76 protein-coding genes and 1 tRNA gene are annotated in these 84,605 nt (G+C 53.1%); 31 read left to right on the top strand and 46 right to left on the bottom strand.

Going from position 1 to position 84,605, the window contains the following annotated elements; translation table 11 throughout:
* Positions 1 to 311 (top strand): IS3 family transposase (locus tag A7E48_RS05920; protein WP_141669388.1); only part of this gene is annotated, 311 nt, incomplete at its 5' end.
* 112 nt (positions 312 to 423) lie between these two features.
* Here the strand turns inward: A7E48_RS05920 and A7E48_RS11140 are convergent.
* Both A7E48_RS11140 and A7E48_RS05915 read right to left on the bottom strand, forming a co-directional pair.
* Positions 424 to 582 carry a hypothetical protein gene (locus A7E48_RS11140; RefSeq protein WP_158004403.1) on the bottom strand — a complete coding sequence of 53 codons (159 nt, stop codon included), beginning with the start codon at positions 580 to 582 and terminating at the stop codon, positions 424 to 426.
* Between the two features lie 555 nt (positions 583 to 1,137).
* Positions 1,138 to 2,187: an o-succinylbenzoate synthase gene (locus A7E48_RS05915; protein ID WP_233126004.1), complete on the bottom strand. Its 1,050-nt coding sequence runs from the start codon at positions 2,185 to 2,187 to the stop codon at positions 1,138 to 1,140.
* Between the two features lie 138 nt (positions 2,188 to 2,325).
* Between A7E48_RS05915 and A7E48_RS05910 the strand changes: the two genes are divergently transcribed.
* Positions 2,326 to 3,363, top strand: coding sequence for a phosphatase PAP2 family protein (locus A7E48_RS05910; RefSeq protein WP_068170712.1), 1,038 nt, complete (start codon positions 2,326 to 2,328; stop codon positions 3,361 to 3,363).
* A gap of 90 nt (positions 3,364 to 3,453) precedes the next feature.
* Here the strand turns inward: A7E48_RS05910 and A7E48_RS05905 are convergent, their stop codons facing one another.
* The gene (locus A7E48_RS05905) at positions 3,454 to 4,368 is read right to left on the bottom strand and encodes an MBL fold metallo-hydrolase (RefSeq protein ID WP_068170709.1); all 915 of its coding nucleotides are present in this window, start codon (positions 4,366 to 4,368) and stop codon (positions 3,454 to 3,456) included.
* A gap of 123 nt (positions 4,369 to 4,491) precedes the next feature.
* On the opposite strand from A7E48_RS05905, the gene gluQRS reads away from it, so the two are divergent.
* The 6 genes from gluQRS (at position 4,492) to A7E48_RS05875 (ending at position 11,557) form a co-directional block, all read left to right on the top strand.
* Positions 4,492 to 5,481, top strand: coding sequence for a tRNA glutamyl-Q(34) synthetase GluQRS (gluQRS, locus tag A7E48_RS05900; protein ID WP_068170758.1), 990 nt, complete (start codon positions 4,492 to 4,494; stop codon positions 5,479 to 5,481).
* Positions 5,474 to 6,457: a DMT family transporter gene (locus A7E48_RS05895; protein WP_068170705.1), complete on the top strand. Its 984-nt coding sequence runs from the start codon at positions 5,474 to 5,476 to the stop codon at positions 6,455 to 6,457. The genes gluQRS and A7E48_RS05895 overlap by 8 nt, the downstream gene beginning before the upstream one ends.
* Before the next feature lie 134 nt (positions 6,458 to 6,591).
* A complete protein-coding gene (gene putP, locus A7E48_RS05890; protein WP_068170702.1) occupies positions 6,592 to 8,082 on the top strand; it encodes a sodium/proline symporter PutP in 1,491 nt (496 codons plus the stop codon).
* A gap of 14 nt (positions 8,083 to 8,096) precedes the next feature.
* Positions 8,097 to 9,050: a 1,4-dihydroxy-2-naphthoyl-CoA synthase gene (locus tag A7E48_RS05885; RefSeq protein ID WP_068170699.1), complete on the top strand. Its 954-nt coding sequence runs from the start codon at positions 8,097 to 8,099 to the stop codon at positions 9,048 to 9,050.
* Between the two features lie 290 nt (positions 9,051 to 9,340).
* Positions 9,341 to 10,537 (top strand): AMP-binding protein, encoded by a 1,197-nt coding sequence (locus A7E48_RS05880; RefSeq protein WP_068170696.1) that lies wholly within the window; start codon positions 9,341 to 9,343, stop codon positions 10,535 to 10,537.
* A gap of 102 nt (positions 10,538 to 10,639) precedes the next feature.
* Positions 10,640 to 11,557 (top strand): 1,4-dihydroxy-2-naphthoate polyprenyltransferase, encoded by a 918-nt coding sequence (locus A7E48_RS05875; protein WP_068170693.1) that lies wholly within the window; start codon positions 10,640 to 10,642, stop codon positions 11,555 to 11,557.
* Between the two features lie 101 nt (positions 11,558 to 11,658).
* Here A7E48_RS05875 and A7E48_RS05870 read toward each other — a convergent pair whose 3' ends face one another.
* Positions 11,659 to 11,952, bottom strand: coding sequence for a DUF4229 domain-containing protein (locus A7E48_RS05870; protein ID WP_068170691.1), 294 nt, complete (start codon positions 11,950 to 11,952; stop codon positions 11,659 to 11,661).
* 147 nt (positions 11,953 to 12,099) lie between these two features.
* Between A7E48_RS05870 and A7E48_RS05865 the strand changes: the two genes are divergently transcribed.
* A complete protein-coding gene (locus A7E48_RS05865; protein ID WP_083147223.1) occupies positions 12,100 to 12,519 on the top strand; it encodes a PLD nuclease N-terminal domain-containing protein in 420 nt (139 codons plus the stop codon).
* A gap of 84 nt (positions 12,520 to 12,603) precedes the next feature.
* Here A7E48_RS05865 and ccsB read toward each other — a convergent pair whose 3' ends face one another.
* The 10 genes from ccsB to A7E48_RS05820 form a co-directional block, all read right to left on the bottom strand.
* Entirely contained in the window at positions 12,604 to 13,680 is a 1,077-nt protein-coding gene (ccsB, locus tag A7E48_RS05860) for a c-type cytochrome biogenesis protein CcsB (RefSeq protein WP_068170752.1), read from the bottom strand.
* A 67-nt stretch (positions 13,681 to 13,747) separates the two neighbouring features.
* On the bottom strand, positions 13,748 to 15,352 hold the full coding sequence (locus A7E48_RS05855; protein WP_068170688.1) for a cytochrome c biogenesis protein ResB: 1,605 nt from the start codon (positions 15,350 to 15,352) through the stop codon (positions 13,748 to 13,750).
* A 15-nt stretch (positions 15,353 to 15,367) separates the two neighbouring features.
* The gene (locus A7E48_RS05850; protein WP_068170685.1) at positions 15,368 to 16,114 is read right to left on the bottom strand and encodes a cytochrome c biogenesis CcdA family protein; all 747 of its coding nucleotides are present in this window, start codon (positions 16,112 to 16,114) and stop codon (positions 15,368 to 15,370) included.
* The gene (locus tag A7E48_RS05845; RefSeq protein ID WP_068170682.1) at positions 16,107 to 16,733 is read right to left on the bottom strand and encodes a TlpA disulfide reductase family protein; all 627 of its coding nucleotides are present in this window, start codon (positions 16,731 to 16,733) and stop codon (positions 16,107 to 16,109) included. Before A7E48_RS05845 ends, A7E48_RS05850 begins: the two co-directional genes overlap by 8 nt.
* A gap of 42 nt (positions 16,734 to 16,775) precedes the next feature.
* Entirely contained in the window at positions 16,776 to 17,456 is a 681-nt protein-coding gene (locus tag A7E48_RS05840) for a histidine phosphatase family protein (protein WP_068170680.1), read from the bottom strand.
* A 76-nt stretch (positions 17,457 to 17,532) separates the two neighbouring features.
* Positions 17,533 to 17,802, bottom strand: coding sequence for a glutaredoxin family protein (locus A7E48_RS05835; RefSeq protein ID WP_068170679.1), 270 nt, complete (start codon positions 17,800 to 17,802; stop codon positions 17,533 to 17,535).
* A 78-nt stretch (positions 17,803 to 17,880) separates the two neighbouring features.
* A complete protein-coding gene (locus A7E48_RS10780; protein ID WP_005504750.1) occupies positions 17,881 to 17,979 on the bottom strand; it encodes a 30S ribosomal protein bS22 in 99 nt (32 codons plus the stop codon).
* Between the two features lie 249 nt (positions 17,980 to 18,228).
* The gene (locus tag A7E48_RS05830) at positions 18,229 to 19,959 is read right to left on the bottom strand and encodes a FadR/GntR family transcriptional regulator (RefSeq protein WP_068170678.1); all 1,731 of its coding nucleotides are present in this window, start codon (positions 19,957 to 19,959) and stop codon (positions 18,229 to 18,231) included.
* Between the two features lie 39 nt (positions 19,960 to 19,998).
* A complete protein-coding gene (locus A7E48_RS11570) occupies positions 19,999 to 20,988 on the bottom strand; it encodes a metalloregulator ArsR/SmtB family transcription factor (RefSeq protein WP_343876458.1) in 990 nt (329 codons plus the stop codon).
* A gap of 160 nt (positions 20,989 to 21,148) precedes the next feature.
* The gene (locus A7E48_RS05820; protein ID WP_068170674.1) at positions 21,149 to 22,357 is read right to left on the bottom strand and encodes an acetoin utilization protein AcuC; all 1,209 of its coding nucleotides are present in this window, start codon (positions 22,355 to 22,357) and stop codon (positions 21,149 to 21,151) included.
* Positions 22,358 to 22,491: 134 nt separating this feature from the next.
* Here A7E48_RS05820 and A7E48_RS05815 point away from each other — a divergent pair, with 134 nt between their 5' ends.
* Both A7E48_RS05815 and A7E48_RS05810 read left to right on the top strand, forming a co-directional pair.
* Complete coding sequence (locus tag A7E48_RS05815) at positions 22,492 to 23,910, top strand: potassium transporter TrkG (RefSeq protein WP_068170672.1); 1,419 nt, start codon at positions 22,492 to 22,494, stop codon at positions 23,908 to 23,910.
* 25 nt (positions 23,911 to 23,935) lie between these two features.
* Complete coding sequence (locus A7E48_RS05810) at positions 23,936 to 24,571, top strand: TrkA family potassium uptake protein (RefSeq protein WP_068170748.1); 636 nt, start codon at positions 23,936 to 23,938, stop codon at positions 24,569 to 24,571.
* A 466-nt stretch (positions 24,572 to 25,037) separates the two neighbouring features.
* Here A7E48_RS05810 and proC read toward each other — a convergent pair whose 3' ends face one another.
* The 5 genes from proC to A7E48_RS05785 all read right to left on the bottom strand — a co-directional run bounded on the left by proC (position 25,038) and on the right by A7E48_RS05785 (position 31,996).
* Entirely contained in the window at positions 25,038 to 25,886 is an 849-nt protein-coding gene (gene proC, locus A7E48_RS05805; protein WP_068170669.1) for a pyrroline-5-carboxylate reductase, read from the bottom strand.
* A 10-nt stretch (positions 25,887 to 25,896) separates the two neighbouring features.
* Complete coding sequence (locus tag A7E48_RS05800; RefSeq protein ID WP_068170667.1) at positions 25,897 to 26,694, bottom strand: sugar phosphate isomerase/epimerase; 798 nt, start codon at positions 26,692 to 26,694, stop codon at positions 25,897 to 25,899.
* A 114-nt stretch (positions 26,695 to 26,808) separates the two neighbouring features.
* Entirely contained in the window at positions 26,809 to 29,646 is a 2,838-nt protein-coding gene (gene topA, locus A7E48_RS05795; RefSeq protein ID WP_068170664.1) for a type I DNA topoisomerase, read from the bottom strand.
* Between the two features lie 327 nt (positions 29,647 to 29,973).
* On the bottom strand, positions 29,974 to 30,387 hold the full coding sequence (locus tag A7E48_RS05790) for a pyridoxamine 5'-phosphate oxidase family protein (RefSeq protein WP_068170661.1): 414 nt from the start codon (positions 30,385 to 30,387) through the stop codon (positions 29,974 to 29,976).
* A 10-nt stretch (positions 30,388 to 30,397) separates the two neighbouring features.
* Positions 30,398 to 31,996, bottom strand: coding sequence for a methyltransferase (locus A7E48_RS05785; RefSeq protein ID WP_233126001.1), 1,599 nt, complete (start codon positions 31,994 to 31,996; stop codon positions 30,398 to 30,400).
* Between the two features lie 129 nt (positions 31,997 to 32,125).
* On the opposite strand from A7E48_RS05785, the gene A7E48_RS11135 reads away from it, so the two are divergent.
* Both A7E48_RS11135 and A7E48_RS05780 read left to right on the top strand, forming a co-directional pair.
* The gene (locus A7E48_RS11135; protein WP_158004402.1) at positions 32,126 to 32,269 is read left to right on the top strand and encodes a GNAT family N-acetyltransferase; all 144 of its coding nucleotides are present in this window, start codon (positions 32,126 to 32,128) and stop codon (positions 32,267 to 32,269) included.
* A 123-nt stretch (positions 32,270 to 32,392) separates the two neighbouring features.
* A complete protein-coding gene (locus tag A7E48_RS05780) occupies positions 32,393 to 32,839 on the top strand; it encodes a pyrimidine dimer DNA glycosylase/endonuclease V (RefSeq protein WP_068170657.1) in 447 nt (148 codons plus the stop codon).
* Positions 32,840 to 32,868: 29 nt separating this feature from the next.
* On the opposite strand, the gene A7E48_RS11475 is transcribed toward A7E48_RS05780, so the two are convergent.
* Positions 32,869 to 32,994, bottom strand: a complete 126-nt coding sequence (locus A7E48_RS11475) for a hypothetical protein (RefSeq protein WP_255376902.1) — start codon at positions 32,992 to 32,994, stop codon at positions 32,869 to 32,871.
* A gap of 363 nt (positions 32,995 to 33,357) precedes the next feature.
* On the opposite strand from A7E48_RS11475, the gene A7E48_RS11130 reads away from it, so the two are divergent.
* Positions 33,358 to 33,510, top strand: a complete 153-nt coding sequence (locus tag A7E48_RS11130) for a hypothetical protein (protein WP_158004401.1) — start codon at positions 33,358 to 33,360, stop codon at positions 33,508 to 33,510.
* Between the two features lie 97 nt (positions 33,511 to 33,607).
* Here A7E48_RS11130 and A7E48_RS05775 read toward each other — a convergent pair whose 3' ends face one another.
* From A7E48_RS05775 to A7E48_RS05755, 5 genes are all read right to left on the bottom strand, one after another.
* Entirely contained in the window at positions 33,608 to 34,090 is a 483-nt protein-coding gene (locus A7E48_RS05775; protein WP_068170653.1) for a GyrI-like domain-containing protein, read from the bottom strand.
* Between the two features lie 15 nt (positions 34,091 to 34,105).
* Positions 34,106 to 35,005, bottom strand: a complete 900-nt coding sequence (locus A7E48_RS05770) for a rhodanese-related sulfurtransferase (RefSeq protein ID WP_083147227.1) — start codon at positions 35,003 to 35,005, stop codon at positions 34,106 to 34,108.
* A 22-nt stretch (positions 35,006 to 35,027) separates the two neighbouring features.
* Positions 35,028 to 36,050, bottom strand: coding sequence for an NADP-dependent oxidoreductase (locus tag A7E48_RS05765; RefSeq protein WP_068170646.1), 1,023 nt, complete (start codon positions 36,048 to 36,050; stop codon positions 35,028 to 35,030).
* Between the two features lie 122 nt (positions 36,051 to 36,172).
* Complete coding sequence (locus tag A7E48_RS05760) at positions 36,173 to 37,258, bottom strand: NADH:flavin oxidoreductase/NADH oxidase (RefSeq protein WP_068170643.1); 1,086 nt, start codon at positions 37,256 to 37,258, stop codon at positions 36,173 to 36,175.
* Between the two features lie 32 nt (positions 37,259 to 37,290).
* Positions 37,291 to 37,740 (bottom strand): pyridoxamine 5'-phosphate oxidase family protein, encoded by a 450-nt coding sequence (locus tag A7E48_RS05755; protein WP_233126000.1) that lies wholly within the window; start codon positions 37,738 to 37,740, stop codon positions 37,291 to 37,293.
* Positions 37,741 to 37,868: 128 nt separating this feature from the next.
* Here A7E48_RS05755 and A7E48_RS05750 point away from each other — a divergent pair, with 128 nt between their 5' ends.
* Complete coding sequence (locus A7E48_RS05750) at positions 37,869 to 40,355, top strand: DEAD/DEAH box helicase (protein ID WP_068170742.1); 2,487 nt, start codon at positions 37,869 to 37,871, stop codon at positions 40,353 to 40,355.
* On the opposite strand, the gene A7E48_RS05745 is transcribed toward A7E48_RS05750, so the two are convergent.
* The 6 genes from A7E48_RS05745 to A7E48_RS05720 all read right to left on the bottom strand — a co-directional run bounded on the left by A7E48_RS05745 (position 40,303) and on the right by A7E48_RS05720 (position 44,104).
* On the bottom strand, positions 40,303 to 40,686 hold the full coding sequence (locus A7E48_RS05745) for an Rv3654c family TadE-like protein (RefSeq protein ID WP_233125999.1): 384 nt from the start codon (positions 40,684 to 40,686) through the stop codon (positions 40,303 to 40,305). The genes A7E48_RS05750 and A7E48_RS05745 overlap by 53 nt on opposite strands.
* Positions 40,683 to 41,156 carry a TadE family type IV pilus minor pilin gene (locus tag A7E48_RS05740; RefSeq protein ID WP_198924129.1) on the bottom strand — a complete coding sequence of 158 codons (474 nt, stop codon included), beginning with the start codon at positions 41,154 to 41,156 and terminating at the stop codon, positions 40,683 to 40,685. Before A7E48_RS05740 ends, A7E48_RS05745 begins: the two co-directional genes overlap by 4 nt.
* A 108-nt stretch (positions 41,157 to 41,264) precedes the next feature.
* The gene (locus tag A7E48_RS05735) at positions 41,265 to 41,501 is read right to left on the bottom strand and encodes a DUF4244 domain-containing protein (RefSeq protein ID WP_083147221.1); all 237 of its coding nucleotides are present in this window, start codon (positions 41,499 to 41,501) and stop codon (positions 41,265 to 41,267) included.
* A gap of 56 nt (positions 41,502 to 41,557) precedes the next feature.
* Positions 41,558 to 42,049 (bottom strand): type II secretion system F family protein, encoded by a 492-nt coding sequence (locus tag A7E48_RS05730; RefSeq protein ID WP_068170635.1) that lies wholly within the window; start codon positions 42,047 to 42,049, stop codon positions 41,558 to 41,560.
* On the bottom strand, positions 42,046 to 42,696 hold the full coding sequence (locus A7E48_RS05725) for a type II secretion system F family protein (protein ID WP_068170632.1): 651 nt from the start codon (positions 42,694 to 42,696) through the stop codon (positions 42,046 to 42,048). The genes A7E48_RS05730 and A7E48_RS05725 overlap by 4 nt, the downstream gene beginning before the upstream one ends.
* 64 nt (positions 42,697 to 42,760) lie before the next feature.
* Positions 42,761 to 44,104 (bottom strand): TadA family conjugal transfer-associated ATPase, encoded by a 1,344-nt coding sequence (locus tag A7E48_RS05720; RefSeq protein WP_068170630.1) that lies wholly within the window; start codon positions 44,102 to 44,104, stop codon positions 42,761 to 42,763.
* Positions 44,105 to 44,289: 185 nt separating this feature from the next.
* On the opposite strand from A7E48_RS05720, the gene A7E48_RS05715 reads away from it, so the two are divergent.
* Complete coding sequence (locus A7E48_RS05715) at positions 44,290 to 46,071, top strand: bifunctional 3'-5' exonuclease/DNA polymerase (protein ID WP_068170627.1); 1,782 nt, start codon at positions 44,290 to 44,292, stop codon at positions 46,069 to 46,071.
* 6 nt (positions 46,072 to 46,077) lie between these two features.
* Here A7E48_RS05715 and A7E48_RS05710 read toward each other — a convergent pair whose 3' ends face one another.
* On the bottom strand, positions 46,078 to 46,821 hold the full coding sequence (locus A7E48_RS05710; protein ID WP_068170624.1) for a CoA pyrophosphatase: 744 nt from the start codon (positions 46,819 to 46,821) through the stop codon (positions 46,078 to 46,080).
* Complete coding sequence (gene nth / locus A7E48_RS05705) at positions 46,811 to 47,635, bottom strand: endonuclease III (RefSeq protein ID WP_083147220.1); 825 nt, start codon at positions 47,633 to 47,635, stop codon at positions 46,811 to 46,813. Before nth ends, A7E48_RS05710 begins: the two co-directional genes overlap by 11 nt.
* Positions 47,636 to 47,851: 216 nt before the next feature.
* Here nth and acs point away from each other — a divergent pair, with 216 nt between their 5' ends.
* Together acs and aroQ are read left to right on the top strand one after the other, a co-directional pair.
* Complete coding sequence (gene acs / locus A7E48_RS05700) at positions 47,852 to 49,786, top strand: acetate--CoA ligase (protein ID WP_068170620.1); 1,935 nt, start codon at positions 47,852 to 47,854, stop codon at positions 49,784 to 49,786.
* Positions 49,787 to 49,961: 175 nt separating this feature from the next.
* Positions 49,962 to 50,408, top strand: coding sequence for a type II 3-dehydroquinate dehydratase (gene aroQ / locus A7E48_RS05695; RefSeq protein ID WP_068170618.1), 447 nt, complete (start codon positions 49,962 to 49,964; stop codon positions 50,406 to 50,408).
* Between the two features lie 6 nt (positions 50,409 to 50,414).
* Here the strand turns inward: aroQ and A7E48_RS05690 are convergent, their stop codons facing one another.
* Positions 50,415 to 51,605: a MarP family serine protease gene (locus A7E48_RS05690; RefSeq protein ID WP_233125998.1), complete on the bottom strand. Its 1,191-nt coding sequence runs from the start codon at positions 51,603 to 51,605 to the stop codon at positions 50,415 to 50,417.
* A gap of 284 nt (positions 51,606 to 51,889) precedes the next feature.
* On the opposite strand from A7E48_RS05690, the gene A7E48_RS05685 reads away from it, so the two are divergent.
* Positions 51,890 to 52,567: a Crp/Fnr family transcriptional regulator gene (locus tag A7E48_RS05685; protein WP_068170614.1), complete on the top strand. Its 678-nt coding sequence runs from the start codon at positions 51,890 to 51,892 to the stop codon at positions 52,565 to 52,567.
* Positions 52,568 to 52,652: 85 nt separating this feature from the next.
* Here A7E48_RS05685 and A7E48_RS05680 read toward each other — a convergent pair whose 3' ends face one another.
* The 3 genes from A7E48_RS05680 to A7E48_RS05670 all read right to left on the bottom strand — a co-directional run bounded on the left by A7E48_RS05680 (position 52,653) and on the right by A7E48_RS05670 (position 54,420).
* Positions 52,653 to 53,645 (bottom strand): NUDIX hydrolase, encoded by a 993-nt coding sequence (locus A7E48_RS05680; protein ID WP_141669387.1) that lies wholly within the window; start codon positions 53,643 to 53,645, stop codon positions 52,653 to 52,655.
* Positions 53,632 to 54,120 (bottom strand): RidA family protein, encoded by a 489-nt coding sequence (locus A7E48_RS05675; RefSeq protein ID WP_068170610.1) that lies wholly within the window; start codon positions 54,118 to 54,120, stop codon positions 53,632 to 53,634. Before A7E48_RS05675 ends, A7E48_RS05680 begins: the two co-directional genes overlap by 14 nt.
* 102 nt (positions 54,121 to 54,222) lie before the next feature.
* Positions 54,223 to 54,420 (bottom strand): DUF4177 domain-containing protein, encoded by a 198-nt coding sequence (locus tag A7E48_RS05670; protein ID WP_068170608.1) that lies wholly within the window; start codon positions 54,418 to 54,420, stop codon positions 54,223 to 54,225.
* A gap of 88 nt (positions 54,421 to 54,508) precedes the next feature.
* Between A7E48_RS05670 and A7E48_RS05665 the strand changes: the two genes are divergently transcribed.
* The 6 genes from A7E48_RS05665 (at position 54,509) to A7E48_RS05640 (ending at position 64,507) form a co-directional block, all read left to right on the top strand.
* The gene (locus A7E48_RS05665; protein WP_068170605.1) at positions 54,509 to 56,641 is read left to right on the top strand and encodes a transglycosylase domain-containing protein; all 2,133 of its coding nucleotides are present in this window, start codon (positions 54,509 to 54,511) and stop codon (positions 56,639 to 56,641) included.
* An 18-nt stretch (positions 56,642 to 56,659) separates the two neighbouring features.
* Positions 56,660 to 57,613, top strand: a complete 954-nt coding sequence (locus A7E48_RS05660) for a metallophosphoesterase (protein ID WP_083147219.1) — start codon at positions 56,660 to 56,662, stop codon at positions 57,611 to 57,613.
* 54 nt (positions 57,614 to 57,667) lie between these two features.
* On the top strand, positions 57,668 to 59,521 hold the full coding sequence (locus tag A7E48_RS05655) for an ABC transporter ATP-binding protein (protein WP_083147218.1): 1,854 nt from the start codon (positions 57,668 to 57,670) through the stop codon (positions 59,519 to 59,521).
* Positions 59,521 to 61,338, top strand: coding sequence for an ABC transporter ATP-binding protein (locus A7E48_RS05650; protein WP_068170601.1), 1,818 nt, complete (start codon positions 59,521 to 59,523; stop codon positions 61,336 to 61,338). Before A7E48_RS05655 ends, A7E48_RS05650 begins: the two co-directional genes overlap by 1 nt.
* Before the next feature lie 101 nt (positions 61,339 to 61,439).
* The gene (locus tag A7E48_RS05645) at positions 61,440 to 64,349 is read left to right on the top strand and encodes an FAD-binding and (Fe-S)-binding domain-containing protein (protein ID WP_068170597.1); all 2,910 of its coding nucleotides are present in this window, start codon (positions 61,440 to 61,442) and stop codon (positions 64,347 to 64,349) included.
* Positions 64,350 to 64,433: 84 nt separating this feature from the next.
* Positions 64,434 to 64,507 (top strand) — tRNA-Pro (locus tag A7E48_RS05640).
* A 68-nt stretch (positions 64,508 to 64,575) separates the two neighbouring features.
* Here A7E48_RS05640 and A7E48_RS05635 read toward each other — a convergent pair.
* Positions 64,576 to 66,777: an efflux RND transporter permease subunit gene (locus A7E48_RS05635; RefSeq protein ID WP_068170595.1), complete on the bottom strand. Its 2,202-nt coding sequence runs from the start codon at positions 66,775 to 66,777 to the stop codon at positions 64,576 to 64,578.
* Between the two features lie 66 nt (positions 66,778 to 66,843).
* Complete coding sequence (locus A7E48_RS05630; RefSeq protein ID WP_068170592.1) at positions 66,844 to 67,857, bottom strand: DUF418 domain-containing protein; 1,014 nt, start codon at positions 67,855 to 67,857, stop codon at positions 66,844 to 66,846.
* Positions 67,858 to 67,985: 128 nt separating this feature from the next.
* Between A7E48_RS05630 and A7E48_RS05625 the strand changes: the two genes are divergently transcribed.
* Positions 67,986 to 69,359 (top strand): cation:proton antiporter, encoded by a 1,374-nt coding sequence (locus tag A7E48_RS05625; protein WP_068170590.1) that lies wholly within the window; start codon positions 67,986 to 67,988, stop codon positions 69,357 to 69,359.
* 179 nt (positions 69,360 to 69,538) lie between these two features.
* On the opposite strand, the gene A7E48_RS05620 is transcribed toward A7E48_RS05625, so the two are convergent.
* Genes A7E48_RS05620 through A7E48_RS05610 form a run of 3 tightly spaced genes read right to left on the bottom strand, consistent with a single transcriptional unit; the run spans position 69,539 to position 72,617 of the window.
* Positions 69,539 to 70,180 (bottom strand): LUD domain-containing protein, encoded by a 642-nt coding sequence (locus A7E48_RS05620; RefSeq protein ID WP_068170588.1) that lies wholly within the window; start codon positions 70,178 to 70,180, stop codon positions 69,539 to 69,541.
* A complete protein-coding gene (locus A7E48_RS05615; protein WP_068170586.1) occupies positions 70,180 to 71,814 on the bottom strand; it encodes a LutB/LldF family L-lactate oxidation iron-sulfur protein in 1,635 nt (544 codons plus the stop codon). The genes A7E48_RS05620 and A7E48_RS05615 overlap by 1 nt, the downstream gene beginning before the upstream one ends.
* A gap of 2 nt (positions 71,815 to 71,816) precedes the next feature.
* Positions 71,817 to 72,617 carry a (Fe-S)-binding protein gene (locus A7E48_RS05610; RefSeq protein ID WP_068170584.1) on the bottom strand — a complete coding sequence of 267 codons (801 nt, stop codon included), beginning with the start codon at positions 72,615 to 72,617 and terminating at the stop codon, positions 71,817 to 71,819.
* Positions 72,618 to 72,978: 361 nt separating this feature from the next.
* Between A7E48_RS05610 and A7E48_RS05605 the strand changes: the two genes are divergently transcribed.
* Entirely contained in the window at positions 72,979 to 74,661 is a 1,683-nt protein-coding gene (locus A7E48_RS05605) for an L-lactate permease (protein WP_068170583.1), read from the top strand.
* 296 nt (positions 74,662 to 74,957) lie between these two features.
* Here the strand turns inward: A7E48_RS05605 and A7E48_RS05600 are convergent, their stop codons facing one another.
* The 4 genes from A7E48_RS05600 to A7E48_RS05585 form a co-directional block, all read right to left on the bottom strand.
* On the bottom strand, positions 74,958 to 75,890 hold the full coding sequence (locus tag A7E48_RS05600; protein WP_068170581.1) for a phosphoribosylaminoimidazolesuccinocarboxamide synthase: 933 nt from the start codon (positions 75,888 to 75,890) through the stop codon (positions 74,958 to 74,960).
* A gap of 93 nt (positions 75,891 to 75,983) precedes the next feature.
* Positions 75,984 to 77,270, bottom strand: coding sequence for a phosphoribosylamine--glycine ligase (gene purD, locus A7E48_RS05595; RefSeq protein WP_068170579.1), 1,287 nt, complete (start codon positions 77,268 to 77,270; stop codon positions 75,984 to 75,986).
* 54 nt (positions 77,271 to 77,324) lie between these two features.
* A complete protein-coding gene (locus tag A7E48_RS05590; protein ID WP_068170577.1) occupies positions 77,325 to 80,024 on the bottom strand; it encodes an MMPL family transporter in 2,700 nt (899 codons plus the stop codon).
* A 32-nt stretch (positions 80,025 to 80,056) separates the two neighbouring features.
* Complete coding sequence (locus A7E48_RS05585) at positions 80,057 to 80,749, bottom strand: TetR/AcrR family transcriptional regulator (protein WP_068170575.1); 693 nt, start codon at positions 80,747 to 80,749, stop codon at positions 80,057 to 80,059.
* Between the two features lie 246 nt (positions 80,750 to 80,995).
* Between A7E48_RS05585 and A7E48_RS05580 the strand changes: the two genes are divergently transcribed.
* From A7E48_RS05580 to purF, 4 genes are all read left to right on the top strand, one after another.
* Positions 80,996 to 82,015 (top strand): asparaginase, encoded by a 1,020-nt coding sequence (locus A7E48_RS05580; protein WP_068170573.1) that lies wholly within the window; start codon positions 80,996 to 80,998, stop codon positions 82,013 to 82,015.
* A complete protein-coding gene (locus A7E48_RS05575) occupies positions 82,015 to 82,398 on the top strand; it encodes a sterol carrier family protein (RefSeq protein WP_068169405.1) in 384 nt (127 codons plus the stop codon). Before A7E48_RS05580 ends, A7E48_RS05575 begins: the two co-directional genes overlap by 1 nt.
* 155 nt (positions 82,399 to 82,553) lie before the next feature.
* Positions 82,554 to 82,889: a hypothetical protein gene (locus A7E48_RS10985; RefSeq protein WP_083147164.1), complete on the top strand. Its 336-nt coding sequence runs from the start codon at positions 82,554 to 82,556 to the stop codon at positions 82,887 to 82,889.
* A 135-nt stretch (positions 82,890 to 83,024) separates the two neighbouring features.
* Positions 83,025 to 84,605, top strand: a 1,581-nt coding sequence (gene purF / locus A7E48_RS05565) for an amidophosphoribosyltransferase (protein WP_141669386.1), incomplete at its 3' end; no start/stop codon positions are given.

The following is an 84,605-nucleotide window of genomic DNA, read 5'->3' as shown; positions in this document are numbered from 1 at the left end:
GTTTGCTTGTACATACCGACCAAGGATTCCAATATCAACATTCCAGCTGGCGCACACTCATCACAGCTATCGGTGGCACACAATCGATGTCAAGGAAAGGAAACTGTTACGACAATGCGGTAATGGAAAACTTCTTCGGACACCTCAAATCAGAGATGTACCACGGGGAATCATTCACCAGTCTGGAGACGTTCTACCACGCAATTGATGACTACATCCGTTGGTACAACCATGAACGCATCCAAAAACGACTCAAGGGCCTGACTCCGATGCAATACCGGAACCAGACCCTAAAGCCTCTAACCGCCTAGAATAAAACCAGTCCAACTTTCGGGGGCCAGTTCATTTTACGAACGCTCGGGGGCTCCAACAAATCCGCTTCTCAAGTGGTGGAGTGACTACTTTGAAGAAGTGATGAGGGGACTATTTACCGGTAACAGCAGAGTAGTCGTAGTACATGTCCCAACGCTCTTCAGCGGTGAGATCGGGGGTCAAGAAAATCTGCTTGAAGTTTTTGACGACCTTGTCAGAAACAGTCTGAACTTTGCTTGCCTTAGCTGCTGATTGTAGGAAGAACATCATAACCTCTGTTCATGTGGGGGATGCCGCCGGGGAGCGGCAAGGGGATAAAAACGGATTTATATAAACTTTACAAGTAAAGCTCTTTTGCTGTGATTCAAGAGTAACTTATCTTAAGAAAACTCGTCCCACAAGTAGGGGACAAGGCTATTTTCATTTTTACCTTGCAAAGAAATTTTAGGGGACAAACCCAACAAATTGCAGACCAATTTTGCGATTCGACCCCTAATCCAATCCCCAAAATGTAATCAAATTATTTATATATACAAATAAGCTGGGTCTAATTGGGCATGATAGGTTTCTCACTGCCCGTCCGGACCTCAGCGGTACTCATAATAGCAATCCCAACGCTCTTGAGGACTAAGCGACGGAGTAAGAAACATCTGACGGATTACGCGCTGCCAGGAGTTCGCGGTTTTCTTGAAAAAATATTTTGAAAATTGCACTTTTATTTCCTTCGTGGTTCACCGTATAGGCCCAAGACCTTGACAACACTTACTCTGCACGCGCCGGTTAACCAGGAAGTAGAACACGGATGAATAGGTGGTAAATCTCGCCTCAATTCTGGCTATCCACTAAATAGCGGTAACAGTCAGTAATTCTCTGCCGCCACCATTCATTCTTTTCAGCGGAAACCGCCAAAATTTGCAGAAGTTTTTCATCGGGAACCACCGGGCGCACTTTCAATACACCGTTCTCCGCAACCAACGAGTGCTCCACTGTGTCCTGAGTCATCAACGTCACCGTGCCCAGGCCGCACCCAAAGGGCAGTTCTGGTAAAGACGCCGCCAATGCCGCGCCCGTCCGAATCCCCACCGAGCTCTCTAAAGCCGAGGAAACAACCGCAGGTAAGCCTGATCGCTCTACTACCGCAAGCGCCCGGCGAACCCCACCTAAAGGAGCCGCTTTGATAATAATGACGTCAGCTGCCCCCAAACGGGCCACCTCCAAGGGGTCCTCAGCCTTGCGGACAGATTCATCGGCGGCGATGGGTACAAATATTTTCTTCTCATGTAACCGTTCTCGCACCCGAGCCAACCCCTGAACAGATTCGACCGGCTGCTCCGCGTAGAGGAGGTCAAATTCCTCCATAGCGCTCAAAGCAGTTACTGCCTGATCTTCGCTCCACCCTCCGTTGGCGTCCACCTTCAGACGGGCGGCTGGCAGGTGTTGAGCCACTGCGCGCAGCCTCGCGACGTCGTCCTGCAGACTCTGCCCCGTTTCCGCGACTTTAACTTTCACCTCACGAATCTCGCCCTTATAGCGCCCCAAAATGTCAGGAACCTGTGCGGCCTCGACTGCTGGGACGGTTGAATTGAGAGGAATTTCCGTTCGGACGGCCTCTGGAAAACCCAGCCAGGCACTCTCCACAGCGCTGGCGAGCCACGCCGCAGATTCTTCAACAGAGTATTCGAGGAAGGGAGCAAATTCTCCCCACCCGGCAGGCCCGTGAAAAAGAACCGTTTCTCTCACCTGAACGCCACGGAACTTGACGTTCATAGGTATCGAGCAAATTCTCACGTTCTCCAGGACCTCTTGAAGGGAAGGAAGCTGTTGACCATCGAAGAAGGGAGGAATTGAAGTCTTCATAGCTTCCAATGTACTCATCTCCCTCAAAAACTCAGAAAATCTGTGGTTACACTGATTTCTCTCAGCAAACGCACAAGACTTTCTGCCAAAATATCTGTGCAGAGGAATTCGTGTTTCAATGTTGCGCTCGAGATAGAAAGGCAGTTCAGACGTTCCATGATTCATCGAACCGGCGAACAGCCGAACAATCAGCTCTCCACATCACCGGCAAACGCCTGGAAGAGTACAACTATCGAGAACAGTACCCATGCTCCGGTTTCAGTAGTGGAACCTGAAAACGGGGAACGCCCCTCCCCCCTAGGTCAGCTCTCCCCTAAGAACATTCGCAGAACCCGCCCCACTTTCTGGGCTCTCATGCAACATATTTTCGCTATCTTCTTGCTCAGTTTCATGTTGCTGGTGGCAGTCGGTTTCTACATCCAAATACCCGTCGGTCAGCAGCTCGATGAGATTTCTTTCAACGAATTCTCATACCAGTTCCTAGGCTTACAAAACCAGACCCTGCAATTACTTGATTTGATTCCAGCGATCGCCGGGGTGCTGGCAGTGGTAGGAATTATCTTTGTTCTCCTGTGGAAACACCGCTTTGTACCTGCACTCGTTGGTCTAGGCGTTGCCCTCTGCGCGAACATTTCGGCACAGGTCCTCAAAAACCTTGTTATTTCTAAACCAAATTTTGGAATCCAAGAAGCAGCGCTCAACTCGGCACCTTCAGGGCACACTACTTTTGCTGCAGCAGCCGCAGCAGCTCTCTTTATCGCCTCACCCAAGAAGTTGCGCCCCGCCGTCGCGCTCCTCGGAGCAGTCATCTCTTTCGCCGCGGGTTTTTCCACCATCATCAACGGATGGCACCGCCCAGCCGACGTCATAACAGCCATCATTCTGACTTCCATCTGGACAGTTATTGGGCTGACAATCCTACGCTTTCTACGATCTGAAGAACTCGATCTCAGCAATACGCAGCGCACAGGACTCATCTTGATTCCGCTTCTGAGCATTAGCGGCTTCTTCCTGGGATTCTGCTCCTTAGCCCTTTACTTAGTCACCTTCTATGACCCCATCCCCGGAGGCGCGCTGATGGCAGCTATCTGCATGATTCTCGCAGTTCTCGCCTTCACAACCTCGCTCCAAATCGGTCTCCTGCGAGCGCGCAACAAACAGCGTTCCGCCTACACCAAAATTTGGACCTACTAGAAGAACATCAAAGTTTCAGATTATTAAAAACAGGAAGCGGTAGATAACTCAACGCTATCTACCGCTTCCTGTATATACCTGTTTTATATTTTAGAGCGCGCGCCCAATAGTAATTGGCCCGGTAAGGCCCGTAGGTGCCTCATCGAATTGTGCAGTGGAGAGCCCTTGCCCTTCTTTCTCCTGTTTTTCCAGCCATTCCAAGCGGTCTAGAAGAATACGGGTAGAGCCACCGGTGTAGGGCAGTTTGTACATGGCAGCAGTTGCTGGTTTGACGTTTCCTGTACGAGTGGAGGCTTTAATAATATCAATGGCTTCTTGCATCGTATCTGCCATGCGGGTAATGAAACTACGCTCTACCGGCACACCATGACCCGGTACAAAAACACGATAGCGATCAAGACCTGCCAAATCGTGCAAAGTAGAGACCCATGATTCGGGGTAAGAATCATCAAATGCGGGATCGGAACCCTGTTCCACTAAATCACCGCAGAATAGAACATCGTCGACTCCCACCAATACATCAGAGTCTGTGTGAGCAAGACCGAGGTAGAACAAGGTCACTGCCCGCTCCCCCAGCTCAACGCGAGTAAACGACGCGCGGGTGCCGTCTCCCGGAAGAAAACGGTGCGGAATGACGAGGTGGGTGTTAGGACCTTGAGCATGAGCCATCTCAGGTTCAAGAACTTCCACATACGAACGTTGCTGATCGCCATAAAGCTCAATAGCTCGAGCGGCACGAGGGTGTGCCCAGAATTCGGTGGTGCCGTCTGCTTCAAAGACAGCATGACCCATAAAGCGGTCAAAGTGAGCGTGAGTAGTAACTACAGTCAGAGGAAGCTCGGTAATTCGACGAACGGCGCGTAGAACTTCAGCGCCCTGTCTAGGACCGGCGCCGGTGTCTACGACCATAGCTTTGTCTGCGCCCACAATAAGCCCAGTATTCAAACGATAGTTATCCGTACTAATCAGATAGACGCCGTCTGAAATTTCGATTGTTCGTGCCATATATATAAAGGTACTGGAAGTTCAGCCATTCCACCCTATATTTCAAGTATTGAGAGAGTGTTGCGTTACGTTTCACACCGTATTTTCGCCGTTCATCTGACGTTTTTGCCGCCATCCCCTACCATGGAAAGAGTGATTATTTCTTCCAGTGTTGCCCACCAGTTTCCCTCCGATGCGCCGGTCGTTGGTCGCTATGCTCCCTCGCCTTCGGGGGATTTACACCTGGGTAATTTGCGCACGGCGTTGTGGGCGTGGCTAGAGGCTCGCAGTTCAGAGGGAAAGTTCGTCATGCGGGTGGAAGATTTAGATCGGGTGAAAAAGGGAGCCGCCGAGCGTCAGCTAGCAGATTTGCAGGCGTTGGGAATTGATTGGGACGGCGAGGTGCTGTACCAAAGCACTCGCATTGCTGATTATCAACAGGTGGTTGAGGAGCTAACCGCTCAAGGGCTTACCTACGAGTGTTTTTGCACGCGCAAAGAAATTCAGTCGGCAACCAGTGCTCCTCATGCGGCGCCCGGGGCGTATCCTGGCACCTGCCGTAATCTCAGTGAGGACGAGCGTTCGCGGCGTCGTCAAGACCGCCCCGGTGCGATACGTTTGAGAGCGCAGATGCGCGAATTTACTGTGGTGGATGATATCGCCGGTGAATTTACTTCGGACGTCGATGATTTTGTATTGCTGAGAAATGATGGGACGGCAGCGTACAATCTGGCTTCAGTACTTGATGACCGATATCAAGGTGTTACCCAGATAGTTCGCGGAGACGACCTTTTGTCTTCTACGCCGCGCCAAGCATACTTGGCTAATCTCTTAGGTTTTCCTGCCCCCAGGTACCGTCATGTGCCTTTGGCTCTGAATGGAAAAGGGGACCGGCTCGCTAAACGTGATGGAGCGGTCACCCTTGCTGAGATACGAGACCGGGGAGTAAAAGATGCTGAAGTTCTCGCACTGATTGCTGCTTCATTTCCCCTAAAAACCATCGAAAGCGACGGCACAGCGCGTTTTTCCTCATCGGCGGCAGAAATGCTCGATGTCTATCAAGATTCACAGCCCAGCAATACCCCCTGGACTGTTCAGGATGAAATTTTGAAAGGAGTAACTATAGGTGACTAAGTTCAGCATTGCGAGTTTCGCACAGACCATCCCGGCTCATCATCGAGGTACTGCGGCATTTATCCTAGTAGTTCTGGGATCATTAGCCATTCAAAGCTCCACCGCATTGCTGTCCCACCTTTACACCGATTTTTCTCCCCTGTCCGTTGCTGGATTACGCATGGGAGCTGCAGCCCTCATCCTTGCATTGCTGGTACACCCCAACCCTCTAGCGCTCAAAAAAACGGACTGGCCCCAGGTACTGATTTACTCGGTAGTTGTCTGTCTGATGACCACCGGCTACTTTCAGGCTATTAAATATCTGCCGCTGGGAATTGTCGTCACCATTGAATATCTGGGTGCCTTCGGAGTATCCCTCTTGGGTGTTCGACGATTACGCGATGGCTTGCTCTCCATCGGCGCCCTGGTAGGAGTCATTCTTATTGCCGGACCCACTTTTGAGCTATCACATGTCGTGGGCTATCTCTATGCAGCGCTCAGCGCAGTGTCCATGGCAGGCTACACCCTTCTCTCTGCACGCATAGGCAATGGTTCCCCCGCCGTTGCAGGGCTCAAAGGTCTCACGCTCTCCATCTGCTGCGCGTCCCTTATTTTTGCCCCTTTTTCCATACCTGCCATTCCGCATTTAGACACCGACGCCTGGATGCGAGTATTTGCCGGGGGACTTTTAGGCATTGCCTTTGCTTACTCAGCCGATGCGCTTGCCGGTCGCCTCACGTCAGCGGCAGTCATTGGAGTGCTCTTTAGCCTAGATCCGGTCAACGGTGCGCTGATTGGGCTGATTCTTCTCGGAGAAGTCTTGCCGCTCTGGTCTTACCTGGGTATTTTGCTCATTGCTGTCTCAGGCGCCGTCCTGGTCTGGCAAACCAACCGGTCTGCAATCAAACTCAATACGAACACTGCGATGCTAGACGCCATCGTCTCCACTAAAACGGGGCAGTTTCCTCAAATCTCTCCCCCTGACATCAAGAAGTAGTTAACTGTTTGCATAAGTTATTCTTATGCAAATAGTTTTCGAGCCGTTCATCAGAATTTTGATTGTAACTTAGCTCAACAGCTATTATTACGAACATCACACTTCCTTCCGCTATATCGCTATAAGGGGTTCTTTTGAGCGACCAAGCTTTTCAGATAGCCGCTCTCGCTATCTACTTCCTGGCAATGATTGCCATTGGCCTCTGGGCTAAGACCAAGAATAATAATCTCGACGACTACATTCTGGGCGGGCGTTCGCTCTCCCCCACTACCGCAGCGCTTTCAGCCGGTGCCGCAGATATGTCCGGCTGGCTACTCATGGGTTTGCCCGGTGCGCTCTACATCACCGGTTTAGCCGAAGGATGGATGGCAATTGGCCTGACCATCGGCGCATGGACCAACTGGAAAATTGTGGCACCCCGTTTGCGTAGCTACACGGAAATCTCCCACAACTCGTCTACCGTTCCCGTCTTCTTTCACAACCGCCTACGGGATAACACCAAGATTCTGCGTATCCTCACGTCACTGATTACCCTGGTTTTCTTCACCTTCTACGCCTCCTCGGGCATGGTAGCCGGCGGCGTCTTTTTCCAGTCAACGTTCGGTCTTCCTTACATCTGGGGTATGTTGCTCATCGCGGGCGTCACCTTGCTCTACACCGTTTTCGGCGGATTCCTCGGAGCTTCTTACACCGATATGGTGCAGGGACTTCTCATGTTGGCGACTCTTATCATTCTGCCCATCATGGCGCTGTTCTATGTAGGCGGCCCCACTGGTGCCGTAGATACTATCCGCGAAGTCAACCCCAACGCTCTCTCCCTGTTTACAGGAACCACCTTCCTAGGCATTATTTCCACCGCCGCATGGGGCTTGGGATATTTCGGTCAGCCTCACATCATTACCCGCTTTATGGCGCTCCGCTCCGTATCCGACGCCAACACCGCCCGTCGCATTGGCATCAGCTGGATGGTACTGACGGTTGTCGGTGCTTGCTCTGCAGGTCTCATTGGCATTGCTTTCTTCGCCCGTCACCCCGACGCAACGCTGACCGATACTAAGAACGCCGAATCGGTCTTCCTTGATCTCTCTCAGTTGCTCTTGCACCCCTTCATCTCGGGTCTCATTCTGGCAGCAGTGCTAGCAGCAATCATGTCCACCCTCTCCTCCCAGCTGGTCGTCTGCTCCTCAGCATTGGCAGAAGACATCTATGGTGCTTTTAGCTCGAAAAAACTCAGCGACACCCAAGGTCTATGGCTGGGGCGAATTGGTGTTCTTGTGATTGCATTCATTGCTGCACTTCTGGCAAGCAACCCCGAAAGCTCCATCCTCGAACTCGTTTCTTTCGCTTGGGCAGGTTTTGGTGCCGCTTTTGGTCCCATCGTTTTGCTCTCCCTCTACTGGAAGAAGCTCACCAACTGGGGCGCGATCGTTGGTCTGGTAGCTGGAACTCTCACCGTGTTCATCTGGGGCAATATCGAATCCCTTCACTCCACCATGTATGAAATCGTTCCCGGTTTTATCGTGAACTTCATTCTTTCCATCGTGGTTTCTTTGGTGACGTATAAGCCCAATGCCGAGATTGAAGCGGAGTTCGACGCCGCCGTCCACGCGGCAAAAACTCGGTAGGTAGAATTGTTGCTATGACTATTGAGCTTCCCGAGAAAGTTTCTGACATTTTCGATCCCAACCAGTGGCGCGTGGTGGAAGGTTTTGAAGACTTTCAAGACATCACCTACCACCGCCAGGTGGAGCGCAACGAATCGGGCGAAATCCTGCGCGATTTACCAGCCGTTCGTATCGCCTTTGACCGCCCCGAAGTACGAAATGCCTTCCGTCCCGGCACCGTAGATGAGCTGTACCGCGCACTTGATCATGCCCGCATGACCTCCAGTGTGGGCACGGTTCTCCTCACCGGCAACGGGCCGTCCGCGAAAGACGGTGGTTGGGCATTTTGCTCCGGCGGCGATCAGCGAATTCGCGGTCGCGATGGCTACCACTACGCTGAAGGTGAGACCGCGGAGACGATTGACCCAGCACGCTCTGGTCGTCTCCACATCCTAGAAGTTCAGCGACTCATTCGCACCATGCCTAAGGTGGTAATCGCACTCGTTTCAGGGTGGGCAGCAGGAGGCGGGCATTCGCTCCACGTGGTTGCTGACCTCACTATTGCTTCTGCCGAATTTGGTAAGTTCAAACAGACTGACGCCACCGTAGGTTCTTTCGACGCCGGTTACGGTTCAGCTTTACTTGCACGCCAGGTGGGACAGAAGTTTGCCCGAGAAATATTCTTCTTAGCCAAAGAATACGATGCTCAGCGCATGTATGAGATGGGAGCGGTCAACGAGGTCGTTGCCCATGCGGACCTTGAAAAGAAAGGGCTGGAATACGCAGCTCACATCGCACGCCAGTCACCGCAGGCCATCCGCATGCTGAAATTCGCCTTCAACCTGCCAGACGACGGCATGGTAGGTCAGCAGGTCTTCGCTGGCGAAGCCACGCGTATGGCTTACATGACCGATGAAGCGGTAGAAGGTCGCGATGCTTTCTTACAGAAGCGTAATCCGCAGTGGGAACAGTACCCCTACTACTTCTAAAACCTCTCTGATACAAAGAAGGGCAACCGAGATTATTCGGTTGCCCTTTTTGTCGCAGAAGACCTTATTTAAAAAGAATTACTGACGGCCGCCCCGTCTCTGCCATTCTGCACAGCGTCGGCAAACATTCCTTCTCGCATGGTTCGCTGACGCTCACAAATGCGATTCATGCCAGACCCAGCCAGTTTGCCTCTCGCTGTGCAGCATGCCCGAAGTATCGTACGAAGAGTCATCTACCAGGAACTAGAACTTCTTTTTTCTCGTTATCTTCAGGATAAAGTTGAAGCATCATGACTTTAGAGCACCCCATTTTTGACCCGCAGAATCTTCAGCCCTTTTCTGCCCCAGCTGGCCTCCACCGGCACGCGATAACGGTGGGGCAAAATATTCCTTCTGACATCTCAGGAATGCTCCGCACCTTTGAGAAGTTGCTTGCTCACCCCAGCGAGGACGCTGCGCTCGTCGTCGCTACCTCCGGCTCAACAGGGGTGCCCAAGAAGACGGTACTTTCCTCCCGTGCCCTCACCGCCTCAGGCAGAGCTACCGAACAATTTTGTGGAACGCAGCATGCTCAATGGATGTTGGCGCTCCCGGTGCATTATGTGGCAGGTGCCCAAGTGCTTGCTCGCTCAGTCCTAGGAGGTACGACGCCGGTCGTCGCTTCTTCCATCACACGCGGGGAACATTTCACCCCGCAGTCTTTTCTCTCAGCGGCTGAAAAGATGAGTGGTGGCGCACGGATGCTTTCCTTGGTGCCTACTCAGCTTCATACACTGCTGGAAGCCGCCGAAACCCAACCTGCTGTCTTAGAAGCTCTTCAGTCTTTCGACGGGATCCTTCTCGGTGGAGCATCCGCGTCCGCAGCGTTACTGCAACAAGCTGAAGAAAAGAACCTGAAGGTGTACACCACTTACGGTTCGGCGGAGACCTCAGGAGGTTGCGTTTACAACGGCAAGCCCCTCCCCGGCGTCTCTATTCGGATAGAAGAAACAAACGAGGGTACAGCGGGACGCATCTGGCTCGGTGGAGATATGGTGGGTAGCGGCTACCTGAACGACCCGCACAGAACTCAAAAACATTTCTTCTTCGATTCAGCCGGGCTGCCCTGGTACCGCACCGACGACGTCGGCGCCTTCTCTCGCGGTCAGCTGCGAGTAGAAGGTAGATCAGACGATATCATCATCACCGGTGGGGTAAAGGTCTCTCCCGCCCCCATAGTGCAACAGCTCGAAAAACATCCCCTGGTTCGCGAAGCATTCGTGTGCGGCATCCCCGATGCTAAATGGGGATCCGCTGTGGTTGCAGCAGTCAACGTGCGCGAGAAAACAAGTTCGTTTGACGGCGAAATATCCGCTCTCATTGAACAGCTAGATCCTGCCCAGCGCCCTAAGCACCTTGAAGCGCTAGATACTTTCCCTCAGCTCTCTACCGGCAAGCCCGACCGTAAAAAGCTTGCCGCACTGCTTGCCGTTGCCGCAGGGAAGTAGTGCTCTACTCCTCACACCGGGGCAGTCGAGGAAGCCTGCGGCCCGTGTGAGAGAATAAAGTTTGCTTGCTCAAGTTTTTTGGTTCGTAGAAAGAAGAGTTCTGTGGCTACACCCGCTCAATGGATTGAAGGAGCGCGCCTACGCACGCTCCCCCTTGCGATTGCTCCCATTATCGCAGGCTCCGCAGCGGCGTATTCCTGGGGCGAGTTCAAACCTTTCCGCGGATTTCTAGCTTTTTTGGTGGCTTTTTTTCTGCAGGTGGGCGTTAATTACGCCAACGATTATTCCGATGGGGTAAAGGGTACCGACGAAGTTCGAGTAGGCCCGCTCCGCCTCGTGGGCTCTGGCGTGGCAAAACCATCTCATGTTAAAGCAGCTGCTTTTCTCTGCTTTGGTTTGGCAATGCTTGCCGGTCTAGGGCTGGTCGTTCTTGCCCAGCAATGGTGGTTCCTAGCCATCGGCGCTTCTTCTGTTTTCGCGGCTTGGGGTTATACCGGCGGCAAGCACCCCTACGGATACATGGGGTTGGGTGACATCTTCGTCTTCATCTATTTTGGTCTGGTAGCTACCCTGGGGACTCTCTTCACTCAGACTGCTCACCTCACACTCGAAGGCTGGGTCTTTGCCCTCGCTCTGGGCCTTTTCTCCTGCGCCCTGCTCATGGCAAATAACGTGCGTGATATTCCCACCGACCGAGAAGTCGGTAAATTGACGATGGCAGTACGGTTGGGTGATACGTGGTCCCGTCGCGTCTACGCCATCGAGATGCTTCTGGGGCTTCTCCTCACCGCCCTCCTTGTGCCAGCAAATCCCTGGTATCTGCTGGTATTCATCTTGCTGGGTCCCATCCTGCATTCGTGCTTTGTGGTGCTTTCTGGCAGCAACGGTAAAGCACTGATCCCCGTTCTCAAACAGGCGGGGCTGGTTGCTATGGCATATTCTCTGTTGGTTGCTGTAGCTGCATATCTAGGCACCTTTGACATCTTTACTCCCGAGTCAGTGCCTTTCCTCGGCTACTAACACTTGGATGTCTGGGGCGAGGAGTTCGCACTGCATTTCCCTGCTTAAACACTAAAGAGCATTCCATCTGGAATGCTCTTTTGCTATATCTGAACAGAATCTTAGAAGTCGATTCCTTCTTCGCGGCGTTTCTGTTCAGCGTATTCATCTTCAATCTCAGTATCTTCTGCGACCGCTTTTTTCTGAGGGGTGTCCTTGCGACGCTTAGAAAACCATCTCTGCATATCTTGACCAGCGGCGACGTGCAACTTGGGAAACGCCAAATAGGAGACGGCGAAGGCAATGAGTATGGCAAAGACTCCCGAAAGAATCAAGCCCACGTTGAGCCACATGCACAGAAGAAAGACAACGATCATCAGACCGAAACGAAGCAAAGAATACTTGAGAAAGTTCACCAGACCAGTCTAGCGAACTTTGGGTCGAGAAATAACGTGCTTCCCAGTAGCTTTCTGCGAAAACCACGCTGACTCCGCTCCCGGTGCAAGCCATTGCTGAGCGAGAAATTAGGGCACAAATGGGTGCTGGCATGAAAGAATTTAGACATGATTCGAGCAATGATGATTATCGGTGGCGGAGCACTCTTAGTGGCGCTCATTATTTATGCGCTCATTGATTGTGGGCGCACCGACCGCTCCCAAGTTCGCGGAGTTCTCAAACCTGCTTGGATACTGCTCATCATCATTTTCCCAGTCATAGGAGCCCTGCTCTGGCTTTTCTTGGGTAAACAGCGCAAACCTTCAACGAGCTTCGGGCCGGTGACACCTCAGCCCCGCCAAGCTCCAGACGATGACGCCGAATACCTCAAATTCTTGGATGCGCGGGCCAAGCGGGAGGCCGAATCCCGCCGTCGAGAAGAAGAACGGGAAGCGGAACTGAACGCCCAGCTCGATGAAGAATTACGCAAGATGCGCCAGCAACGGCACAACAGGAACGAAGAGGGTGAGAACCCTCCCTCCCTCTAAATTCCTTTTATAGGTAAAAAAGCGCGAGTTTTCAAAAATATTATTTTGAAAACTCGCGCTTTTGCCATATTTAGCTACGAAATTTTAGAGACCCGAGTAGCTGTGCAACCCCGAGAAGAAAACGTTCACAATCGTAAAGTTGAAAACGATGCACAGGTAGCCTGCGATAGAAAGCCACGCCGATCGAGGGCCGGCCCAACCGCGCGTTGCACGAGCGTGCAGGTAGGCGGCATAAACAACCCAAATGACGAACGTCCAGACTTCCTTAGTATCCCAGCCCCAGTAGCGTCCCCACGCTTTCTCTGCCCAAATAGCGCCGGCGGCGAGAGTGAAGGTCCACATCACAAAGCCCACAGCGTTCAGGCGGAAGGCAAAGTTTTCCAGTGCCTGAGAGGAAGGAACCAAGCGCATGAAGTTCAGCTTGGACCCCTTGCCTGAGATGATGTCACGTTCTCGGCGGGTCTGGATGAGCTGCAAAACTGCCATGGCAAAAGTAATAGTAAAAATGCCTGATGCTAAAACCGCAATCGAAACGTGAATAACCAACCAGTAAGACTGCAGAGCGGGCTTGAGATGACCCACAGGGGTGGGGAAGCCGATGGTCGCCGCCGTCATCATGGTCAGTGCCAAACCTGAAACCAAGACACCGACGAACCTAAGATCACGGAAAATCAACGAGATGAGGAAAACCACCGACACCACAAGAGCACCGGTAGTGCAGAACTCATACATGTTTCCCCAGGGAACACGACCTGCTGCGAAGGCACGAGACAGAACACCCGCCAGGTGAATCACAGCGCCCAGAATCATCACAGCAACCGCAATGCGCGCAGCAGTACGCTTCTGGGTACCGCTACCCCACATCATGGACGAGTCGGCAACTTCGCCCTCTAGCATTTCTGCCGCAGACTTATTGAACCCCAGACCGCGAGCACCAGTACCCTGCTCGTTGCTGACGAGCCTGCCCTCATTTTTGTTGGCACTTCGAGTGCCGGATTTTGCAGTTGAACCCACTCCAGCACCGACTAGCTGAGCTTTACGGGCAGGAGTCTTCTTCTCAACGTTTTGCGATTCCAGGCGTTGGGTAGTGCGCGAATGCGCCGCAACGTCCCACGCGAAGGCGATGAAGGCAACCATGTAGGTCACCGCCGCCAAAAACATGAACAGCTCGCTCCATTGGGCGAGGGTTTGATTAAGCAATGTTTGTTCCTCCGAACAGCTTTTCTAGCTAAGCGTCGTCAGCTTCACTAAATTCTAGACCCCAGCGGGCCGCAAAGATATCGGTTAGTTTATCTGCTTCGTCTGCCAGACGTGGGTCTTCGCCGCGTGCGAGCAAACCATATTCGACTAGGAGATCTGAACCTGCGGATTGTGCGCGAACCCAGACACGACGTCGGGGAACGAAGAGGGAAATAATCAGACCGCAGAATGCCACGATAAAGGACCACAATACGATTTTCTTACCAGGGTCGTAGTGCACGTCTAATCCAACGTACCGCTTGTAACCTTCAAAAGTAACTTTGCCGTGCCCCTCGGGCAAATCTACGGTGTTGTTTGCGGCGTCCAGCACAATACCGTTACCTGTAGCCATCGTGTTGAGCGGTTTGAGCGTATTGGTATCGAGCACATAGACATTTTGCGGTCGGCCGCTGTCGAGCCCCAAATCGCCAGTGTAAGACTGCAGAACCAGCATGGGGTTCAAGGCTTCGGAATCGATAGAACGAGGGATGTTAGTTGTCGCATCCCGCTCACCAGTGGGCAAGAACATTCCAACAAACCCAAGTTGCCCGTTCTTTGCATCGGGGACTTTGAGCACAATTGAAGAAGTATATTTTCCATCAGAGGTCAGACCAACCACGGGACCTTCATAGGCAACTGAACCGTCTGAGTTTTCCACCTTAATGATGGGAGCGTAACCATTACCGGAAAGATAAAGATTCGTGCCGTTGACATTCACCGGATCGTTGACCTTCAGCGTTGCCTGGTCGGTCGTTCCGTCTGTCTCCTGGAAGGAGAGATCGGCGGTGTAGTCCAAATCATCGCCATAGGTGTGAGAGCCTTGCTGGCGATCGTATTCCACGTCGAACTTATTCAAAGTGACAGTGTAAGGATCTAGCCAGTCAGGATTGTAGTTAGTACCTGGTGTAAACGAGTCAAAGCTAATCAGTGAGTTGACAAAGGTGTCCCCCTCCACCAAAATCTTTTGTCCTCGGTACCCAAACAATGAACCTACAGCGACTCCGATGAGCACGCCAATCATCGCCACGTGAAAAATGATATTTCCAATTTCACGGATATAGCCGCGCTCAGCGCTAACCGAGTAAACGCCATCTATGCTTTGCACATCCACCCGGTAATGACGCTTTTTCAGAACCGCTGTAGCATCGGTAATCGCCTGTTCAGATGAGAGATCCTCCACTCCAGCTGATGAAGGAATGGTGAGAGTGCGGTGAACCGGCAAGCGATCGAAATTCTTGGGAGTCTTTGCAGGCTTCTTCCGAAGAGCTTTATAATGCTGATTCGCTCGAGGAATCACACAACCAATTAAAGAGATGAAAAGCAGAATGTAGATTGCGGCGAACCATACAGAACTAAAGACATCGAAGAGCTGAATTTTATCGGCGATAGGACCCCACGTAGGATGCGTCTCAATATAATCGCTCACCTTGGTGGGATCTTGAATACGCTGAGGGAAAATAGAACCGGGCACAGCCGCTACAGCCAGCATCAACAGCAAGAACAACGCAGTGTTCATCTTGGTGAGCTGAGTCCAAGCCCAGCGCAACATACCCATGGGCCCAAGCGCAGTCGCCGTCGTCTCTTTCTTCGCCATCGATAAGCTCTCTTACTAGATTGGAAGGGTGTAGGTCGGAAGGGTTGCTTGAACCCACGAAATAAGGGCAGTCCAGGCTCCGGTTGCCATCATGATACCGATGACAATAAGCACGAACCCGCCCACTTGTTGCAGAAGTCTGTGGTGGCGTTTAGCCCAGCCAAAGGTCGAAACGCCCCGGGTGATGCCTAGCGCCACTAACATGAACGGAATGCCAAGCCCCATGCAGTAAGCAAGAGTCAGCAAAATTGCTTTCACGCTATTGGAACCGTCGATGTACACCAGGGTTTGAACCGCTGCAAAGGTCGGTCCGATACACGGCGCCCAACCCAAACCAAACGTCATGCCAAGAATCGGCGCTCCCCATAGACCAGCCGGAGGTTTGCGCTCAATCTTTAGGTCACGCTGGAACCAGGACACCTTACCCATAAATACAAGGCCCATCAGAATAACCAAAAGACCAAGTATTACCTGAACCCAAGACTGCCCCCGTAACCAGGGAGCCGCCCCTAACTGAGCCAGCACCACGCTCATGAGCACGAAAATAGTGGAAAATCCAAGGATGAACAGAGCTATGCCAAGGATGGTACGGCGAGTGGGATGCCGCGCATCGCTACCGCTTAGACCCGATACATAACCAAGATAACCGGGCACAAGAGGCAGGACGCAGGGCGAGGCAAAAGAAACAAGCCCCGCCAGTGCCGCCAAGGGAACCGATAGCCACAGCGACCCATCGGTCACTACTTGACCAAAATTAAACACTCTTCGCCTGATCTTCCAGAAGGGTCTTCAGGATAGATGAATCAATTTCACCTAGAATGCGAGCGGCCACACGACCCTGGGCGTCCAAAATGAGCGTGGTAGGTACTGCTTGAGCGGGCACAAACTTCGAAAGATTGTAGAGTACCTTGCCATCGGCATCTTTAAAGCTCTTGTATTTAATCTTGAAATTGTTTTCAAAGGCTTCGGCGGTGCCCCTCTCATCGCGGACGTTAACGCCGTAGAACTGCACCTTATTTCCAAATTTCTCATGAAGTTCAACGAGATGAGGTGCCTCGGATCGACACGGGGCGCAGCCGGCGTACCAGAAATTCAGTAACGCAGGCTTACCTCGCAACTCTTCGGCGGTAATGGTCGAACCATCATAGAGAGTGCCCGTGAAAGAAACGGGCTGGCTACGCTCTTCCTCAGAATATTCAGTGACCGAGCCGTCCCCAGCAATATAGCCTTTAGAATCTCCAGCGTCTGCCTGGCTAGCCAGCGAATCATTCGATGAAGAGCAACCAGTCAAAAGCAGAGCAGTAGCAACTCCGGCGAGCGATAAGGCTTGCTTGCGGGAAAATCCGCGTAGCTCACGATCTGGACTTGAAAACGCAGGCATAAACACTCTCACAGTAGATAAAGGGCACAGGACAAAACTTAATTATGACCCGGGTAGCTGGATAACACCTGAGTACAGGGGCGCAGCCGGTTCTTTATAACTGATTTTAGGGCGTTGAGGTGACCACAAGTCATCGAATTCGAAGGTGGTGATAGATGCCAAATTACACTGGCGAGTACGGGGGTCATGGGGCAGGAACTTGCCCTCTGCTGATCTTCGTGCCATCCAAATAGGAAGCTGATGCGACACCACGATAGCTTCGGCACCGCTCCCACCTCTAGCGAGCGCCTGAGCGCCGGCGTCCTTTATTGCCTCTGCCATCCGGTGAGCTTGATGAGTAAAAGGCTCCCCCCAGGATGGGCGCAGCGGATTAAGAAGATAAGGCCAATGGCGGGGGTTCTTCAAGATCTCCTCACGATTCACGTGCAAACCCTCAAAATGGTTATCTGCCTCAATCACACGCTCGTCCGGATGTCCTTCTAGTCCCAACAGCTCAGTAATTGGAGCGGCAGACTCACGAGTACGGGTGAGCGGTGACATCGCCAAATATACGATATTAGCGCCCTCATCCGACATACGTTTGAATTCCTCAGCACTCATTCGCACCATCTTCTGTCCCAGTGCGGAGAGATGGTATTCAGGCAAACGACCGTAGACAATCCGCTCAGGATTCTCTACTTCGCCGTGGCGCATAACGTGTACTTTGACGTGTGAAGAACTCATACTGACCAGTCTCTCAAATTGTGGCGAGCGTGCCCAGCCAAGAACGCAAGTTTATCTGAATCAAACTTACTTGTGTTTAGGCTGCGCGTTCCAGCTCAGTACGCAGAATTTTTGTGAGCCGACGGGCATTGATCTGCCAAAAATCTTTGGGCACGCCGTTGACGCGCACCACAGGTATTTCCGTATCATGAGCGGCTTTGAGCTCAGGATACTCATCCACGTTGATCTCCTCAAAGCCCAGCCCTAGCTCGGAGGTGACCCTGTCAACTACTTCCCGTGCATCGTCACAAAGGTGGCAACCCGGTCTGGTTAAAAGCGATACCTGAGGTATTTGCTGAGAATTCATACCCTCCAGTTTAGAGGGTTAAGTATTCGAGCCCCGCATTCCACGAAAGAATGCGGGGCTCGAAAAGCTGACAAGAATTTACTTCTTGTTGCGACGCTGGTGGCGGGTCTTACGGAGAAGCTTACGGTGCTTCTTCTTGGACATACGCTTGCGGCGCTTCTTGATAACTGAACCCATTGGATTCACCTCACTTAACAATTAACACCCAGCCACTTTGCCCGCTAGGGCGAGTAAAGCGTTAGCTAAGCCGGGTTGCGGTTTATACCGGTATAAACGCTTCATAAAAACCAAAATAGGCACAACAGTGCCTAAACGGTTGAAAAACGCTCTCTGTATAGCGTACAAGCAATCTGTGAATTTTCCGCATTCTGCTACGAAATGAGAGGATTTTCTCGTTCTGGGCGAAACCGGCAGGTCATCCCATCGCTAGCGTTTCCGCTTCTTTTTATTCTGGCTCTTTTTATTAATCGTAAAAGAATCCGAGAGACTTGCCTGCTCTTTGACTTTCTTGGTCTTCGGATCTCTGGGGGTTTCGTCGATAATTTCTGGTGCGAGGTGATCTTCATTAGCAAAGACGTACCCCTCAGGAGCTTGAGGTTGCACTGGCTCCGGGAAATCTTCTCGTTCTGCGGAAAAATCCTCTGAGACAGTTTCCTCTGCTGAATATTCAGGGGAAACGTCTGTAGAAGAACCTGCAGGAGGTTCTTCCTCGACGGGAGTGTTGAGCTCTTCAGAGGTATTTTCTTCTTGCGAGTTTTCTTTCTCCTGCGCAGAAGTGCTGGCGTTGGAATTCTTGCCCAGCCCTAACCAGCCCCGGAGACGGCGCGGTTTTTTAGGAGTAGGGGTCTCAGCTTCAAGAGCCGGTTCCTCGGGCTCCACCTCCTGAGCCGCAACTGACTCAATCTGAGGCTCTTCTGGCGAAGAAGCTGCTACATTCCCTTCTTCACTTAGTTGCGCTATTCGTTGTAAACGCTCTTGCTCCGCTAATTCGCGTGCCTCTGCGGATTCAGGCTCGGAGGGAGTTGAAACGGCAGGCTGAGAACGATTAATAGGTTTAATGACGGTCGCATGAACCGCAGAACTCACCACGCCGCGACGCCGGCGAGAGGAACCTGCCGAAGACTTCTGGTCTGCAACTGCAATGAAATTTGCCGACGTGGTGGATCGCTGATGAGTAATCATTTCAGCGGATTCTGAGGTCTTGGCTGATTCGGCATCTTGAGCGGTCTCGCTATCTTCTGATTCCTCATTTTCAGCACTTCTGGGGGCTGAATCGACTAAAGAAGATCGGTGCTCGTAGGCCTGGCGACCATTTGCATGAGCGGGAGCCCCAATATTCTCTAATGCCTCAATAAGCGAGGATGCCACGGGAACTTCCCAATCCTGAGGAATCAGGTCGTCCTGCTCTACCTCCACAGGGGCTATGGACGCGCGGGTGCCGGGAAGATCGTTGACCACCTCGGTTGCCTCGTCCAAGTCTATGCCCGCTTCAGAATACTGGCGCTCTATAGTCGAAATAACCAGCTGGCTAGCCATTTCTACATCGCCAGCCTGCAACGCAGCCAAAATAGCCTGGTGTTCAGCTCGCAGGCGAATAGCAGTAGCGCTCCACAGCGGAACTTTGCCCATAATCGACAGCAAATATTCGTAGATGGGTTCGCGCATTGAGGTCATCAGACCAGCCAGAAGCTGATTGCCTGAAAGCTTGGTGAGAGCGATATGAAAGTCAACTTCGTACTGGTGAAATTCTTGGGGCAAAATGCCCTCTCGTTGCATGCTTGTGAGAATGCTTTCAAGCTCCTCCAACACGGGGCTACTAGGAATAGCATGGCGCACAGCCCACGATTCCAGCAGGATACGAGTTTGCACAATATCGCGCATAGGATGACGAGAGCTCGACATATGTAGGCGCAAAGCCGGTGCGGCCGAGACAAAGGGCTCACTCACCAGACGAGCGATGATGGTCTTGCGCTTACCCTCGTAGAGTCGCAAAATACCCATAATTTCCAGCTGTTTTAGCGCTTCACGAGTACTGGAATGGCTGGCATGGATAATGTTGGCTAGTTTGCGATCATCGGGCAAATTTTGCCCTAGTTCAAGGCGACCCTCAAACAATTCAGTTTCAAGCCAGGTAAGAATTTTTCGGTTTACAGACATGAACGGCTTCTATAGTCTTTCCAGAAAAGAGGGTGGGTATTAGCGAGAACGACGTCGTCCCCAGCGAGAGAGCGTAGCGAACAATCCTCGATGTTCTTCCTCGCGGCGGGAGCTATCCTGCTCAGCGGCAGTCGGCAAACCGGGTAGCTCCTGAATATGCGGCGACGATTCTGGTGAAGATTCAGCAACGTGTGGCTCTTCCTCTAAGCCGTCTGAGCCGTGCTCATCCGCATCGAGGGCAGAAGCTGCAGGTGCTTCAACTTCTTCGAGTTCGCTGTCTTTTTGCTCCATCCCAGCGGTGTCTTCCTGCGGGGTAAGGGACAGATTTGTTTCTCGCGGCGTCTCTGCTTCTGGTTCTGGGTGAACACCAGGCTCAGCAGATTGGGAAGACTTGGGCACCTCTTCTGACACGGTTTTCCCTGGCAGAGCTTCCTGCGAAGTCTTCTCTGAAGGCTTCAAAGGAGTGAAAGGTTGCGGCACAAAAGGTTTGAGCGGGGAGAAGCTAATAGCAGCGCTGGAGTGTCTGGGCTGATGAGACACGTACGGTCCCCCTTCTGCACCCATGTCGAATTGAGATCGCTCTGAAGGTTCGGCTTGCTGTGGCTCTTCGCGATTCTCAGGCACCTCGGCTTCAGCGGTAGGTTCTGAATCTTCAGCTAAGTCCGTACCAGTGTCTTCTGCAGTTTTTTCTACAGAAGCAGTCTGAGCGACGGGCAAGGGGGATTCGGGGATCTGTTCAACAGATTCGGGGGAAGCGTTGGTCTGCTCATCAGCGGAAGAAAGGCTCTCTATCCACAGCGAAACTTTTGCAAGTGGTGCTGGGGTCAGTGAATAGTAGCGCTTCTGACCGGCTGCTTGAGTCTCAACTAAACCGGCGGTTCGAAGAACTTTCAGGTGCTTTGAGACTGTGGGCTGACTGACTTCCAGCTCATCCACCAAATCACCTACTGCACGCTGCCCGGAAGACAAGGTGCGCAGAATTTGGCGACGAGTCGGATCTGCGATAACTGCAAAAACGTCATCAATCATAAGCACAATAATTACATATATACCCGACGGCGAATGCATAGACACTGCGAAGTTTCGAATTCTCCTTAAAGTTTTAGGAGAGCTCTCAGAATTGTTTTAGACTTCAACTCCACTTGGCTTTATTCCGCTGGGATTATATGTACACAGTGCCTTAATGCGTTTAGTCATACCAGGGATCAAGGCCCCAGTGGGGGAAGACTTCCTTACGCGTTGCCATGACCGTTCGATCCGTTTCATCTGCCGGATTGAAACCGATTTCCCACGAACTCCACCACAAATCCGTAAAATCACCCATCACAGTAGGGGCACGAGTTCCGTACTTTTCCAACATGTATTCTTGCCACGATGTGGGGGTATGCAGTTGAACACCCAGCGGGGAGCCTGCAGCGATTGCCATCAGGTGGGTCCATGCCCGAGGAACCGCATCATAAATCGAATACCCTCCCCCGCCGGTGGCGATCCATCTACTTTCACAGAGCTCGTCCGCCAAGACAGACACATATCCTGCTATTTCCCGCTGGCATTCGATGCTAATTCCCAAATGGGACATATCATCGCTGAAGTGGGAATCGCACCCGTGCTGGCTGACGATAACTTCTGGCTGAAAGGCTCGCAATATCGCAGGGATTACCGCGTCGAAGGCGCGAATCCAGTCGGAATCGCTTGCGTTCTCTGGCATCGCCACGTTGATTGAAGTGCCGCTGGCGATTCCTTCGGGGCCTGACTCGTTGCAGAACCCAGTGCCGGGAAACAGTTTCATTCCCGTTTCGTGCATGGATATGGTCATCACGTTGGGGTTATCCCAAAAGATGCTCTGCGTGCCATCGCCGTGGTGGGCGTCGACGTCGATGTACGCCACGCGCTTAACCCCCTGATCGAGTAGGTGCTGGATAGCCACCGCACAATCGTTATAGATACAAAACCCGCTGGCATGGTTGCGGGCAGCATGGTGCATCCCTCCGCCGAAATTCACCGCATGAACTGCAGAGCCATTCAAAATCATTTCTGCGGCTTGATAACTGCCACCAGCCAAACGCGCACTAGCCTCGTGGATGCCCGCATATCCCGGAGTATCCTCGGTTCCCAACCCACAGTCTTCAATGGTGAGTTGAGGGTTAGCACTGACAGCTTTTACTTCATCAATATATTTCTGGTCGTGGGCAAGGCAGAGAACCGAGTCCCCGGCAACTTCAGGCTCTTCGACATTCACTTGAGGAAGATCAAAAATACCTAGGTCTGAAGCCAGGCGAGCGGTAGCGTCCAGACGACTGGGATGCATGGGGTGGTAGTCACCGAAAAAGTATTCGCCCATGCTGGAGCCCCAAATGATGCCCGTGGGCACAGGGTGGCATCGATTAGTGAAGCTCATAACCCAACCTCTTACTAGTAATGTTTCTCACAGTTAATACTAAACACACCCTACTCTTTCTGAGCGCCTATGCCACTTTTTGACGAGGCAGACTAAGCTAAATAACGCCAAAACCGCTAGGAAAGGAGGCGAAATTGAGCTCAAACCGCTTAGAGAGCGAATTTGATGCCACAGAAGGTAGAGATCGTTTTTTTCAATTCTTAACTGGTATCCGTGACCTGATCGACCGCACCGTGGGCAGCTCGCCCTCTCGCATGGCAATTTTCGCCTTCGGCATCGTCATTATTTTCTTCACCGTGATGCTCATGTTGCCGCTTTCCTCTAACGACGGTCACGCAGTCGCATTCCACCATGCCCTGTTCACAGCGACCTCTGCCGTGACCGTGACTGGATTGACCACGGTCTCGACTGCCCTTCAATGGTCATTTTTCGGCCAACTTATGATCCTTTTCGCCTTCCAAATTGGCGGACTCGGTACGTTGACCATGACGTCACTGCTCGCCATGGCAGTCGGCAGAAAACTCGGATTACGTTCCAAGCTGATTGCCCAGGAAGCAATGAATATCGGTAAACTCGGCGAGCTGGGTTCGGTGCTGAAAACGGTCGCGGTCACTTCTATTACTTTTGAAGCGGTCATTGCCCTGGTTCTCATTCCGCGTTTCATGCTGTTAGGCGAGTCAGTTTTCCAAAGCATCTGGCATGGAATTTTTTATTCCGTTTCTGCTTTCAATAACGCCGGCTTTACCCCGCACAGCGATGGTCTAGTCCCCTATGGACATGATTTATGGTTGCTGTTACCTCTGTGCATCGGCGTTTTCATTGGCTCGCTGGGCTTTCCCGTTATTCTGGTCATCCAGCAGAATCCCTTCCGATTCAACCGCTGGAACCTCACCACCAAACTCACGATGATTGGCACAGTCACCCTTCTCGTATTGGGCGCGGTTTTATGGGGCTTCTTCGAATGGTCTAATGCCAAAACTATCGGTTCTTTAGGCATGGGAGACAAGCTGTTGAACTCGTTCTTTGCCTCGATAATGACACGCTCTGGCGGCTTCAACCTGGTAGATATGAACGATGCTAACCCCATCACGCTTCTGATTACCGATGTGCTCATGTTCATTGGCGGCGGTTCAGCGTCTACCGCCGGCGGCGTCAAAATTACCACCATCACCGTAGTTATCCTTGCGGTCATCGCCGAAGCACGAGGCGACCAGTTCGTCGTCGCTTTCAATAGAACAATTCCCGATTCGGTTCTGCGCATCGCTATCTCGGTCATCATGATGAGCGCGATCATCGTTTTTCTCGGCACCGCCGCCATCGTCTTCATCACCGGCGAGAGCCTGGACCGGGTGCTCTTTGAGGTCATCTCCGCCTACGCTACCTGTGGCCTCTCCGTGGGACTCTCAGCATCCCTTCCGCCATCCTGTATCTATGTCTTAACTGCCCTTATGTTCGTCGGACGTATCGGCATCATTACAGTAGCGACCGGCCTTGCGCTACGTTCGCGTCGCCGTCTCTACAAATACCCAGAAGAAAGGCCCATCATTGGCTGATCGCAACAAAAACAACGTGCCCGTTATGGTCATTGGGTTAGGCCGCTTCGGTGCCGCTACAGCAGCCCAACTCAAACGGCAGAACAAAGAGGTTCTGGCGGTAGAAAAAGATCCCGTTCTCGTTCAGAAATGGTCAGGTTTGCTCACCCACGTGGTCGAAGCCGATGCTACGGATATCGACGCCCTGCGCCAACTGGGAGCAACAGACTTCACCGCTGCCGTCGTGGGGGTTGGAACTTCGGTGGAAGCATCGGTTCTCATTACAGCAAACCTGGTTGACCTAGGAATTGAGCGAATCTGGGCTAAAGCAATCACACCGTCCCACGGAAAGATTCTCTCCCGTATTGGGGCGCACAACGTCATATTCCCCGAAGCAGATGCAGGACGACGCGCGGCGCACCTGGTCTCCGGGCGTCTTTTAGACTACATCGAGTTTGATGATGACTTCGCGATCGTCAAAATGCGCCCGCCCAAGGAGACTCAGGGATTCACTTTGGCAGAATCCGATGTGCGCAGTAAGTACGGCGTCACTATCGTTGGAGTGAAGACTCCCGGCGATGATTTTACGTACGCAACACCGAGTACCAAAGTTTCTAGCCGGGATTTGTTGATTGTCTCCGGTCAGGTGGATTTACTAGAACGTTTTGCTGATCGCCCCTAAAATTCTTTGGTTTTTTCTACGGGTTTAAACCACCTAGTCACAACCAACTTGTCCGAAGAAAATCTACATAACTAGCATTTTTGCTAAAAAAACGTCAAATATTTTCTGTTTTTGTATTGGCAATATGCCCTCAAGGTGCTTATGATGGAGTCACCTCTAAAGGTGCGAGTGATTACTGAACGGATTGCGAACCCGTTCAAATCAGTTTAGGACTCTCGACAAAGAGCCGGCATCCCCTAAGCCGGACGTTGAGACAACAAAACTGGAATGCAAACTTTCGAGTGAGCATTCAGGAAAGCTTCGACTGATTCCCTACAGTCGAAGCTTTCTTTTTTAACTTATGTCGAAGAGACTAACCAGGCACAGCCCAAGGTGAACTGGCTGGGTCTGGCGTGAATCACCTCAATGAGCGCCAGCGAATTCAGGTGAGAAGGTTAGTTTCCCGTTGCTGTGCCTAGTTAGCAAGTTACTTGTTATATTCCTGGCTCATCTCGGCAGATTTCTGCGCGTTGGCTGTCATGGCACGCAACGTAAGCTCTTCGATACCGCCCTCCTGAAAAGCCTTAATAGCTTGTTCTGTGGTTCCACCTGGGCTGGTAACAGCTTTGCGGAGATCCTCAGGATTAGGGTCTTTTTCTAGAAGTGCTCCTGCGCCTGCCACGGTGGTTGAGGCGAGATTTTTAGCCAGTTCTTCGTCAATCCCCAGTTCCATACCTGCTTTCTTCATGCATTCTGCTAGCAGGAAGGCGTAGGCGGGACCCGAGCCAGAGAGGGCGGTGACGGCATCCATCTGTTCTTCTTCTACCTGGAAAACCATTCCGACTGCTCCGAGGATTTCCTCTGCCAGTTTGCGTTGCTCAGCGGTGACGGTTGAACCTGCAGAATATGCAAGGGCACCTTTGCCTACGCGCGCGGGAGTATTAGGCATGCAGCGAATGACAGGTTGTTTTTTCCCTGCCGCTTTTTGGAGGGAATCCAGTGAAACGCCCGCGGCAACGGAAATCACCACGGTTTCCTCGTCCAGCGCGTCTTTGAGAGATTCAAGGACATCCAGGATGTCGTAGGGCTTCACTCCAAGCAAGACTGCCGCAGCGCCTTGAACAGCTTTCTGGTTGGCATCTGCGGACACCTCAGAGGAAAAGACCTCTACCCCTTCTGCTTCTTCTCCCAGCTTCTCTGGAAGCTCCTGAGCGCTTTTGGCGCTGTGGACGGTAGCACGCACGTTCTGGGCAGGAAAGCCACTAGCTAATAGTCCTGATGCAATGGCTCCATTCATGGAGCCAGTACCAATAAAAGTTACAATTTTCTCGCTCATCATCTCTCCTTTATGATCTGCCCAAGTGGCGGTGTGCAAACTGCAAAGTCTCATGCAACATATCATCTCGACGAGTTGCGCTCTTACCCTTGGTTGAGATTTCAGCGCAGACGACGCCGTTCCACTTCTTCTCTGCCAAATATTCGAGAGTCTCAGCTACCGGCTGCGACCCGTATCCGGGCATGAGATGCTCGTCCATGACCTTGTCCCCACTACCATCTGTCAGATGCACGTGCCCTAGGCGGTCTCCAATTTTCTTCACGAATTCTAACGAATCTACCTTGGCTGCGGCAGCATGGGAGAAATCCCACGTCATCCAGTCATAGTCAAACCGCGTCGGATCCCAGTGAGGGGCATACATTTCTACTTCCTGCCCAGCAGCACTCCACGGGTACATATTCTCTACAGCGATTTTGACGCCCTCTGCCTGCGAAATTTCGCGTACGCCCTCCACGAAGTTCTTGGCATACGCTTTTTGCCAACGGAAAGGTGGGTGAGCAACAATGACGTTCGCGCCCACATCATTGGTCATTTTCGCTGCCATCTGCATCTTGTTCCAGGCACGACCCCACACCTGCTGGGTAAGCAGAAGAGTAGGCGCGTGGATGGCAGAGATAGGAATCTGAAACTTTTGCACTAGCTCCAAGAGATCGTGGGGTTCTTGGGAAAGTGCGTTTCCGGTAATCATGACTTCCACGCTGTCATACCCTAAATCGACCGCCGTCGAAAAGGTCTCGGGAACGCTGGGCGGAAAGAGGCACGACGTAGAAAGCGCTACCTCTATTTGATGATTCTGCGTACTATCCATCGTGGTCTCCTTGGCGATTTGCATCAGCGTAACTGCACATTAACATTATCGGTTAAAAGTGTAAGCACCCTTCCTGAAAAGGAAGGGTGCTTGATACTGACAGAAGAAAACTAATTATTCAGCAGTTTTCTTCGCCGGAGCTTTTTTCGCCGGCGCCTTTTTGGCAGCGGGTTTCTTTGTTGCTGTCTTCTTAGCTGGAGCCTTCTTGGCAGGGGCTTTCTTTGCTGTCGTTTTGCGTTTGACCGGACCCTTAGCACGTTTTTCTGCTAGAAGCTCTACCGCGCGTTCGTGCGTTACCGACTCTATAGTTTCGCTGCGGGGAACCGTAATGTTGGTGACGCCGTCGGTGATGTAGGGACCAAAGCGGCCGTCCTTAATCACGATCTTTTTCTCAGAAACCGGGTCAACGCCCAGCTCAGCCAGAGGTGGCTTAGCAGTGCCACGACCACGCTGCTTAGGCTGAGAATAAATTTCTTTCGCCTGCTCCAACGTGATAGTGAAAATCTCTTCTTCAGAACCCAGCGAACGCGAATCGGTGCCCTTTTTCAGGTAAGGACCAAAACGACCGTTCTGCACGGTAATATCGTTGCCCTCTTCGTCCTGCCCCAGAACGCGGGGAAGGTTCATCAACTTGAGAGCATCTTCCAGAGTTACCGTGGCAAGGTCCATCGACTTGAACAGTGAACCTGTGCGGGGCTTTTCAGGCTTGGGCTTCTTCTTCGGTTTAGCCCGCCCGTTCTTGTAGTACTCGGTGGGCTGCTCATCCATCCACTTCTGGATGTCTTCTTCGCTCATCTCGGGGATTACTTCGGTGACGTACGGGCCGTATCGGCCATCCCTGGCGACGATAGTTCGGCCGGTCTCCGGGTCTACACCGAGCTCCCGCCCGTCTGATTTACCCTTTTCGATGAGTTCAGCTGCTTTTTCAGCGGTGAGTTCATCGGGAGCCATATCGGATGGAACGTTAGCGCGGATGGGATCGGTAATTTCACCGGTCTCAGTATTAATTTCGCCGCCCATTTCAAGGTAAGGGCCGAATTTGCCTACGCGCAGGGTAATGCCGTCTGCGATCTCAATAGAGTTAATGGCACGCGCGTCAATATCTCCCAAGTTATCGACGATAGGCTTGAGACCCTTTTTGTCTTCTCCACCAAAGTAGAACTCCCCCAGCCAATGAGGACGATTTTCCTCGCCCCGGGCAATACGGTCGAGGTCTTCTTCCATTGCTGCGGTGAACTCGTAGTCCACATAGCGGTTGAAGTGCTCTTCGAGCAGGCGAACCACAGAGAACGCCGTCCAGGAAGGAACCAGCGAACCTGAGCGGTTGTTGACGTAACCGCGGTCCATGATGGTAGAAATCGTGGCTGCATAGGTCGAGGGGCGACCAATCCCAAGCTCGTCGAGTGCCTTCACCAAAGAAGCTTCGGTGTAGCGAGGAGGTGCTGTAGTGTCATGCCCTACAGCCTGAATATCGGATGCGCTCAGGGCATCCTTTTCTGCCAGCTGAGGAAGGCGCTTCTCACCCTTTACCTCTTCGGTTTTGGATTCTGCCCGAGTGGCGTCGCGTCCTTCTTCATAAGCTGCAAGGAAACCTCGGAAGGTGATCACGGTGCCGGACGCTGAGAATTCGGCGTCGCGACCATCGGATGCCTGGGCACCCAGTTTGATAGAAGCGGTCGAACCCTTGGCATCTGCCATTTGGGATGCAACGGTGCGCTTCCAAATAAGCTCGTAGAGACGGAACTCATCAGGGCTCAGCGCGCTCTTCACCTGGCTCGGAGTGCGGAAGGAATCACCTGCGGGGCGGATTGCCTCGTGAGCTTCCTGAGCATTTTTCGACTTTGATGCATAGTTACGAGGTGAACTCGGCACAAATTCAGCACCGTACAGCTCATTCGCCTGTGTACGAGCCGCATTAATCGCCTGGGTAGAGAGCGCCACCGAGTCGGTACGCATATAGGTGATATAGCCGTTTTCATACAGGCGCTGAGCTACCTGCATCGTAGAACGGGAAGAAAAACGTAGCTTGCGAGCAGCTTCCTGTTGCAAAGTAGAAGTGGTAAAAGGAGCCGCTGGACGGCGGGTATAAGGCTTGGTTTCAACCGAGCGAACGGCAAAAGTCGAATCCTTCAGAGCCTCTGCAAGAGAGTGCGCATTCGCCTCATCGAGATGAGCCACCTTAGCTTTGGACGCCGCCTTAAGCACGCCGTCGTCGCCAAAATCCTTACCCGTTGCCACGCGAGCGCCGTCTATCGCCGAGAGTTTAGCGGTGAATTCTTCCTGCTTTGCCGTAGAAAATGTACCGGTCAAATCCCAGTAATTAGCCGATCGGAAAGCCATACGCTCGCGCTCGCGCTCAACCACCAAACGAGTTGCAACAGACTGTACACGACCTGCCGAAAGACCGCGGGATACCTTACGCCACAGCACTGGTGAAAGCTCATATCCATAGAGACGATCAAGCACACGGCGGGTTTCCTGCGCGTCCACTAAGTCCTGATCGATATCACGTAATTCACCGAAAGCACGCTCTACAGCTTCACGAGTAATTTCTGGGAACGTCAAACGATACACAGGAACCTTGGGCTTGAGCACCTGCAAAAGATGCCACGCAATTGCTTCGCCTTCGCGGTCCCCATCGGTTGCCAGATAGAGGGCGTCTGCCTCTTTCAGCTTGCGCTTCAGTTCGGTAACTTTCTTCTTTTTATCAGGATTCACCTGATAGTAGGGTTCAAAGTTATCTTCCAAATCAACCGCAAACTTGCCCACCGGCGACTTCTTCAACTCTTCAGGTAATTCTGAGGGCTGAGGAAGATCGCGGATATGACCCATTGAGGATTCAACCTCAAAGGCATCACCGAGGTAGCCGCTAATAGTCTTCACCTTAGACGGCGACTCTACGATGAGTAGGGATTTACCGTGGTTTGCAGTGGCCTTGGCAGTGGTGGGCACAGCGCTCCTTGAAAATGGTCTCTGGTATATATTGCTCAACAATAGCGCACATTGACTGGCAAAAGTTGAGTGGGTGGGTAGATAGCTCCAGGGCGGTCACTACATTCAAAGAACTCTGCACCGCAAGTTGAACCTCACCCGTTGATGTAGCTGAGACTATTCAAAAGTGTCCTCAGTCCCCAGGCAAGCACAGCACCGGTGAACTAACCTTCTCACCGAGTTCGCTGGCGCTCACTAGGTGATTCATGCCAGACCCAGCCAGTTCACCTTAGTGCTGTGCTTGCCTGGCTCCTCATATATTGAATAAATCTCAACAAAACCGTAACACTAACCGAGGATTCTGAGCTCTCGCCCCGATATAGATTCCGGTGTCACTACCACCCAATTCATGTTCTCCCCGCTGTCTATCCGCACGTCATCCAGCACAGCAGGATTAATCGGCATCTCATGAAAATGCCATTCGGCAGTTCCGTGTACAATCACCGATTTCACGGTATCGCTACGTGCCTCATCAATCTCAAAAGCAACCTGGCGGCTCACCACAATAGAGCTAAAATTTTCACCCGCTTTGGACTGAAAATAGATACGTCCTTGATACACGGCGTATTTCACGGTCAGAATATCTATCTTGTTTCCCGACCGCAGAGCGAGTCTACCGATGCTGTGCGCGTTGAGAAGCGCCCAGCAGGTCTCTTCGTTGAGATCGGTGAGCGGATGGTCGTTCGGTGTTGGGTCTACCATGGAAGTTAGTCTAGTTCCCCGCATCTATTCTCAGGAAACCTTTGAGGATCAACTCACGAATGTGACCTAAGAGTTCCTGCCGCTCGGAATCGCCGTCCCACCCTAGGAGTGCTTCTAAAGCGCCGACGATTTGCCCCACCGAAAGTTCGCCGTCGCAGGCGGAAACGAAGCCGGCAGTCGCCGTTGACTCCAAGATAGTTCGACGCAGACCTGCTCCTTCGCGCAGCAAAATCACACCGGGATGTTCAGCGCCTGGTTCGGTATGTCGTTCTTCGGTGACGTCGGGCGCCACCATGAGATGAAGGGAAAGAAGTTCCTCATCGCTGAGGTGAGCTGAAGAATCGAAAAGCTCGATTGCTTCGGTCATAAACGGTCCCAAGGGCTGCTGGATGGGGTAAGTGATTTCCTCGAACCGGCGTAATAAGGGCTCGGGAGCGTCTTTTGCGGGGCGGCGTAGCCAAATCATGCCAAAACCAATCGCGCTGACCGAGCGTGCAGAAAAATCAAGCAGGTACCGGCGGTAAGACGCCTCAAAGGCAGCCCTATCTGCGGTTTCACTCGAATCGCGCAGCCAGGTTTCGGCATACTGCTCGGGGGTAAGCTCTTCGCGCTGAATAAACCATACCTCCATGGAGTCGCCAACCCACTGGCGGGGGCGTTCGTCCCACTCTTTTTGTTCCTCAGAATCACCGGGGATTTCCCAGTTACCCAGCATCTGCGCGGTGCCGCCGTCGTTGAGTACAGTTCCGAGCTGGCGAACTAAAGTAGAAACAATTTGGTCCCCTGCCATACCGCCATCGCGATAGGTAAATTGGGATGCGGCGTTTTCTCCTTCACTGCGCGGGGTAATAACGAAGGGAGGGTTGGACACTACTAGATCGAATTTTTCACCCTCTACGGGCTCGAGTAAAGACCCCAGCTTGAGGATGACTCGATCGTCCGGCTGCTGAGGGTCGATCCCCAATGCCGAAGCGTTGAGTAAAAGGTTAAAAGCGGTAAACCCCAAAGCCCGCTCGGATATATCTGTAGCAGTGACGTGTTCACAGTGGCTCAGCAAGTGAAAGGTCTGAATCCCACAGCCGGTTCCTAAATCAAGTGCTCGCTGAGCAGCCTGACGTTCGGTGAATTGAGCAAGACTTCTCGACGCATGTCCGATTCCCAGGACGTGGTCCTTGCGCAAGGTACCACGGCGGATGTGAGCTGGAAGGTCTGAAGCCACCCAGATATCGACGCCGTCGTCTGCTGAATGAGGGCGTATATCTACCGAAGCGCGGAAAGTTGATTCGGCTGTCTCTGCAATATTTGGCTCGGCAACACCTAAGGAGCGCAGTAGTGTTGCGGCGTTACCTGAGTTGCTGTTCAGTGCCTGGTCAAGCTCGGATGCAGTGAGTGGGTTTCCCAGCAGAAAGAAAGAAACAAGTAAGGCGAGCGCGACCTCTTGCTCAGATAAATCTGCGGAATCGGTAAGTTTCTCTATCTGTAGCTGTGCGGGCACTATCTGATCGCGCTGTAAAGCCGCGTAGGCACCATCGCCTATGAGGGTAGCAATCGCCTCTTGAGAATAATTAGCGGCCCGTAAACCTTCAGCGAATTGCTGAAGAGCGGGCAAATCAGTACTTTGGGGTGCGCCTGGAACACAAGAAAAATCAGAGATAGTCACAGTCTTATTGTGGCACAGTAGACCACACGTTTTGGAAGAGTAACACCGCTGAAACACTCCCCTGCTAGCCTTGCATTTATGAGCATTTCACTTCGTCACGCCAACGAAAAAGACATACTTGCTATTAACGCCATCTACAACGAGGGTGGCGTAGGAACTACTGCCAGCTACGATCTCGAACCGCTCACGGTAGAAGATCAGACACGCTGGTGGGAGGGGTAACAGGCAGGTCATGGTGGCAGTAGATGAGCATGATGCGGTGGCCGGTTTTGCTTACCTCAGCGACTTTAAACTTGTGCTTCTGACGCACACTCTTTATTCCACTCACCCTCAGGAGATGTCATAATGCGTATCTGGTCAATCCACCCGTCGCTCTTGGATTCGAAGGGGCTGGTTGCGTGCTGGCGCGAAACCCTCCTTGCCCAAAAAGTGCTCCAGGGGCTCACGCGAGGCTACACCAACCATCCCCAGCTTCACCGCTTTCGCACGACGTCGAACCCTTTAGAGGCTATCGCGAGTTACCTTCACGGTCTGTGCGACGAAGCAGACTCACGTGGCTACCATTTTGACCGTTCAAAGATTGCGGGCATTGCGCAGCTTGAAAAGCCTCTCATTCCCGTAACCGTGGGGCAAGCAGAGTACGAGCTTGCTTTTTTGATGCAGAAAGTCGAAAAGCGGGATGAAAAGTGGTTTGCTGAGCATCTTCACGGACTAGAGAAACCAGCGCTTCACCCGCTTTTCTTCATCGTTCCCGGCGGTATTGAACCGTGGGAGAAAGTGAAAGACATTTAGCTTTCCTGCGCTTATAGTTCAGGGGAGATTTAATCTTCCACCGCTACAGACCCAAGATGCCTCAGCATCTGCAAATCTTTAAGGACGACGTCGCCCAACGGCTCCTCGCGGACTCGTCCCGTAAGGCTAAACCCCTGCCTTTCATTAAATCTCAACTAATGCCCGCGCGTCTTGGACCTGAGCATCGCGAATGAAGTAATCCATGAGCACAAACTAACAGAGCGTTCCGCCCCCGTCTATCAGGTTTCTCCATCATTTTCTCCTAGTCTGGGTAAAACCCGAAAATATAATAAAAATAGAGCCCAGCAATATTTATATGCATCAATACTCCCTCTGCTCAATATTTCAAATTCTTACCAAGTTGCGTTATGGCTTGTCAGAAGCATATTTTTCCGGACTAGGGGTGCTCAATCTAAAAGATAGAGGTATGACTGCATGCGGTAAAAAAATTTATTCCTTCCGCCGTAATTTTCATTACCGACTAGTAATAACAGCAAATTATCCAGTAGACTGACCTTATGGCAGATGCTCAGAATATTGAAAACATTGAAAAGTCAATTGCTGACTGGCAGGCGCGGCTTGCAAATGGTACTTCTCCTGTCTCCCCCGAGATAGTCGAAGAAATCCTTAACAAGCTCCAAGCGGACCTCCAATCCGCAAAGAACGCTTAGTTGCTCCGCATCTACCTTCTGAAGTCACTTTTAGGCACCTTTAAATGACTGTGACCGTGTGTTTAGGGATACACGGTCACAGCTGTTTAACAAAGCATTAGGCGCGATGTGGTTGAACCTCAAGTCCGGACACTGCACTCCACAGATACATCCGATAATCCTCAGACTCACGATTACCCGGCCCATACACCTCAAGATTGACACCCGTGGGCTCAGCCCCCTTGGCAGGAATAAACTCCGAGTGAAGATACTCGAAACCGGGCTTAATGCAATCGGGTACGGCTCCCTGCACGAGCACTGTGGCATACATTGCTGCAGGCACCACCACACCGGTAAGTCCTAACGCAGAAACTTCAGCGATACCCTTCACCATAAAACCAGCGGTATAGGTGAAACCGGTGTCGTCGGCGTCGGGCATCATCACGCCCACCGCCTGCAACTTCTCACAAGCCTGAACCTGTTCCGGGCTTAACTGGGCGAATAAATCCTGCCACACCCGCGTAAAATCGCTCTGCGGTGTAGCCCGAATCGTCTTACCCGCTACCAGAAACGTACCGTATTCAATGAGCGCGGTTTCCATAAACTCCTACTGCGTTTACTGAGCCTGAACAGGTTCTGGGTCGCTCTGCATTGCCTCACGCTTAGCCTGAGATTTCTCAATGCAGCTATCGCACAGCAAAACTAGCGCGCGCCCGCCCATATCATCAAGGTTTTCAAACTTATTCGCCGGGGCACCGCAGTGCTCACACTCGCCAATAGTGAGAGTATCGGGAGAGAAATTCATCGTCATGCGCTTATCGAATATATAGAGAGAACCTTCCCAGAGTCCCGAATCCCCATACTTCTCGCCGTAGCGAACGATGCCGCCATCAATCTGATAAATCTCTTTGAACCCGCGGTTCTTCATCAGCGCCGAAAGAATTTCACAGCGGATACCACCGGTGCAGTACGTAATAACGGGTTTGTCCTTCAAATCGTCATACTTACCCGATTCGATTTCCTTGATGAAATCGTGGGTGGTGTTGACGTCGGGAACAATCGCGTTCTTGAATTTACCGATTTTTGCCTCGTAGGCGTTGCGACCATCAAAGAAGACCACGTCATCACGCTCTTCAACCAGCTTGTTTACCTCTTCGGGCTTCAAATGGATGCCACCGCCGACCACGCCGTTTTCATCCACCTTCAACTCATCCGGGGCACCAAACGCCACGATTTCATCGCGGGCACGCACCGACAGTTTGGGGAAGTCAGCCGAACCACCGTCGGACCACTTAAGTTCCAACTTTCCGAACCCAGGGTACTGGCGGGTAGTTTTGCCGTACTGTTTGAGGGCATTAACGTCGCCACCGAGAGTGCCGTTGATTCCGTGTTTGGAAATGAGGATTCGCCCTGTCAGACCCAACTTTTCGCACAAAGCACGCTGCCAGAGCATGACGGCGGTGGGGTCGGTGATAGGAGCAAAGCAGTAATACAGGATAATTCGTTCTTGAGCCACGGTTACCATTCTAGTCTTTGCTCTAAATGCGGACGACCATCTTGCCGGTGTTCTTTCCTTCGAAAAGTCCAAGGAAGGCCTCAATGGCCTGGTCGAGACCTTCGACTACCGTTTCGTCGTCCTTGATAGTTCCGTCCATAACCAGCGGGGCGATCTCGGCGCGGAATTCATCGGCGTACTGGAGGTAGTCCTGCAAAACGAAGCCCTGCAGGGTGAGGGATCGGGTAACGATGTTGGTCATGAAGCGCGGACCCTGTAGTGATAGGGGGTCCTCTGCGTTGTACACCGAGATTGCTCCACACAGGGCGGCGCGTCCATAACGGTTCAGGTGCGCTAGAGCTGCTTCGAGATGGTCACCTCCGACGTTATCGAAGTAGACGTCGACGCCTTCGGGAGCTACCTCCGCAAGCTGCTCGAGGATGGGTGCTTCTTTGTAATTGATAGCGTGGGTAAACCCGTAGCGTTCAGTCAAAAGCGCTGTTTTCTCTGCTGAGCCTGCCGACCCGATGACGGCGCGGGCACCGCGATGGCGGGCAATCTGCCCCACAATGGAACCCACAGCTCCTGCGGCACCAGAGACGAAGACGGTATCACCATCTTTCATCTGAGCCACTTTAGTAAGCCCGGCAAAAGCAGTCATGCCGGTAAGCCCCAAAACACCCAAGTACGCCGAGACCGGCTTATCCCCCAACTCAGGTACTGCGGTAAATTCTTCGGCACTCCCCTGAGCGATATCACGCCACCCCATAAAGTGGGTAACCAAATCACCTTCAGAGAACCCCTCGGCACGGCTTTCGATGACGCGCCCTACCGCCGAACCCGTCATGGTCTCCCCTAGGGGAAAGGGTGGGATGTAGGATTTCGAATCGTTCATACGTCCGCGCATATAAGGGTCAACGGAAATGAATTCATTGCGTACGCGTACCTCACCCTCATTCAAGGGCGACAGTTCTACGCGCTGAATACGGAAATCATGTTCGGTGGGAATGCCCTGAGGGCGCTGGACGAGTTGAATCTGGGTGCTGGTGTGAAGATGTTCAGTCATAGCAAGTACAACACGACTCGTTCCCGCCTTATTCCACGATGTTAAAAGAGCCACCCCTACCGCCGGGCACAGTAAACCGCAAAGGGTTCGGCCTACGCCCGGTGGTGGTAGAGAGCGCGAAATTATCGGCGGGTTCTGTAAGCCCTCTGATACTGCGGGGGCACGTAATCGATTTCTGCTTTGAGCTCTATTGCCGCGTGTAGCGGATAAGCATGATCACGCAGGATTTCTCGACCGTTCATGATGACATCTGCCTGACCGCTACTGACCAAAAATTCTGCTGTACGAGGCTCATTAATCATTCCTACAGCGCTAACAGGAATATCGGCTTCATTCTTGATGCGCGTTGCCGCCGGCACCTGGTATCCCGGGAAAACCGAAATCTTGGCAGGGTAATTTCCGCCGGTAGAAACATCAATCATGTCCACCCCGTGCTCTTTGAGCCAGCGTGCTACCTGCACGGTTTCATCAACTGTAATGCCGCCGTCGACCCACTCTGTTGCCGAAAGACGAGCGAGAAGCGGCATGCCCTCAGGCATCCGCTGGCGCATAGCATCGGCTACTTCGAGCAGAAAGCGAGCGCGATTTTCTAAAGAGCCACCATATTCATCGGTTCTCTCATTTGACAGCGGCGAGAGAAACTCGGTGAGAAGATAACCGTGTGCGCCGTGAATCTCGAGGAACTCAAAACCAGCGTCGACCGCACGCGCGGCGGCATCGCCGTAGGCTTTCACGAGCCGCTTGATGTTTTCGGTGTCCAGTTCCTCTGGATCTTTAAGGCCGGGAAAAGCCACTGCTGAAGGCCCCACTGTAGGCCAGCCGCCTTCATCTTCTGCCAGCAATCCCGAACCGTCGGTACCCCATTCGGGGTGGGTGGAAGCTTTTCGCCCCGCGTGACCAATCTGGATTCCAGCTCGGGCACCAGCGGCTTTGATGCCCTGAACAATGGGAACAAATGCCTCTTTCTGCTCGTCATTCCACAAGCCTAGACAGTGCGGGCTAATACGCCCTTCCGGTTCCACGTTGGTCATTTCCACCACGATGGCGCCTGCTCCACCGCGCGCCATTGAAGCATAATGAACTTCATGCCAAGAAGTGGGCACACCATCTTTATTGAGCGCCGAATACTGGCACATGGGCGGAACCCAGAGGCGATTACGAAACTGCACATCGCGCAATGTGATGGGTTCAAAAAGCTGAGAAGCCATGGAAAAAGACACCTTTCACAGTGAATATGGTCTTAGCCCAGGATAAAACGCCGCCCGGTCATCGTGCTAGGAGTAATCTCTACAAACTCAATTTTCTCCGTACGAATCCACGGGGTAAGAGGCAGCTGCGCAGCTCGCTCCAATTCAGAAGAGTCCGTAAGCAACCGTGCAGTCCCAAAAATATTCACTGAATAGGCAGAACCGCCCTCAGCCTTATCAAATTCAATCGTGACTTTCTCATTGAGGATAAGGTTTGTGAGTTTAGAACCGTGCGCGGTGCGGAAAAAGATTTTTCCTTCAGAAGTAACGATATTGAGCGGGGTAATGAAGACTTCTCCGTTATCTACCGTGCCCAGGCGAGCAAAACTAGTTTTTTCTGCCAGTTCCCAGCACTCAGGCTCGGTGAGCTCAGTAACAGGAGCTTGCTGGGGCGCTGATGAGTTCTGGTGAGTGGATTGAATATTCATCTTAGGTGTAGTCATGGTCACATTATTGCAGTTTTTGGTAGGAATTTTGAGCCCTTACCCCGGTGTATGAGCTTTCTACCGGGGAGTGGGACAATAGAGGCGTGTCCGAAGAATCAGCAGAACCCCTCTCGCTCTCCCAGCGCATAGCCCAGCTACCTCCGAGCGTCGTCTCGCTCATCTCCAAACTGGGGTACGGTCCTGTACCCGAGCAAATTCTTCACGTCCGCTCCACTCCTGCTCGCGAAGCTATCACCGCACATTGGCCGGAGTGGGTTCATCCGGACGTCCAAGATGCCTTCGAATCCTTGGGCGTTCCTGAACCTTACCTGCATCAAGTGCAGGCAGCTGATCTCGCCCACACCTCGATGGCGACAGGTTCTCGCCAGCATCTGATCCTGGCAACGGGAACAGCCTCAGGCAAGTCACTGGCTTACCTTCTCCCCTCGCTGGACGCCGTCCACCGCGGCGAAATAGCACCTAAAAAGGGTATGGATGACGAACGTGCCACCGTCCTTTATCTTTCCCCCACTAAAGCGCTCGCCGCTGACCAGCTCAACTCGATTCGCGCACTGGGGCTTTCGACCGTGCGAGCTGAAACATACGACGGCGACACCCCCGCCTCCGAGCGCCGTTGGATTAGGCAGCACGCCAATGTCATTCTCTGCAACCCCGATATGTTGCACTATGGAATCTTGCCCAACCACGCTCAGTGGTCCTCCTTTGTGCGCCGCCTTAAATATGTGGTGCTCGATGAGGCGCATAGCTATCGAGGGGTTTTTGGTGCTCATATTGCCGTGCTTCTGCGCCGATTACGCCGTATCTGCCGTTATTACGGTGCTTCTCCCGTCTTCTTTGGCGCCTCCGCGACCTCTGCCGAACCTGAGCAATCCTTCGCTAAGTTACTAGGAGTTGATTCCTCCGCCGTGACCGCGATTACCGAGGACACTGCTCCGCACGGCGCAACCCACACAATCCTCTGGGAACCTGAATTTCGCGAGCAAGTTACCGATAAGCTCTCCGCCCCACGGGAAACCGGTCAATCTGAAGCCGAGAAGAATGCTCCGCAGCGTAAATCGGTCATTGAACAAAGCGCTGAAATGCTCACCGATTTAGTAGTTGAACGCACCCGAACTATTGCCTTCATCAAATCGCGCCGTGGAGCAGAGGCAATTGCTCAAACCGCCTCCCGCTATCTTGATGAGGTGGAAGCCGGCCTCTCCCATCGAGTCGCCGCCTACCGGTCAGGTTTTCTGCCCGAAGAACGCCGCGAACTCGAACGACAATTACGTAGCGGCGAGATGTTAGGTATTGCTTCTACTTCCGCCCTCGAACTGGGCATAGACATCGCCGGGTTAGACGCCGTGCTCGTGGCTGGCTGGCCGGGCACCCGCGCGTCGTTCTTTCAACAAATTGGGCGTTCCGGACGCGCGGGGCAGGAATCGCTCTCGGTGTTAATCGCCAGCGCCGACCCGCTGGATACCTATCTGGTGCACCACCCCGAAGATATCTTTACGGTGGTTGAATCTACCGTTTTTGATCCCACTAATCCTTACGTGCTATCTCCACATTTGTGTGCCGCAGCCGCAGAACTGCCCTTGCGCACCGAAGAAGTGGCGCTCTTTGGCCCGACCGCCGGGCAACTATTAGAACGGCTCGTTGCCCAGGGTTACCTACGACGTCGAGCCACGGGTTGGTTCTGGACCCACCCTGAAAATGCCTCCGAGCTTGTAGATTTGCGCGGGGGCGGCGGCTCACCGCTTCAAATTATTGAGATAGAAACGGGCACTGTGGTGGGAACGATGGATGCTTCTCAGGCGCAACACCAAGGCCATGTGGGCGCGATTTACACCCACCAATCTGCCACCTATGTGGTTGAAGACTTAGATCTTGAAAACCGAGTCATTGCTGTTTCGCGCGTCTTTCCCGATTACTTCACTCAATCGCGCGACCTGACCGAGGTAAAGATTCTCTCTGAAGACAAGACCGAGCAGTGGGGTCCAGTCACTTTGCATTTTGGGCACGTTCGAGTCCGCACGCAGGTGGTCTCTTATCAACGCAAATCTCTTATCGGTCAAGAGGTTCAGGGCGAGGAAATTCTTGATCTGCCCCCGCAAAATCTGATGACCACCGCTATTTGGTTCACGATGGAACCCACTGTAATGAGCGGTGCGGGAGTCAAAGAACCCGATTTCCCGGGTACTTTACATGCAGCCGAACACGCGGCGATAGGGCTGTTGCCGTTGATTGCTACGTGTGACCGCTGGGATATTGGGGGGCTTTCTACAGCCCTGCACATGGATACCGAGAAACCCACCATTTTTGTCTATGACGGCCACCAGGGTGGGGCAGGATTCGCAGAACGAGGATTTGCTGCCGCGCAGCACTGGATTCGAGCTACCCTCGATACCATCCGCTCCTGCGAGTGCGAAACCGGTTGCCCCTCCTGCGTGCAATCTCCTAAATGTGGGAACCGCAATGATCCGCTGGAGAAAGACGGCGCAGCCCGCCTCCTGGAAGCAATGCTCATGCATGCGATGCCAAGAGATGAACAATCTGGACGAATCAGCGAGGAGCATTCTACTCTGGCGGGCCCGCGCGGCTCAGCCCCTCTGCCGAGCCAAGCCAGGTAAAGGGCCCGCCGATAGGCACGGTGGTTCGCACGTCCACAATGCCGCTGTACCCTTCAGGCTGAGCGCACCCTTTTAACTCCGCGTGGTTAAAACGTGCTATCTCCGCAGCTACGGTACAAGGCTCCCCCTCCCTCAGACCACGTGCGGTATCGGCGGCAGCGAGCGCGCTCAAATCGGCGGCAGCCATTGCTTTATGTTGAGCTGATACAGCAGTAATAACTCCTGCAATGACGACGAAGAAAATCAGCAGTACAAAAACCAGCCCCAAAGCCAGTACCGTTCCAGAACCGCGCTCTGAACTATCGTGCTCACGAGACGGCGACGTCATCATGACTTCTCCTTCCCCGGTTTTATCGCCGCCGGTTCAGCGGGAATGGTCGAATCGGCGTACAGGGTCCACCCTGTGATTTCCCCGATGAGCCCCGGTGCTTGCCTACTCGTCTGCACGGTCACCGTTTCGGAATGATCTGTTACTACTACCGAAATATCTGTGCCTACGTCTTGGGCAACGCGTCGCACGTCCTCCATAGCTTCTCCCCGAGCGGCAGCACGGGCGCCTACCCTCGCCGATTCTTCCAGTTGCAACTGAACCACGCCGGTAGCTATAGAGCCCATTAGGAGAGCCAGTAGAAAAATAACCGCAGGTAGAGCAACGGCAAATTCAGCGGTGACGGCGCCTGCTTCTGAAGAATCGAAAGAACCAGAGGTAGCCCGGCAAGACGCCGAGCCTTTCCCGCCTCGCCGGTGCGGGAAAGGCATAGGCTGAACCCCCCAACCTGTTGGGGGTGATGAAGTCTTCATGCGGGTTCTCCCCTCTCAACTGAAAAAGATAACGGAGGGCAGGGCAACCGGTGATAGATTCTCCAAACAGTGCCCTGCCCGATGCGTTCTGCAAGATAGCGCCTAGAATTACATCCCCGTAGAGAGAGCTTTCTCTACGATGCCCATCAGTAAAGCGCGCACTGCATCAGATTTGAGGATTACTACTAGTAGCCCGGCGAAACCGACTGCGGCTAGTAGAACAATCCCATACTCTGCGGTGGTCGCACCCGCTTCAGGATCCTGAGCTAAATCCACGAGCTCGCCTTCTACAAGGGGAGCGATTTCTTGGGATTCTGCCTGATGGAATGCGGTGTATTTTTGCATGATTTCTCCTCAAAATAATTTGTCATGAAAGTTGAATTGTCAGAAAGAAGGCTGAGTTAAAAACCCAGTGTTGGAACCAATGAGATAAGTACCGGTATCACCCCCAAACAGATGAATGCAGGCAAAGAACACAACCCCAAGGGCACCACTAGATGCACACCCAATTTCGCTGCCGATTGTTCGGCAAAGCGGAAGCTGTGGCGTCGCTGGCGATCTGCCATCACGGTCAGTAAATCTGCGGTGGGCGCGCCAGTCTCTAGCAAAAATCCCAAGGTTCGTTGCAAGTCCTTTAGCTCAGGAACTGGCTCAGAAAAAGTCCAGGCAGTCTGCCAATCAGCACCTAACGAAAGACGCCGCTCCACCATTCGCAGCTGCCGGCGAGCGTGCATCGAGCCGACGTCAGCAATCATTAACAAGCACCGCTGCAATGAGAGACCGGCTGCTAACATCGAAGCAGTCAAATCAAGATAAAGAGCTGGGCTCAGGGGCTGGGGCTCTTCTTCAGAAATTTCTCTGCGGACTACACGGTTAAGACGAAGCCGGTTCATGATGGCTCAATCCCCCGCTCCGCCCGTTGAACCAGACGCGCGGTCCAACGGCGTCCAGCTAATGCCAAAAACACACCGAGCACACCGGCAACTGCCCCCGGTATTGACCCCAAGAGGATGCCCACCGGATTAGTCCCCATCAAAATGCCCAATCCCAGACCCAACAACGGCAACCACGAGAGGATAGTTCCTGTCGATTTAGGGCCAGACATAGCAGAATCTCGTGCCTGAGAAAGATCAATCTCTTGTTCTAGATAACGAGCTAATCGTTCTAAAACCGAAGCTAAAGGGGCGCCGGTGCGCTCGCCGATATACCAACAGGCGCGTAGTTCCTCGACCCGTTGGTTCGAGTAGTTTCGTTTCACAGTAGCCGCTTGCATAGCTTCGGCCAGAGGTAGCCCTTTCGCAGCGGTCTCCGCACACGTGATCAGTAGAGTCTGGATATCTTCCTGGGCCAGTTCCAGCGCACGATTCTTCGCACGGAGTGGATTCTCTTTTCCAGTAAAAAGTGACTTCGCCTGGGATTCCCCGGATGTTTCTTCGTCCTCAGCGTTTTCTTCTGCCAGAAGTTGGAACGCTCGCGCTGGAGCTAGACCTGCCCTCAGCATGGCGGCAAGACGCCACACCGTATCGGGCCACAGCTCCATTTCTTCAATGCCCGCCTTACTGTGAGTCAGCCGGCGAGGTAGTGGTCTAGAAATATTCTTTCTCCTAGTCTTCACCGCTACCCCCAGCCCGCTGATGAGCAACCTCTTTGAGAAGCTCTCCTGCGTCGGTCCAGTGCAACACCTGGCCGCGCCGACCGCGTTCCCAACGGCACAAAGGCTCTACGCTGAGAGTCTTCTGGTGTTGTTTGAACACACCAATTTCACTGATAAATCGCCGGTGGTCGGCGCGAGAAATATGAATGACGTATTCGACGGCGGTGAGTGCTTGAAGAGTAAGAGCCTCAGGCGTCATGCCTGCCATAGCGCCCATTGCTAGAAGACGCGCGGGCACCGCCGCGGCAGAATTGGCATGCAGAGTACCGCCTGAACCGGCGTGCCCGGTGTTCATTGCGGTGAGCATATCTGCAAGCTCCGCTCCACGGCATTCGCCCAGAATGAGTCTTTCCGGCCGCATACGCAGTGCCTGACGGATTAGTTCTGTCAGGGAAACTTCTCCCCTACCTTCAGCATTGGCCGCTTTGGACTGTAGAGAAATCACATGGGGATGGACAGGCGCTAACTCAGCGGAATCTTCAATCGTAATGATTCGGTCTGTCTCTTCGCAGTGCGAGAGCATGGCGTTGAGCAGAGTGGTTTTTCCTGTTCCGGTGCCACCGCTGACGAGGAAATTAGCTTTGGTACGCACCAGGTAGCGCAGCACGGCGGCGATGTCGTCATCGAACATGCCGCTCTCTTGAAGTTCTTCCAACGACGCGCGGTGCGCAGGCTGAATGCGGATGGAAAGTACAGTTCCATGCCGTGAGAGAGGTGGCAGCATGGCATGGATTCGTTGCCCTTGATCGTTAAGAACATCAGCGCTGAGGTAAGCTTCATCGAGCCGTCCGCCCGCACTATGAATGAGTCGGGTGGCCAGTGCTCTGAGGTCAGGTTCAGCGATGAATGCGAGGTCTGAGCGATGGAGTGCGCCGTTGGCTTCGTACCAAATGTCTTGCGGGCCGTTCACAAAAATATCGGTGATACCGGGGATATCGAGCAGTCCTTCTAAGATACCGAGCCCATACATCTGCGCTTTGAGATACTGCAGAGCTTCCTGCTGTTCGCTCGTATCCAACTGACTGTTTTCTTCTTCATCAATGTCTTGAATAAGCTGCGGTAAATCTGTGGGAGCGGTAAACCTCTGTGCCTCGGGTACAGGGGAAAACTGCGCTTTGAGGGTAAAGCGAGGAGATTCTGCTGGCGCACTGTGCTGGGGTGTGTGCTTCGGTTCTGGTTCTGCCTCTAGTCCCTCAAATTCTTGGAGCAAGAAGCGATTGCGGGCCTTACGCACCACGAGGTCAAGAGATGACTCAGTAGAGGCATCTGATGCAATGGTTGGGATGTTCGCCACGGATTTCTCCTGCCGGTGAGCTAACGGGTCGTTCCCATTGCACCTGTTTTTCGCGCGTCAAAATCGAAATTCGAGAATCTGTGGATAACCCGATTCATGATTTTCGCGAAAGAAAGGGGTAAAAAGTTATCCACATTTTGCAGGTACCTAAGTTCGACTTAAGGAGGTTCGGTCATAATGAGTACATGTACATTGTGTTGGGCGCGTCCGAGAGCGGAGCAGCAGGCGAGTTTCTCTGGGAAGCCGTCACTGTTGCAGACGGTCGTGTAGGTTCCCGGCGCACGGTACCTGAATCTAAACTGGGGCAGTTCGTCCATGAGGTTGAAGACTCTAACCGCCCCGCACCGATTCGCTGGGTATGGGCTGATTCGCGTCAGATCATGCCCCTCCTCTTGGAGCAGGGTATATCGCCCGAACGATCCCATGATTTGCGGCTCATTCAAAGAATTTTGAGTATCGCCACTACACATTCCCAGAGCCACATCACTTTTGCCCCCACCCTTGATTTACTGCAAGAATCTCCTGAAAAACCCTCGGGAATGCTCCCGCCCGCACGGCAAATTCAAGGGCAAGATTCCCTATTCGATGACGGTTTCTTATCTGCTAGCAAGCCGGACACAGGTCAGAAAACGGCACCAACGGCGTCGCAACTTGCCGTCGAACTTCAGACTCAACTCCGCGCAATAGAAGCTGCGCCCCATCCCCGCCGTCTCAAACTCTTGGCGGCAGCGGAATCTACCGGTGGAATGATTGCCGCTGAAATGAAATTTCACGGCATGCCCTGGAACAAATCTCTGCATGAGAAGCTCCTCGTTGAAACGCTAGGCCCCAGACCTGCTCCTTTCGAGCGCCCTGCCGAAATGGAAAAATTAGCCACAGAAATTCGCGAAAAACTCGCTACACCCAAGCTAAATGTGGATTCACCGCAGGAGCTCTTACGAGCGCTTCAGTCTGCAGGGATTCGGGTGAAATCTACCAGCAAGTGGGCGTTGAAGGGGTGGGCTGAGGAGAATCCTCAGTTGGCTCAGCAACGTCGCTCCCTCATCGAACCCCTCCTTGCTTATAAAAAACTTGCTCGGCTTTTTACCGCGAACGGGTGGAACTGGCTAGACGAATGGGTACAAGATGACCGCTTTCATCCTTCCTATGAGGTGGGAGGTGTGGTGACGGGGCGCTGGGGTGCTCATGGTGGTGGTGCCATGCAGATTCCTCGCGACGTGCGCACTGCCGTCGCCGCTGAGCCCGGCAAAATGCTGGTAGTTGCTGATGCCAGCCAGGTGGAGCCTCGTATCCTGGCGGCAATGAGCGGGGACGAAAAACTAGCGCTTGCCGGCAGAGGAACTGATTTATACCTGGGTATTGCCAAAATTGGTGAGCATACCGGGTCAGCGCTGAACGAGCGTGCTCAGGCAAAAATTGCGCTATTAGGTGCCATGTATGGGGCGACCACCGGCGAGTCTGGAAAGCTCATGCCTCACCTACGCACGATGTTCCCTCAGGCGATTGAATTTACTGAACGCGCGGCCCGCGTTGGAGAGCAGGGCGGGCAGGTCAGCACTTATTTGGGCAGGGTGTCTCCGGCGCCTTCTTCCGAGTGGTTTGAACGCCAACGCCGCCAGGCTACAGCCGAAGACGAGCGGGCGGCGATGGCTGCTTCTCGTAGTTGGGGTCGTTTTACCCGCAATTTTGTGGTTCAGGGTACCGCCGCAGAGTGGGCTCTGTGCTGGATGGCGCGGATTCGACAAAAGCTCCGCGCCTCCACGCTATTCGGAAAGCCTTTGCAATCTCAACTGGTATATTTCCTCCACGATGAGATCATGATTTACGGCCCTGAACGCGAGGCTTCACTGTGCGAGCAGATAGTTCGGGACGCCGCACAAGCTGCCGGTGAGCTTCTATTTGGTCATATTTCGGTGGAGTTTCCCGTAACTATTGCCGTCACAGATAACTATTCCACAGCGAAATAGGGTTCCCTATTTTTTCTCGTACCCAGGTGCCGGGCGGCGAACCGTGGTGTCCCATTCTTCGGTCCACCCTAACTGGGTAAAGATTCGGTCCAGAACGATGCCCGTAAAACCCCAAATCACAAATTCTTGTTCGGCGTTTTGTACGGTAAAAGCCGGGGAGGAATGAACGCTCTTTCCATGTTTGACCGTTGCCATATGCCGGTTTGCAGGGTTCAGCAAATCAGCGACTGGAACGCGTAGAACCAAGGCGGATTCTTTGGCGTCCTGGGCAGCCACGAGCGACGGTTTGTTCCACCACGCCAGCACGGGAGCTACGCTGAAATTGCTCACGGGTAGCCCGATTTCGCCAAATTCTCCTAAGATTTCGACGCCGGAGGGGTCGAGCCCGGTTTCTTCCACGGCTTCGCGTAAAGCGGCAACATAGGAGACGGGTTTGTTGGTTTCAGAGGCGGTCGCTAGATCTTCTGGGTCGACCTTTCCACCGGGAAATGCAGGTTGACCAGCGTGTTGGCGTAGGGTTGCCGCGCGCACCACAATCAGGACGTCTAAATCATCTGCAACGTGTCCCTGACGATGGGTCGCGGGAACCTCATCCAAAACACCAAACAGAATCAACACGGCTGCTTGTTTGACGCTGGAATCATCTAGCTCCCCCACTCGCCAGCTTTCTGCAGGATCGTTCACCAAGTTCTCTGCCTGTGCAAGCTTCTTGAGCTGCGTTAGAGCCCGATGCTCAGTTTTATGCTCCAAGACTCCACCCTTCGCTTCGCAATTCTCGGCGAGATGCACCCTGCACAAACCTGAGATGCAGGTGTTCGCGCCCCGGTGCCATCTCGTACTTCAATAATTGTGCCGCTTTTGTCTCATCGGTTTCGCCGATTCCATAGCTGGGGCATAAATCGGCGATAGGGCACACTCCGCATGCCGGTTTTTTAGAGTGACAAATACGCCGTCCATGATAGATGAGACGCTGAGAGAGATCAGTCCAATCAGAAGAATCGAAGAGTTCAGCGACATCCTTTTCAACCTTCGCAGGTTCCTCATGAGTAGTGAATTCAAGCCGGCGCGATAACCGTCCAAAATGCGTATCAACGGTTAGACCAGGCCGCCCAAAAGCATTACCTAGCACCACAAAAGCGGTCTTCCGACCGACCCCTGCAAGTTTGACGAGCTCCTCTAATTCCTGGGGAACTACGCCGTCATAGTCTTCAGTGAGCTGCTGCGCCAGGCGCACGATAGAGGCTGCCTTAGAACGGTAAAAACCAAGCGGTTGCACTATTTCTTCTACTGCTTCCAAGGGAGCCTCTGCCAGTGCGTGAGCATCTGGATAACGCTGAAAGAGAGTGGGAGTCACCGAGTTGACCCGCACATCGGTGGTTTGGGCAGAGAGTACCGTGGCAACGAGCAGTTCAAAGGGGCTCTCAAAATCTAATTCAGCAACAGCATAGGGGAAAGTGTCTGCCAGGATTCGATTGATCTTACGGGCGCGTCTTTTCTTGCCCAGGGGTGATTCAGGATTTTTCCGGCGACGACGAGCGGCGTCCTCCGCCTTAAAAGGCGGCACCTGGCGAATTTCCAGGAGGCTCAGCTCCTGTTCTGATAAAAGCTCGGTTGGCGTTAATCTGCTCACTCGTTCAAGATTACACGCTGAATATTTCACCTAATTTTTACGAGCTTATGACGGAATAAATGTGACAGGAGCAACAAATTCCCTTACTGTGAAAAGCAGTTACACTTCCCGCTGAGCATATTGCTCAACGTCAGCTGAAAGGATATTCCCATGTCAGAGGCTCCTCAAACGTTTGCTCCCCCGGCAGAATTCACCGCACAGGCAAATGCCACCGCAGATTTGTACGAGACCGCTCGCGAGCAGGGCCCCGAGTTCTGGGCTCATCAAGCACGAGAACTTCTCACCTGGAGCAAGGATTTCACGCAGACTCTGGACTGGTCGAACCCTCCCTTTGCCAAATGGTTTGCAGACGGTGAACTCAACGCTTGCTACAACGCCGTGGACCGCCATGTAGAAGCTGGCAAGGGCGACCGCACCGCCATCCTGTTCGAAGGTGAACCTGGCGATACCCGCGAGTACACCTATACTCAGCTCAAAGATGAAGTCTCCAAGGCTGCAAACGCTTTCGAATCACTGGGCGTGAGCAAAGGCGATCGCGTGGCAGTGTACTTGCCCATGATTCCCGAAGCCGTCATCACCATGTTGGCTTGTGCCCGCATTGGCGCCATTCATTCGGTTGTTTTCGGCGGTTTCTCTGCAGATGCGCTTCTTTCCCGCATTGAAGACGGCGAAGCTAAGCTCGTGATCACCGCCGATGGCTCCTTCCGCCGCGGCAAGCCTTCCATGCTCAAGCCAGCCGTCGATAAGGCACTGGAAAAGGGTGGCAAGTCAGTTACCAACGTTGTGGTTGTCAAGCGCAATAAAGCTGAGGTTGCATGGGTCGAAGGGCGTGACCTCTGGTGGAGCGACGTTGTCGATGCTGCTTCAACTGAACACACCCCCTCGGTACAGAACGCCGAAGATCCGCTGTTCATCCTTTACACCTCCGGCACTACCGGCAAACCTAAGGGCATTTTGCACACGACCGGAGGCTACCTCACCCAAGGTGCTTTCACCCACAAAAACATTTTTGACCTCAAACCCGAAACCGACGTGTACTGGTGCACTGCTGACGTTGGCTGGGTAACCGGTCACTCCTACGTTGCCTACGCCCCGCTGGTCAATGGCGCCACCCAGGTCATTTACGAAGGTACCCCAGACTCCCCGCACCGCGGCCGTTTCTGGGAAATTGTGCAAAAATACGGCGTTTCCATCATGTACACCTCCCCTACCGCGATTCGTACCATGATGAAGTGGGGCGAAGACATCCCCGCTGAATACGACCTTTCTTCCTTGCGCGTTCTGGGAACCGTGGGCGAAGCTATCAACCCCGAAGCCTGGGTCTGGTTCCACCGAGTCATCGGTGGCGGCAAGTGCCCCATCGTCGATACCTGGTGGCAGACAGAAACCGGCGCAATCATGATTTCTCAGCTACCCGGCGTCACCGTTGCAAAGCCCGGGTCGGCGCAGCAGCCTATCCCCGGTATCAGCATCGATGTAGTAGACGACCTCGGCGATCCGCTACCCAATGAACAACCCGGACTGCTGGCCATCACCGAGCCCTGGCCCTCTATGCTACGCACCATTTGGGGCGATGACGACCGCTTCGTCGACACCTACTGGGCACGCTTTGGCGACCGCTACTTCGCGGGCGACGGCGCAAAGCGCGACGCCGACGGCGACCTCTGGGTGCTGGGTCGCGTGGACGACGTCATGAATGTCTCCGGCCATCGTCTCTCCACCCCCGAGATTGAGTCCGCTCTAGTCTCCCACCCCTCAGTCGCAGAAGCTGCAGTAGTAGGCGCAACCGATGAAACCACCGGCCAGGCAGTCATGGCATTCATCATTCTCTCCGACGAAGCGCAGGGACAAAACCTCAACCACGAAGAACTGGAGCAGGAAATCCGCGCGCACGTGGGCGTAGAAATATCACCGATTGCTAAACCCAAGCGAGTGGTCATCGTGCCCGAGCTACCCAAGACTCGCTCCGGCAAGATTATGCGCCGCCTGCTCAAAGACGTCGCAGAAGACCGCCAGGTAGGCGACGTCACAACCTTGGCTGACTCGACCGTCATGGATGCGATTGTAGAGACGTACAAAAAGTAGCAGTCGCTCTGCAAACACAGCAACGGTGAACGAACCTTCTCGCCTGGCTCGAAAGCTCTCGCAAAGGCGATTCATGCCAGACCCAGCCAGTTCACCGTTGCTGTGTTTGCGAGCTTTCCTCTGTTTTAGATACTGGGGAGCTTCATACAAAAACACTGACCGTTAGACTAAAGCCATGTCGCAAACCATCTTCGTCCTCAATGGTCCCAATCTGAATATGCTGGGTACCCGCAAACCCGAAATCTATGGAATCACCACCCTCGCTGATATTGAGGAACAGGTACGAAAGCGCGCCACACAAGCAGGGTTCGATGTGCAGTTTATGCAGTCAAACCATGAAGGTGCGCTCATCGACGAAATCCAGCGAGCACGCACCGAAGCTGCGGCAATCATTATCAATCCGGCAGCTTATACGCACACATCGGTGGCGATTCACGATGCTCTAGAAGCCGCCGAATTACCGGTGGTAGAGGTTCATCTTTCGAATGTGCACCGCCGGGAGGACTTTAGACACCGTTCATTTGTGTCTTTGCAAGCCACCGCAGTGATCGCAGGAGCGGGCGCATGGGGTTACACCATGGCAATAGATTTCCTAGCCCATTACTTGAATGAGAAATCGTAAAGAGCGCTAGGTAGTGGGTATCGTGCCGGGAGTACACTGGCCACTATCGACAGTCTGCGTATCGGCGGAATGAGATGCTAGGACGTCGGAGAGAATCGAGACCGGAATAGCGTAGCCCGTCTGTCCCTGAGTTGCTTTGGCAAAGATAACGCCCACTACGTTGCCGTTTACATCAAGTACCGGACCACCAGAATTTCCCTGCTCAACATTGGCAGCCAATTGATACACCAGTCGCACCGGGTTCTTTTCGCCTGTTGCTGAATCGATGGTTTGGGTATAACCGAGCCCCTGCACCGTGGCGCTGCGATTCTGGAACGGGCCACCCTGCGGAAAGCCCATAAAAGCAACGGTGGTTCCCGCTGCGGCGTTGCTTCCCAGGGTAAGTGGCGTGGTTTCAAGATTATCGACTCGCAAGAGCGCTAAGTCTTCGGTGGGATTATAGTAAACGATATTTGCCCTGTGGGACTTGCCTGCTGCGTCCTGAACCACGGGTTGCTCGACGCCGGAGACCACATGCGCGTTCGTCACCACTACATGTGGTGCAGCAACAAAGCCTGATCCTTCGGAACTGAAACTGCATGCCTCCGCCGCTCCCCAAATTTGCACCACCGATTCCCGAGCAGCTTCTAGCGCAGGATTAGAAATAACCTCGGTAGGTGCTTCTTCTGAGGGGAACAAAAGATTTTGAACTTCAGGAATTACTCCTGAACTCATGACCTGTGCCCGAGCTTTTTCTACCTGAGTTTCCCAGGAATCGGGGGTGAGACGAACGAGCATCTCAATTACCTTGGATTCAGAGACAGCTGTATTGATGGGCATTACGCCCAAAGGTTTCACGATTAGGGCAAGCACCACGATTGCCAAAGAAGCAACCACAAGATTCAGAATTGCTCCTGCTACTCGCTCGACGCCGCGTAAGGGGGTGGCGTCAGAAAACCGCCGAATGGCACGTCCTACGAGGAAACCAAGCCACTGGCCAACCACCACGCATAATACGACTGAGATGACAGCTGCAATGACATACCAGTTGGCATCCACCTGGGTGATGACCCAGGGAGTGATGTAGAAAGCGGCAAGAACACCTAGCGCAAATCCAGCTAGGGTTCCCAAGGATACGAAAAATCCCCGGCGTAATCCGTTCAAGAAATAGAGCACCAGAATAAGCACCAAAATAATATCGAGCAGATGAAATCCCACGGGTGCTCCCCTCATGTTGAGACAGGCTGACCTATCTATTGTGCCGTAGATAGAAATGCCGACTCTAGTAGGTTTTTCTCTGGGATGCCCCCAAATCATCCTTAGAGTCGCCTGTGGAAAGTGAATGCCCGGTAAATAGGGGTGTGTCCAGCCATAAATTGAGGTAGTCTCGATACTAGTTGAATATGTCACACCATTTTTGGCGTGTATAGACAGCCGGGTTTATACTCTTTCTCTACGCCTCAAAGATATGGCATTCACACCCTAAGATTTTAAGGAGAGACATGGATCTTGAAGTACTGCGTCGCGCACCCCTCTTTGCATCCCTCGACGACCAGGCATTTGCCGCACTAACCGAAGACATCACCGAGGTCGACCTTTCACGAGGCGCTAACCTTTTTTATGAGGGCGATCCCGGAGATCAGCTCTACTTCATCGTTTCCGGCAAGATTAAGCTCGGACGCACCGCATCAGACGGCCGCGAGAACCTCGTAGCTATCATGGGACCCGGTGAAATTTTCGGTGAGATGGCTCTGTTCGACCCTTCGCCTCGTTCCACCAGCGCAACCGCTGTTTCTGAAACCCGTCTCGCAGCCGTCAAGCACGAATCTTTGCGCAAGGCTATGGAGAAGTCACCTCAGATTTCTGCTCAGGTTCTTCAGGCTTTGGCTCGTCGTTTGCGCCGCACCAACGAGAACCTTGCAGACTTGGTCTTCTCCGACGTTCCCGGTCGCGTTGCTAAAGCTCTGCTGGATTTGGCAGACCGCTTTGGCCGCCCCGCTACCGACGGCATCTTGGTAGCTCACGAGCTGACTCAGGAAGAGCTGGCTCAGTTGGTTGGCGCTTCACGCGAGACCGTGAACAAGGCACTGGCTGAATTTGTGTCCCGTGGCTGGATTCGTTTGGAAGCACGCGCGGTGGTCATTCTTGACCTGCAGCGTCTACGCAACCGCTCACGCTAAATTTTCATCGCCCCACAATGGGCGCAAACAAAATTCCCCGTGGAAATTTCCACGGGGAATTTTTATGTCTTTGATAAATGGGTCGCTAAAGACGGCACTTCTCGCGGGCGCCCGCTTTGGTGGGTGCGGTAAAACGCAGCATAAACTCGCCGTCTTTCATCACGACGTCCGCTTTTTTCACGCTGACGGCGCGCTTTTGCGCCAGATAAGCGACAGACGTGGACGCGCGGGCAAGATCTTCAAGAACGCACAGTGAGCCAGGAGTAATGAGCTCTTCAAAGCTCCGACCGCGAGTTTCTTCCTGGTCGATGAGATCACCCAGGTAAGAAGTTTCCTTATGTGCCAACAGTTCGCGCACGTTCACCCAATCGCCCCAAATCCCTTTGGATGTCAGCAGCTTAGGGTTCTGCCCCACCGGTGCGGCACACGCAAAGTAGTGGGTGTCGTAGCGTTTATGGCGAAAATCTGGTGAGTGCCAGCGCACGATGGGGCGCAAAAGGTCAGTGCGCAGTTTGAGCCCGCGCTTGACCAGGTAGTCACCGAAGTTCTTATCGCCGTTGGCTACGGCTTCACGCACGGCCATCTGATCGCATCCGTCTGAGCTGATCTCTACGGTACTCAGCTCATCGGGGCCAGCCAACAGAATACCGATTTCTTCAAACGATTCACGGATAGCGCCCACTACCGCCGTGTGCGCGGTTTCGAGATTGTCATGGTGGAAGACGTCGCGCCACACTTCGTTACTGGGTCCGATCCAGGGCACCTGTTCGGAATCTTCTGGCGTGCATAAACCACCGGGGAACGCCACCGTGCCCATGGGAGAGAATCCCGGATGGTAGGTCAGGATAGTTTCTAGCCCTCCGCGACCGTCTCGTACATAAACGATAGAGGAGGCAGTTTTTGCCTGGCATGCGCCTTCAGCGCCCTCTTCAATCCATGCTTTGACAGCGGGAGCAAATTCTTCAGGAATCTTAAAAAACCGCTCGCAGGTGGCGCTGGGTTCTGCAGGGGATACCGGACGCTTAGGACGCACGGTATTGAGGGCACCTGTATATAAACCGGTTTTAGATGTACTCAACAATGATCTCAACTTCTACAGGCGAATCCATGGGCAACACAGGAGTGCCTACCGCAGAGCGGGCGTGGATACCGGCGTCGCCAAAAATCTCACCAAACAGTTCGGAGGCACCGTTGATAACACCGGGCTGACCGAAGAAAGAGGTTTCCGATGCCACGAATCCGACAACTTTAACAATCTTCTTCACACGGTCTAAATCACCGATGACCTGCTTGACCGCAGCCAAGGCGTTCAAGGCACAGATAGCGGCTAGCTTCTTCGCTTCCTCGGGGCTAACTGTTCCCTCTGTTGCAGCATCAGAGACTTTACCCACAGCGGGCAGTTTACCGTCCACGAAAGGAAGCTGACCCGAGGTATACACATAGTTTCCGCTGATAACTGCCGGCACGTAGGCTGCGACAGGCTCGGGCGCCTGGGGTAGTTCATACCCCAGTTCGCGGATGCGTTCCTCAATGTAAGAGTTATTTTCGCTCATCGTGTGTCCTTGTAAATAAATCGCTGTATATAAAGCGCACAAAGACCGGTTTCGTACCTCAACAGCACGAAAAACCGGTCGTTTGTTCAAGTGTAGTAGTGGCTATGCCTTCTTGCGCTTGAAGTAAGCGATGGGGTTTCCCGCAGTAGGGGCAACCATATTGCCTTCAGGAGCAGAAGAAGCAGGTGCAGATGAAGGGAGAACGGTTACGAGTTCCCAGCCATCTTCACCCCAGTTATCGAGGATCTGCTTGGTAGCGTGAATCATCAAGGGCACAGTTGCATATTCCCATTTTTCCATACCCCTAGCCTAGTGCTTGTGATAAGGATTTGGAAAGTTAAAACGTTCCCTCTCCCCAATTCCCAGATTCAACTTGTAAACTGTGGGAATGGCTTCATCCAAGAACGTTCGTACCAGGCGCACTCCAGGTGACTTTATTCAGTTCATAGCACTGAGTATTATCGCCGGTTTTTTGACCGCCGGCATTCTGATACCTCCTACCGTTGGCGTGGGAGTTGCCGCGACGTCCTCCATTAACTGGTTCAAGGGTCTACCAGAGGATATGTCCGATGGACCGCTCTCTCAGCCGTCCACCATCCTTGCCTCCGATGGTAAAACCGAGTTGGCTTCTTTCTACTCTCAGAACCGCACCTCAGTGCCTCTTTCGGACATGTCCAAGCATATGCAGGACGCCATTATTTCTGTGGAAGACCGTACGTTTTATGAGCACGGTGCGGTATCTCCGCTTGGTATGTTCCGCGCTGTCATTAATAACTTTCTCCGCCCCGGCAATCGCCAGGGCGCGTCTACGCTCACTCAGCAGTACGTCAACAATCTTTTGATTGATCAGGCTGAAGTCAACGGCGAAGAAGCCTCAACTCTGGGCGCAAACAAGGGTTACATGGATAAGGTCAAGGAAATCAAGCTTGCGATTTCCATGGAGCAAAATAAGTCCAAAGACGAAATTCTTGAAGGTTACCTCAACATCGTGAACCTCGGTGGTTCTAACTACGGTGTAGAAGCTGCTTCTCAGTATTACTGGGGCATTCCCGCATCTAAGCTCAACGTTCAGCAGTCCGCTCTCTTGGCTGGTATGGTGCAGTCGCCTAACCAGTACCGCCCCGATGTGAACCCCGAGCTGGCTAAAGAACGTCGCAACGTGGTGCTAGGAACGATGTACCGCGACGGCAAGATCACTGAAGACGAATACAATGAAGCCGTCAACTCCGAACTTGATCTTGACCTTCACACCACCGATAGTGGTTGCTCCACCGCAGGTAACGCTGATTACTTCTGCAACTACATCGTGGCAAAGGTAATGCAGGACAAAACGTTCGGTGCAACTAAAGATGACCGTTTGAAGAACCTGTACCAAGCGGGTTACACAATCACCACCACACTGAGCACCTCTGCTCAGAAAGATGCGAAGGACGCCGTTGAATCAACGCAGCCTTCTGATAACAATCCCGATAATGTCAATACCTCTTTGGTTTCTGTAGAACCCGGTAGCGGCAAGATTGTTGCTATGGCTCAGAACAGTAAGCTAGGCGATGTGGATGACGGTTCGCACCAGGTTTCTGGCTACAACTACAACGTCGGTGCTATCGACGGTGGTTCTGCTGGCTTCCAGCCTGGTTCTACTTTCAAACCCATTGTGCTTGCCGAGTGGATTAGGGAAGGCAAGGGAGTCAACGCTTTCATTGACGGCACCAGCCTTAACTACCCCGAGTCTTTCCGGTGGAAAGCTTCTTGTGTTGATGGCGGCAGCATTTACACTCCTGGAGGTTTCAGATTCGGTAACGCTGAAGAGGGCTACCAAACCTGGAACACCGTAGCCTACGGCATCAAGAACTCCATCAACTCCTTCCTCTACTCCATGGCTTCTAAAGAAGACCTCTGCGGAGTCAAGAAGACGGCAGAAGACCTACGCGTGTACACCGGTAGTTCAACTCCGGATAACAAGAAAGTCGCTTACAAGATTGAGAATGTGGCGTCTTTGATTGGTACTGAGCAAACCACTCCTCTAACGATGGCCTCAGCCTACGCAACCTTTGCGAATGAGGGCACCTACTGTACCCCTCAGGCAATCAATGAAGTCAAAGACCGCCGCGGTAAAGTCATTCAGAAATTTAAGGCTGACTGCTCCAAAGCTCTCGATAAGGACGTTGCCAACGGTGTGAACTACGTTCTCAAGCAGGTTTTGGTCGATGGTTCGGCATGGAGGCGCGGTATTGATTTGCCCGATGCTTCAGCGGCAAAGACCGGTACTACCGATAATTCCACTCAGACTTGGACCGTCGGTTACACCCGTGGCCTCTCCACCGCTTCGTGGGTGGGTAACTTGGATCAGCAAAAGCGCCCCCTCAACAACTTGGCGATCAACGGCAAGACCTTGAACTACGTTGACGGTGCAACCTACGCAGGTGGTCAGTGGCAGCAGTTCATGCAATCCCAGGCGAAGAAGTACAACACCAAGAAATTCAATATGCCTTCGGAGAAGGTTCTAGGTACTCAGTACTAACGAGGAGAAAATATATTCATGGTGAATTCCACCAATGTGGCGGCTTCTGCTGTTTCTGTGGCTAAGGGCGTTGGCGCCCTGACCGCTGCGGGATCTTTCGCGGGGGCCGCCACCCTCGCTTATGCTCACTTTATTGAGCTCAACAATTTCCAGATACGGCACGAAACCTTGCCGATTCTGCCTGCGGGCTCTGCTGACTTCACTATCTTGCATATCTCAGATATGCATATGGTTCCCGGTCAAAAGAAGAAGCATGAATTTATGCATTCGCTGGCTGAAATCAACCCTGATTTGGTCATCAACACCGGTGACAATCTCTCACATATGAAGGCTCTGCCCTCTCTGCTGAATGCGTTGGATCCGCTGTTGGATTTCCCCGGCGTCTATGTGCCAGGGTCTAACTGCTACTACGCGCCGGTTTTCAAAAACCCCGCACGGTATCTATGGAAAGAATCTACTTCTGATGAGGGCGTGGACCCTTCTAAGGAGCGCCTACCAACCCAAGATATGCACGACGCTTTTGACGCTCGCGGCTGGGTAGGACTCATCAACCGCTTCGACACATTGACCCTCAATGGGTTGCGTTTAGAGTTCTCCGGTGTGGATGATCCCCACCTGGAATTCGACCGTCACCCGGGGTTCTCCCCCACTGCTTTTGATACAGAACCTGCGCCGTCTGTTCGTTTGGGGGTGTGCCACGCACCCTATATGCGCACGCTCACTCGGTTTGTGGACGACGGCGCTCAAGCAATCTTTGCCGGGCACACCCACGGTGGGCAGGTTTGCCTACCCGGTGGAAAAGCCCTGGTTTCAAACTGTGATTTGGATCCATCCCGCGCGAAGGGAGTGTCCCTGCAGTCAGGCGTACCCGTGGAAGTTTCTGCAGGTTTGGGCACCTCTCGCTTTGCTGCAGTTCGCTTGTTCTGCCCACCAGAAGCAGTGGTAGTGACGCTTACCGCTGCGCGTCAATAAACCAGCAGAGAAACACAAACTGTCATCAGGCTCATAGGGGTAAAGTAAATCCCTATGAGCCTGATCCACACCTCCCATCTGCCCGTTCCTCCTCCCACCGTTGTTGATCAGCCGCAAAACCTTACGCTGTGGCAGTATATGAAGCCCATTCGCGCCAAGTGGCTGACAGGTGTGGCGGTTGCGATTTGTGCGTCAGTTATTGGTATTTCCATTCCGCAGGTTTTGGCGTGGATTGTGGATCATCTGGTGGCAAACGAAAACCCGTCAGGTTCCACGGTCTGGGCCGGTGGTTTGCTGATGATTGGGCTCGGGCTACTCCAAGCAGGTCTCATTTTTGTCCGCCGCATGCTGGTGATTGACCAGGCGTCGACCGTCGAGATGAGCATGCGGATGTCTCTCTTCGACCACCTCATGCGTATGCCTGCAGCTTTCCATGACCACTGGCCGTCGGGGCAGTTGCTGACCCGTTCAACCTCAGACCTGTCATTGATGCGCCGCTGGATAGCGTTTGGTTCTATTCAGTCCATTTCTTCCACCGTGATGCTTGCGGCTGGTCTGTTTTATTTGTTTCGAGGCTCCTGGCTGTTGGGGCTGATATACCTGTGCTCCGTGCCCTTTATGTTGCTGACGCTGTGGTTGTTTGTGAGGACGATGAAGAGCCTGACCCGCAGCGTACAACAACAGTCGGGTGATTTGGCAACGTCCGTTGAAGAATCGGTACAGGGTATCCGCGTGCTGAAGGCACTGGGGCAAGGGCGAAACTCGCTCTCCCGTTTTACGGCGCAAGCTTCAACTCTTATGAATACCGAAATCGCCCGCTCTCAAGCGGTGGGTAGCATGTTGGTGAAAACCATCAGCATCACAGCAGTCACTATGGCGATTTCGCTCTTTGTGGGTATTCATCAGGTGGCGCAAGAGAAATTGTCCCTCGGCGAACTCACCGCGTACTTTGCCACGACCGCAGTATTGACTCCCCAGATTCAACGTGCGGGAATGCTCATTAGTATGTGGCTGGACTCCAAAGTTGCCATGGAACGTCACCGCGAAATTATGCAGGAACCAGTGGGCGAGGATGTTCTTCTGGTCAGCGGAGTTACTACCCCGCAAGTGAGCAGGCACGACGCCGCAGGTGTAAAGTTCGAGCATGTCAGCTTCACTTTTGGCAGGGGTAAAAAAGAGGTTCTTCACGAACTGACCCTCGACGTCGCTCCCGGCGAAATTCTCGCGCTGGTGGGTTCTACCGGCAGCGGAAAGTCCACGGTTTTGCAGCTCATCCCCCGCCTATATGCACCCACCCGAGGGAAGGTACTGCTGGATAACACAGATATCTCAACTATTCCTTTGCCTGAGCTACGCGCGCAGATGGCTATTGCTTTTGAAGAGCCCGTTCTCTTTTCCTCATCGGTTCGTGAGAATGTTCTCATGGGGGTTGAAACCGAAAGATTCAACTCTGAAGAACTGGAGTCTATCGTCGCCACAGCCCTGCGCGTGTCCGCTTCAGATTTCGTAGACACACTGCCCGACGGCGTCGAGACTCTCATTGGCGAAGAAGGCATGAGTCTATCTGGCGGTCAGCGGCAACGCCTCTCGCTGGCGCGCGCTATCGCTTGCGACCCGCGCGTCCTACTCTTAGACGATCCGCTCTCAGCACTAGATGTGAACACAGAGGAAGCGGTGGTGGGCATGCTCAAAGAGCAACTCAAGAATACGACGACAATCATTACCGCCCACCGCCCCTCTACGGTTGCGTTAGCTGATCGAGTGGCGCTCCTCGATAAAGGACGGATTGCCGCGATAGGAACCCATAGCGAATTGATGAAGAACCCTGCCTATGCCCGGTTAATGTTGCTGAACCCCGACGATTCAACGGCGAAAAACCATACTTCGCAGAATCAGGAGGTGCTCTAATGCCTCACGGTTCAATGGCTCCGCTGGCGGAAGACCGCGTGAAACTCTCGGCGCAGGAACAAAAAGAGGTTCGGGCGCGGTCGATGGCGCTTTTGAAATCTGTGCTGAAACCGCTGAAGAAGGAACTGATCTGGACGATTGCGCTGGTAGTCGTCTCGGAAATCCTCTCCACCGCCATGCCCCTGCTCCTTTCCTACGGAATCAACCGCACTATTACGCCGCTGGTAGAAGGAAACGGTGCGCCCGCCACAACAGTTGTTGTGATTTATTTTGGGGTGGCCGCCGTCTCGGCTATCACGCTCTATTTCAATACCGTTTTGACCGCCCGCGTTTCTCAAAAGGCGCTCTTTGACCTGCGACAACGCATGTTTGCCCAGGCTCAAACCCTCTCTGTTGGTTTTCACGAGACATATACCTCGGGGCGGGTAGTCTCACGATTGACTTCGGATCTCGATACGCTCAAAGCCTTTCTCGATTCGGGACTCTCGCAGGTTGCATCAACCCTGCTCTACATGTGTTTTACCGTTGTTGCAATCATTCTGCTGGACTGGCGGGCAGGGCTCGGTTTGCTCGTTGCTGCCATTCCGCTGTTTTTCCTGACGAAATGGTTCCGCAAGCATTCCACCCTTGCCTATCGTGCTCAACGAGTAGCTAATGCCCGGTTGATTGGTCGCTTTGTCGAAACATTCACCGGAATCAGCGCGGTCAAGGCATTCGGTTCAGAGGCAGAATCACGCGATAAATTCGGTGTTGAAGCCGAAGACCTCCGCGTGAAAGTCATGGACTCAATCAAACTCAATGGCATCTACATGCCCACTCTGATTGCGCTGGGCAATATCTTTGTGGGAGCCGCTCTGATTATTGGTGGGTATGCTGTGCTCGGCGGCAGTATGCAGGTAGGTACGCTACTGGCTCTGACCATTTATTCAACCCGTGTTTTCGAACCTGTGGTGATGCTCTCTGACTTTTACAACATGTTTCAGTCAGCGGTCTCTGCATTGGAAAAGGTCTCAGGTTTCTTAGCCGAAAAACCAACGGTAGCTGATCCTGAGCATCCGATTGAACGCAGAAGCCCAGCTCAAGGTGAAGTTGTTTTTGAGAACGCTTCATTTAGCTACATTGAAGGTCGCCCGGCACTTCGCCCCTTCAACCTCACCGTGCCTGCAGGGCAGCATGTCGCGCTCGTCGGGAAAACCGGGGCGGGTAAATCAACCATAGCCAAACTCGTTGCTCGCTTTTATGACCTGACCGAAGGCAGGTTGCTACTGGATGGCGTCGATATTAGAGAGCTCCTTGATGCGCAGTTGCGCCAGGAGGTAGTGATGGTGACGCAGGAGGCATTCCTCTTTCAAGGCACGGTTGCCGATAATATTCGCTTAGCACGCCCCGATGCGAGCGATGAAGAAGTAGAAGAGGCCGCTCGCAAAGTAGGCGCCCACGACTTCATCATGTCTTTACCGGAGGGTTATTCAACCAATCTGGCGCAGCGCGGCGGACGTGTTTCTGCGGGTCAGAGACAGCTGATTTCCTTTGCCCGGGCATTCTTAGTGAATCCTGCGGTGCTCATTTTGGATGAGGCGACGGCATCGCTGGATATTCCTACCGAACGACTCGTTCAAGAAGGATTGGCAAAATTACTGGACGGGCGCACCTCGTTCGTTATTGCCCATAGGCTCTCTACCGTTCTGGATTCGGACAGAGTCTTGGTGGTGGATGACGGACGCATTATTGAAGACGGCTCTCCGGCGGAATTGACCGCTGGCACCGGCAAATTCGCCCAGATGGTTCAGGCGTGGGACGACGCCATGGCAGCGTAGAAATACCTATTCGGGCATATGAAAATGACTTAATAATTCTCCGCTTTCCTGTTCAAACAGACTAGAGTGAAAGAAATATCCCCTAGTTTGCGAGGTCAATTATGCCCACCGTGACTCATACTCCTGATGCACTCAAAAATGGAGTGCAGGAGGACTTTATCAAGCTCACCTCGGCGTTGCAGGGTGCGATGGATGAAAAGAACTTTTCAGGGCGAGAGATTGACCGGTTAGCAATTGCCCACGATGCCTCGCATTATCTTTTGGTACCCGGCGGTATTGTTCGACCCGAAAATGCCCAGGACATCGGTAAAATTTTCGCTGCTGCCCGCGAGCATCAGATCCCTCTAGCTTTCCGTTCCGGGGGTACATCGCTGTCTGGTCAATCTTCTTCTGACGGTATTTTGCTGGATACCCGCAAGCACTTCAAGAAGATTGAGGTACTTGATTCAGGACGGCGAGTACGGGTCGAGCCCGGTGCTACGGTCATGATGGTCAACAACCATCTGGCGCCCTACGGATATAAGTTAGGGCCTGATCCGGCGTCCTGGTCCGCATGCACCATCGGTGGAGTAGTCGCTAACAATTCCTCGGGAATGAGTTCTGGCACCGAGTTCAACACCTATAACACACTGGATTCTATGGTGTTCGTGCTGCCTTCTGGCACCGTTATTGATACAGCAGACCACGATGCCGATGCCCAGTTACGCGAACAAGAACCTGAGATCCACGAAGGACTTATTCGCCTGCGCAAGCGGGTAGTAGAAAATCCTGCCTCTGTCGATAAAATCCGCCAGCAGTTCTCTATGAAGAACACCATGGGCTACGGCATCAATGCTTTTCTGGATTTTGAAAAACCTGTGGATATTCTGGAACATCTGCTGATTGGCTCAGAGGGAACCCTAGGATTTATTGCCTCGGCGACCTATCGAACCCTCCCCATTTTGCCAGCTGTCACCACGGGTTTGTTGGTTTTCAAAAATCTGATTGACGCCTCTGAGTCCATTCCTGATTTGATAGCTCACGACACAGCTACCGCCGAATTGCTGGATGCCACCTCTATCCGGGTAGCTCAGCGAACCGGTTTGGTAGCCGATGCGCTGGCACAGATTAATGTAGAGAACCACGCGGCAGTGCTCGTAGAATTTCAGGGGCAAACCCAGGGTGAGATTGATGAGCTTTCCCACCGCGCCGAACCGCTCTGGAAATCGCTTGATTTAGCGTCTCCGGTAACAATGAGCTCGAACCCAGCAGAGCGCAATAAGCTCTGGGCTGCACGCCGCGGGCTCTACACCACGGTTGCGGGCAACCGCCCCTCAGGTACCAACGCGCTGCTTGAGGACGTCGTCGTACCCGTCCAACAGCTAGGAGAGACCTGTAGAAATCTCAGCGAATTGTTCGACCAGCACGGCTACCGGGACTCCGTCATCTTCGGCCACGCGAAGGACGGCAATATTCATTTCATGCTCAACGAGCAGTTTAATGATGCCGCCCAACTCAGCCGCTATCAAGCCTTTACCGAGGACATGGTAGAACTGATTCTCGGAAATGCCGGCTCGCTCAAGGCAGAACACGGAACGGGTCGGATTATGGCTCCGTTCGTGCGCCAGCAGTACGGGGATGAGCTCTATGAAATCATGGTAGCTATCAAACGCCTCATTGACCCCACCGGCATGCTCAACCCCGGTGTGCTCATCAACGAAGATAAGCAATCACTAGTTCAGAACCTCAAGGTTGCAGAAGAAGTAGAAGATACCGTCGACCGTTGTGTGGAGTGCGGATATTGCGAGCCAGCATGCCCGTCTAAGGACCTCACGCTGACACCACGCCAGCGCATTGTGATTCGGCGGGAAATGAAAAATGCTGAGGCAGCCGGGGATACCGAGTTACTGAACCGGCTCCAGCATGACTACCGTTACTCGGGTATTGAGACGTGCGCGGTTGATGGTATGTGCCTGACACGCTGCCCCGTGCACATCAATACCGGTGACCTCATCCGAGACCTGCGTGCCAAAAATCAAAACCCTGTGGCTGCACAGGGGTGGAAGGTAGCGGCTCAGGGCTGGGGAGCTCTCGCCCCTGCTGCCTCTCAGGCGCTCAACCTCGCTCATCTGGTGCCGTCGCTCCTCCCCCGCACAGCCACCCAAATCGCCCGCAAAGTGCTCGATGAAGATACGGTTCCCCAGTACAACGCGCAGTTACCTGCCGGTGGACGGCGGCGCAAGCCCCGCGCGAACCCACTGGCGGAAATCGTGTTCTTCCCCGCGTGCGTCAACGCAATGTTTGGTGGCGTTGACCACCGGGGCAAGGCAGATGAAACCAATGCTTCCCAGGCTTTCGAGCTGCTGTGCGAGCGGGCAGGAATTGAGTTCAATATCCCCACAGGTATTGAGGCGATGTGTTGCGGCACGCCCTGGAAATCCAAGGGTTTTACCTCGGGATATCAGGTGATGAGCGATCGAGTCTTGCAGAATCTCTGGTTGGCGACGCGCGGTGGACGGCTACCGGTGGTCTGCGATGCAACGTCCTGTACCGAGGGTCTAGAAACCATGAAGGCTAAGGTCCGCGCAGCCGCGGAGTATCAGACAGGACGTTCCCTAGACGCCGATGAGCCCGATTTCTCTCGTATTGAGTTCATAGATGCTGTAGCTTTTACTGCCGAGCAGATACTTCCCCGATTAGAGGTCAAGCATAAACTCGATTCGTTGGTACTTCACCCCACCTGTTCCATGACTCACCTGGGCATTCAGCCCCAGTTCGAGATGATTGCACAGGCACTGTCTGAGGACGCCGTCGTCCCCTTGAACTGGGGGTGCTGCGCCTATGCTGGCGACCGTGGAATGCTTCATCCTGAACTGACCGCTTCGGCTACTCGCGCGGAAACTGCAGAAGTCAATGCCCGAGAATATGCTGCCTATGCTTCTTCTAACCGCACCTGCGAGCAGGGAATGACCGAAGCTACCGGGCATACTTATCAAAATATTTTGCAGCTGTTGGAGCGCGCTACGCGCTAGCTCACACATCCCATTCTTTGCGCAGTGTGCACTTTGCGCTAAAATAGAACAGTTGCTTGCAGATTCTTCTGTGAAGTTAACAATCGGGATGTGGCGCAGCTTGGTAGCGCGCGTCGTTCGGGACGACGAGGCCGCAGGTTCAAATCCTGTCATCCCGACAGAATAGAAAAGCCCCAGAAACATGAAGTTTCTGGGGCTTTTTCTTTGTCTCTGAGAGAACGGCTAGTTAGCGCACCTCGGGGCGGTCAAACTCGTTGGGAGAAACGCGCTCCTCCTTAGACAGGCGAGAGGGCCACCAAACCTTGCGTCCAATATCTTCTACTAGCGCGGGGACGAAGAAAGCTCGCACCAGCGTGGCATCGAGTAGCACGCCAAAGGCAACGATAAACGCTAGCTGCACCATGAACATCAGCGGAATTACTGCCAATGCCGCGAAGGTTGCCGCCAGCACGATACCCGCTGAGGTAATCACACCGCCGGTAGCAATCAAACCACGGCGCATACCGGGGCGCGTGCCTATCTTGAGCGATTCTTCTCGCACGCGCGTCATCAAGAAGATGGTGTAATCAATACCCAGTGCTACCAAGAAAACGAACCCGTAGAGAGGTACTGAGGGATCTGCACCGGGGAATTTGAACAGGTGGTCAAAGACCAAAGTAGCGATACCCAAAGTGGCCAGGTAAGACATCAGGGTGATGACAACCAGCAGAATGGGCGCCACGATGGAGCGCAGTAACAACATCAGAATCAGCGTAATGACAACCAAAACGATGGGGATAATGACTACTCGATCACGCTGAGCCGAAACAATCGTGTCGTGATCTGAAGCGGTGTCTCCACCCACGAGTGCATCGGGTGAGACGCTCTTTAGCTTCTCCCGCATCTGCACCACGGTATCGGTAGCTGCCTGGGAGTCAGCGGGGTCGGATAAGGTTACCTGCATTAAGATGCGACCATTAGATTCAGTAGGTTGTGCGTTAGCAATCATGGGTGGCACGTTCTTGGCGCTCTCCCCCACCGGGATGGTGCCCGACGGCGAATCTTGCGAAACTACCGCAACGGAGGAGACACCTGCAAGCTGCTCAATGGCGTCCACCGCTTTGTCTTCATCTGCCGCAGGCAGAATCACGTTAGCCGGTGTACCTGAGCCGCCGGGGAAGTGCTCAGCCAAAACTTCCTGTCCAGTTGACGCTTGGGAACCGCCCAAGACCAAATCAGACTGGCGAACACCCTCAGCTTTGAAGCCGGTGGAAACTACCACAAAAATCGCGAGCCCAACAAAGCAAACTATCCAGATGGGGCGGGGTTTTGCTGCCACAAAATCTGCAATCTTGGTCCACAGCTTCGAGTCATGTTCCACACCGTGCTCAGCGGCATGGGAGTCGAATCGAGGACGCGCGGGCCAGAACACCGCGCGTCCGCACAGGGCGAGCGCTGCGGGGAGGAAGGTCAAAGATGCCAGCATTGCCAGCACAATACCGGTAGCCGCTACAGGGCCCAGTGCTTTGTTGGAAGCAAGCTCGGAGAAAAGCAGGCACAGCAAACCGGCGATGACGGTACCGCCCGATGCTGCAATGGGCTCAATCGAACCGCGCCATGCTGCCTTGGTAGCGGCAAAACGATTCTGGTGGGCGATGAGTGCCTCACGGTAGCGCGCCACGTAGAGCAGGGCGTAATCGGTGGCGGCGCCCACCACCAGGATAAGCAAAATGCCCTGAACCTGCCCGTTGATTTTCACCCAACCAGCATCTGCCATATGCCAGACCACAAAGATTGCGCCAGAGAGCGCGACCATGGAGGACATCAACACGATGAGGGGCAAGATAGGTGAGCGGTAAACAATGAGAAGGATAACGAAGACTACGGCGAGGGCTACCAGCAGTAAAATGCCATCGATGCCGGCAAACGCCTGCGTGAGATCAGAGGCGAAACCGGCAGGTCCCGTCACATAGCCTTCTAGACCTTCGGGTGCGTTCTCGATTTCCGAACGGATGGTCTCGACGTTATCTGCCAGCGCCTCAGGGTCACTTAGCGGAATGACGATTTGCGCGGCTTTGCCGTCCTCAGAGGGGATTACCGGGGACGCCTGGTCAAAGGCTACTCCGGCGTCCTTAAATTTTTCAGGCAGGGACTGCAGATAGGTGTTCTGCTCCTTGCTCAGTTTCTGATCAGATTCAAACAGAATGATGGCAGGGGCAGAATCTGAATCATAAAAGTCAGTAATCTGCTGGGCAACCTTCGTGGAATCCGAGGAAGCGGGGAGAAAGTCCGTGGAAGAGTTGGTGGAGACTTCGGAGATTTTGCCAAAGTAAGGTCCGCCAGTACCAGCTACGCCGATCCATACAATGACAAGAGCGGCGGCGAGAAGTACACGTAACCAGTTCTTCGGCCTTTGTTGAGTAGGGGCTGAGGTACTTGAAGAGGGCATGAAAAACCTTGGTGGGGAAGACGACGATGGTTACCTTCCACCCTATACAAAGTTGGGGTATCTTACCTAGCGGCGTCCGGAAACCCATCCTAAAACGGTCTCCACAGGCCCTCGGGCTGCAAAGGTCCCACCGAGTAAACGGTGCCAAAGGTTCGCAAAGACGAGGGCGAAGATGATGAGCCCTACCATGACCCACCATGAATCGTCAGTACCTCCCCAGCTTTTCTCTTGCGCCAGCTTCACATACCCCGCCAGCAAAGCCAGTTGAGCGAGATAGAGGGTGAGGGTCATTCGACCGGTGACAGCTAATGGTTCTAGAGCAGACGGCCGGGAGCTGAAGATACGAGCAAGGAGGGAGCACCAGCAGACGGTGGCTACCGCCAGGAGCATATCGAACCCCACTTCCCAGCGGTTACCGGTATAGGGGAAGAACTCGAACTGTTGGCTGGCATACCACCACGTAGAGCCCGCTGCCAGGGTAAAGACCAGAGCGCCGGCTATGTCACCGGCGGCTCCCCACCGGTGCATCAAACGAATCAGAACAATTCCAGCGCACGCCCACCCCAGCATGGTAAAGACACGATAAGAAGACCCTTCGAACATCCACAGGGTCAGATAGTGCATCCATGAGCCCGACTGATAAAGCTGCACATGCAGCTCATCAAAAGCAGTGATAGCCCAGGGAGTAAACCACCAAAAAAGAAGGGCCAACACCGCTAGCACCGCCGTCGGTAAATAAACCAAAAGAGCCGCAAAAAGACTCAACACCCCCAAATAAGGCAGAACATTATCAACCTGCGCGCCCCAGGTATCAGACCATAATCCGAGAAAAATCAGTGCGAGAGCTCTCACCACCGAACCGGCAAAAAGAGCAGAAAATGTCATGCGGTCGGCAGAAAGATCAGCAGACACACCCACTAATAAGGCAAAAAGCGCTACGGTAAGAAACTCTGTCAGGTTCAGGACGCCGGCGGGACCAGGGGAAGGCGCGGTATGCGCTACAAACATACTCAATAGCGCCACACAACGTGCTATATCGATACCGATGAGTCTGCCGCCTGGGGAAAATGCAGCGGTCATTCATGGCTCCTCATAGGGTGAAACAGGGGTGACGAGGTACAGCCTACCTTGGGTGCCCCCACTTTGGAGGCAACCCGCAAAAGAGAATAGAATGTGCAGGTCTTCTCCCCGAACTCAAGGAACTCATTGTGAACACTGCTTACGCTGTCTCTCACGCTGCGCTGCTCGCCAGCTCTGAAACGGCAAACACCAGCGCTTATATCTCGATGTTCTGGATTGCACTGGCTGCGATGCTCTCGCCTTTGATTTCTTCCATGACCGGTAAGAAGTTACCCGACGTCGTCATCCTTCTAGTACTGGGCATTATCATCGGCCCTCACGCGCTAGGACTGGCAGATACGTCCAACGGTGTCTCTCTGCTGAAAGATTTAGGGTTAGGCATTCTGTTTCTTATTGCTGGCTATGAAGTCAATGCCAGTGCCCTCAAAACGCGCCAGGGCGGATTTGCTGCGGGCACCTGGTTGGTGAGTTTTGCCCTGGGGCTGGTAGTTGGCGGGGTAGTCACCGGATGGGCGGAAGGCATCGATGAGATGGCGGTGTTTGCTATTGCGCTCACCTCTACTGCGCTGGGCACTATCTTGCCGATGGTGCGTAATAACGGTAAGACGGGCACTCGATTAGGTGATGCTATCTTAATTCACGGCGCCATCGGTGAGGTACTTCCTATCTTTGCTATGGCGTTGCTCCTATCCCGCCATAACACGCTAATTTCCGTGCTCATTCTGCTGGGTTTCATGCTGGTGGCTTTTATTACCGCAGTAGTTCCTCACCGCGCTTTCGAGCATATTCCGGGATTACGCCGCACAATGGCGGCAAACGCCAGCGCCACCACCCAAACCATGTTGCGCCTTGCCATGCTTATTTTAGTGACTCTGATGATGGCCGCTGCGGTCTTTGAACTCGACGTAGTGCTGGGGGCATTTGCTGCAGGCATCATCTTGCGCTCTCTTACGCCTCACGGTGCCTTTGAGCCTTTCTCTAAGCGTCTTGACGTGCTGGGGTTCAGCTTCCTCATCCCACTATTTTTCGTCTGTTCCGGCATGGGTATCAAGGTTTCAGTCCTCGCCGAAGAACCACTCGTGCTCATCGGAATCGTCTTTGCGCTCTTGACAGTGCGCGGGCTTCCCGTCGTCCTCTGCGAAATCTTCTTTAATACCCACTCCGGTTTGGAATCTACCCATGAGCGGGTTCAGCTGGGGCTCTACGCAGCGGCGGGCCTGCCCATTCTGGTGGCAGTCACCAACGTAGCGCTCCATAATGCACTCATTTCAGAAAAAGCCGCCTCACTGTTGGTAGCAGGCGGGGCTCTGACCATCCTTATTTTTCCCTTGCAGGCAACAGCAATACACCGAATTTTTGGATCAACGGTTAAAGAACCACAGGTGAGTAGCACTAAAGAGAAAATTAATCGGAAAAAGAGTGAGCGCACGAAAACCGTACGCACGGTAACTTCTACGATGCCGGTGGTTAAGCCTTCGAAGGCTACTGAGAAGACCAACTAAGAACCTACTTTTTAGTTGGACTAACTACTGGTGAAAAGTACATGACCCTGGTAAAGATACACATGTAATTATGTATCTTTACCAGGGTCATGTACTTTCACGAGATTTGTTTTACAAGCAGGTAAACCGGGGTGGTCTTGCTACTTCGCTACGCATCGCTTAAGCGAAAAGAATTCAAATTATTGGAGAATAATGACGTCCAAAGTACGCGGACCATGGACACCCTCCACACGAATTAATTCGATATCGCTTGTTGCCGAGGGACCAGAAATCATGGTCACTGGACGTTTGTAATCGATACGTTCAAACGCTTCAGGAATAAGTTCAACGATAGTGTCTTCCTTTACCACGCAGATATGATGGTCGGGAACCAAGGTAATTGCTCGACGTCCCTCATCAGAATTGGTGTTCAGGAAGATAGTGCCTGTCTCAGCGCAAGAAACGGTGGAGTTAGTCACCACAGCATTGACGCTGTCGAGTTCACGAGTGGATAGAGTACCTGCCTTCTTGAGGTTACCAGCGTCAAAGATTCTCGACCGACGCGCGGTATCTTCAGGCAACCATGACTCCTTGATACCCACGGGAACAACATAGCGGCTGGCGTCCTGTAAGAGCTCGTCAATCCGATGAGCGATGGTTTCCTCGGTAGCGTAGAAAACATTCGCCTTATAATCAATCAGGCGGTCCACCAGCATCTCCAAAGTTGCTTCTTTGGAGAGCTTGCTAGTTCGGCGATAGTTACGAATTGGCTCAGCGGGTGAAGGATGATCGCTCAATGATGAACGGATACGCCCTAAAATATCTTCTTTCGCGGTGCTCATTATTGCTCCTTCTCCTCTGCGGGGTATGCGATGGTCTGCCCCCGTTGCTCGGCCTGCTGGTGAGCCTCCACGACTTTGCCCTTATTCTGTTCGATGAGAGCCTGGATGTCCACGCGCTCTGATGAATCACGTCGGGAAGCCTTGGGAGCTTCCTTCTTCCACCAGTTGCGGAATGATTCCTTGGGTGGCTCAGGAATATCACGATATTTAGTCCATCCACCCACCAGACCAGGGAATTTAGAAATCTTGTGGTCCTTACCAGTAACCAGCTTAGACATAGGAAGTCCCTTTTCAGCTAGAGACATGAGTTTGCCTGAGCTAAACAGTTGCTTGGCTCCAAACATCATGGCATCCATCTGGTAATGAGGGTCTTTCTTTCCGCCCTTGAAGTCACCCTGAGCTTTCTCATGGTCTACCGCTTTGCCGCGGAGGTGGACGAGAACATCGGGAATATTAATCTTCACAGGGCATGCGTCATAGCAGGCGCCACACAGTGATGATGCAAAAGGCAAGGAGGAGTTGTACTCATTTTCGATACCACCGAGTTGGGGGGATAGAATCGCGCCAATAGGACCGGGGTAGGTCGATCCGTAGGCGTGTCCGCCTGCTCGCTCATAAACGGGGCAAACATTCATACATGCTGAGCATCGAATGCAGTGAAGAGCTTGACGACCAACCTCATCGTCAAGTACTGCAGTACGCCCGTTATCGATAAGGATGACGTGCATGTTCTGGGGTCCGTCTCCAGGGGTTACACCTGTCCACAGGGAGGTGTAGGGGTTCATGCGTTCACCTGTAGAAGAACGTGGCAGCAGCTGGAGGAAGACTTCAAAATCTTCGAAAGAAGGCAAAAGTTTCTCGATGCCCATGAAGGAAATCAGAGTATCTGGAAGGGTGAGGCACATACGTCCATTACCTTCAGATTCGACAATGCTTAAGCTACCGGTTTCTGCGATGCCGAAGTTAACGCCAGAGACAGCAACCTTGGACTGGAGAAACTTATCGCGCAACCGGATTCGGGAAGTTTCCGCAAGATCGGCAGGATCATTGGAGAGGTCAACACTCACTCCATCAATCTTTTTCAGGAAAATATCGCGAATCTGGGTGCGGTTGAAGTGGATTGCCGGTACCAAAATATGCGAAGGTCGATCATCTGCTAGCTGGACAATTTCTTCAGCCAAGTCAGTTTCGATAGCCTCAACGCCATTTTCACGCAGATACTCATTGAGTCCGGTTTCCGCGGTTGCCATGGACTTAATCTTGATGACTTCATCTACACCTTCCGCACGAATCAAATCGAGGGCAATCTGGTTAGCCTCTTCCGCGTTCCGTGCCCAATGTACGTGTCCACCGGCAGCAGTGAAGTTCTTCTCGAACATTTCAAGATATTCGGGAAGGTTTGCCATAACACGCTGCTTAATCATAGAACCCGCAGTACGCAAATCCTGCCAGTCAGGTAATTCACCGACCACGTGTTCACGCTTAGTACGAATCTTATGGGTGGCAAAGCCCAGATTGGCACGGAGCTGTTCATTCGTCAGCTCTTTCGCAGCATACTTGGGGAATGCTTCGGTTTCGAAGATGTTGCCCTCACCGTGATAAACGCGGGGCATTCCAAGAGATACAGCTGTCATGGTTATTTTCCTCCTGCGATGCTCAGTGAGACAGGTCCATCAATTTTTAGCGGGCTTTCCTTCGTGGAGGCAAGGATTTCAGCAAAGTGTAATGTGCGAACATCTGACTTCTTACGAGAGAGTGCTCCACCGATGTTCATAAGACAAGAAACGTCGCCTCCAGCACACACGCTGGCCCCTGTCTTTTCAATATGCATAACCTTATCGGCAACCATAGCGCCAGATGTATCAGCATTTTTGAAGGAAAAAGTTCCGCCGAAGCCACAGCACTGATCAATATCTTCAATTTGGGTATATTCCAAACCTTCAACGGTTCTCAACAGGTCCTGCTGGCGAGTTCCTAAGTGGAGAAGGCGCATACCGTGACATGAACTATGGAAAGTTACATGGTGGGGGAAATAGGAACCTAGCTGCTCGGAAGCATTGGTGATGCCCAAAACGTCAATCAGCAAGTTTGAAAGCTCAAAAGTGCGATCGGCCAACATCTCTGCTCGTTTGGCGAGATCCTCATTGCCACCGTGACGGGCAATCATTGGCTGTTGGTGACCTAATGAAGCTACGCAAGATCCCGAGGGAGCCACGGCTACATCAAAGTCCCATTCTTCAAATGATTCCACATGGTTCTTGACGATGGGGTAAGCGTCATCAAAGTACCCGGAGTTCACATGCATCTGTGAGCAACAAGTCTGCCCTTGGGGATACACAACTTCGTGGCCAAGACGTTCGAGGATATCAACAGTTGCCTTCGCAACTTTGGGATACATACCATCTACGATGCACGTTGAAAAGAGTGCTATTCGCATTGACTCGCTCCATAACTACTGCGATTTTGGCTTCAGCAGCGATAATTTGGACCATATTCTGTCGTAAGTTGATGTACTCATGACAAGAATTAATGAATTTACTTTTCATCTATCTAAACATGCTTGAAAGCGTACTTACGAATGCAATAAGCGCATTTTTTCTTAACTTATTAAAGACTTCAGCATGAAATGCATCAAAAAAGCTGACTTGACCGCCAAAATTGAAGAGGTTTTCACCTTCCTTCACCGCCTCTCGGTGAGATAGGCTACAGTAAACTATTCACAGATTTTCTGGTCTGACCACATCACACATCAAATAACACCTTCGCGGAATCGCGAAGACCCCTCTCCTAGGAAAAGTATGAATACTTTCTTCGCTGAAACTGACGCGGTAGGTGGAAGCCTTGGGCTTTCCGCAGCGGTAGCAGCTCTGCCCTTAGTCACCTTCTTTATTATGTTGCTGGGTGTAAAAGCCCGTGCACACGTCGCTGGTTTAGTGTCGCTTATCGTTGCGATCTTAGTTGCAATCTTTGGCTTCAGTATGCCCTGGGATTTGGCAGGCATGTCCGCTATTCGCGGTGGACTTTACGGTGCTTTTCCCATCGTCTGGGTTATCCTCATGGCAATTTGGTTTTACCAAATTACCGTTCTCTCTGGACGCTTTGAAGATCTCCGTCGAACCTTTGATGCTATTGGCGGTGGAGATTTACGTATCCAGGCAATTCTAATCGCTTTCTGCTTCGGCGGTCTGTTGGAAGCTCTCGCTGGCTTCGGCGCACCCGTTGCAATTACTGCCACAATGATTTTGGCCCTGGGCGTTAAACCCCTTAAAGCCGCTATTACGGTTTTGATTGCTAATACCGCTCCGGTAGCTTTTGGCGCGGTGGCAATCCCTATCACTACTGCTGGCGAAGTTGGTGGCAAAGATGCAGCAACTATCGGTGCTATCGTTGGCCATCAGGCTCCTTTCTTAGCATTTTTTGTTCCCCTCATTTTGCTTTTCATCTTGGACGGAATGAAAGGCGTTAAGGATGCTTGGGTGCCTGCGGTCATCATTGGTGCTTCGTTTGCCGTTGCCCAGTGGTTTACTGCGACCTATTTCGCTTACCAACTGACCGACGTTATTGCTTGCATTGTTTCCCTTGGCGTAGCCGTAGTCTTCCTTCGGTTCTGGAAACCTCGTGGTGTTGCCGGGGTTCGCGAGCGATACAACTTACCACCCTTGGATGTAAACGCCAAGAGTGACCTCACCCCTATGCGGGTATGGATGGCTCTTATGCCCTATGCCATCGTTGTACTCATCTTTGGTATCGCTAACCTGGCAACCGGGGTTGCTACCTGGCTCAAGACCACCAACGTTGCCGTGCATATGCCTTTGCTCAAAGAGCGACTGGTGACTGCGGCCGGTAAACCAGTCAAGTCTGATTATTCTTTTACTTGGTTGAATAACCCCGGTTCCTTCCTGCTTATCTCGGGCATCATTGTGGCTATTCTCTACATGATTTTCAACGAAAAGGGTCGCTATGCCTTGCGCTTTGGCGATGTCGTTCAAGAAATCGGACGCACCGCGTATCGTATGCGTTATTCCGCTCTGACGATTGTTTTGGTTCTTGCTCTCGCTTATGTCATGAACTACTCTGGCCAAACTGTAGCCATGGGTGAATTTGTTGCAGGTCTTGGACCAATCTATGCCTTCCTAGCCCCCTCGCTAGGATGGATTGGTACCGCAGTAACAGGATCCGACACCTCAGCGAACGCTCTCTTCTCTAAGCTCCAGGTAGCAGCTGCAGATAACCTAAGCCACCAGGGCGTCACCGGAGTAACTCCTGAGCTTTTGCTAGCTGCGAACACCACGGGTGGTGTTGTCGGTAAGATGATTTCACCCCAGTCCTTAGCTATTGCGGCTACCGCAGTGGATATGGAAGGTAAGGAGTCTGAGATTTTCAAGGCGGTACTCCCCTGGTCCATGGTGTTCCTCCTTGCGGTCTGCACCCTGGTCTTCCTCCAAACTAACGTTTTGCATTTTTTGGTTACCGGGCACTAACTCATATATTTAGTAACGCTAACCACTTCAGCGGCATTCACCCATGCAGGGAGATGCCGCTGAAGGGCTTTAAGAACAAGAAATACACGCGGCAAGGCTCAGATTACGATTATCCGGGAGTCGGAATAAGAGCTACAGTGAAAAAGCGTGGTCACTTCACGAAAAGACCCTCCAACACCAGCACAGAAATATTCTGGCTGCTGAGGAGGGTCGTAATGCTCAAGCCGCACAAGAGCATATTTTATGGTTCTACCGACTGACCAATATCCAAAAATAAAGGCAAAATTACACCGGATTTATGCTTTGAAAGTCTCACCTGTCAAACGCTCGAAGGCTTCAACATACCGCGCCCGGGTCTTCTCAATAATCTCCTCAGGTAGCGCGGGAATAGCTCCCTTGCCGTCCCAACCTGACTCGTCTGACTTCAGCCAGTCACGGATGAACTGTTTATCAAAGCTAGCCTGTGACTGACCGGGGGCATATTTTTCTGCGTCCCAGAAACGGGATGAATCAGGGGTGAGAACCTCATCGCCCAAAGTAATTTCGCCACGGTAGGAATCAAGCCCGAACTCCACCTTAGTATCGGCAATAATAATGCCGCGCTCCCGAGCAATCTTCTCTGCAGTGGAATAAACATACAGGGTGAGCTCTTCAAGGCGCTCGCCAATGGGCTGACCTACTTCTTCGTAGAGCTGCTCGTAAGTAATCTGCTCGTCGTGTTCTCCGACCTCCGCTTTCCCGGTAGGGGTGAAAACGGGCGGGTCGAGGCGGGAGCCATCCACTAAACCAGCGGGAAGGTGAACATTGGCGATGCTGCCGGTTTCGTTGTAGCTCTGCAAGCCAGAACCGGTCAGGTAACCGCGGGCGATGCACTCTACAGGAAACATATTGAGCGACTTACAAATCATTGCTCGACCAGCAACGACGTCGGGCACGTCGGTGGACAGCACGTGGTTCGGTACGCCGTCAAGCTGCTTGAACCACCACAGCGAAAGCTGCGTAAGAATCTTGCCCTTATCAGGAATATCGTTAGGAATTACCTGGTCGAAGGCACTAATACGGTCAGAAGCAACCACCATGACAGAACCGGCGCGCAACTCCGCGTCGTCTTTGACGCAGATACCCGTGACATCGCTAGCTCCCTCATTCGGCACGTACAATTCGCGTACCTTACCCGAGTAAACGTGAGTCCAGCCGGGAATCTCAAGTGGGGTATTTCGAGAGCTCATTATTCTCCTGTGTGTTCAGTGTTGTTGAAGTGGGATAAGGAAAAAAGATAGAAGCGAAATCAGCGACCACCCTGTATGGGTAGCCACTGAAGTTTAGTGAGATGAAGTATCTGGAACGCGAATCTTGTTTTCTGCTGCAGCTTGGGCGATGTCGGAGCGGTACTGCGCGCCGTCCCAGCTGATTTTTTCGACCCCGGCGTAGGCTGCCTGGCGGGCTTCGACGAGGGTATCGCCGAGGGCAACGACAGCAAGTACGCGCCCACCTGCGGTGATAATTCCGCCGTCTTTCTCGGCGGTGCCCGCATGGATTACGTGAACGTTTTCTAGCTCATTAGCCTCGTGCAAGCCTGAGATTACATCACCTTTTTGCGGGGTGTCCGGGTAGTTCTTAGCAGCCATGACCACATCGAGGGCGGTCCGAGAATCCCACTCCAGCTCGCCTTGGACATCAAGTTTGCCACGAGCGGCTGCTAGCAAGAGTTGCCCCAGAGGGCTCTTGAGGCGGGAGAGAACTGCCTGAGTTTCGGGGTCTCCAAAACGAGCATTAAATTCAATGACGCGGATGCCGCGCTTTGTCACTGCCAGACCGCAGAACAAAACGCCATTGAAAGGAGTTCCACGCCGAGCCATCTCACCGATGGTGGGGCGAGCTACGCGTTCAACGACTTCTTCAACGAAGCCTTCAGGCAACCATTCCAAGGGAGAATACGCACCCATGCCGCCGGTATTGGGGCCTTCGTCGCCGTCGAAGATGCGTTTGAAGTCTTGGGCAGGTGCTAGAGGTACAACGTTTGTACCATCAGAGAGAACAAAGAGGGAGGCTTCGGGGCCATCAAGGTATTCCTCAATCACAACTGATCCACCCGCTTCAAAGCAGGCCTCAGCATGAGCGATCGCGGCGGCGCGGTCTTCGGTGACCACCACACCTTTACCTGCTGCCAGTCCGTCGTCCTTGACCACATAGGGAGCGCCAAAGGTGTCTAGAGCCTTGATAGCTTCATCGGCATTCGTTGCCACATACGCCAGGGCAGTGGGAACATCCGCTGCCGCCATAATCTCCTTAGCGAAAGCTTTAGAGCCTTCCAGCGCAGCGGCGTCCTGATTCGGACCAAATACATTGATGTCTTTCGCGCGGAGGGCATCGGCCACACCGGCAACCAAAGGAGCTTCGGGGCCAATTACAACTAAATCGACGCCAAGATCCTGCGCCAGCGAAACAGCTGCTTCAGGATTATTAGCGTCGATTTGATGTACAGGTACATCTTGGGAAATGCCCGCATTACCGGGTGCGCTGTGCACCTCTTGAACCTGTGGATCTGCAAGTAATGCTCGGATAATTGCGTGTTCGCGCCCGCCGGGACCAAGTACCAAAACCTTCATTCTCATAGGCTACCCCGAAAGAAGGGGTTTTGGTACTTGGTCGGCTAGCCTCTGCTAGTGCTTTTCGCGTTCTAGCTGGGTGCCTTCGACGTCAAGATCGGGGAGGATTTTATCGAGCCACTTGGGCAACCACCATGCCCTATCACCGAGCAGGTACATCAGCGCGGGGATGAGAGTCATACGAATCACAAATGCGTCGAACAAGACACCCGCCGACAGCGCGAATCCGATGGATGCCATCATGGGATCGCCAGCAAAGACAAAGCCGATAAATACACCCGCCATAATCAACGCCGCAGCAACCACAACGCGAGCGGAATGGTTATAACCCACCACCACTGATTTCTTACCGTTTCGACCATGCGAGTATGCCTCGCGCATGGACGAAACCAGGAATAGCTGGTAGTCCATCGCCAAGCCAAAGAGCACGCCTACGGCAATAATCGGCAAGAAAGAGAGGATAGGCCCGGGGGTCGTTACCCCAAAGAGACTAGCTGCCCAACCCCATTGGAAGACGGCGGTGGTCGCACCGAATGCCGCAGCGAGGGAGAAGAGGAACCCCAGGGTTGCAGTGAGCGGAACCCAAATGGAGCGGAACACCAGAATCAACACCAGCAGGGACAGCCCAATCACAATAGCGATGTAAATGGGGAGTACCTTTGCCAGGTTCTCTGAAATATCAATGTTCATTGCGGTCTGTCCGGTCACACCAAAAGTAACTTCGCCGTCGTCTGTATCCAGCTTCAAGTCGCGGATATTCGAAACGAGATTTTCCGTGGACACCTCAGATGGTCCCGCATCGGGGGTGATTTGGTAGAGCAGAGTGGAATTATCTTTAGAAATCAACGCGGGTATAACCGCTTTGACATCGTTTTGTTCCAGGAGCTTCTGCCCTACTTCAACCTGCAAATCCTTAGCCTGATCTTCGGTAGTTCCATCGGGCAGGTTCGCCGCAGCGATGATGGTACCGTTCTGACCTTCGCCAAAGTTTTCACTAATTGCTTCGTAAGTTTGGTGAGCAGGGGTATCTTCCTTCTGGCTTGCACCGGTGGGAAGGCCCAAACGCATGTCACTCACAGGAAGCGCCACAGCGCCCAGCGCAAGCACCACAGCAATAATAGTCACTACCGGCTTAGCCAAAATCGCCTTCAACCAGCCAGTGGGGCGCTCTTCTTTCTCGGTAGCGGCAACATGCGCAGCTTCAGCGGTTTCAGCGTCGTCGGTATGAAGAGCCGAGCGACGGTCAATATCTGCCCACCGCTTCTTGCTGATAATGCGGCGTCCTACCAGAGAAAGGATGGCTGGCGAGAGCGTGACCGCTACGGCAACCGCCATGAACACGGCAAACGCCGCAGCGTTACCCATGACCGAAAGGAAGGGAATTCCCACCACATTGAGAGCAAGCAAAGCGATAATAACCGTGGTGCCCGCGAAGAGAACAGCGCCGCCAGAGGTACCGGTTGCCAGAGCAATCGACTTCTTCATGTCCATGCCCTGCGCCAAGTTGTTGCGATGGCGGTTCAAGATGAAGAGGGTGTAGTCGATTCCCACAGCCAGGCCCAGCATAGAACCGAGGGCCGGAGTAGTCGACGTCATATCCACTACGCCAGAAAGGGCCAGAGTACCCATCATGGCACCAGCAACACCAATGACCGCCATCAAAATAGGCAGACCAGCAGCAATCAACGTGCCCAGCATGACGAAGAGAATAATCAGAGCCAGAGCAATACCAATCATTTCACCGGTCATGCCCATTTCAGGCCGCTGACCAGAGAGGTTGGTATCGTACAAGACCTTAACCCCGTGATCTTCTAAAGAAGAAAACGCGTCGCGAGTATTCGCCAGATGTTCAGGGCTCACAGCCATAATGTCATCGGTAAAAGAAACTGTTGCAATAGCTGCTGAACCGTTCTCAGAGATAGACGCCGCATCCGAAGTCATATCCAGAAGAGCCTGGTTTCGATCCAGTTCCTTCTTCGCCGCATCAAGTTCGGGGCGCTTCTTCTCTAGCTCAGTGCGACCGTCGTCAACCTGCTTCTGAGCATCTTTAATGAGAGAGCCATCTTCAAGCTTTGCTTTCTGAGCATCAAGCTCCTTCTGGCCTTCTTCCAGCTTCTTCTGCCCCTCTTCAAGCTGCTTTTTCTGCTCCTGCATGTCGGGAGTGAGAGGCAGGTGAAGGGTTTCAGCCATCTGAAGTTGCTGCTGGCCACCTTCAAGTTTTTGACGGTTTGAATCGATATCAGCCTGACCTGCTTCAATCTTGGCGCGAGCCTCAGATTCAAGTGAGCCATCATCGATTTTTTTCTGCGTATCGTCGAGCTGCTTCTTGGCATCAGCCATCTGCTTCTCGCCGTCGGCAACCTTGGTCTTGCCGTCTTCTAGTTGCTTCTTGCCGTCGGCAATTTTCGCAGCGGTGGCAAACGGATCAGTTACGGAATCAACCTGATCAACCCCCTCAGCACGAGAGACGGCATCAGCAACTGCCTTCTTCTGATCCTCAGTGAAAGCAGAACCATTCTCGGTCTCAAGAATCGCCTGACCAAAACCAGCAGTGGTGTTCGTATCAAACTTCTCCGAAAGAGTTTCCTGAACCTGCTGAGCTTCGGTACCGGGGATAGTGATCTGGTTAGTCATTTCACCGCGGAAAGCGGAAAATGAGCCGGCTAAAAGCGCGATAATCACTGCCCAGAGAGCAACAATAGTCCAGGCCTTTCTCGCGGCAAAATAGCCGAGCCGATACAAAAATTTAGACATAATCTTCTAACTCTTGTGAAATTTATAAGGTTCTAAAACTTCGGACGTCCGGTGCTCACCTGGGTGACTCCCCACATCATGTTCTGACGAATTTCCGAATTTGAGTACTGCGAAGGATTCTCTTGCAGCTGTGGGTTTTCGTACATATAACGCCACATGCCAAAAAGCATCCCGGTGAGGAGATTCTGCAGATACAGAGCCAGCTCAACCACTCGCAAATCATCTTCTGCGAGGTAAAGCTCTTGCACATGCTGGCAGAGCGCCATACTCATACTCTGCACGGTGGCAAAGACTTCTTGCCCGATGCTCTCGCCAATGTCCTCAGCGGAACCAAAAGTAGCCGCGAGATTGACGAAGTGGTCAAGAGCTTCAGCGCTTCGCTCCCGCTGCAAGCTTTGGATGAGAAAATCCTCGCAAGCCAGGGGCAGTTGGGAAAGTTCTATCTGAGCAGGGAAAGCATTGACATCTACCAAATCAGCCAGGTGTTGACCCAGACTGGTCAGCAAAATAGCGTCAATGTTTTCAAAGTGATTGAAGATAGTTCGCTCGGAGACTTCGGCCTCAGCCACCAACCTCTTGGTGGTGAGAGCCTGCCGCCCCTCTCGCAGAGCGAGTTCTTCTGCCTCCTGCAAAATGGCTTGATGCGTGGCGGCAGCACGGGCTTTTCGCTTGTCAGAAAAACCCTCTCGCTCGTCCGCACGTATGCAGGAATGTGGAAACTTCATAAATTTACAGTAACTGCAACGATGCAGAAACTGCAATTACCTTCGGGAGTAGTTTGTGCCACATTAATGCAGAAACTGCACAAAGTTTGAGTATCCATGCCCTTACCCTCCGCTCGGCACAGCGTTGGCAAGCGATCCTTCTCGCATGGCTCGCTAGCGCTCGCAAATGCGATTCACGCCAGACCCAGCCAGCTTGCCTCCCGCTGCGCCGAGCTATCGGTGCAGATCCTATGGAATACTTAAAACATGCAGACCTTTTCAGCCTCTGACGCCGTAGAACTCGCCCGCATCGTCCGAAGCGGATTCGTTGAATCCCGCCACGTGGGCTCCGCCGTCGTCCTCTCCCCCGAAGGCAAAGTGGTTGCCGCTCTCGGTGACGTCACGACCCCTATTTTTGCGCGCTCTACGCTCAAGCCGTTCCAGTCGATTGCCTCGATGAACGCGGGGGCTGAACTACAGGGTGCACAGATTGCTTTGGCGTCGGGATCCCATACCGGCTCTTTTGAACATATGAAGGTGGCGCAGTCGATCCTTCAAGAAGCTTCCCTCGACGCTTCCGCTCTTCAGTGCCCCGCCGCTTGGCCTAGTGATGAGTCGAGCTATCACGCGCTGGTTTCCGCCGGACACCCCAAGCAAAAACTTGCCTTCAACTGTTCCGGTAAGCATGCGGCGTTTTTGTGGGGCTGCAAGAAGAGCGGCTGGCCGGTTGAGACTTATCTGGATGCCGAGCATCCCCTCCAAAAACTTACGTTAGAAACTATCAGTGAGTATGCGCAAGAGGAAATCTCCGCAGTGGGTGTTGATGGTTGTGGTGCCCCCGTTGCCGCCATTTCCCTCACCGGTTTAGCTCGCGCTTACTCCACGTTGGGAGCGGCTGTAGAAAACATTCGCGCCGATGCCCGCGCTGCCACGGTCGCCACCGCAATGGTGGATTATCCCGAGTTCGTGCAGGGATATGGGGAGCCGGTCACTGTTCTCATTGAAAAACTGGATGCCGTGGTGAAGAACGGCGCCGAAGGCATTTTGGCGATTGGTCTGCGCTCGGGTGCTTCGGTGGCAGTAAAGGCTTTAGACGGTTCTTCGCGGGCAACTTCGCTGGTGGCTGTGCGACTTTTGGAAGCGTGCGGTTATATTTCTGCCGCCCTTGCCGATGAGTGCGTTGATGCGGTCGTCAGACCCATTTTCGGTGGCGGTGAGCCCGTCGGTTCGATTGAGCTAGGCTTGGCAGTTGAAGAGTTGAAGGAGTCTCTGGGAGCTGATTCCTAATGGCGATTCGGCGCAGAATTTCTGAGGACGACGGTGCAGCAGCAATTTCTGCGGTTCGTGCAGCGCTTTCCTCAGATTCACCGGAAGCTTCTTTTCAGGCACTCTCGCGCAACCAGCGCGCCACTGCGGTGCGCTATCTTTTGGAGGAGTTAGCCACCCTCTCCCCCGGTAACTCGGTGGAAGTCCGAGTGCCGCCCTTCGGCGTCACACAGTGTATTGCCGGTCCGCGACATACACGCGGAACCCCACCAAATGTGGTGGAAATCGACGCTTTCACCTGGTGTTCGGTTGCGTTGGGCGTATCTACGTGGGAAGAGAACGCCACTAAGATTTCCGCTTCAGGGTTACGTTCGGATTTATCAGATCGGATGCCGATTCTTTAAGACGCACGGCGCCCAGCCGTCGCTACCTATGCCACCTTCGAGAACACACCATTTGCCCACCAACACAGCTAAGAACCGTGTGCTGTGGGCATATGGTGTGCTTTCGATTTCGGGCACAAACCCCTGGCCAGTCTCATACGGTAACGTTAAGACCCATGAGCACCGAGCAAAATACCAGCCCCACCTCGCGCACAACACACCAGGACGATCACAGCGATCAGATTGTAAGTGTCCGTCGTGCCCCGTCTATCCCGGCATTCGCCATTACAGGTGGGGTTATCGGTCTAATTGTGGCAACTCTGCTTACCTTCATCTTCACCCCCCCTGAGATGCTAACCCTGGACTATTCTCGTTCAGCTGTATTCGGCGTCCTGGCAGTAGTTATCGGGGCAATTGGCGCGACCGTCGGCATCATCATTGCTCTGATTCTCGACCGTCGTTCGGCAAAAAATCCGGAAACTCTACGTGCCGTTGAAACATCTGACCAATAAGACCACACCTCACGTCTCAATATTTCTCCACTCAACCAGTGCTATCGGTTACACTGGTTAGCGTCTGAGCAAACAGAAATACACCAATTTCTAAGAGCTTCTACCGCATCTCCAACCTCGAAAAGATGGCATTCATTGGTTCGTCCTGACGGAAAACTCACACACGATCTCGATCCAATCGACCACGGCCCCAAAGACGAATGTGGTGTCTTTGGCGTTTGGGCACCGGGCGAAGACGTCGCAAAACTGACCTACTACGGTCTCTACGCTCTGCAGCACCGAGGCCAAGAATCCGCTGGTATTGCAACCAGCGATGGCAACCGCATTAGCGTGTACAAAGATATGGGTCTCGTTTCCCAGGTTTTTGATGAATCAACGCTCGCTCCGATGAAAGGGCATATGGCGGTTGGTCACTGCCGTTACTCCACCACCGGTGCTTCCCACTGGGCTAATGCGCAGCCTACTCTGGGCGATATTCCTTATGGCACGCTGGCGCTTGCGCACAACGGCAACATCACTAACTCTGCTGAACTCTACGACCGTCTGCTAGAGCGCAACGGCGGCGACGCTCCGTTGCGTGGCGAGCTGGCGCAGGGCAACACTACCGACACCGCCTTGGTAACGGCACTTCTTGATAACAGCGATTTTGGTTCGCTCGAAGACGCCGTCCTCGATTTACTCCCCTCGCTTCAGGGCGCTTTCTGCCTAACGTTTATGGACGAGCACACCCTCTACGCCGCACGCGATCCGCAAGGGGTTCGACCGCTGGTTCTCGGCCGTCTTGAACGCGGCTGGGTAGTGGCATCTGAAACTGCTGCGCTGGACATTGTGGGCGCATCGTTCGTCCGCGAAGTTGAACCGGGTGAAATGATTATCATCGACCGCGAAGGTGGTCTCCGCTCACGCCGCTTTGCCGAAGCAAAGCCTGCCGGGTGCGTCTTCGAATACGTGTACTTGGCTCGCCCTGATACCACCATCAACGGACGCTCGGTCTATGAGTCTCGTGTGGAAATGGGTCGCCAGCTCGCCCGCGAACACCAAGTTGAGGCTGACCTTGTGATGCCTACCCCTGAATCCGGTGTGCCTGCAGCGATTGGCTACGCCGAAGAATCAGGTATTCCGTTTGGTAACGGTTTGGTGAAGAATGCCTACGTGGGGCGAACCTTTATTCAGCCCTCGCAGACCATCCGCCAGCTCGGCATCCGGCTCAAACTCAATCCGCTCAAATCAGTGGTCGAAGGCAAGCGTCTCATCGTCATTGACGATTCGATCGTTCGCGGCAACACCCAGCGCGCCCTGGTCCGCATGCTGCGCGAAGCCGGCGCTGCCGAAGTGCACGTTCGTATTTCATCGCCGCCCGTTAAGTGGCCTTGCTTCTACGGCATCGACTTTGCGTCCCGCTCCGAGCTCATTGCAAATGGGCTGGCAGTGGAAGAGATTTGCAATTCGCTCGGCGCTGATTCGCTGGGTTACATCTCTGAAGAGGGCATGATTGCCTCCACCAAGCAGGAACGCAAAAATCTGTGCACCGCATGCTTCACCGGCAACTACCCTATTCCGATTCCCGAGCGAATCGGCAAGAATCTCTTTGACACCAAGGACGGCTCTGCGGGCCCGCTTTCTAGCTCCATTGCCGAGGTGACCGTTGAGCGCCCCGTCGCGCACAAGCCCGAACATGCCCACGCGGTTTCGGTAGAGACCCGCCCCGGCACCGAA

The sequence above is a fragment of the Rothia sp. ND6WE1A genome, from assembly GCF_001683935.1.
Lineage (GTDB): Bacteria > Actinomycetota > Actinomycetes > Actinomycetales > Micrococcaceae > Rothia > Rothia amarae.
The sequence above is the reverse complement of the archived record's forward strand: the minus strand, read 5'-3'. Positions and strand labels throughout refer to the sequence as shown.

Bases quoted from the DNA above. Each gene is read 5' to 3' on its own strand.
- A7E48_RS11140 (WP_158004403.1), bottom strand. From the start codon at position 582: ATGATGTTCTTCCTACAATCAGCAGCTAAGGCAAGCAAAGTTCAGACT.
- A7E48_RS05915 (WP_233126004.1), bottom strand. From the start codon at position 2,187: ATGAGTACATTGGAAGCTATGAAGACTTCAATTCCTCCCTTCTTCGAT.
- A7E48_RS05910 (WP_068170712.1), top strand. From the start codon at position 2,326: ATGATTCATCGAACCGGCGAACAGCCGAACAATCAGCTCTCCACATCA.
- A7E48_RS05905 (WP_068170709.1), bottom strand. From the start codon at position 4,368: ATGGCACGAACAATCGAAATTTCAGACGGCGTCTATCTGATTAGTACG.
- gluQRS (WP_068170758.1), top strand. From the start codon at position 4,492: ATGGAAAGAGTGATTATTTCTTCCAGTGTTGCCCACCAGTTTCCCTCC.
- A7E48_RS05885 (WP_068170699.1), top strand. From the start codon at position 8,097: ATGACTATTGAGCTTCCCGAGAAAGTTTCTGACATTTTCGATCCCAAC.
- A7E48_RS05880 (WP_068170696.1), top strand. From the start codon at position 9,341: ATGACTTTAGAGCACCCCATTTTTGACCCGCAGAATCTTCAGCCCTTT.
- A7E48_RS05865 (WP_083147223.1), top strand. From the start codon at position 12,100: ATGATTCGAGCAATGATGATTATCGGTGGCGGAGCACTCTTAGTGGCG.
- ccsB (WP_068170752.1), bottom strand. From the start codon at position 13,680: ATGTTTTTGGCGGCGGTGACCTACATGGTTGCCTTCATCGCCTTCGCG.
- A7E48_RS05855 (WP_068170688.1), bottom strand. From the start codon at position 15,352: ATGGCGAAGAAAGAGACGACGGCGACTGCGCTTGGGCCCATGGGTATG.
- A7E48_RS05845 (WP_068170682.1), bottom strand. From the start codon at position 16,733: ATGCCTGCGTTTTCAAGTCCAGATCGTGAGCTACGCGGATTTTCCCGC.
- A7E48_RS05840 (WP_068170680.1), bottom strand. From the start codon at position 17,456: ATGAGTTCTTCACACGTCAAAGTACACGTTATGCGCCACGGCGAAGTA.
- A7E48_RS05835 (WP_068170679.1), bottom strand. From the start codon at position 17,802: ATGAATTCTCAGCAAATACCTCAGGTATCGCTTTTAACCAGACCGGGT.
- A7E48_RS10780 (WP_005504750.1), bottom strand. From the start codon at position 17,979: ATGGGTTCAGTTATCAAGAAGCGCCGCAAGCGTATGTCCAAGAAGAAG.
- A7E48_RS05830 (WP_068170678.1), bottom strand. From the start codon at position 19,959: ATGTCTGTAAACCGAAAAATTCTTACCTGGCTTGAAACTGAATTGTTT.
- A7E48_RS11570 (WP_343876458.1), bottom strand. From the start codon at position 20,988: ATGATTGATGACGTTTTTGCAGTTATCGCAGATCCGACTCGTCGCCAA.
- A7E48_RS05820 (WP_068170674.1), bottom strand. From the start codon at position 22,357: ATGAGCTTCACTAATCGATGCCACCCTGTGCCCACGGGCATCATTTGG.
- A7E48_RS05810 (WP_068170748.1), top strand. From the start codon at position 23,936: ATGGTCATTGGGTTAGGCCGCTTCGGTGCCGCTACAGCAGCCCAACTC.
- proC (WP_068170669.1), bottom strand. From the start codon at position 25,886: ATGAGCGAGAAAATTGTAACTTTTATTGGTACTGGCTCCATGAATGGA.
- A7E48_RS05800 (WP_068170667.1), bottom strand. From the start codon at position 26,694: ATGGATAGTACGCAGAATCATCAAATAGAGGTAGCGCTTTCTACGTCG.
- A7E48_RS05790 (WP_068170661.1), bottom strand. From the start codon at position 30,387: ATGGTAGACCCAACACCGAACGACCATCCGCTCACCGATCTCAACGAA.
- A7E48_RS11135 (WP_158004402.1), top strand. From the start codon at position 32,126: ATGAGCATTTCACTTCGTCACGCCAACGAAAAAGACATACTTGCTATT.
- A7E48_RS05780 (WP_068170657.1), top strand. From the start codon at position 32,393: ATGCGTATCTGGTCAATCCACCCGTCGCTCTTGGATTCGAAGGGGCTG.
- A7E48_RS11130 (WP_158004401.1), top strand. From the start codon at position 33,358: ATGGCAGATGCTCAGAATATTGAAAACATTGAAAAGTCAATTGCTGAC.
- A7E48_RS05775 (WP_068170653.1), bottom strand. From the start codon at position 34,090: ATGGAAACCGCGCTCATTGAATACGGTACGTTTCTGGTAGCGGGTAAG.
- A7E48_RS05765 (WP_068170646.1), bottom strand. From the start codon at position 36,050: ATGACTGAACATCTTCACACCAGCACCCAGATTCAACTCGTCCAGCGC.
- A7E48_RS05760 (WP_068170643.1), bottom strand. From the start codon at position 37,258: ATGGCTTCTCAGCTTTTTGAACCCATCACATTGCGCGATGTGCAGTTT.
- A7E48_RS05755 (WP_233126000.1), bottom strand. From the start codon at position 37,740: ATGACTACACCTAAGATGAATATTCAATCCACTCACCAGAACTCATCA.
- A7E48_RS05745 (WP_233125999.1), bottom strand. From the start codon at position 40,686: ATGATGACGTCGCCGTCTCGTGAGCACGATAGTTCAGAGCGCGGTTCT.
- A7E48_RS05740 (WP_198924129.1), bottom strand. From the start codon at position 41,156: ATGAAGACTTCATCACCCCCAACAGGTTGGGGGGTTCAGCCTATGCCT.
- A7E48_RS05735 (WP_083147221.1), bottom strand. From the start codon at position 41,501: ATGCAAAAATACACCGCATTCCATCAGGCAGAATCCCAAGAAATCGCT.
- A7E48_RS05730 (WP_068170635.1), bottom strand. From the start codon at position 42,049: ATGAACCGGCTTCGTCTTAACCGTGTAGTCCGCAGAGAAATTTCTGAA.
- A7E48_RS05725 (WP_068170632.1), bottom strand. From the start codon at position 42,696: ATGGAGCTGTGGCCCGATACGGTGTGGCGTCTTGCCGCCATGCTGAGG.
- A7E48_RS05715 (WP_068170627.1), top strand. From the start codon at position 44,290: ATGTACATTGTGTTGGGCGCGTCCGAGAGCGGAGCAGCAGGCGAGTTT.
- acs (WP_068170620.1), top strand. From the start codon at position 47,852: ATGTCAGAGGCTCCTCAAACGTTTGCTCCCCCGGCAGAATTCACCGCA.
- aroQ (WP_068170618.1), top strand. From the start codon at position 49,962: ATGTCGCAAACCATCTTCGTCCTCAATGGTCCCAATCTGAATATGCTG.
- A7E48_RS05685 (WP_068170614.1), top strand. From the start codon at position 51,890: ATGGATCTTGAAGTACTGCGTCGCGCACCCCTCTTTGCATCCCTCGAC.
- A7E48_RS05675 (WP_068170610.1), bottom strand. From the start codon at position 54,120: ATGAGCGAAAATAACTCTTACATTGAGGAACGCATCCGCGAACTGGGG.
- A7E48_RS05670 (WP_068170608.1), bottom strand. From the start codon at position 54,420: ATGGAAAAATGGGAATATGCAACTGTGCCCTTGATGATTCACGCTACC.
- A7E48_RS05665 (WP_068170605.1), top strand. From the start codon at position 54,509: ATGGCTTCATCCAAGAACGTTCGTACCAGGCGCACTCCAGGTGACTTT.
- A7E48_RS05660 (WP_083147219.1), top strand. From the start codon at position 56,660: ATGGTGAATTCCACCAATGTGGCGGCTTCTGCTGTTTCTGTGGCTAAG.
- A7E48_RS05655 (WP_083147218.1), top strand. From the start codon at position 57,668: ATGAGCCTGATCCACACCTCCCATCTGCCCGTTCCTCCTCCCACCGTT.
- A7E48_RS05650 (WP_068170601.1), top strand. From the start codon at position 59,521: ATGCCTCACGGTTCAATGGCTCCGCTGGCGGAAGACCGCGTGAAACTC.
- A7E48_RS05645 (WP_068170597.1), top strand. From the start codon at position 61,440: ATGCCCACCGTGACTCATACTCCTGATGCACTCAAAAATGGAGTGCAG.
- A7E48_RS05635 (WP_068170595.1), bottom strand. From the start codon at position 66,777: ATGCCCTCTTCAAGTACCTCAGCCCCTACTCAACAAAGGCCGAAGAAC.
- A7E48_RS05630 (WP_068170592.1), bottom strand. From the start codon at position 67,857: ATGACCGCTGCATTTTCCCCAGGCGGCAGACTCATCGGTATCGATATA.
- A7E48_RS05620 (WP_068170588.1), bottom strand. From the start codon at position 70,180: ATGAGCACCGCGAAAGAAGATATTTTAGGGCGTATCCGTTCATCATTG.
- A7E48_RS05615 (WP_068170586.1), bottom strand. From the start codon at position 71,814: ATGACAGCTGTATCTCTTGGAATGCCCCGCGTTTATCACGGTGAGGGC.
- A7E48_RS05610 (WP_068170584.1), bottom strand. From the start codon at position 72,617: ATGCGAATAGCACTCTTTTCAACGTGCATCGTAGATGGTATGTATCCC.
- A7E48_RS05605 (WP_068170583.1), top strand. From the start codon at position 72,979: ATGAATACTTTCTTCGCTGAAACTGACGCGGTAGGTGGAAGCCTTGGG.
- A7E48_RS05600 (WP_068170581.1), bottom strand. From the start codon at position 75,890: ATGAGCTCTCGAAATACCCCACTTGAGATTCCCGGCTGGACTCACGTT.
- purD (WP_068170579.1), bottom strand. From the start codon at position 77,270: ATGAAGGTTTTGGTACTTGGTCCCGGCGGGCGCGAACACGCAATTATC.
- A7E48_RS05590 (WP_068170577.1), bottom strand. From the start codon at position 80,024: ATGTCTAAATTTTTGTATCGGCTCGGCTATTTTGCCGCGAGAAAGGCC.
- A7E48_RS05585 (WP_068170575.1), bottom strand. From the start codon at position 80,749: ATGAAGTTTCCACATTCCTGCATACGTGCGGACGAGCGAGAGGGTTTT.
- A7E48_RS05580 (WP_068170573.1), top strand. From the start codon at position 80,996: ATGCAGACCTTTTCAGCCTCTGACGCCGTAGAACTCGCCCGCATCGTC.
- A7E48_RS05575 (WP_068169405.1), top strand. From the start codon at position 82,015: ATGGCGATTCGGCGCAGAATTTCTGAGGACGACGGTGCAGCAGCAATT.
- A7E48_RS10985 (WP_083147164.1), top strand. From the start codon at position 82,554: ATGAGCACCGAGCAAAATACCAGCCCCACCTCGCGCACAACACACCAG.